Consider the following 111,249-nt stretch of genomic DNA (forward strand, 5'->3'; position numbering starts at 1 on the left):
AATCAAAGCCTCACATGCGAAAGCCTGTGGGGCATTTTCTTTGCGCGATCGGCTCGATGGTCGCTTGGCCGAACGTCGCCCAGGGGTCAGCAGAGACACAAAAGCCCGCGCGAGGCGGGCTTGGTGTACCGGCAGGGGGCGTGAATCAGCGCGAGGAAAGCCCTCTTCGGCGGCTCCAAACAATCAGGCCGGCCAAACCAAAGCCAAACAAGGCGTAGGTGGACGGCTCGGGGACCGCAGGAGCGAAAGTGGCGAAGCTCGCATAGCCGTTCACGTTGAACGCCGGAGATAGGTCCACAGTGGCAGTGCCGGTCATCGCATACGCCGTCGCGTTGGTGTCGATCAGCATGAAGTACGTCTCCGCACCCACTGGCACGCCAAAGCCGAAATTGAACTGTAAACGGTCGCCATCTGCCGTGCGACTGCCCGATTCAGGAGCGAGGCTGCCCGAGCCGTCAAGCCGCCAGCCTATGTCGGTCGACCATCCCACGAACCCGCCCCGACGAATGCTTAGCGGATAGCTCGGCGGCTTGTCCAGCACAGTGACCTGATAATAAAAATCGTAGGTGCCATCGACCGCCCGCACCACGCGGTCTTGGACTTGCAAACTGAACGTTTGACCGGTCTCTGTGAACGTTCCCGACACATTGCGGACTGTGTCTTCCACCACGGTTCCAGCCAATTCCGGCCGTGCCGCGACCGTTGTACCCGGTAACGGCGAGATGAATCCGCCCGCGGCAATTGGCACGGCGTGGGAAGCGCTTGCCGCCAGCAGCAGCCCGTGCAACAGAAGTGACGATTTCAAGATAGCCTCCTCAAGGGTTCAGGTGGGCGCATCTTCATGAGTTGGCCCGCAGACGCGCCATCCCTAGTGAAGGCCAATCGGACGCGCGCTGCTCGAAGCGTTGGAAGCGGAAGCGGGACGGGCTTGGAGTCGTCAGATTTCTAGGGGGGCAGAGGATGGTCCGCGTGACCAGAATGTGGAGCTTCTCAGCGGGAGAACTCCATGCGTACTCAGCGGATCAGCTCGTACCTCAGTGCGGCACTTCTGTTTTTGCTCATTGCTTTCGGCGCTCCGGGCGCTCAAGCGAAGCCTCTCATCTACACGGTCGATTTGAAGGCGACGGCAATTGGAGCGGGCGAGACTGTGTTTGGCTTCTCTTCGCCACCTGAAGACTCGTTCATTGGATCTCTCACCTTGATCGCTGACTTGATGCCCAATCAAGTGAGCGCCGAAGCAACTGTGTCGTTTGTTGACTTCAAGATTGGCACCGGCTCCTGGACGATGAGTGGCACACAGCTGGCGTTTCTCTGGACCGACTCTGCCGGGGAGATCACCTCTTACGACATCCGTCTTTGGTCTGAACCGGCTTACAACGGCTCGTCGCTCTCCATAGTCAAGGGTGGCGCCACCAACGTGGACTGGTATGCCAGTGATGCGACTGTCGATAAGGGTCAAGGCTGCAGCTTCGGCCCAACCGGTGTGCTGACCGGGCCGTGCATCAGCGGCAGCCCCGGCTCCGCCACGATCATCGCCACGCCAGTGCCAGAAGGGGCAAGCCTGCATCTTCTGGCTGGCGGATTGGCCCTGCTGATTCTGCGACACACGAATTTGCTCAGCCATCGGCGGAGGGGCTGTAGAAGGGGCTGATTTGCATTCCGGGACACCGGCAGGGGATGGGAGGCCTCAGCACTGGGCGATTGAATCGTCACCCGCGCTGACGTGGCGCAAAGAACGCGAGCACCGCCAAGCCAAGGATGAGCATTGCCATCGTCGCCGGCTCAGGAACTGGCGCAGCGACCTCGATCGTTAACGACAGTGGGTTGAACTGGCTTCCGGAGTCCCACGAATCGATGTTGTCGTAGTAGCTCCATTGCCAGGAGTCGCATTGAAGCGCGCCCCTCCTTCTGGATCCAAGTTGTAGCAGTTGCGCGATGCTGTTTCCGTGCTGATGTAGCGCTCGGTACGGGTGGTCCACCCGCCCGTCAACTGAACGACGTACGTCCCGGGGTCAGCGAAGGTAGACGAGAAACTCCAGCTGCCAGAGCTGGCTGCGATGCCACCGAACGAAGCTCCGGCAGCCTGCAACTGAACGTCAGAAACCGACTCCGACCATGTCTGATACCAGTTCACCTCCCAGACCTGGTAGCCCTCCGCTGGCGCCGGCTCAGTGGGGTTTGACCTGCAACCGGCCATCCGGACCAAGGCAATAGAGAAGAATCCGCTCAACCGAGCGAAAGCACGGTGCACAGAACGGGCACGAGAGCCCATTCAAGCCTCATTCGCGAAAGCGTATGGGGCTTTCCATTCCGTCACAGGACCCACGCTTGCACACCCTTGAACAACTTCGCTCCGGCGCCCTGCACGGCGCCCAGCGCCTGACCGTCCGCGCCGGCCTGCGCGAACTGCCCGAAGAGGTCTACACGCTCGCCGACACGCTGGAGGTGCTGGACCTGTCCGGCAACGAGCTGGACGACCTGCCCGCAGACCTGGCCCGGCTGCATCGGCTGCGGGTCATCTTCTGCGCCAACAACCGTTTCACGCGGCTGCCCGAGGTGCTGGGGCGGTGCGAAGCCTTGGAGATGGTGGGCTTCAAGGCCAACCAGATCGACACCGTGCCGGCCGCCGCGTTGCCGCCGCAGCTGCGCTGGTTGATATTGACCGACAACCGCATCGCCACGCTGCCGGACGAGCTGGGCCGCCGGCCGCGGCTGCAGAAAGTGGCGTTGGCCGGCAACCGGCTGACCGCCCTGCCCGCCACGCTGGCGGCCTGCGAGCGGCTGGAGCTGCTGCGCATCTCGGCCAACCAGCTCGATGGCTTGCCGGGCTGGCTGCTCACGCTGCCGCGGCTGACCTGGCTGGCGCACGGCGGCAACCCGTTCAGCATGGCGCTGGAGGCGGATGCGCTCGAACACGCGCCCATGCCCCGCGTGCGTTGGCAGGAGCTGGACGTGCAGGCGCAGCTGGGCGAAGGCGCTTCGGGCCACATCTACCGGGCGGCACGCACCGATGGCGAGGCGGTCGCGCTGAAGGTCTTCAAGGGTGAGGTCACCAGCGACGGCCTGCCGCTGACGGAGCTGGCGGCCTGCCTGCAGGCCGGTTCGCACCCACAGCTCATCCCCGCCATCGGCCGCCTCGGCGGCCACCCCGCCGGTGCGGACGGCCTGCTGATGCCGCTGGTGGGCGCCGAGTTCCGCACGCTGGCCGCGCCGCCGAGCCTGGCGTCCTGCACGCGCGATGTCTACGACCCGGACTTGCGCCTGCCGCCCGCGGCCGCGTTGTCGATTGCAGCCGGCATGGCCGACGCGCTGGCGCACCTGCACGCACGCGGCCTGACGCATGGCGACCTGTACGCGCACAACATCCTGCACGACGGTCGCGGACAGGCCCGGTTGGGCGACTTCGGCGCTGCCTCCTTCCTGGCCAGCGTGCCGCCGCATCAGGCCGCGCGGTTGCGGGCGATGGACGTGCGTGCCTTCGGCTGCCTCCTGGAAGAGCTGGCGGCCTGCTGCGATGACGCTGCGCCCACGCTGGCGCCCATGTCGACGCTCGCGCAGGCCTGCGTGGATACCGACGTGGACCGCCGGCCCAGTGCCGAAGACGTGGCGCGGGCCATGCGCCAGCTGGCGTCGCGCTGACGCGACCTGCCCTTCGGCCTCGCGGCCACCACGTTTGAACCCACCGCCGGCGCCCTTGATTCCCTAGAGTCCTCTGCCGGCCAGGGGGCCGGGCAAACCCAGGAGACGACCATGCATGGACTGCGAATTCCGTCCTCGACCGCGTTGCTGCTCTGCGGCGGCCTTCAATTCGCCGGCGCCGCGGCGATGGCGGCCGATTGCGATGGGTCGAGCGACCCGTGCAGCGTCGATCTCGGCCGCGTCACCGCCAGCTTCGCGGCAGGCGCGGCGTCCTATGGCGCCGAGGTGCTGCTGGTCAATGGCTCGGATGCCTCGTTCAGCCCGCCGCAGTCCCTGCCCGCCTTGCAGGTCATTCACACGGCCGCCAGCGACGGCTTTCGCATCCAGCCGCAGCTGTACGCCTATGTCGGGGGCAGCGGCGTCCAGGGCCTGCACGAGGTGGTCGCCACGCTGCAGTTCGCGGGGCTGTCCTTCACGGCAGACCCGGGCTACCAGCTCCATGGCGTGCAGGCCGTCATAACCGGCAGCTTCTCGCTGGTGGGCAATGGCTACGGCGGGCTGGGCATGCCGGGCGCCGTGCAATGGAACGACTCGAACTTCAGCACGACGGTGGCGCTGGATCCGGCCGCGTCGGACCTGTCGATCGGCTTCAGCCTGGCTGCCAGCTACGTCGAAGGCGACGATGGCACTGCGGCCAGCTACGGCGCGGGCAGCGCCAGCATCGACAGCCTGGAGTTCATCGTCAGCGTGTCGCCGGTGCCCGAGCCGGCACCGGCCGCGTTGCTGGCGGCCGGCGCCGTCGTGCTGCACTGGCTGGCGAGGCGCAGGCGCGCTCGGCGCTGAGCCTCGCCGCCGCCGCTAGAACAGCCCGTGCAGCTCGACGAAGGTCTGCCGCCGGTTGTCCACCGCGTTCTGCGGGATGCCGCCAAAGCGCCGGTAGCCCGCACGCAGTTGCACGAACGCGATCGGCGTGTACTCGTAGACCAGGCTGTGGCGCACCTTGTTGTCGTGGGCCACGCGGCGGTCGGGGTCGAGGTACTCGGCGGTCAGCTTGAGGTTGTGGCCCTGCCGCACCAGCCAGTTGGCCTCAAGCAGCGTCGCGAACTGGCGGCGGGTGCCCTCGGGGAAGCCGGCGTCGCTGACGACGTCGACCTCGCCCAGCCAGGTCACAGGCCCCGTCGTCGTGCCGGCGAACAGCCCGTAGGCCTGGCGGTCGCCGGCCGTCGACGTGACGCGCGCCATCGCCGCGCCCACGCGGCCCCAGGGCTGCAGCCAGGCGATCTGGCTGGTCAGCTGGTGGCCGGTGGTGCTGCCGCTGTTGCCGGGCCTGTTGGTGTAGGCCACCTGCGCGGAGAGCTGCTCGCTTTCATGGCCGAGTTCGAAGCCCTTGTCGGGCACGGTCATGCTGACGCCACTGAGCTGGCGCACGAAGGCGAGGCTGTCCTGCAGCCGCCAGCCGAAGGGCAGGTAGAACTGGCCCGCCTTGGCGTACCAGCCCATGCCCGGCGTCGACAGGCGCACATAGGCCTCCTGGCGCTCGGCCTTGCCCGGTGCGATCTGCTGGTCGAGGTGGACGCCCAGGTACTCCTTGATGATCTGCACGTCGGCGTACAGCCGTGCCTGCTCAGTGCCGCCGACGCTGGTCGTGGGCTGGCCCGACACCGAGGTGCGGGTCGTCGCGGTGCGGAAGTCGCCGCCCAGGCGCAGCCGGTCGTCCAGCAGCGCGCCGTTCCAGCCCTGCAGGGCGTTGGGCAGCGGGTTGGCCGCGATGGAGTTCTGCGCGAACGAGTTGCCGACCGCGTTGCGCAGGCCGCCGCCGGTCGGGTTCACGTGGCAGGCCACGCACTTGAGGCCGTAGCGGATGGCAAGGTAGGGCTCCGCCTGCGCGGCAGGCGACAACGCCAGCGCGAGGACGAAGCCGATGAGCAGCCGCAGCCCCTTCATTTCTGCGCTCCGTTGTTGATCCACAGGCGGATCAGCGTCATCGTGTTGGCGTCCAGGTAGGGCCCGCCCAGCGGCATGCGCGCGCCGACGGCGGCATGCCCTTCGAGCTTCTGCACGAGGTAGCTGTTGTCGGCATCGCCCGGCTTCACACGCATCAGCGACGGCACGCCCCCGCTGGGCGTATTGACCAACAGCGCGAAGCTGTTGGCCGCGTCCAGCCGCAGGCCGCGCGGCGCGGCGCTGCCCGAATGGCAGGCCGTGCAAACCGGCGTGAACACATGCGACTGGATGGAGTTGAAGCTGGCCGTCATCGGCCCGCTCGGGTCGTCGCCCTCACCGACCGGGCGGCCGTTGGCATCCAGTCCGTCGCCGCTGCCGCCGCCGCAGCCGGCGATCAACGCAACCGCTGCGCAGAGCGCACCCAAACCCATTCTGGAAACTTTCATCGCTCACCTTTCCTGGCTGTTACTGCGCGGTGAGTGCCAGCCCGCGGCCGGCGGGTTCAAGCGATGGAAGGAATCGACTCAAAAAGTTGCCGTGGCCCCCAGCAGCACGCTGCGGCGGCGCGCCGCATCGCTCCAGGTGTAGGGCCCGCCGCGGCTGGCGGAGACCCAGGCCAGTTGCAGCTCGCAGCTTTCGCCCAGCAGCCAGGACGCGCCCGCACGCAGGTCCACCCGCGTCGGGCCATGTGCTGCGGCATAGACGGCCGCCGCCGTCGCGCCATAGCCGCGCAGCACGCCGACATGGCCCATCAGGCCCACGCCCTTGGCGACAGGCCAGCGCAGGTTGAACTCGCCATAGACGCTGCGCTGGCCACTGCCGTAGTAATTGGGCGAGTGGTACAGGCGCAGGCTCCAGCGCTCGCCGAGCAGGCCCACGTAGACCTCCTGGAAGTCGTAGTGCGACACGTTCTCGAAGGCCTGCGCGATGACGCCGGCCTCGCCATCAAGACCTGGCACCAGCTCGACGACGCGGCCGCCGTAGGCCTGAAGGCGGGCGCCGTGCCGCTGCACGAAGCGGGCATGCGCCAGCTGGGCGCCGGCATACCAGCCACCATCGCCGTCCCAGGCCAGGCCCAGCTGCGCGCTGGGCTTCTCGGCGCTGTACGACATGCCGCGCTCGCGCGCATCCGTCTGCAGGGACACGCTGCCGCCGACATCCGCCCGTGCCAGCGCCGCAGCGCCGAGCAACGCGGCGATGAGGGTCACCAGTCGGGCCAGGCGCGCGCGGGGCATCAGAGGGCGAGCGTCTTTCGGCCGGGCCCGAAAGGCGCGTCGAAGCGCCCGCCATCCACGCGCAAAGCACAGCCATCGCTCGCGCCATGGCGAGCATCTGCAACGACGAGTGGGGGCGTTTTGGCGTGCAAGGCGGGCATGGGTGAAAGGCTCTGACCCTCTCAGTCGGGAGTTTGCCCCAGTGCCGCGCAGGCGGCGCCGCGCGCACCGGCATGGCGGGCCAGCGTCGCGCAGCCGTCGATGCGGCCTTGCGGGGCGGTGACGAAGGCCGTCTTCAGCACGCCCGGTTGCAGGCCTTTGGCGTCCAGCTCGCGCACCAGCGCGAGTAGGCCCGAGGCATGCGCGGCCGCGAAGGACGAGCCCGTGACAAGCGACCAGCCGCCGCCCGGCGCGGCGCTCGGCACGTCGCGGCCGGGCGCCAGCATCGCACCGGCCGGCAGCGGCAGCGCGCTGCCGACGACGACGACGCCGGGGTGGCTGGCCGGGAACGAGCCCGGCCCGCCCTGGCCCGGCAGCGCGGCGACCACCGCCACGCCGCGCGCCAGCGCCTGGTCCAGCAGCAGCGCCAGCAGCCGGTCGTCCGGCCCGCTCAGGCTCATGTTGACGATGTGGGCGTCCTGCTGGATGGCCGCGTACAGCGCCTTGGCCAGGCCCAGGCTGCTGCACAGCGTCTGCGCCGGCCCTGCCTGCCAGCAGGCACGCAGCGCCAGCAGGCGGGCCTGCGGCGCCACGCCCGCGATGCCGGCGCCGTTGTCGGCCCGCGCCGCGATGATGCTGGCCACCGCGGTGCCATGGCCCTCGGCCGGCGGCGGGCGGTCGTCGACGAAGTTCAGGTTCTGCACCACCTGCCCCGCCAGGTCGGGGTGGCCGGCCTCGACGCCGCTGTCGACGACGGCGATGCGCACGCCGCGGCCGGTGGCCAGCCGGTGCATGTCCGCCAGTCGCCATTGCTGCGCCGCCGGCTGGGCGGCGTAGAGCGGTTCCTGGTGGCTGGCGCGCTCGGCCTGATAGAGGCTGACCGGCTGGGCCCAGGCCACGCGCTTGTCCTCGGACACGGCCCGCGCAACCTGGACGGTGGTGCGCGCATCGCCCGCGGGCAGGTGCATGACGAAGCAGTCCACGCCGGCCATCGGCATCGGCCATTCGCTGCGGATCTCCAGCCGGTGGGCACGGGCCAGGTCTTGCGCCACCTGCTGGCGTGCCCGCCGGCCCACGCCCTCGCCATAGCTGCCGGCGTAGCTGCCGTCGGGCCGGAAGTGGGCCTTGGGCAGCTGCAGCATGACAAGCACCTGGCGCTGCGCCTCCTCCGCCTGGGCCCATGCAGGCCGGCCCAGGGCGCAGCCCAACAGCAGCATCAGCCCGAGCAGCCAATGCTTCATCGCGGCGACCCCGGCTGCAGCGGCTCGGCCAGCGCGACGAGGGGCGACGCGCGCAGCGCCGCCAGCCCTTGCGCTTGCACCCGCAGCAGCCACGCGCCCGTCTCGGTCGGCCCGGCGACGACGCTGGCGCCCTCGGCCTGCAGCAGCTCGCGCAGCGCCTGCTCGCTGGTGCCGGGCTTGAACATGACGAGGGCATCCGCCGCGACCGGCGCGCTGTCGACCGGGGCCGACAGGCCCTGGTAGGCCGGCGCATCGTCGCGCGCCTGCAGCCACAGGCCCAGCAGCATTGCCACCGCCGCCCCCTGCAGGCCCAGGGCCCAGGGCATCCAGCGCGGCGCGCGGGTCGCGGCGGCGGGCCGCGGCAGCTTGGCGCGCATCTTGGCGAGGCCCGCCTCGACGTCGCCGCCCTGGGGCAGCGCGTCGCCCATGGTCAGCAGCGTCTGCATCGGCAGCTCGGCGGCCAGTTCATTGCGGCAGGCCTGGCAGTGCAGCAGGTGCTGTTGCACCTCGCCCATCTCTTCAACGCCGAGCTGGCCGCGCGCATACCAGGGCAGCAAGGCCTGAATGGCCACGTGCTCATCATGTTTCATGGGGACGACGGTACTCATCACGGTTCTCCTTGGCCAGCGCCCGCCAGGTCATCCAGCAGCAGGCGCAGCCGGCGGCGCGCGTAGAACATGCGCGTCTTGACGGTCTCGGGCGGGCAGCCGACGACCTCGGCGATCTCGCCATAGGCCATGTCATGGAAATAGCACAGCTCGACGACGGCGCGGTGCTCGGGCGACAGCTCGGCCAGCGCCTCGGCCAGGCGCACGCGCAGCTGCGCCAGGCCCAGCTGCTGCTCTGGGCCGGGGCCGGGGTCGGCGGGCTCCTCGCAGTCGTCGGCATCCACCGGCAGGTCCTGCCGGCTCAGCGCCTTGAGCGCCTTGCGGTAGGCGATGCCGAAGATCCAGGTCGACAGCTTGCTACGGCCGTCGAAGCTGTCGGCGCGCTGCCAGACCACCATCAGCGTGTCGTTCAGCACCTCTTCGACCAGATCGCCATGGCGCAGCATGTGCACCAGAAAGCGCCACAGCCGCGGGTGGTAGAGGCGGTAGAGCGTCTCGAAATCGGCGCGCTGGCCCCGTTTGATGCTGGCCAGCAGCTCCAGCTCGAGCTGCTCGGACGCCGGCCCGCGGGCGGGCGCCGCGCCGTCGTCGCGCTTTTTCTTGAGGCTGGGCCACTTCAACATGCTTGCCAGACCAGGGTTTTTCAGGGTTCGATGGGGCTGAGTTCCGGCTCGGCAGCAAAAGGTTCAAAGCCATCGTATCGGGCGGCGCCGCCCAGGGGCGCTATCGTTGCGCCCATGAGCGATGCCGGCGCCCTGTCCCTGCCCCCCGAGCCCCAGGACTGGGCGGGTGGCTCGGCCGACGCCGAACCGCAACTGCTGGCCGCCGGCCCGCGGGAATGGCGGGTCAGCGGCGACTGGACGCTGCTGGGCCTGCGGGGGCGCTACGAGGAGTTCCGCGAGCGCGTCGCCAGCGCCGCCACGGCCGGCGACGACCCGCTGTGGGACCTGCGCAACCTGAGCCGGCTGGACACCGCCGGGGCGTTGACGCTGTGGCAGGGCTGGGGGCAGAAGCCGCCGTCGCGGCTGCTGTGGCTGCCCGAGCACGTCACGCTGTTCGCGCAGTTCATGCAGCCCGCTGCCCTGCCCCGGCGCCGGCCGGGCCTGGGCCCCGGGCTGGCATCGGCGGGCCTGAGCCTGCTGGCCTTCGCGCGCCACGGCGTCGACATCGTCGCCCTCACCGGCCGGCTGCTGCTCGACCTGCTGCGCGTGCTGCGCCACCCGTCGCTGATCGGCTGGCGCGAGATCTCGGCCAACGTCTACCGCACCGGCGCGCAGGCGCTGCCGATCACGGCGCTGGTGGGCTTCCTCGTCGGGCTGACGCTGTCCTACCTGATCTCCAAGCAGCTCAAGGCCTATGGTGCGGACATCTTCGTCATCAACATCCTGGGCCTGGCGGTGCTGCGCGAGCTGGGGCCGCTGCTGGCGGCCATCATCGTGGCGGGCCGCTCGGGCTCGGCGATGACGGCGCAGATCGGCGTCATGCGCGTCACGCAGGAGCTGGACGCGCTGTCCGTCATGGGCATCTCGCACACCGTGCGGCTGGTGCTGCCCAAGGTGGTGGCGCTGGCCATTTCGCTGCCGCTGGTGGCGCTGTGGACCAGCGGCCTGATGCTGCTGGGCGGCATGACGGCAGCCGGCGCCCAGCTGGGGCTGGACCCGGCCACTTTCCTGCGTGCACTGCCTGGCGTCGTCGAGCCGGCCAACCTGTGGCTGGGCTGGAGCAAGTCCGTCATCTTCGGCGCGCTGATCGCGCTGCTGGCCAGCCATTTCGGGCTGCGCGTGAAGCCCAACACCGAGAGCCTGGGCGGGGCGGTCACGCAATCGGTCGTCACCGCCATCACGCTGGTCATCGTCGTCGACGCGATCTTCGCGGTGCTGTTCTCCAACGTGGGCATTTGAAGCATGGACAGCAGCGAGCCCATCATCGAAGTCGACGGCGTGACCACCGCCCTGGGCGGCCACGTCATCCACCGCGACCTGCACCTGACCGTCTACCGCGGCGAGGTCATGGCGCTGATCGGCGGCTCGGGCTCGGGCAAGACGACGCTGCTGCGCCTGCTGCTGGGCCTGGAAGTGCCGCAGGCCGGCAGCGTGAAGATCTTCGGCCACCCGCTGGGCCGCTGCGCCGTGCGCGACCTGGAGTGCGTGCGCTACCGCTGGGGCGTGCTGTTCCAGGCCGGCGCGCTGTTCTCGGCGCTCAGCGTGTTCGACAACATCGCGCTGCCGCTGCGCGAGTTGAAGAGCGTGCCGCCCGACCTCGTCAAACCACTCGTCATGCTCAAGCTGGCGCAGGTCGGCCTCAAGCCCGAGGACGCGCTCAAGCGGCCGGCCGAACTGTCCGGCGGCATGGTCAAGCGCGTGTCGCTGGCGCGCGCGCTCATCCTCGACCCGCAGCTGCTGTTCCTGGACGAGCCCACCGCGGGGCTGGACCCCGACAGCGCCAAGCAGTTCGTCAAGCTGCTGCGCAAGCTGCGCCAGGAGCTGGGGCTGACCGTCGTCATGGTCACGCACGACGTCGACACGCTGTTCGCCGTCGTCGACCGCGTGGCCGTGCTGGCCGACCAGCACATCATCGCCTGCGGCCCGCTGGCCGAGGTCGCGCGCCTGCCCCACCACTTCGTGCGCAACTTCTTCCTCGGCCATGTCGAGCGCTGCGCCGAGGAAGACGTTCGCCGCTTCCGCCTCAGCCTGGACGACACCAGCGAGGAAGGCGGCGTGCCCGCCGTGCTTCGCGAAGAAGCTAACGTGTAGGCCTTATGGAAAACAAAGCCCACGCCATCGCCGCCGGCCTGTTCCTGTTGCTGCTGGGCCTGGCCCTGGCGGCCAGCGTCGCCTGGTTCCAGGGCGACCGCACGGAGCGGGTGCACTACACCGTCGTCGCGCGCAGCGGCGTGCCGGGCCTGAACCTGAAGGCGCCCGTCAAGCTGCGCGGCGTCGAGGTCGGCTACGTCGACAGCATCGGCTTCGACCCGGCCGACCCGCGCCAGATCCTGGTCGACATCGCCGTCGACGCCGCCGCACCGGTGTCCGCCAGCACTTTCGCCCAGCTGGGCCTGCAGGGCGTCACCGGCCTGTCCTTCATCGGCCTGGAGGAAGCCGATGCCAAGGCGCCGCTGACGCGTGCCGCGCCGGGTGCGCGCATCGCGCTCAAGCCCACGCTGCTGGACCGCCTGGCCGAGAGCGGCCCGCTGCTGCTGGCCGGCTTCGCCGAGACGGCCGACCGGCTCAATGCGCTGCTCAGCGAGGGCAACCGCGCGCAGCTGAACCGCAGCCTCGTGCAGCTGGAGCAGGCCGCCGGCGACACCAGCCGGCTGATGGCCGCGCTGCAGCCGGGCGCGCGCGAGCTGCCCGTCTTTTTGAAGGACGCCGACGCGACCGCGCAGCGCGCCAGCGCCGCGCTGCGCGAGATCGAGGCGCTGGCCGCCGACAGCCGCCAGCTGACGCAGGAACTCAAGACCCGCGTCGCGGTGCTCGACCGCCTCGATGGCGCTGCCGTTCAGCTGCAGACGACGACGCGCAACCTGGAACTGGCGCTGGTGGGCGACACGCCGCCGCGCACCCGCCCGCTGGTGGCCGACCTGTCCGCTGCCAGCCGCAGCATCGAGCGCGCCGCCCGCGACGTGGGCGAGCATCCGCAGAGCCTGCTGTTCGGCCGCAGCGGCCAGCCGCCCGGACCGGGCGAGGCAGGTTTTGATGCGCGGCTGAAGGCAGGTGGCAGCAAATGAGAGTCGCCCTGCCCCTGATCGCCGCCGCGCTGGCCCTGAGCGCCTGCTCCCTCGCCCCGACCGCGCCCGCGCGCGCCGTCTACGACCTCGGCCCAGCGGCTGCGGCACCGGCCAGCGGCGGCGCACTGGCCTGGCGCCTCACCGACGTGACCGCCCCGCCCTGGCTGGCCAGCGAAGGCATTGCCTACCGCCTGGCCTTCCAGCAGGCGCAGCGCCTGGAGCAGTACCGCGACAGCGCCTGGGCCGCGCCACCGGCTGCGCTGCTGACCCAGCGCCTGCGCCAGCAGCTGGCGGCCATGCCGGGCTGTGCCGGCCGGCCCGCCGCCCTGCTGGCCGTCAACCTGGACGCGTTCGAGCAGGTGTTCAGCAGCCCGACCGAAAGCCAGGCGGTGCTGCGCGTGCATGCCACGCTCTGGCCAGCCGGCAACGCCAGCCCCGCCCTGCAGCAGCACTGGCGCCTGGAGCGCCCTGCCGCCTCGCCCGACGCACCCGGCGCCGTGCGGGCGCTCGCCCAGGTGGTGGACGACTGGCTGCCGCAGCTTGCGGGCTGGCTCGCGGTCTCCTGCCGCTGAGCAGCCTGCCGTCGTGCCGCAGGCACGGCTGGTGCGCGTCCAAGGCGGCGGCCGCAACGACCTGCAGGACCTGCCCGCCTACCGGCAGGCGATGGCGGAGGCGCTCGCCGGGCTGCGCTGAATCACCGGCGCAGGCCACGGCGCCGCTGCAGCCAGCCCAGTGCCAGCAGGCCCGTGCCGGCCATCATCCAGCTCGACGGCTCGGGCACCGCCGCCGTCATGAACTGGCCCGAGGCGGAGCTGGTCGTCACGCCGTCGGGCAGCGTCCAGCGGAAGTGCAGCGTGTTGCCGAAATCGGCGCTGGCGTTCGGGCTGCCGGCATAGGGCAGCGCCACGGCCGAGGTGGTGAGCTCGGCGAAGACGAAGTACGTGGCATCACCCAGCGGCACGAACAGCTCGTCACCGAGCACGGTGGTGCCCGACGCCAGCGCGACGGCGGGCGCGTAGGCGTCCAGGTGGTCGAAGAAATCGGCATGCGCGTGACCGACATAGAAGCGCGCGGAAGCTTGTGAATTGCCGGGCGTCAGCGTGCCGTCGATGCTGACGCTGAGCTCGACGAGGCCGAGGTTCTTGCCGTTGTGGAAGGTGACGGTGTCCCAGTAGCGTGCGACCGAGTTGGTGCCCGTCTTGGCATGGCAGCTCGGGCACGGCGTGGCGCCGGACGCCGCGTGCAAGGTGCCGTCGCCGAGCAGCGCCTGGCCCCAGCCGTAGGAGTACTTGCCGTGGGTCGGCAAGGTATTGGCCATCGCGCTGAAGCTGCCTTCGCCGCCCATGCGGCTGCCGCCGTAGACGCCGGCATAGGCGCCGTAGTTGGGCGTGGCGGCTCGGGCCGGTGAGAGGGCGAGCCACGCCGAGGCGGCGACGGCGAGCAGCAGCGTGAAAGAGGTCTTGTGGTTCGTGGTCATGGTGGTTCCTCTGTTGAAAGAATGGGTTTCAGGGTTGGATGAGCAGCAGGCTGGGCCAAGGTTGGCCCAGCGCGCCGCGCAGCAGGTCGGCCGCTTCGGCGGGGGCCCCGGGCAGCAGCACCTGCAGCGCCGGGATGCAACGGAAGATGGCCGCGGCCAGGCCGTCGCCGGCGCCCGCCAGCAGCACGAGCGGGAACTCGAACTGGCCGCCGCTGAGCGGCCCGAGCGGGGGCACATGGGCGAGCAGGTCGAGCGCCCGCAGCGGCGACTGCAACTGCACGACGGGGCGCAGGCCCATGGCCGCGGCGCCGAGTGCGCAGCCCACGACACCGGCCTCGGCCAGCGGCGTGTTGCGCACCCGCTCAGCGCCGAAGGCCGCGAGCAGCGCCGTCTGGCGCGTGGCCACGCCGGCGCCGAGCAGCAGCACACGCTGGTCGGTCGCCATCGCGGCATGGAGGGCCGCCATCACGGCCTGTTCTGAAGTCATCGGAGTCATGGCGCGTCCTCAGGCGGCTTGCGCCGCGGCATAGGCACGCTCGACCCGCCCCTGCGCTTGGGCCATGCGGCCGGCCAGGTCGTCGCCGCCGAGCCGCCCCTGGGCGGCCAGTCGGCGGGCGTGGTGCTGGATGGGGTCGCGCCTGAGCCACTGCGCGTGCTCGCTGGCGCAGACGTACGCCTGCTCGGCGGGCTCGCAGTGGCCGCGCTGGCGGTAGGTCACCAGTTCCAGCAGGCGCGGCCGGCCGCCGTCGCGGATGGCGGCAACCGCCTGCTCGGCGGCGGCGTGCACCGCCTCGACGTCGTTGCCATCGACCACCGCCGCGGCAAGGCCGTGGCCTTGCACCCAGTCGGCCACATGCTCGCCAGCCATGGCTTCGCGGCGGTGCACGGCGCCCTGCCACTGGTTGTTCTCGCAGACGAACAGCAGCGGCAGGCGCCAGGTCACCGCCAGGTTCACGGCTTCATGGAAGCCGCCCTGGCAGGCCGCGCCGTCGCCGAAGAACACGACCGTGAGGCCGTCGGGCTGGGCGCCGAGCTTCTGCGCCAGCGCCACGCCCGGAGCCATCGCCAGGCCTGCGCCGGCGACGGGCGAGGTCAGCACGATGCCGAGCGAGCGGATCGAGACGTGCATGGCACCGCCCTGCCCGCCGCAGTAGCCGCTGGCGCGGCCCAGCACCTCGGCGAACAGGCGCTCGGGCGCGGCACCGCGCGCCAGCAGGTGGCCGGCATTGCGATGGTTGCTGACCAGCAGGTCACGCGGTCCCAGCGCCCCGACGACGCCGACGGCGCAGGCCTCCTGGCCGAGCGCACTGCAGACGCCAGGCTGGCGCGTGTCGATCAGCCGCTGTTCATAGGCACGGATCAACAGCATCGCGTCCAGGCGGGACAGCGCATCGGGCATGGCGTGCGTCATGGCGTGTGTTCAGTTCAACAGGGCGGCGAGGCGGCCGAGGTCCAGCGCAGCGACGGCGTCGCGCATCGGCCGGGCGTAGGCGGGGTTGTCGGGGTGGGCGCTGGCGCAGACGGTCAGCAGCTGGATGCGCGTGCGGTTGCGGCCATCCCACGGGAAGGACGGGTCCAGCTTCACCAGTCGCTTCAGCGGCCGGCCGGCTTCAGCCGGCGTCGGCAGGCGGTGGCGGCCGGTGCCCAGCCGGTAGGGCTCGGCCAGTTGCTCGGCGCTCATGGCGGCGCGGGTGCGGCGCAGGTCGTCCAGCTCGCCGACCAGCATCTGGCGGTTGCGCCCAAGCTGCTGGTGCAAGCTCACTTCGCCGGCCTTGCGCTGCCGGGCAGTCATCAGCAGCAGTTCGGCGGCCTGGGCGTTCTGCGCACGGATCTGCTCGGCCTTGCGCTCCGCCGCAGCCAGGTCGAAGGGCTGCAGCGCGGTCTTGTTGCTGCGGTCCCAGTCCTCGATCTTGCGTTGCTGCTCGCGCTCGAAGTAGGCCAGCATCTCGCCCACTGGCACGGGCACCCACGGGACGCGGCGCTCCGGGCCGATGACGGCGCAGCCGCGGTACACCGGCCAGCCCTGCATCGCCTCGCCGCGCTCGCCTTCGAGGTAGGCGCTGAGCTGCTCGTCGTGCGCCCAGCGGTTCATCGTCGCCAGCGGCGCGTTGATGAAGACGCTGAAGCCTGCACGCGGGCCGATGCGCTGGGCCGCCTCGGCATGGATGTCACAGCCCTTGCCCGTCCAGGTCTCGGGGCCGAAGCCCTGCGCATGGATGACCGCTTCGCGCGGGCGGCGGCTGGGTTCGTCCGAATCCAGCACCGCGCGGGTGATGCGCAGCCGCACGTCGGGCAGCGCCAGCAGGCCGGGGTTGGGCTTGGCCTGGGCTTCGAACTGGTCCATGGCGGCGTGCAGCGGCTTGAACGACGCATGCTTGACGGGCAGGCCGTCGTTGCTGATCGGCTCGGCGGCATCGGGGGCCCAGCAGTGCGCGTGGACGGCGCCGGCCGCGAGCAGCAGCGTGAAGCACGAGGCTTGCTTCATGGCGGCGCTCACTGCGGGACCAGCGACCAGCGCAGGCGCGAGCTGCCCGAGACGCCGTCGAACTCGCGGTGGCTGTCGGGGTCGACGAACTCGGTGTTCACGCGCCGGCCCAGCTCGACGGGCAGCAGGCGTTCCTCGCCGAACTGGCGTCGACCGGCCAGCGCATAGCCGGCCACGCGGAAGGACAGGCCACTGACCTTGGCCTCCATCTCGCTCGGCACGCCCTTGTACGTGCGCACATGGCGCGCTGGCACGGGCACATAGCCGGTGAAGTCCAGCTTGCAGGTCGCGAGATCGACGAAGGCGCGCAGCAGCGACACGTCGGCGTGGGTCAGCGGCGCGCCCTGGGCGGTGACCTGGATCGTGTCCGGCGCATGGGCGCTGCTGTAGAACTGGTCCACACCGATGCTGCCGGTCTCGGCGTTGCCGGCGAACCAGACCTGGCCGACGGGCGACATCGGGTCGCGCTGCAGCTTGCCCGCGACGCGGGCGCGGTGGGCGTAGCGGGCGCTGCCCTGCGCGTCGGCGCCGGCCCACTGGTAGTCCTGCTCCAGCGCGACGTTGAGCGTGTTGACGCGCTTGAGCCAGTCGCAGCCGGCCTGCGGGTCGATGACGGTCAGGTTCGCCACCAGTTGCACCGGGCCGTCGACGTCGTCGAAGGGGTCGCGATAGTGGACGGACACGGCCACCGGGTTCTGCGTCGGCAGCGCGGCGGGCGCGCGGTAGGTGCGCTTCAACGGGCCGATGGTGTCGACGCCGGTCAGCGTGCCGACGCTGGCGCTGCCGCCGGTCACGCCGTTGACCGCCCAGCCATCCGACGACAGCACCGCGCCGCCATCGGTCTCGCAGGTGAAGTGCCGGTCGTGCCCCGGCAGCGCGGTGTCGCTGCCGCGGCCGCAGACCATCACGGTCAGGTCCTGCGCCTGCTGCAGCCCGACATCGGCCGCGCCCGGGCGCAGCTGCACGCCGGCCACGAGGGACCAGTCGCTGAAATGCGTGGTGGTCGTGCGCACCACGCCATCGCTGTCGGTGCCCGAGGCGGCGCTGCGCCAGATGCCGTCGGCGCCTTGCGTCGCGATGCGCAGGTGCCGGGCGCCGTTGCGCTCGGCCGCGCTGGGCTGCCAGGCCAGCGTGACCGGCTGCTTGGCCTGCAGGCCCTCGGGCTGGATGCGCCAGGCGCCGCCGCGGGCACCGGGCGCGGTGTTCTCGATGGGCTGCAGCGTGACGAGCTGTTCGCTGTCGAAGGCGCCCGCCGGCACGATGACAGCCAGGCCGTAGTCGGGCGCATCGAGCCGGCCGCCGGCCGCACCGATGCGGGCGCTGGCAACGACCGGGCCCAGCGCCGCGCCCACGGCCGTGACGGCCGGCACTGGTGCGGGTGCGGGTGCGGGAGCCGGCGTCGGCGTCGGGGCAGGTGCGGGAGCGGGAACCGGTGCGGGCGAAGGGCTGGGTGTGGACGTCGGCGTGGACGTGGGGCCCGCGTCGCTGCCACCGCCGCCGCAGGCCTGCAGCAGGGCGGCGGCGAGCAAGGCGCTCAGCAAGGGGATGGGGCGTGCGTTCATGGCGTGCTTCTTGGTTCGCGTGTGTCGGGCAAGGCTCCGCCGCGCCGGTGCCATGCAGGGGCTCCGGCCGAACGGTGTCTTGGGCATTGAGGTGTTGCGCGGGTCTGCGTCCGGCGTGGGCTCTACTGTGTTCGGCCTGCGTTCAGCGCGCTGCTAGTTCTCGGCTAAGGGTTTGTTAAGTGTTTGCTAACCCGGTCGGCGCCGCCCGCCTGCCTATCATTCGGGCCTTTGCTGGAACCCGCCCGCCCCTTGCCGCAACTGCCACCCAATTGGGCCGCCCATCTCGAAAGCGGGGTCTCGCACCGCCTCGGCAGCAGCCATGCCGACGGCCAGCCCGAGATCTGCCGCGCACTGGCCGCGCAAGCCCTGGCCGACGGCCGCCTGGAGGTGCTGCTGGCGGTCGAGACCGGCGACCGCCTGCTCGCCGCAGTGCAGTCCAGCGGCCGCATCGCTTACGTGGCGGCGCAGCCGGGCAGCCATCTCACGCTGCACGTCAAGGGCGTCGACGCCGAGGTGTGCACCGCCACGCCGGGCCACGCCGCGCTGTTCGAGCGTTGCCGGGAACGCTTCATTGCCCAGGTCGAGCCCTATGGTTTCACCCGCGAGGCCATCATGGCGATCTGGTACGACCTGGATGTGCAGCGCCTGGCCGGCATCCGCTTCACGCCCATCGGCGCCTGGGACCAGACACCTGGCCCCGGCGCCGGCCAGCCTGTGGAGCTGCTGCGCTGATGGCCCGCCTGCCTGACGCCTGGATCGCCCACCTGCAGGAGGGCGTCACGTTGCGCGTGGGCTCATGCACGCCCGAGGGCCAGCCCGAGCTGCATTTCGCGCACGGTGCCTGGGCACTGCCCGACGGCCGCCTGGAAGTGCTGGTGCGCAGCCTGCAGGGCGCCGAGTTACTGGCCGCCATCCGCGCCACCGGCCGCGTCGCGGTCTGCGCCGGCCGGCCGAGCAACTATCACGTGCTGCATGTGAAGGGCATCGACGCCGAGGTGCTGCCCGCCAGCGCCGAGCAGGCGCCGAAGCTGGCGCATTGCTTCGAAGCCTGGCTGCGGCAGATCGAGATGTTCGGTGCCGACCGGCGCCAGGTCATGGCCGTGCTGGGCGAGCTGACACCGGCCCAGCTGAGCTGCGTGCGCTTCACGCCGCTGGCCGCGTGGGACCAGACCCCCGGCCCCGGCGCCGGCCAAGCCATAGATCTGATGCCATGACAGCCCACCCCCTACCGGCTTCGCCGGCCCCCTCAAGGGGGCGCCGTCAGTGGCCTGGCAAAGCCAGTTCCACGACGGCCGCTTGGACAAATCGACGGCCTGCACGACGGGACAAATTGGAACGCCTGATATGAACGCAGCCACCCAACCTGAGAGGCGTTCGCTGAAGCTGCGCGACGTGCGCCGCCTGCTCGAAGGCGTCATTCCGCCGGCCATGTGCTCGGTGGGCGCCGACGGCATGCCGCACGTCAACTACCTGTCGCACGCCGAGTACATCGACGACGAGCACGTCGCGCTGACCTACCAGTTCCTCAACCGCGCGCGCGCCAACATCCTGGCCACCGGCCGCGTCGCGCTCAGCGTGGAGGACCCGTTCACCGGTGTGTCCGTGCTGCTGCAGCTGCGCTACGAGCGCACCGACACCGAAGGGCCGGTGTTCGAGCGGCTGCGCGCCAAGCTCGCGGGCATTGCCGCGCAGACGGGCATGGAGAAGGTCTTCCACCTGCGCGGTGCCGACGTCTACCGCGTCGAGTCGCTGCGCAAGCTCGACCCGGTGCACCCGTTGCCTTCGATGGCGCCGCGCTGCGATCTCGCCACTGGCGTGCGCCGCCTGAGCGAGCAGCTCGCCGAGGCGGCCGACCTGCGCAGCCTGCTGACCGCCTTCATCGACGGCCTGCAGCGCGACCTGCGCATCACCCATGCCATCGTCTGGCTGCTCGACGAGCAGCGCCAGGGCCTCTACACGCTGGCGAGCATCGGCTACGAGCAGGCCGGCAGCGGTGCCGAGCTGCCGCTGGCCGAGGCGGGCCTGGCCGGCGTGGCGCTGCGCGAGAACGTGCCCATCCGCATCGGCCACATGAGCCAGATGTACAGCTACGGCATGTCGTGGCGGGCCAAGGCGGAGCAGCTCGGCCTGCAGGCCGCCATGGCCGACACCATCCCCCTGCCCGGCCTGGCCAACCCGCGCAGCCAGCTCGCGGTGCCGCTGCGTGCGCGCGGCCGCACGGTGGGCGCGCTGCTGGTGGAGAGCGAGAGCGACCAGTTCTTCAGCTACGACGACGAGGATGCGCTGACCGCGGTGGGCGCCCAGCTCGCGCAAGGCCTGGCGGCGCTGCGCACGGCCGAGCTGGTGGAGGAGCCGGTGACCGCGCCTGCGGCGGCCGACACGCAGGCCGGCGGCAGCGCGCCGCTGCGCGTGCGCCACTACCCGCGCGACCACAGCGTGTTCGTCAACGACCAGTACCTGATCAAGGGCGTGGCGGGCGCCATCATCGCCAAGCTCGTGCGCGACCAGATCGACAGCGGTCGCGAGGCCTTCAGCACGCGCGAGCTGCGGCTGGCCGGCGGCGACCTGCGCCTGCCCGAAGTGCAGGACAACCTCGGCGTGCGCCTGCTGTTGCTGGAGCGCCGCCTGGCCGAGCGCGACTTCGGCCTGCACATCGAACGCTGTGGCCGCGGCCAGTACCGGCTCATCGCCGACGGGCCGCTGAGCCTGGCGACCGAGGGTTGAGACCGCTGTTGCCGCAAGCGACGCGTCCGCATCCCGATGTCCGCCGGCGGCTGTTCGCGGCGGCCCTGCTCGGCCTGGCCGCACCGCGCCTCCAGGCCATGGACGCGCTGACCGTCACGGCCGTGAGCAAGACCGGCGGCAGCGGCGTGGCAGGCCGGCTGCTGGCCGAGATCTACCGGCGCGCCGGCACGGGCCTGAGCATCGAGGTCATGCCCGCCGCGCGTGCCAGCCTCGCATCCCAAGGCGACCAGGCCGATGGCGAGCTGATGCGCATCGCCAGCTACGGCCAGAGCCACCCGCTGCTCGTGCGCGTGGACCCGGCCTTCTACCGCATCGGCGTGCGCGCCTACTGGCTGCCGACGCGCGGCGCCAGCGTGCGGTCGCGCGACGACCTGCGGCACTACGCCGTCGGCGCGATCCGCGGCATGGCCTATGCGCAGGAGATGACCGAGAACCATCCGGCGCTGACGCTGACACCGAACGTCCTGCAGCTGTTTCGCATGCTGATGGCCGGCCGCATCGACGTGGCCGTGTGCTCGACGCTGGCGGCCCAGTCGGCACTGCACAGCCTGGGCGGCAAGGATGTCGACGTCTCACCGGAGCTGGCGCGCTTCGAGCTTCACCACCACCTGCACATCCGCCACCGCGAGCTGGCAGCGCGCCTGGGTGAGATCACGCGCCGCATGAAGGACAGCGGCGAGCTGGAGCAGCTGACGCTGAAGTACGAAGCGGCCGCGGCAGCGGCCGAGCCGCCTTAGCGGGGTGGGTGGATTACCGCGCTAGATGTCGAGCACGTAGACCGTCGCGCTGGCACGCTCGGCGGCGGTGTGGCCCGACAAGGCCTTGTCCCACTCGGCACCGCTGGCACCGGTGGTGGCGGGCACGCCCTTGGCCAGTTGCGAGACCTCCTCGGTGCCGGCATCGAACTCTGCCACCTGCGTGCGGTCCGGCAGGAACAGCCGGGCGAGCGTGCCGGAGCCGGAATCGATGACGACCAGGTAGCGCGTGACCGCGCGGTGGGTCTGCTGGGCGTGCCGGGGCGGCACCTCGTGGCCAAAGCCGTCGTTCATGGGACCTCCTCATTGCTTGCCCCCGCGCAGCGGCTCGTGTCGGCCAGGCGGGTCGGCGTCCATCATCGGCGTTCCGGCGCCGCCGGGTCGAGTAACCACAGGTTTCACCGACGCCCCGTTCGCGCATGCCCACCAGAGCGGGGTAAACCATGTGATGGGATTCCGGCCCCATCAGTTATCTTTATTGAACCGCCGTTTCATTTTTCAATCGTGAACCTTTCTCCCTCGGCCGCTCCCCGGCCGGTGTCGATCGCCGCCCTGGGCGAATGCATGCTCGAACTGCAGGGCCAGGCCTTCGGCAACCTGCGCCAGACCTTCGGCGGCGACACGCTGAACACCGCCGTCTATCTGGCCCGCTGTGGCGGTGCAGGCCTCAAGGTTCACTACGCGACCGCTCTGGGCGACGACTCCCTGAGTGCCGGCCTGCTGGAGCGCTGGGCCGCGGAAGGCGTGCAGACCGGCCTGGTGCAGCGCCTGCCCGGGCGGCTGCCGGGGCTGTACCTGATCGAGCTGGACGAAGGCGGCGAACGGCGCTTCCACTACTGGCGCGGCCAGGCGGCGGCGCGCGCCTATTTCGACACGGCGACCACGGCGCTGGAAGAACAGGCCGACGCGCTGGACGCCCTCTACCTGTCGGGCATCAGCCTGGCCATCCTGCCGCAGGCCGGCCGCGAGCGCACGCTGGCGCTGATGACGCGCATGCGCGCGGCCGGCAAGGTGGTCGCCTTCGACAACAACTACCGCCCCCGGCTGTGGGACTCCACCGCTGACGCGCGCTACTGGTACGGCCGCGCCTTCGCCGCGTCGACGGTGGCACTGATCACCGCCGACGACCACCAGGCCCTGCACGGGCTGGCCGACCTGGACGGCGCGGTGGCTGCGGCACAAGCGCTGCCCGTGGCCGAGATCGCGATCAAGCGCGGCGCGCTGCCCACGCGCGTCGGGCTGGACCATGTCTGGCAGGACGTGCCGACCGAGCCGGTGCCGCGCGTCGTGGACACCACGGCTGCGGGCGACTCCTTCGCCGCCGGCTACCTGAGCCAGCGCCTGCGCGGTGCGGCGCCCGCCGCCGCCGCTGCCTTCGGCAACCGGCTGGCAGCCCGCGTCATCCAGCATCCGGGCGCGCTGATCCCGCGCGAGGCCATGCAAGACCTGGTCGGCGCGTGATGCGCGCGCTCTGGATCCTCGCCCTCGCTGCGGGCCTGTGCCATGCCGCCGAGTCCACCGCACCGCTGCACCCGGCCACCTACGTCCACGCCGGCTGGGCACAGACGACCGGCGGCCAGGGCGGCAAGATCATCCGCGTGACGACGCTGGCGGCCGAGGGGCCGGGCAGCCTGAAGGCCGCGCTGGACACGCCGGGGCCGCGCATCGTCGTGTTCGAGGTCGGCGGCGTCATCGACATGGCCGGCAAGAGCTGGAAGCTGCGCGAAGGCAAGCTCACCCTCGCCGGCCAGACGGCACCCGACCCCGGCATCACGCTGGTGAAGGGTGAGCTGGAGGTGTTCGCCAAGGACGTCGTCATCCAGCACATCAGCATCCGCCCCGGCGCCTACGGGCGGCCCAAGCGCAGCGGCAACGACCACGACGGCCTGTCCACGTCCGACGGCGCGGCAAACGTCATCGTCGACCACTGCACCTTCTCCTGGGCCACCGACGAGAACCTGTCGGCCGGCGGCCACCGCTTCGAGGGCGCCACGCCCGACGACTGGCGCGCCCACACCTCCCACGCCCTCACCTTCAGCCACAACCTCATCTACGAAGGCCTGGGCGAGTCGGTACACGTCAAGGGGGAGCACAGCAAGGGCAGCCTCATCCACGACAACGCCACGCAGACCCTGTTGCTGGGCAATGTCTACGCGTCCAACCGCGAGCGCAATGCGCTGTTCAAGGGCGGCGTGTGGGCGGCGATGGTCAACAACCTGATCTACAACCCCGGCGCGCGGGCCGTGCACTACAACCTGATCGCGCACGAGTGGGTGGGCAAGCCCTACCAGACCGGCAAGATCACGCTGGCCGGCAACGTCTACCGCGCGGGGCCGGGCACGGTGCTGGGCCTGCCGCTGTTCACGCTGGGTGGCGTGGGCGATGTGCAGCTGTTCGAGCAGGACAACCTCGCGGTCGACCGCAACGGCCTGCCACTGCCCGTCACCGGCCGCTACACGACCGGCCCGGCGCAGATCGTGCCGGTGCGCGAGGCCTACCTGCCCCGCGGGCTGAGCTGGCTGCCGCCGCGCGAGCTGGAGCGCCTGCTGCCGCTGTACGTCGGCTCGCGGCCCTGGGCACGCGATCCGCTGGACTTCAAGCAGCTGTCGGACATCGCCGAGGACCGCGGCCAGCTGATCGACGACGAGACCCAGAACAACCCCGACGGCCTGCCCAGGCGCAAGCCCACGCAGCGCGCCTTTGTCGAGGCGGACTGGAACCTGGCCGACATGAGCCCGAAGGCGGGCTGGGCATCGCTGTTCACGCAGGTTGCCCGATGAGCGTGCTGCGCCGCGAGCTGCTGGCGCTGCTGGCGGCGTCTCCGACGGCGTGGGCGGCTGACTGTGCCGACGCGCCCGGCCAGCCCTACCTGCGGCCGTGCCAGCCGTGGCCCAAGGGCATCGAGGGACAGCGCAAGGCCGACATGGGCGATGGCCGCTATCTAAACCCCGTGCTGGCCGGCGACCGCCCGGACCCGTCGGTGCTGAAGGACGGCGACGACTACTACCTGACCCACTCCAGCTTCGAGGCCGTGCCAGGCCTGTTGATCTGGCATTCGCGCGACCTCGTCAACTGGCGGCCGGTGGCCAATGCGCTCCACGAGGCGGTGGGCAGCGTCTGGGCGCCGGACCTGTGCAAGCACGGTGGCCGCTATTACCTGTACCTGCCGGTCAAGGCCACGCCCAACGACATCCTCGTCATCTGGGCCGACCGCATCGAAGGCCCGTGGTCCAAGCCCGTGGCGCTGGGCCTGCCCAAGCACATCGACCCCACCCACGTCGCCGATGAAGACGGCCAGCGCTGGCTGTTCCTCAGCGGCGGCGACCGGGTGCGCCTCAGCGCCGACGGCCTGAAGCTCGCCGGCCCCATCGAACACATCTACGACCCCTGGCGCTACCCGGACGACTGGGACGTCGAGAGCTTCTCGCCCGAGGGCCCCAAGATGCTGCGCCACGGCGGCTGGTGGCACATGCTGCTGGCGGTGGGCGGCACCGCCGGGCCGCCCACCGGCCACATGGTCATCGCCGCGCGGAGCCGCACGCTGGACGGCCCCTGGGAGCAGGCGCCGCACAACCCGTTGATGCGCACGAAGTCGCCGCGCGAGCGCTGGTGGTCGCGTGGGCATGGCAGCCTGGCGCAGGGGCCGCGCGGCGACTGGTGGATGCTGTACCACGGCTACGAGAACAGCTTCCACACGCTGGGCCGGCAGATGCTGCTGGCGCCGGCGCGCTTCAGCGCCGACGGCTGGTTCCATGTCGACGCCGACGACGGCGCGCCGCTGCCCAAGCCCCAGGGTGGCGAGGCCGTGCCGCACGGCCTGGCGCTGTCGGACGACTTCGCGGGCGGCACGCTCAAGGCGCATTGGCAGTTCCTCAGCGGCAGTGGCCAGATGCGCCGCGTGCGCGTCGCCGGCGGCAAGCTGCACCTGGCCGCCACCGGCGCCAAGGGCCCGGGCGACAGCCCGCCACTGGGCTTCATCCAGGGCGACCCCGCCTTCGAACTGAGCTTCGACCTCGACTTCGACGAAGGCGTGCAGGCCGGCGTCGTCATGTTCTACAGCCCGCGCCTGTACGCCGGCATGGGCGCCAACGCCAAGAGCTTGCAGTTGCATCGCTACGGCCAGGACATCCGCGCCGTGCCCAAGCCCGACGGCATGGCGCGCAGCATGCAGCTGCGCCTCAGATGCGTGCGCCACGTGCTGACGCTCTACAGCCGCGCTGACGCCAGCCTACCGTGGAGCAAGTTCGCGGTGCAGATGGACGTGACCGGCTACCACCACAACACCGCAGGCGGCTTCGCCAGCCTGCGGCCCGCCGTCTACGCCGCAGGCCGCGGCGAGGCGCGCTTCTCGAACCTGCGCTATCGCGCTCTCGACTAGGAGACACGCATGAAGAAACGCCTGACCCTGCTGGCCGCCGCGCTGCTCAGCCCCAGCGTGTGGGCGCTGGAGCTGAAGTCCGCCGACGTGCACAACAGCGACGATTACCCCACCGTCGTCGCCGTCAAGCACCTGGGCCAGCTGCTCGCCAAGAGCAGCGGCGGCGCGCTGACGGTCAAGGTCTTCAACAAGGGCGCACTCGGCAGCGAGAAGGAGACCATCGACCAGGTCAAGCTCGGCGCGCTGGCGATGACGCGCGTCAACCTCGCGCCGCTGACGGCCATGTGCCCCAAGACGCTGGTACCGTCCCTGCCCTTCCTGTTCCGCGACACGGCCCACATGCGGCGCGCCTTCGACGGCCCGCCCGGCGAGGAGATCCTCAAGGCCTGCGAGCACCAGGGCATGGTCGGCCTGGCGCTGTACGACTCCGGCGCACGCTCGGTCTACGCGCGCAAGCCCATCAAGACGCTGGCCGACATGAAGGGCCTCAAGATCCGCGTGCAGCAGACCGACCTGTGGGTGTCGGCGATGACGGCGCTGGGCGCCAACCCCTCGCCCATGCCCATCGGCGAGGTCTACACGGGCCTGAAGACCAGCCTCATCGACGCCGCCGAGAACAACGTGCCGAGCTACGAGGGCTTCCGCCATTTCGAGGCCGCCAAGTTCTACAGCCGCACCGAGCACTCGATGACGCCCGAGGGGCTGTTCATCAGCAAGCGCATCTGGGACAAGCTGACGCCCGACCAGCAAAAGCAGCTGCGCGAGGCCGCCAAGGCCTCGGTCGCCGTCGAGCGCGAACGCTGGGACGCGCAGGAGGCCAAGGCCCTGGCCACCGTGAAGGCCGCCGGCGCCCAGATCGTCGAGCCCGACCGCGAGCCTTTCCGTCAGGCCGTGCAGCCGGTCATCGCCAAGTTCGTCAACACGCCGGAGCTGCAGGCGCTGCTGAAGTCCATCCAGAACGTCAAATGACGGCCTATACCAAGCTGTGCGCGGCGCTGTCGCGCTGGTCGCTGCGCGCGGCCGTGCTGGGGCTGGTCGTGCTGGTGGTCTGCGTGCAATGGCAGGTCATCGGCCGCTACCTGTTCAACGACTCGCCGACCTGGACCGAACCGGTCGCGCTGCTGCTGGTGCTCTACATCACGGCGCTGGCCGTGGCGGTGGGTGTGCGCGACGCCGGCCACCTGGGCATGGAGTCGCTGGTCGTGCTGCTGCCCCAGGCGGCGCAACGCGTGGCGGAGGCGCTGATCCACGCCTGCGTGCTCGCGTTCGCCGTGCTGATGGCCTATGCGGGCTGGGAGTGGCTGACGCTCAAGTGGGCCGAGCCCAAGCCCATGCTGGGCGTGCCCGAGGGGCTGGACTACCTGCCGCTGGTCATTTCCGGCGCCTTGATCGTGTTGTTCTGCATCGAGCACCTGATCGCGCTGTGGCGCGGTCAAACCGTAGAAGAAGCCGGGATCTGACATGGAGGGAATGGAACTCTGGATCATGTGCGGCAGCTTCGTGCTGCTGCTGCTTCTCGGCGTACCGGTCGCGTTCGCCATCGGCCTGTCATCCGTCGCCACGGTGCTGGCGGCCGACCTGCCGATGGCCATCGTCTTCCAGAAGATGGTGGGCGGCATGCAGGTGTTCAGCTTCCTCGCCATCCCGTTCTTCATCTTTGCCGGCGAGCTGATGCTGCACGGCGGCATCGCCGAGCGCATCGTCAACTTCGCCAACCGGCTGGTGGGCCATGTGCGCGGCGGGCTGGGCATGAGCAACGTGCTGGGCTGCACGCTGTTCGGCGGCGTGGCCGGCTCGCCGCTGGCCGACGTGTCGGCGATGGGCTCGGTGATGATCCCGCTGATGAAGCGCGAGGGCTACGACGCCGACTACGCGGTGAACGTGACGACGCACGCCGCGCTGGTCGGCGCGCTGATGCCCACCTCGCACAACCTCATCATCTACGTGCTGGCCACGGCCGGCATCGCGGCGGTGAGCGTGTTCAACCTCATCCTGGCGGCACTGATCCCGGCGCTGCTGCTGACGCTGGCCAACCTCGTCGCGGCCTACACGGTGGCCGTCAGGCGCGGCTACCCGACGCACGGCGCCTTCCCCGGCTGGGGCGCGGTGTTCTCGGCCTTCCTCGCGGCGCTGCCGGGCTTGCTGGTCATCGCCATCATCCTGGGCGGCATCCTGAGCGGCGTGTTCACGGCCACCGAGTCGGCCGCCACGGCCGTCTGCTGGGCGCTGCTGGTCACGGGCCTGGCCTACCGCAGCTTGAGCTGGAAGGGCTTCCTGGCCGCCTGCGCCAAGGCCTGCAAGACCACCGGCATCGTGCTGCTGCTGATCGGCATCTCGTCGGCCTTCGGCTACTTCCTGGCGCTGTACGAGGTGCCGCAGAAGACCGGCGAATGGCTGGAGCAGATGAGCGGCAACACGCCCTGGCTGATCTTCCTGTGGGTGAACGTGCTGCTGTTCCTGCTCGGCACCTTCCTCGACATGGCGGCCACCATCCTGATCTGCACGCCCATCTTCCTGCCCATCTGCATGAAGGCCGGCATGGACCCGACACAGTTCGGCATCGTCATGCTGCTGAACTGCGCGCTGGGCCTGAACACGCCGCCCGTGGGCAGCACGCAGTTCGTCGGCTGCGCGATCGGCGGCGTCAGCGTGGGCCAGGTCATGCGTTCGATCGCCCCGTTCTACGGCGCGCTGCTGGCCACGCTGCTGGCCGTGACCTACATCCCGGCGCTGTCGCTCGCGCTGCCGGCATGGGTTGCTCAGTAGCCGGGGTAGCGCGCCAGCACCTGGCCCCACTCGGCCAGCTGGCGCGCCCGCTGCAGCCCCTGGTTCAGGCGCTGCAGCAGGTCGGGCCGCTGCGCCAGCGTGGGCCGGCCGACGAAGACATGCACCGGGCTGACGGCCAGCTCCAGCACCATCTCCACCGCCTCGCCCGGCTCGCGCGCGGCGCGATACAGCAGCGTGGCCGGGTCGTCGATGACGTAGTCCACGCGCCGCCCGCGCAGGGCCGACAAGGTCACGTCGTTGGCGTGCAGCAGCACCAGCAGCCGCGCCAGCTCCGGGTCCTCCAGCTCGCGGCGCACGGTCGCCGGGAAGGCCACGCCGCGGATCATGCCGAGCTTGACCGCGCGGCCTTTCAAGTCCGCCAGGCGCCGCGGCGGCGACCTGCCGCCCGCCAGGCCCAGCAGGGCCACCCGTTCGTTGCGATAGGCGTGCGTGAACTCCCCGAAGGCCAGGCGCTCCGGCGTCGGCGTGGCCGACGGCACCAGGTCCAGCTGGCCCTGCGCAACGTCCGCCATCTGCCGCACCCAGGGCCGGCGCAGCCACTGCAGGCGCTCGCGGCTGGCGCGGGCCATCAGCTCCAGCAGCTCCACATCCAGGCCTTGCGGCGGCTCGGCCCCGCCGACGATCTGGAACGGCGGATAGTCGCTGCAGCCGATGCGCAGCGGTGCCCTCTCCTCGCTCCAGGCCCGGCCGGCCCCGGGCAGGGCCAGCGGCAGCAGGGCGGCATGGCGGCGGCGCAACGACATCGCCCGACTCTCTCACAGCGCGGGCGCCTTCGCAGCCCCCGACGACCATGACAGCGCGCCGCAGACAGCTGCTCGCCGCCCTGGCTGCCTGGCCCCTGCTGGCCCGCGCCGACGCGCTGGACGACGCGCTCGCCGCACTGCAGCGCCGCTGGCGCCCAAGCCTGGCCTGGCGGCCCGACCCGGCCTGGCGCACCGAGGCGCTGGCCACCGCGCGCCGCCTGGTGCTGCTGCCCGGCGACGACGGCAGCGCCTTCGCCACCGAGGTGCTGGGCGAGCAAGACCGCGGCGGCCACACCGCCCAGGCGCTGACGCTGCGCGGCGCGCTCGGCGACCGCGTGCCCGCTCTCTATCTGCGCCCCAAGGGCGACGGCCCGCACCCGGCCGTCGTCGTCATGCACGACCACGGCGCACGCTTCGACATCGGCAAGGAAAAGCTGGTCCGCCCACTGACCGCCAGCCCGTCCGCCGAGGCCTGGGTGCAGCGCTACTACGGCGGCACCTTCGTGGGCGACACGCTGGCGGACGCGGGCTTCGCCGTCCTTGCCATCGACGCCCTCGGCTGGGGCGAGCGCGGCCGCCCCGGCTTCGCGCGCGACGACCAGCAGGCGCTGGCCAACCACCTGATGCAGCTGGGCCACAGCTGGGCCGGCCTCATCGCCAGCGACGACTTGCGCAGCCACCGCTGGCTGCGCGAACGGCCCGAGGTGGATGCGAAGCGCGTGGCCGTGCTCGGCTTCTCGATGGGCGCCCTGCGCGCCTGGCAGCTTGCCGCCGTCTGCGAAGACGTGTCGGCCTGCGTGGCCGCGCACTGGATGTGCACGCGCGAAGGCCTGCTGCGCGCCGGCGAACACACGCTGCAGGGGCAGTCCGCCTTCAGCATGGCGCACCCCGGGCTGGCGGCGGTGCTGGACCACCCCGACGTGGCCGCACTGATCGCGCCGCGGCCGCTGCTGCTGTTCGGCTCGCCGGACGACAAGCTGTTCCCGTGGGATGCGGCGCAGGCGGCGTGGTCGCAGCTGGGTCGCGCCTGGCGGCAGCACGGCGCGGACAGCCGCCTCACGACGCAAGCAACGGCCGGTGGTCACCGCTTCGACGTGGAGCAACAGCAGGCCGCAACCCACTGGCTGCGCCGCGCCGCCTGAGCGGTGTTGCGAAGACCGCTCAGTATCATCGAACCACAGCAACTGCACCGAGGTTCCCGACATGCCTGGGCTCATCAAGACATGGGGCATCGCCCTGCCGCTGGCCCTGCTGTGCAGCCTGGCGGCCGCCGCACCAACCGAGCCCGCCGGCGCCGAGCCGACGGTCGTTGACCACGTCGGCAACTCCGTCAAGCATGGCGTCGAGCGCGCCGCCAGCGCCACCGAGCGCGGCGTGAAGAAGGCCGCCCATGCGGTGGGCCGCACGGCGTCGGCCACGGCCCATGGCGTGGGGCGCGCTGCCTCCGCGACCGGCAATGCTGTCGAGCGCACGGCACGCAAGATCGGCCTGCCGACGTCGTCGGCCTCGTCCGCTTCCGCGTCGCAATGACGGCCCGGCGACCGCACTGACCTCCGCATGCCCTTCATCGGCACGTTGCGCACCTGGCACGACGACCGCGGCTTCGGCTTCATCGCGCCGACGCATGGCGGCGCGGAGGTCTTCGTGCACATCAGCGCCTTCCCACGCGATGGCAGCCGGCCGACGCAGGGCGAACAACTCCGCTACGAACTCGGCCGCGGCAAGAACGGCGAGGTGCAGGCCGTCGGCGTGACACGGCTGGCCGTCGGCACGCCGCCCCCGCCCCGGCGCGACAGCCGCCCGGCGCCTCGCAGCCGCTGGCCGCTGCTGGTGGTCATCGTGGCACTCGGCTTCGCCGCGGTGTGGGGCTACGGCAAGCTGCGTCCACCCGCGACGACTCCGGCCGTCGCACCGCAGCCTCTGGCCGCGCCGGAAGTGGCCGCGCCCAGCGGCGGTTTCCGCTGTGACGGCCGCCAGCATTGCTCGCAGATGACCTCGTGCGCCGAGGCGACGTTCTTCCTGAAGCACTGTCCCGACGTCAAGATGGACGGCAACCACGACGGCGTGCCTTGCGAGCAGCAGTGGTGCGGCAGATGACCGCCTTGACAGCGCGCATGCGGGCGTTGCACCTGAACTTCATGAAGGACCAACCATGGGCGCCGCGAGTACTGCCACGTCGATTCGCTCGGCGCTAGCGGCCAAGGACCAGCCATGGACATGCTTGCCGTTTTCACCACCGTCTCCAGCAACGACGAGGCCGAGGTGCTGGCCCGCGCCGCCGTTGAACGGCGACTGGCGGCCTGCGTGCAGGTCGAGGCCATCCACAGCACCTATCGCTGGCAAGGCGCCATCGCCAGCGAACCGGAAGTGCGCCTGATGTTCAAGACCAGCCGGGCGCTATATCCCGCGCTGGAGGCGACGCTGAAGTCCCTGCACCCCTATGCGGTGCCCGCGATCTTTGCGCTGCCAGTGGTGGAGGCCTCGGCCGAGTACGAGGCCTGGATGGAAGACGCTATCGGCACGGGCCCGGCCGAGTGATGCCGCGCCTTGTCATCGTGATCGCGACGTCAACCGTCGTGGCCGTTGCCGGTCTGGGCGCGCTGATGGCCTCGCGTCGTCGTTGGCAGCTTGCTGGCGATGCCTCGCGCCAGCTGTGGCGTTGAGCCAGCGGCGCGGGCCGGCTGTTGAGCCGCCTCAGGGCGCCAGCGTCCTCGCGTTCGCAAGCTCCGGCTTGAGCTTCACCAGCCCTTCCATCACCTGCTCCGAGAAGAACGCCGCGCCCTTGGGCCCCAGGTGCGTGCGGTCGAAGCGCGGCGGTGCCTCGGCCAGTGTGTCGGCGCCGTCCTGGCCCATCGCCGCGACGGCGGCGTGGCTGATGGCGTTCAGGTCCAGCACCGGCACGCCTTGCTCGGCGCCGAGCTTGATGAGGCTTTCGGCCCACGGTCGCAGGTCGTTGCCCAGTTCGCCGTTCTTGAAAGTGCGACGGGTCAGCGGCGTGACCAGCACGACCTCGCCGCCGGCGGCCTTCACATCCTGCACATAGCCCGTCATGTTCGGGCCGAACTCGGTGGCGAGGTCGGTGGAGCGGCCGGGCTTGCCGGGTTGGTCGTTGTGGCCGAACTGGATCAGCACCAGGGTCTTCTGCCTGGCTGGCCCGCCCTCGTTGAGCAGCGCCAGCACCGTGGCCCACAGGCCTTCGGCGCGGAAGCTCTTGCTGGAGCGGCCACCGCGTGCGAGGTTGATGCAGGCGACCTGCTGGAAGCGCGCGCACAGCGCGTTGCCGTAGCCGCTGCGCGGCGCCATCGTGGAGTCGCCCACGAGGATGAGGCGCGGGCCGGTGGCGACGTTGGCGGTGGTTTCGCCGGTTCGCGTGGCGGAGGCCGCGGGCGCGGGTGATGTCTGGGCCGTGGCGGTGCCGAGCACCGAGCAGAGCAAGAGGGGCAGGAGTTGCTTCATGGCGTGATCAGGGCGAGGGTGCGAGCGTGGGCCAACCGGCCTTGGGGCTCATGTCGTCGAGGTTCCAGGCCTCGGGCTGGAAGGCCCGACGTGCCGATGCGTGGCGCGGGTAGCCCAGCGCGTTCTCCACCTCGGAGTGGATGAGCTGCCCTTTGCCTTGCGCTATGTCGGCCAGCAATCGGGCGTCCACCGGGTCGCGCGCCCAGGGCCGGGCGCCGACGATGGGCGGCAGGTCGCGCGCCAACGTGTCGGCGGTGCGCACCGCGAGGCCCGCGGGCAGATCGGCCTTCGGCGCAACGATGAGCTTGCCGGTCGTCGTCGGGCCGCTGCCCAGCAGCGGCACCGGCCGGCCCTGGTTGTCGTGCGCAAGGTTGTCGGTCATGTGCAGTTCCAGGTCGCCCTGGCCCAGCATCGTGAAGAAGGCGGTGCCCGGCGCGGTGCTGGGGCCGTGGCGCAGCGCGTTGCCGACGAGCGTCAGGCGGCCGTTCTGCCAGGGCTGGCCGGCCCACTCGTTGGCGAGCAGGTTGTAGTGCACGGCGCGGTCGCCGGGGTTGAAGATGTAGTTGTTGACCATCGCGCCCTGAGCGCCGCCCTTGAAGAGCGCGTTGCGCTGGCGGTTGGAGGCGTAGACGTTGCCGTAGAGCAGCACGCCGCTGGTGTTGTCGTGGATGAGGCTGCCCTTGCTGTGCTCGCCCTTCTCGTGCACCGAGTTGCCCAGACCTTCGTAGATGAGGTTGTGGCTGTAGGTGATGCGGTGGGACGTGGCCTTGCGCCAGTCCTCCGGCGTCTTGCCCTCGAAGCGCGGGCCCGACGCGGACAGGTTCTCGTCCGTGGCCCAGGAGAAGCTGCAGTGGTCGACGATGACGTCGTGGGCGCCGCCCAGTGTGGAGATGCCGTCCTGGTCGCCGCCGCCCTTCTTGGGCCGGCCGAACTCGCCGGGGCGGAACGTCAGGTGCTGGATGACGACGTCGTGCGTCGCAATGGTCGTCTCGGCCTTGATGATGTGGATGCCGGGGTCAGGCGCGGTCTGGCCGGCCAGCGTCAGGAAGGGTTGGGTGACCTTGAGCGGCTGGCCGCCCATGTCGATGACGCCGCCGACCTCGAAGACGACGATGCGCGGGCCTGCGGCCGCGATGGCCTCGGCGAGGCTGCCGGGACCTGACGCAGCCAGCGTCGTGACCTTGATGAGGCGGCCACCGCGACCGCCCTGGGTCTGGGTCCAGCCCTTGGTGACAATGGCCGCGTGGGGTGGCGCGCTGTTCTGCGCTGCGGCCGGCAGCGCGGCCGCAGCCAGCAAGGTGGCCGCGAGCAGGCGGAGAGGAAGATGGATCATGGCGTCCAACGAAAAAGCGGCCGGATGAACCGGCCGCTGGCGTGCTTCAGAAGCTGTAATCGGCCGTGACCTTGTAGGCGCGGCCCAGCACGTCGGCCATGCTGGTGATGTAGCCCACGTAGAGGTTGTTGGCCGTGATCGGCGGCGTCGCGTTGGTGAAGTTGTTGACCGCGAAGCCCAGCTTCAGGCCCCTGAAGGGGGTGTAGCTCATGCTCGCCGCGTACTGGCTGTACGGGCTGACACGGTTGACCGTGGAGCCGGGGCGCGGCGTGATGTCGGTGAGCGCAGTGTTGTACCGCACCGAGACCTGGGCCGACCACGCGCCGTCGCGCCAGCCGATGGAGGCGGTGTGCTTCCAGCGCGGGTTGATCTGCGGCATGCCGGCCAGGCCGGAGTTGACGCCGGCGCCACCGTAGCGGGCGTCGTTGGTGATGATGCCGACGTTGCTCAGCACCTCGCCGCCCTTCTCGGCGCTGAAGCGGTAGCTCTCGTAGTAGGTGCCGTCCAGCAGGAAGCTCAGCTCACCGATGGGCAGGCCGCGCAGGCGGTAGGCCACGGACAGGTCCAGGCCGCGGATGCTGGTGTCACCACGGTTGGCCTGGCTGGCGATGATGTAGTTGATGGTGCCGTCGGCGTTGCGGATGATGTTCTGCGCGTACTTGGCCGGCTGCTGCTGCACCTCGGCGATGGCGACGGCGCCCAGCATGTCACTGAGCTTGATGCCCCAGTAGTCGGCTGTCATCAACAGGCCCTTGGTGGGCTCCAGCGCCAGGCCCAGCGTCCAGCCGCGCGACTTCTCGGGCTTCAGGAAGCTGTTGTCGGGCGACTTGGTCCAGTAGTTGATGTTCTGGCCGCAGACCTGGTCCGCCGTTTTGCCGCTGACCGGCGTGCCGGTGTTGGGGATGGTCGGGGTGGGGCTGGGGCACAGCACCGGGTCGTCCATCAACTGCGTGCGGACCTCGGGCGTGGGGTTCTGGATGTCCATGATGGACGGTGCCCGGAAGCCCGTGTTGGCCGAGGCGCGCAGCACCAGCTGGTCCAGCGCCTGGTAGCGCAACGACAGCTTGGGGTTGACCGTCGTCGTGTCGAGGTCGCTGTAGGTGTCGGAGCGCACGGCCGCGTTCAGGCTCAGCCGCTTGGTGACGGGTGCGTCCACCTCGATGACGGCCGACTTGATGTCGCGGCTGAGCGTGCGGGCCACGCCGGTGGGCGTCTCGCCGACGAGGTCGTGCTTGGTCACGTTGCCGAAGGCGTCTATGGCATAGCTGCCGTTGGCGTTCTTGGCGACATAGTCCAGCGGCGCGGGGTCGACCTTGGCCGAGTCACGGCGCAGCTCCCCGCTCACGGCCAGCATCAGCGGGCCGCCGGGCAGTTCCATCAAAGAGCGCGTCAACGTCGCGTCCACGCTCTTGTTGAAGGCGCGGTTGACGCGGTAGCTGTAGTCGCGCGCCTCGATGCTGCGCAGGTACTCCAGGCCCGCGGCGTCCTGCAGGCCGAAGGGATTGAGGATGCCGTTGGTGAAGCCTTCCTGGGCCTTGGAGTACAGGATGTAGCCGCCGCCGGCGCGCGTGTCGCGGAGGGACCGGCCGTAGTTCAGGCCCACGCGGTAGTCGAAGCCGGCCACCGTACCTTCGGCGGTGAGCACCAGGCGGTCGTTGGTCTGCTCGTCGTTGCGGTAGGCCGAGCCGAGTTCGGCCGGGCCCCAGACGAAGTAGATCGTCCGGTTGTTCATCGCAAGCGGTACCGGCGTGCCGGGCGTCTTCACGGCGTCGATGTACATGCTGCCGCTGGCGGGATTGCCGATCACGTTGACCAGCGGCGTGATGCCCTTGCCGGGATAGAACTTGCTCGTCGACGGCATGCTGTACGTCGCCGCCGGCGCGGTGCCACCCGGCGTCTGCATGCCACGGTACTTCTGCACGTTGAACTGCGAGTGCAGGCCTTCCAGCGTCAGCGAGTGGTCGTTGTTGATCTTCCAGCTCAGCTTGCCGAAGACGTTGGTGATCTCGCTGCCGTCGGTGACGGCGTCGTAGTAGTTCGGGTTGCGGTAGCAGCCGGCGTTGGAGTAAGAGCGCGGCGTGGCCACGCTGCCCGCGCCCAACGTGGGCAGCGAATACGGCGGCGCGCAGCCGGTCGCGAAGGCCGGGTTGTAGTTGGAGTTGGCGCCGGTCGTGAAGCCGAAGTTGGCCGTCGGGCTGGGGTTCTTGTTGTCGGGCAGCAGGCCCAGGCCCATGCCCTGCAGCACCGAGTAGTCGTACAGCTCGGGCCGGTCGATCTTGAACAGCGCCGACTTGCGCTGGTGGTCCAGCGACACATAGGCGTTCCAGCCATCGGCACCCAGGTCGCCGAAGCCGACGATGGCGCCCAGCGCCTTGGTCTCGCCGCCGCCGGAATGCTCGGGCTGGTTCCACTCGGCCTTGACCCGCGCACCCTTGTAGGTGTTGTAGGTGTAGAAGTTCTGCACGCCGCCGATGGCGTCGGAGCCGTAGATGGACGAGGCGCCGTCGCGCAGCGTCTCGGCGCGGTCCAGCGCCATGCGCGGGATGACGTTGACGGACACGTACTGGTCCTGCAGCGGCTCGTTGGCCAGGCGGCGGCCGTTGAGCAGCGTCAACGTGCGCATCGCGCCCAGGCCGCGCAGGTTGAGCATCGGGCCGGCAGCGCCGCTGTTGGTGCCCAGGGACAGTGACTGGGGCATCTCCAGCACCAGGTCCTTCAGCTCGGTGTGGCCGCGGGCTTCCAGCTCCTCGGCCTTGATCGTCGACACCGGCAGCGCCGTCTCGCCGGCCAGGCGCTTGATGGACGAACCCGTGATCTGGATGCGCTCCATCGTCACCGGTGCGGCGGCGTCGTTGGTCTGGGCCTGTGCAACCGTCATCAGGCTCAGCACGGCCGTGGCGCACAGCGTGAGCCGGGTGCGCGGATGCAGGTGTTTGATGTTCATCATGTCTCCGAAAGTCCTTGGGTTCGAATGCTGGGCGTGCCGGCCGGCGCAGACACGCCCGCGGGATCAGGGGGCCGGCACCCAGCCGCCGGGTGCGCCGGTGGCGATGGTGGAGTTGTGAAAGATCTCGGCGCGTGTCGAAACGCCGGTGGCCGAGCCGAGCTGCTTGGCCAGCACGACGCTGGTCGGCACGCTGGCGACCTTGACCGAAGCCACGCCCAGGCGGGCGCTGACGTCCAGCGGCGAACCGTTCAGGTCCATGCTGCCGAACTCGCGCCAGCCGGCCGTGTCGGTCGTGGCGCCGTCGCTGGTGCCGGACCAGGGCGGCGGGTTGCTGCCGCAGGCGCCCGTGCCGGTGCCGGTCTTGCTCGTGCCGGTGCCGACGCACCAGCCCACGGGCAGGATGTGCGCACCCATCCTGGTGTTCACGAAGGCGATGTTGTCGGTGTAGGTCGTGGCCGTGGTGCCGCCGCTGCGGGCCAGGTAGGCCTGCGTCACCGTCGGATCGGCCGTCAGCCGGCTGTTCAGGAACACGAAACCCTTGTCGCCAGCGGTGGCGCGCGACTGCAGGATGTAGCCGGCCGAGCTGCTGCCGGTGTCGGCCACGGAGCGAATCTCGCAGTCCTCGAACAGGCTGGCCATCACGCTGCCCCAGATGAAGTCGACGTTGCCGGCGACGAGGGACTGGTAGAACCAGCTGTAGCCCTTGAGCTGCAACGTGTCCTGCTGGCTGAAGAAGCTCATCTGCTTGGCCACCAGGCGGGCGGCCGCGGCCGTGGTGCTGGTGTTGAAGTAGATCGTCTCGGCCTGGTTGTCCCACGCCGCGCTGCGCTCGTGCGGGTTCTTCAGCGTGAAGTTCTGCAGCGTCAGCAGGTCGGCGGTCTCGACGAGGAAGGCCGCGCGGCCGCCGCCGAGCACGCGGTGGCCCAGCGTCTTGCCCGAGGTGCTGAGCGCCGTGCCGGCCGCGGCGGTGCTGGCACCGCTGCCGGAGTTCAGCGATTCAAAGTTCACGTCGCCCACCACGACGCCGTCGCGGCTCTCGCCGACGATGGTCAGGTTGGAGACGCGGCGCAGGACGTTCAGCTCGGGGTAGCTGCCGTTGGCGAGGTGGATGGTCTTGGGCGTGGCGACCGTGTTGCAGCCGTAGGTGGCCGGGCTGTTGGTCGAGCAGTGCTTCATGACCCAGTTCAGCGCGCCCTGCAGCGTGCGGAAATCGGCCGCGGCGCCGGTGTCGTCGACGTTCAGGCTGGTGGTGCTAGCGGGTGCCGCACGGGTCGTGAACTTCCAGTTGTCGGCCTTGCTGATGCCGGCGAAGCTGGCGCCCTTGATGGTGCCGGACAGCACCGAGGCGTCCACGGTCACGTAGTAGGTGGTGCCGAAATCGAGCTTGTTGTTGTGCAGCTTGACCGAAGCCTTGCTGCCGCTGACGCTGACCGGCCGGTACCAGACGTAGCGCGCGAACGTGGCGTTCTCGGGCATGGCGCCCAGGCCCAGCGCGTCGATCTCGAGGTTGGTGCGGGCAAGCACGACCTGCGTGTCGCTGGCGGACGGCGCGTTGCTAACGTCGATGCTGTCGACGAGCACGTCGTCGCTGGCGCGATAGACGTTGACCTTCCCGGTCGTGCCGATGGCGGGCGGTGCGTCGAAGGACAACGACAGCCGCGTGTCGGTCTGCACGCCGGTCTCGTTGGCGGCGGGCGACCTGGTGCCGGCCACGTCGCTGACGTTGCCGCTGCCGCTGATCTGCGTCGTCAGCTTGCCGGCGCCGGCCTGCGCCAGCGCATTGGCCTTGACCAGCGATGCCGGCCGCGGCTTGAAGGCATAGCCCGGCGTGAAGGCGGTGCCCGGCAGCACGGTGCAGGCGCCGAGCGGCGCGCCATTGACCATGGAGCCGCTGTCCTGGAACACGCCGGTGTGGTCGGAGCTCGCGTAGACGACGACGCTGTTGCAGCCGGTCGCGCCGTCGACGGCGAAGACGTTGGCATGCGACAGCACGTTGCTCGCCTTGCCCACGCCGATGCTGTAGCTGTGCGGATAGGGGCTCGCGGTCTTGCTGCCGGCAAAGTAGTTGTTGAAGACGTGGACCTGGCCGAAGCGCACGCGCGGCACGCGCTGGGTCACGCCGTTGAAGACGTTGTTGGCGATGGTCACGCGCAGCTTGCCGGCATCGCTGGTCTGGCTGTCGGAGCCGCCGATCAGCATGGACTTGTCGTGCTGGGTCAGCACGTTGTAGGAGACCGTGATCAGGTCTGCGCCCTTGGTGATGTCGATGGCGCCGTCGTGGCACTGCTTGGTCTTGCCGTTCTCGACGGGCAGCGTGTCGTCGGTGACCGGTGCGTCGGTGATGGTGTTGCGGTCGATCCAGACCTGGGTGGCGGTGACGATGCCGATGGCGTCGAACGCCGAGTTCCAGTTGCCCAGGGCACCGTCGGTCGGGTCCCAGATGGGGCCGACGTCGCAGGGCGCGACGATGTGCAGGTTGCGCACGATGACCTGGCTGACGCTGGTGATGTCGATCCAGGCGTTGACGAAGCCCGCGCCGGGGCCTTCGCCGATCAGCGTGGTGTTGCTGGTCAGGCGCACGCGGGCGCGCACCTTCTGGTCGGCGGTGCTCGCGAAGGGCGTGCCTTCGGTCATGTCGATGGTGCCGGCCACCTTGATGATCTTGGGCAGGTTGCCGGCGTTGGTCAGCGCGTTCAGCAGCTCGGCGCGGTTGTGCACGGTATAGATGTGCTCGGGCGTGGCGGCACTGCCGCCCACGGTGCCGGCGCCCCAGCCGTCGGCGGGCGCCGTCTGCAGCGCGGCGTCGAGGGCGAAGGCCGGCAGGCTGCAGGCCAGCAGCGCGGCGATGCAAGCCAGTTGCTGGAGGGCTTTCATGCGGCCCTCCGCATGCGGCGCAGGGCGACGATGCCGAGGCCTGCGCCCAACAGGGCCAGGCTGCCCGGCTCGGGCACGGCGCTGACGGTGAGCTGCGTCGTGAAGCTGGGGTAATCGGCGTTCGTGAAGCTGACGTTGTTCAGCGTGAGGCTGACGCTGTGCGCGTCGAGCACCTGCAGGCTGACCGTGCCGCCGTTGACGCTGGCCAGGTCCAGCGGCATGAAGCCCGTGATGGGCTGGCTCAGGCCGGCGAAGCTGAAGTTGAAGGCGTAGGTGCCGGGCAGGCTGGATTCGCCGTCGCGGTTGTTCGTGACTTGCAGGCGGCCATCGCTCATGAAGTCGATGAAGACAGCGTAGTCGCCGGTGACGTATTCGATGTCGGCCGCGCTCAGCGCGGTGATATGGCTGCCGGCTTCCGCCGCGTAGCCATGGTCGGAGCCCAGCAGCGTCGTGCTGGCGTCGCTGACCTCGCCCGTGATGACGGTGCCCACGGGCAGGCCGCCAGCGCCGAAAGCAGCGGTGCAGCCCAGCCATGCGGCGGCGAGCACCGCGAGGGTCTTGCATGTCTTCATGTCTTGTCTCCGTTGTCCTGGCCTGGCGCTCGCCCGGTGGGCGGCGGCCGGCTCTTTTCTTCTGCGGCACCTGCAGGGCGCCGCATGTGGGAGGGTGCAGGACGGAGGCCTGCGCCCTTGGCTCAGCTCATGCCCGCCTCAGAACTTGTAGCGGCCGCCGACGATGAACTCGCGGCCGGTGTAGTTGTTCACCACCACGTTGTTCATCGCACGGGAGATGAACTGGTCGTTCGGCTGGTTGGTCAGGTTGGTGGCCTCGAAGGTCAGCTCCAGCTGCTTGCTGAGCTTGTAGCCCATCGACAGGTCGACGTTGAACGTCTTGTTCTTGCCCGCCACGTCCTGGTTGTTGCCGGCCGGGATGGTGGTCAGGAAGGCCGAGCGCGCCGACGTGGAGACGCGGCCGCTGAAGGTGCCGTCGTCGTAATAGACCGACACGTTCCAGGAACGCGGCGAGAGGTTGACGAGGTCTTCACGCACGGTCGGCGAGTTCAGTGCCGTCGACAGCACGTAGTCCATCTTGGACTTGACCTGCGTGTAGTTGGCCAGCAGGCCGAAGTTCTGGCCCCAGCTCGGCAGGAAGCTGAAGGGCTGCTGCACGTTGATCTCGAAACCGCTGAGCTTGCCGCCCTGGGTGTTGACCGGCGCGCTGACGCGGAACAGCTCCTCGCCCGTGAAGTTGGTCGGCAGCAGCGACATCGGCAGGCCGGTCTGGTTGTACGGAATGTCGCGGCCCTGCGTCAGCACGTAGCTCTTGATCTTCTTCTGGAACAGGCCCAGGCCGAGGAAGGCGTTCTTGGAGTGGTACCACTCCAGGCTCGCGTCCAGCGTCGTGGCGCGGAACGGGTCCAGCGCCGGGTTGCCGCCGGTGTAGCTCAGCGTGCCGGTGGTGCTCAGCGTGCCGCCGGGGTTCAGGTTCTGCAACGGCGGACGCGACATCACCTTGGCCGCCGCGGCGCGTGCGATCAGGTTCTTGGCGAGGTTGACCGCCACGTTGGCCGAGGGCAGCCAGTCCTTGTAGATGCGGTCGGCCGTCACCAGGCTGCCGCCGCCGGTGGCGAGGTAGCCGCTGGCCATGATGTCGGTCTTGACGTAGCGCGTGCCCACGTTGCCGCGCACCGGCAGGCCACCCAGGCGCGTTTCGAAGTCGGCCATCAGCCAGGTCCCGGTGTCGGTCTCGGTGATGGCACGGTTGCCGCCGCGGGCGCTGCCGTTGGTGATGGAGGTCAGGCGGTAGTCGCCGGGGCCGCCGGCCGGGCCGGTCTTCAGGCAGTTGCAGTAGATGTCGTAGGCCTGGGCGATGGCGTCCAGGTTGGGAATGACCCAGGACGTGACCGAGCCGTCCGGCAGGTTCTGCCCCTTGCCGAAGCCCGTCAGCGTCGTCACGAGGCCGTTGGGGATGACGTTGGCGGGCAGCGTGTTCATCGTCTCCACCGTGCGCCGCATGTCGTAGCTGGTGAAGCTGAACTTCTTGTAGCTGACGCCGGCCTTCAGCGTCAGCGCGTCGGGGATGATTTCCCAGGCCACGTCGGCGGTGGCGACGTCCTGCTTGTTGGTCACGCCGTTGGGGCGGAGGCGGATTTCGCTGGGCGTGAAGTTGGTGATGGCGGTCTGGCCGACCGGCACGCCCTGGATCCGCAGCGCGCCGCTGGGGTCAGCGGGGTTGAGGTTGCCGTAGCTGAGCAGCGGCGCGCGGTCATCGCGGCGGGCGTCGAAGACGTAGCCGTTGACGTTGGGCGCATCCAGCGTCGTGGTGGTCTGGATGGGGTTGTCGAACTTGGACGTGGCGCGGCCGCCGCGCACCGTCACCTTGACGTGATCGCCGATCTCCTGCTCCACGGTCAACGTGGGCTGGCTGAAGATGGTGGAGAGCTTGTCGAAGCGCGACTCGGAGCGCACGTCCACGCCGTTGAACTTGCCGTAGAGCATCTGGCCGCTGGGCGCGAACTCCGCCTCGACGACGCTGGTCTGCTGCTTGCCGCCCTGCGACAGGTTGCGGCTGAAGGAGATGGCTTCGAGGAAGTCTTCCTGCCGGGTCGCATCGAGCTTGCTGTACAGCATGTCGAAGGTCAGCAGCATGGTGTCGGCCGGGCGCACCTGGATGGAGCCGGTCAGGCCCAGGCGCTCCTGGTCATGCGTCAGGCGGCCGTAGCGCGGCAGGCGTGGATGGAAGTTGGTGGCCAGCGACGCCGTGTTGTAGGCGGTCACGTTTGCCGCCGTGTTGGGCAGGCGGGCTGCGTCGGTCGAGGCGCCACAGAAGGCGGCCGTCTGCGCCGTCGAGGCCGGGCTGGCCGGCGTGACGCCGACCGGGGAGCACCAGCCGCCGCTGGACGGGCCGTTGTCCCAACGCACGGTGCTGAAGCCTTCCTCATACACCTTGCGCTTGGAGTAGGCGCCCGACAGCAGCACACCGATGCGGTTGTCGGCAAAGGTGTTGGAGATCAGGAAGGAGGCCTTGGGCGTGGCCTTGCCCGAGAGGTCGTTGTAGGTGCCCTTGACGGACACGGCGGCCACGAACTTCTTCATGTCGAAGGGCCGCGCGGTCTGCAGGTCGATGGTGGCGCCGAGCGAGCCTTCGTCCACGTCGGCCGAGCTGCTCTTGCGCACCGTCAGCGAGTTGAAGAGGTCGGCCGCGAAGACGTTGAAGTCGAAGGCGCGGGTGCGGTTGGCGCCGCCGGAACTGTCGGTGCCGCCGGTGGTGGCCAGCGCCTCGATGCCGTTGATGCGGGTGCGGGCGAAGTCGCCGCCCAGGCCGCGCACGGTGATGTTGCGGCCTTCGCCGGCGTCGCGGTCGATCACCACGCCCGGGATGCGCTGCAGCGACTCGGCCAGGTTGGTGTCCGGGAACTTGCCCATGTCCTCGGCCTTGATGACATCGACGATGCCCTTGTCCTGGCGCTTGGCGTTCAGCGCACTTTCCAGCGAGGCGCGGATGCCGGTGACGGTGACGGTCTCCAGCTGCGCGGCAGCCGGTGCCGGCGCGGCGGTCTGCGCCCATGCGGGGGCGGCGATCAGGGCGGCGGCCAGCGCCACGGGGTGCAGGGCAAGGCGGCGGGACGGACGGAATGCGGGCATGAAGGGTCTCCTGGTGCAAGGCCGCCTGGGCGGGTTCGCGCTGGCAGCTCTCGGGTTTTGCGGGTCTGTTACCCGGGCGCACGCAGGGCACCCGTCAATACTGAAGACCGGCGCCGCTGCAGTGCGAAAGCCGGTGTGCGACGCCTGAAACAGCGGTCGCGGCGGATTGAGAACTGTTCGAACACGCTGCACATGCCCGTTACAGGATGTGTCGCAGAGCTCGGTTGTGGACGATGATAGGGTGAAGATGGCAAAATCGGAACAGTGGTTCACTAAATAGAAACCATGATTCCGCGACGATTCGCGCCCCTCTAAGCTTCGGTCACCCGAATTTTTTGGAACCGCGTTTCAACTTGAGCGGTCTACCCCGGCCCTGCATCTCCAGCATCCCGCCGGCCATTCGACGCAACCGGTGCGCCCGCGCACCTTGGACAAAAACATGGTTCTTCAGAACTTCAATCTGGCCGGCAAGACGGCCATCGTGACCGGCTGCAACACGGGCCTGGGCCAGGGCATGGCGCTGGCGCTGGCGCAGGCCGGCGCCGATGTCGTCGGCGTCAACGTCTCCGACCCGGACGACACCAAGGCCGGCGTCGAGAAGCTGGGCCGCCGCTTCCTGGACCTGCGCGCCAACCTGGCCGAGGTCAGCTGCATTCCCGATCTGGTCGCCCAGGCCAAGGCGCTGAACGGCGAGCTGCACATCCTCGTCAACAACGCCGGCATCATTCGCCGCGAGGACGCCATCAAGTTCTCCGAGGCCGATTGGGACGACGTCATCGACCTGAACCTGAAATCGGTGTTCTTCCTGTCGCAAGCCGTTGCCAAGGTCTTCATGGCCCAGGGCAAGGGCGGCAAGATCGTCAACATCGCGTCGATGCTGAGCTTCCAGGGCGGCGTGCGCGTGCCCTCCTACACCGCCAGCAAGAGCGGCGTCATGGGCATCACGCGGCTGATGGCCAACGAGTGGGCGAAAGACGGCATCAACGTCAATGCCATCGCCCCGGGCTACATGGCCACCAACAACACCGCCGCGCTGCGCGCCGACGAGCAGCGCAACAGCGCCATCCTCGAGCGCATCCCCGCCGGCCGCTGGGGCAAGCCGGAGGACCTGGCCGGCCCGGTCGTGTTCCTGGCGTCGCAGGCGTCGGACTACGTCAACGGCTACACCATCGCCGTCGACGGCGGCTGGCTGGCGAGGTGACTGTTTGCCCCTCGCCCAATCTCGCCAGCTGAACGCGGCGAGTCTGGTCGGTCCCCCGCGGGGACGGTGATGCACACGGCATCGAGCCGCGTGCACCGCGCCAGGCGGGCCGGCTTGGGACGGCCCGGCGCTCGGCCCGCAATGCTCAACGCACCCACGAAGATGCCGTCATGAAGTCCACCGAACGCAAGCTTGAATTCCTCACCCGCGAGGACCCCGACACCGGCGCGCGCGTCACGCGGCTGACGCCGCCCGATGTCACCTGCCATCGCAACTACTTCTATCAGAAGTGCTTCACGAACGATGGCCGCAAGCTGATCTTCGGCGGTGAGTTCGGCCCCCAGCCCAGCCCGAACTGGAACTACCACCTGCTGGACCTGGACACGCAGAAATGCATCCAGCTCACCGATGGCGCCGGCGAGAACACCTTCGGCGGTTTCCTGAGCCCCGATGACCGGCACCTCTACTTCGTGCGCGCCGACCGCAACCTCATCCGGCTGGATCTGGCCACGCTGAAGGAAGAAGTCGTCTACGTCGTGCCGGACGGCTGGGTGGGCTACGGCACCTGGGTGGCCAACAGCGCCTGCACGAAGATGGTCGGCATCGAGATCTCGGCCGCCGACTGGTTCCCGCTGAACACCTGGCAGAAGTTCAACGAGATGTTCCACAAGAAGCCGCTGTGCCGGCTCTTCAGCGTTGACCTGCTAACCGGCCAGCGCAGCGTCATCCTGGAGCAGCGCGGCTGGCTGGGCCATCCGCAGTACCGCCCCTTCGACGACAACACCGTCGCCTACTGCCACGAGGGCCCGCACGACCTCATCGACGCGCGCATGTGGTTCATCGACGAGGACGGCACGAACCGCCGCTGCGGCAAGGAGCACCAGGCCGGCGAAAGCTGCACGCACGAGTTCTGGGTGCCGGACGGCAGCGCCATGATCTACGTCAGCTACAACGAGAAGTCGCCCGAGCGCTGGATCTGCAGCCTGGACCCGGTCACGCTGGAGAACCAGGTGCTGACCACCATGCCGCAGTGCTCGCACCTGATGAGCAACCACGACGGCACGCTGATCGTCGGCGACGGCGTCGGCAAGGTCAGCCACGACCGCACGGCCAGCAACGAGATGCTGGTGGGCGACCCGTATCTGCACCTGTTCGACCTGAAGGCTGGCAAGACTCGCCCCATCGCGCGCCACGACAGCGGCTGGGACGTCTACAAGGACAACCGCCAGGTGACCCATCCGCACCCCAGCTTCACGCCCGACGAGAAGCAGGTGCTGTTCAGCTGCGACAAGGAGCGCGCGAACGGCGTGGAGCCAGCGCTCTATCTGGTCGACCTGTGAAGCTCGCCCTGGCCTTCGCGGGTTTGTTTGCCGTCACGGCAGTTCAGGGGCAAGCACGCCCTCAGCTGCCGGCCGAGCAGGCCGCCGCGCACACCGCGGCGGCCTACCTCGGCGACTGGAAGCCCGCGCCGCTGGCCGACCTCGCCGCTGCGGCGCCGGACTTCACCGTCAGGCCGGGTGAGTCGGTGCAGACCGCCATCGACAAGGTGCCTGCCGAAGGCAGCAAGCGCTGGGTCATCCACATCCAGCCCGGCATCTACCGCGGCCCGCTGTGCATCAAGGACAAGGCACCGCTGGCGCTGGTCGGCTCGGCGCTGGACGCCGCCGCCGTCGTGCTGGTGGACAACCGCTTCGCCGGCAAACCCAAGGGCGCCGATGAAGCCGCCCATCCTTGCTGGCCCGAGCCTGGCAAGACCACCATCGGCACCAGCGGCAGTACCAGCATGCTGGTGCACAGCAACGACGTGCAGCTGATCTCGCTGACCATCGCCAATGACGCGATGGATGGCGTGCGCCGCGGCGAGGCCTACCCGCCCGGCGTCGGTGAAAGCGGCGGCGCGCAGGCCGTGGCTCTGACGCTGATGGGCGACCGCATCCAGCTCGAAGGCGTGCGCCTGCTGGGCCATCAGGACACGCTGTACGCCAAGCGTCGCACGGCCGACGCGCCGGCGCGCCAGCTGATCCGCCACAGCCTCATTGCCGGCGATGTGGACTTCATCTTCGGCAACGCGGTGCTGGTCATCGAGCACTCCACCATCCTGACGCGCGCCAACCGCCGCACGCCCGGCCATGGCGGCATCATCCTGGCGCCCAGCACGGCGCCGGACGTGGCGCAGGGCTTCCTCGTCACGCACAGCCGCCTCGTCGGCGAGCCGGGCATCGCGCCCGGTGCCACCGCCATCGGCCGCGCCTGGGATGCCGGCGTCAAGGCCGGCACGTGGCAGGCCGGCACCAGCCCCAATGGCGTGGCCGTCGTGCGCGACAGCGAGATCGGCGCCCACATCGGCCCCTGGGCCGCCAGCACGTCGCGCCGCCCCTTCGACGCCGCCTCGAATCGCCTCAGCGAATTCAACAACCGTCCATGACCGTCACCCGCCGCCACCTCCTCGCGCTCACCGCCCTGTCGACCCTGGGCGGCTGCGCCAGCACGGCGCCGCCCTTCCCTGTCGACAACCCGCTCGGCTGGGCCGGCGTCGGCGCGACCACGGGCGGCGCCAAAGCCATTCCCGAGCATGTCTTCGACGTGCACGATCGCGCCGGCCTGGACGCCGCGCTGCGCCTGGGCGACAAGCCCAAGATCATCCGCCTCCACAGCTTCATCGACCTGTGCCCCGGCGGTGTCGAGGCCTTCCGCGACCCCGCGTTCAACTTCGACGCCTTCGACCGCGCGTTCGATCCCGCCACCTGGGGCCGCGACGATCCCAAGGGACCGCTGGAAGACGCCCGCAAGCGTTCCGAGAAGCGCCAGGCCGAGGTCTCCATCGTGCGTGTGCCGTCCAACACGACGCTGCTGGGCGCCGCGCCCGGCGCGGGCTTCCAGCACGGCATGGTGCTGCTGGACAAGGTCAGCAACATCGTCATCCGCGACCTGCGCTTCTCCGACGCCTACGACCATTTCCCCGCCTGGGAGCCGCGCGACAACGGGCACGGCGAATGGAACTCGGAGTACGACGCGCTGTCGCTGCGCGGCGCCGAGCGCGTCTGGGTGGACCACTGCCTGTTCGACGACGGCAACCATCCCGACAAGCTCGAACCCATCCGCCTGGGCCAGCGCGTGCAGCATCACGACGGCCTGCTGGACATCACCAACGGCAGCGATCTCGTCACCGTGTCCTGGTGCCGCTTCCAGGCCCACGACAAGACCATGCTGATCGGCAACAGCGACGGCCTCACCTCGGACACCGGCAAGCTGCGCGTGACGCTGCATCACAACCACTTCCACGCCTGCAAGGAACGCACGCCGCGCGTGCGCTTCGGCCGCGTGCACGTCATCGGCAACCTGTTCAGCGCCGATCAGGCCGAGGACTTCGGCTATTCGCTGGGCGTGGGCATCCAGTCGCGCATCGTCAGCGAGTCCAACGCCTGGGAATTGCCGCCCGGCATCGGCGCCGACAGGCTGATCCGCCGACTCAAGGGCACGGCCTTCCTGGATCGCGGCAACCGCCTGAACGGCCGCCCGGTCGACATCGGGGCTGCCTGGCGCGCCGCCCACCCCGGCGAGTCGCTGTCGCCCGACGTCGGTTGGCGCCCCGAGGACGTCTACGACACCGCAGCGCTGCACTCGCCCCCTGCCGATCGTCTTGTTGAGCAAATCCGCAGTGGCGCGGGGCCACGCCGGGCCTGAGTCAGAATCCGCACTCTGGAACAAGCGCTCGAAAGAATCGAAACGATGGACGACGACATTGGTGATTCAAAGCAACCGGAATCGGTTGCCGCGGTACTCAAGGTGTTCGCCATCCTGAACGCCTTGGGCGAACGCAGCGACATCGGCATCACCGACCTGTCGGTACGCCTGGCCATGCCCAAGGCCACCGTCTACCGCTTCCTGCAGACAATGAAGGGCCTGGGCTATGTGCGCCAGGAGGCCGACAGCGAGCGCTACGGCCTGGCCATGCGCATGTTCGAGATCGGCGCCAAGGCCCTGCCCTCCCCCGAACTCGTCGACCTGGCCAAGCACCACATGCAAATGCTGGCCGACGCGACCGGCGAGACCGTCCACCTGGGCAGCCTCATCGACAGCGAGATCATCTACATCCACAAGGTCGACTCGCGCCACATGCTGGGCATGTATTCGCGCATCGGCCGCCGCGCGCCGCTGCACTGCACGGCCATCGGCAAGGTGCTGATGGCCTGGGAGCACCCGGAGCGCCGCGACCGCATCCTCGACGGCGCCACCTTCACGCGCTTTCGCGACAAGACCATCACCGAGCGCCCCGCCTTCCTGGCGGAGCTGGAGACGGTCCGCGCCCAAGGCTTCGGCGAGGACCGCGAGGAGTTCGACGACCACATCCGCTGCCTCGGCGTACCCATCTTCGACCGCCTGGGCCAGCCCATCGCCGGCATGAGCGTGTCGTTCCCGACCTTCCGCTTCGACGTCGAGAAGGCCCCCGAGGTCGTTCGCATGTTGCAGACCGCCAGCAAGGACATCTCCGAGAAGCTGGGCTGCACCCGCTACCCGATCCAGATCGCAAGTTAGGGCCACGCCGCGTGACGCGGCGTTACGAGCTTTACGGTGGGGAGAGACTTTCGCTGCGGCGGACAGTGGGCGGCGGCGCTCGCTTCCGCGTTGAACAGGGCGACCGCGATGGTCATCCAACAACAAGGAGATTCGCCATGCAACGACGCCACTTCAACTTCGGCCTGGGCGCCGCCTTGGGGGCCAGCCTGCTGGCCGGCGTGCCGTTGTCGGCGCGCGCCGACGATGACGGGGAGTTCGTCATCCTGCATGCCCGCTACGGCACGGAGCACCGCCAGGTCGACGTGACCGACCGACTGCGCGAGCTGGCGCGCCAGGACCGGCGCTTCCGCCTGAGCAACGACCTCTTCGGTGTCGACCCCGCTCCAGGCCGCGATAAAACGCTGCAGATCTTCGTGCGCGACCGCCAGGGCCGCGAGCGCCAGGTCGACTACCGCGAACGCGACTGGATCGACGGCGGGCAGTTCATCGGCTGGAGCCGCGGCAACTGGGGCGAGTCCAACGAATCGCGCGGACGGCACGGCGGCGACCGCCGCGACGATGGCGAGTTCACCATCCTGTACGCCACCTACGGCACCGGCAGACGCGAAGTCGACGTGACCGACCGCCTGCGGGAACTGGCGCGGCGCGACGAGCGCTTCCGCCTGACCAACGACGTCTTCAGCGGCATCGACCCCGACCCGGGCCAAACCAAGGTGCTGCGCATCGTCGCCCGCGACCGCGCCGGCCAGCAGCGCAGCTTCGAGTACCGCGAGTACCAGACGGTGGACGGCAACCAGTTCATCGGCTGGGGCCGGGGCGACTGGGGCCGCCGCAGCGACCCGGGCGACTGGGGCCCGGCGCGGCCAGGCGGCGGCCGCCTCGTCATCGAGAGCGCCAGCTATGGCGCCGAAGACCGCTGGGTGGACGTGACCCAGGCGCTGCGCGCCCAGGTGCGCGGCGAACGTTTCGAGGCGGAGGTGCGCAACGAGCTGTTCGGCTTCGACCCATTGCCCGGGCGCCGCAAGCTGCTCACCGTCACCTACCGCCTGGGCAACGAGCCGGTCCGCACCGTGCGCGTGCGCGAAGAGGACGTCATTCGCCTGCCCTGACAGGGTTTGCGCGGGCCGGCCGCCCGGCCCGGCCGGCTCTGCGCGACACTTGCGGGCATACGGCCGTTTCCCGATCCTCGGGCCGAAACACCATGTCCCAAATCCTCTTCGACTACACCAAGCAGGACGCCGCCGGCGCCTGCTCCACCGCCCACGCCTGGGCCAAGACGCCCGCGCCGCTGGCCCCCGCCGAGCGCAATGCGATGGCCGAGCGCGCGGCGGCGCTGCTCAAGAAGCACAACGCCGTGCTCGTCGCCCACTACTACGTCGACGGCGCGCTGCAGGACCTGGCGCTGGCCACCGGCGGCATCGTCGCCGACTCGCTGGAGATGGCCCGCTTCGGCCGCGACCACGCGGCGCAGACGCTGGTCGTGGCCGGCGTGCGCTTCATGGGCGAGACGGCCAAGATCCTCAGCCCCGAGAAGCGCGTGCTGATGCCCGACCTCGACGCGACCTGCTCGTTGGACCTGGGCTGCCCCGCCGACGACTTCGCGGCCTTCTGCGACGCGCACCCGGACCGCAAGGTCGTCGTCTACGCCAACACCAGCGCCGCCGTGAAGGCGCGCGCCGACTGGATGGTGACCAGCTCCTGTGCGCTGGAGATCCTGTCGCACCTGCATGCGCAGGGCGAGAAGATCCTGTGGGCGCCCGACCGGCACCTGGGCCGCTACATCCAGGAGCAGACCGGCGCCGACATGCTGATGTGGAACGGCGCCTGCATCGTGCACGACGAGTTCAAGGGACTGGAGCTGGACCTGCTGCGCCAGGAGCACCCCGGCGCGCAGATCCTGGTCCACCCCGAGTCGCCCAAGAGCGTCGTCGAGCAGGCTGACGTCGTCGGCTCGACCTCGGCGTTGATCAAGGCCGTGGTCGAAGGCACGGCCCAGGAGTACATCGTCGCGACCGACAACGGCATCCTGCACCGCATGCGCCAGCTGGCGCCGGGCAAGACGCTGATCGAGGCGCCCACCGCCGGCAACAGCGCCACGTGCAAGAGCTGCGCGCATTGCCCATGGATGGCGATGAACGGGCTGGCCAACCTGGTGGACTGCCTTGAAAGCGGCCGGCCCGAGATCCATGTCGACGAGGCCATCCGTGTGAAGGCCCAGGGCTGCATCACGCGCATGCTGGATTTCGTCGCCGCGCGAAAGAAGGCCGCCGCGGGCATGACACCTGGCATCGGCGCGGCCTGATGGCGCTATAAACCGGCATTCCATCGCCCAACATCCTCGCGAGGACGCCTGCCATGAACGCCGACTTCAGCTCCCTGTACAACCACCACGAGCGCGAGGTCTTCGGCGCGGTGCTGGACGCGTCCAAGGACTTCCCCGAGATCGCCAGCAGCAAAGACCTGCTCTGCGACGTCGCCTGCGTGGCCCTGAACCGCCTGCCGCCGCGCTACATCCGCCACGAGGTGGACTTCAGCTTCTACCTGACCGAGCACGAGCGCCTGGAGATCGACAACGCCATCGTTGAGGCGGTGGCGTACGCGTTCAATTTCGTGCAGGCGCGGACGGCGCTGAGGGCGCGGAAGTAATCTCAGCCTCCATGAAGTTCGCCATGGTCAACCAGCCGCGTGGACTACGTCGAGCCGGCACCTTGAGCTTCAGCGGCGCCTGCCCTCACTGATCAACACCGTCGGGAAACTCACCGGCAGCGTCTGCGGGTAGTCGCGGCTGTAGTGCAGGCCGCGGCTCTCGTGCCGCATCAGGGCGGACCTGACGATCAGCTCCGCGCAGTCGACGAGGTTGCGCAGCTCCAGCAGGTCGCGGGTGACGCGGAAGTTGGCGTAGTAGTCGTCGATCTCGCTGCGCAGCAGCGCGATGCGGTGCAGCGCCCGCTCCAGGCGCTTGGTGGTGCGCACGATACCGACGTAGTTCCACATCAGCAGGCGCAGCTCGTCCCAGTTGTGGGCGATGACGACCTGCTCGTCGGCATTCTCGACCTGGCTCTCGTCCCACGCCGGCAGCGGGGCGGGCGCCTGCGGCGCGTGGCCCAGGATGTCGGCCGCGCACGTCTGACCCAGCACCACGCATTCAAGCAGCGAGTTGCTGGCCAGCCGGTTGGCGCCATGCAGGCCGGTGTAGCCGGTCTCGCCCACGGCGTAGAGGCCCGGCAGGTCGCAGCGGCCCGCGAGGTCGGTCACGGCGCCGCCGCAGGTGAAGTGCACGGCCGGCACGACCGGGATGGGCTGCCGGGCGATGTCGATGCCCAGCTTCAGGCAGCGTGCATGGATGGTCGGGAAATGCTCGATGAGGAAGGCCTCGCCGAGGTGTGTCGCGTCCAGCCACACATGGTCCAGGCCGTGCTTCTTCATCTCGAAGTCGATCGCGCGGGCAACGATGTCGCGCGGCGCCAGCTCCATGCGCTCGTCATGCGCGGCCATGAAACGCGTGCCGTCGGGCAACTTGAGGTGCCCGCCCTCGCCACGCAACGCCTCGGTGATGAGGAAGCTGCGGTCCTGCGGGTGGCCACTCGGAAAATAAAGGCAGGTCGGGTGGAACTGGATGAACTCCATGTTCGCCACGCGGCAGCCGGCGCGCCAGGCCATCGCGATGCCGTCGCCGGTGGACGTGTCCGGGTTGGTCGTGTAGCGGTAGACCTTGCCGGCGCCGCCCGTGGCCAGCACGACGGCGCGCGCCGCCAGCGTCTCGACGCGCTGCGTGTCGATGTCCAGCGCATAAGCGCCATAGACCCGCGTCGGCTCGTCGCGCTGGGCGTGGCGCGACGTGATCAGGTCCAGCGCCATCCAGCGCTCGCGCAGCGTGATGTTGGGGTGGCGTCGAGCGACGGCCAGCAGCTGGTCGTGGATGGCCTTGCCGGTGGCGTCGGCCGCATGGGCGATGCGGCGCACCGCATGGCCGCCCTCGCGCGTCAGGTGCAGGCCCATGGGGCCGGTGTCGTCGGCCGTGAAGGGCACCCCCTGGGCCACCAGCCAGCCCACCGCGGCGGCGCTGCGCTCGGCGATGAAGCGGGCGGCCTCTTCGTCGACGAGCCCGGCACCGGCGTCCTGCGTGTCGCGCACATGGCTGTCGATGGAGTCGTCGCTGCCCAGCACGCCGACGATGCCGCCCTGCGCCCACGCGGTGGCCGCTTCGGTCAGCTCACGCTTGGCGAGCACGACGACGGGCACGCTGTCGGCCAGGTGCAGGGCCACGGTCAAGCCGGCAAGGCCGGCGCCGATAATGACGACGGGCGCGTCGGGTTGGGCAGCAGTCATGGCGGGGCATTGTCCTGCAGTGCAGGCCGGCGCTCAGGTTGGTGAGGATTGCCGATTGGACGAGCCTGCCTCCATGCCATCTGCCCTATGCTCCGCGCCGCTGCCGAAGAAGCAGCGCAGGGAGCACCACGTGGAGACTTTGAGACGCTGGGTTGGCGGCATGGCCGTCTTCCTTCTCGCGGCGGTTGCTGCGCAGGCCGCGCCGCCGGCTGAAGTCTTCTTCAAGGCCCCGGACATCACCGAGGCCACGCTGTCACCCAATGGCCGCAAGCTGGCCATCACGACGGCGCGCGGCGCCAAGCGCACCGGCCTGGCTGTCTTCGACCTGGGCACCGGCAAGGCGCTGCGGACCGCCCAGTTCTCGGACGGCGACGTGTCGCAGGTCCACTGGGTCAACGACAACCGCCTGATCTTCGGCGTCGTCGACCTGTCCGACGGCAGCGGCCGGCCCAATGGCGCGCCGGGCCTGTATGCGGTCAACCCCGACGGCAGCGAGATGCGCCAACTCGTGCGGCGCATGAACCGGCCCGTCGTCAGCGACGGCAGCAACCGCCACGAGCGCCTGCTGGACTGGAACCACCGGCTGCTGCGCGTGCCATACCCGCGCGCCGGCGAGACCCACGAGGAGGTGCTGGTCGCCGAGGTCTCGCTGGACGAGCGCCATTTGGCCACGCCGCTGTGGCTCAACACGCGCACCGGCCGCACGCGCCCGCCCGGCGTCGACGCGCCGCCCGACACGGTGGACTGGATCACCGACGGCCAGGGCGAGCTGCGCGTGGCCCTCACGCGGCGCGGGGGGCGCCTCGCCGCGCTGTGGCGCGGGCCGGGCCGCGACGACTGGCAGCCGCTGTTCGAGAGCGGCCTGTTCGATGCACCCTTCGGCATCCACGCGGTCGACGGCGCCGGCCAGCTCTACGTGACGCAGGCCCGCGGCAAGGCCGGCGAGACGGTGCTCAGCCGCTACGACTTCGAGCGCCACGCACCTGAAGCCAAGCCGCTGGTCGTCACACCCGGCTTCAGCTACGCCGGCCAGGTGCTCGATGCCGGCAGCGGCGCGGCCCTGGGCGTGCGCGTGGTGACGGACGGCGAGACGACCGTCTGGTTTCACCCCGCCCTGAAGGCGCTTCAGGAGGAGGCCGATGCGCGCATGCCCGGCCGCGTCAACCACATCAGCTGCCGCCGCTGCGGCGAGCCCGACATGACGGCCCTGGTGCGCTCCTACAGCGACCGCGACCCCGGCCAGCTCTGGGTCTACCAGGCGCAACCGCCCGCAGGCGAGAAGAACTGGCGTGCCGTCGGCCGCGTCCGCGACGACATCAAGCCCTCCGAGATGGCGGTGATGGAGTTCCACCGCATCCAGGCCCGTGACGGCCGCGACCTGCCCGTCTGGGTTACGAAGGCCGCCGAGGCCAAGGGTGCGCTGCCGGCTGTCGTCCTCGTGCACGGTGGGCCCTGGGTGCGCGGCAACACCTGGGGCTGGCGGCCGTATGCCCAGTTCCTGGCCTCGCGCGGCTTCGCCGTCATCGAGCCCGAGTTCCGCGGCAGCACGGGCTATGGCCAGGCACATTTCCGCGCCGGCTTCAAGCAATGGGGCCAGGCCATGCAGCACGACGTGGCCGACGCGCTGAGATGGGCCCAGGCCGATGGCATCGCCAGCGACAAGGCCTGCATCGCTGGCGGCAGCTACGGTGGCTACAGCGCACTGATGGGCCTGGTCAATGACCCCGATCTCTACCGCTGCGGCGCCGCCTGGGTGGCCGTGACCGACCTGGAGCTGCTGCTCAAAGGGTCGTGGTGGGTCGACGACGACACCAGCGGCGAGACGCGCAGGCACCGCCTGCCCGAAATGGTCGGCGACCTGCAAAAGGACGCCGCCATGATCACCGCCAACTCGCCAGTCAGGCAGGCCACACGAATCAAGGCGCCAGTGCTGCTGGCCTTCGGAGAGGCGGACCGCCGCGTGCCGCTGGCCCATGGCAAGCGCATGCGCGACGCCCTGCGCGAGGCGGGCAATGAGCCGGTCTGGCTCACGTACGCGGACGAGGGCCACAGCTTCGGCATGGTCAAGAACCGCGTGGACCTGTTCGAGCGCATGGCGGCCTTCCTGGCCCAGCATCTGCAACCTTGACGAAACGATTCACCGACATGGCAAGACTCCTGCGCTGCGCCGCCCTGGCGCTGATGGGCCTCACCAGCGCCGCACTCGCCGCGCCGCCGCCGGCCGAGCTGTTCTACAAGGACGCCGAACTGGTCGACGTGGTGCTGTCGCCGTCTGGCCGCAAGCTGGCGCTGACGACATCCAAGGGTGTGGACCGCCTGGCCCTGGTGGTCATGGACCTGGACCAGGGCGGCAAGCCCAGCGTGGTGGCTCGCTTCAGGGACGGCGACGTGTACGACGCACGTTGGGTGGACGACGACCGGTTGATCTACGGCGTGGTGGACACCTTCGATGGCAGCGCGCGCTACAGCGGCGCACCGGGCCTGTTCGCCGTCAACGCCGATGGCAGCAAGTTCCGGCAGTTGGTGCGCCGCCAGTGGAAGCCCGTCATCACCGACGGCACCGTCGACGAGCGGCTGCTCGACTGGAACCACCGCGTGCTGGCCGTGCCGCGCCTGCCCACCGGCGGCAGGAACGACGAGGTCTTGATCGCCGAGTTCTCCACGGCCGAAGACGACACCGAGACGCCGAAGTGGCTCAACACCCGCACTGGGCTGATGCGCAATGTCGGCTTCGTCGAGCCCGCCGGCAGCGTCGGCTGGCTGCCCGACAGCCGCGGCGAACTGCGGGTCGCCTTCACCCGCCAGCAAGGCCGCCGCGCCGCGCTTTGGCGAGCACCCGGCAGCAAGACCTGGACGCCGCTGTTCGAGAGCGACCTGTTGTCCGCGCCGTTCAGCGTCGAGGCGGTCGACGACGCCGGCGGCCTGTATGTCAGCGAGGCGAGTGGCCCTGCCGGCCAGCGGGCATTGAAGCGCTACGACTTCGAGCGCCGCAAACCGCAGGACACGCCCCTGGTCTCGACGCCCGGCTTCGACTTCTCGGGCGACCTGGTCGTCGACGAGACCAACGGCCACGTGCTGGGCGTGCGCCTGCTGGTGGATGCCATGACCAACGCCTGGTTCGACCCGGCGATGAAGGAGTTCCAGGCCCGCGTGGACCGCCTGTTCCCCGGCCAGTCCAACCTCGTCAGCTGCCGCAGGTGCGGCACGCCCGACATGGTGGCGCTGGTGCGCAGCTTCAGCGATCGCGACCCCGGCCGCTTCTACCTGTACCAGGGCAAGCCGAAGGCGGGCGAGAAAGCCTGGATGAGCGTGGGCACGGTGCGCGAGAACCTGAAGCCGGACGACATGGCCATCGTCGAGCTGCAGCGCATTCCCGCACGCGACGGGCTGGAGCTGCCGGTCTGGGTGACGCGCTCGCCGGCAGCGGCGGGGCCGCTGCCGGCGGTCGTGCTGGTACACGGCGGCCCCTGGGCGCGCGGCAACACCTGGGGTTGGGATGCCGATGCGCAATTCCTCGCCTCGCGCGGCTACGTCGTCATCGAGCCGGAGTTTCGCGGCAGCACGGGGTACGGCGACACGCACTTCCGCGCCGGCTTCAAGCAGTGGGGCCAGGCCATGCAGGACGACGTGGCCGACGCGTTGCGCTGGGCACAGAAGCAAGGCATCGCCAGCGACAAGGCTTGCATCGCTGGCGCCAGCTATGGCGGCTACAGCACGCTGATGGGCCTGGCGAAGGATCCGGCGCTGTACCACTGCGGCGTGGCCTGGCTGGCCGTGACCGACCTGGACCTTTACGCCACCGGCTCGTGGTGGATTCAGGACGACATCAGCCGCACGGGCCGCCGCTACACCATCCCCGAAGCGGTGGGCGACGCCGTCAAGGACGCTGCCATGCTGGCCGCCAACTCGCCGGTCAAGCAGGCGGCCCGCATCAAGGCGCCAGTAATGCTGGCCTTTGCCGATGACGACCGCCGCGTGCCGCTGGCTCACGGCGAGCGCATGCGCAAGGCACTGCGCGATGCGGGCAACGAGCCCGTGTGGGTGACCTACGCCGGCGAAGGGCATGGCTTCGGCAACGTGAAGAACCGCATCGACTTCGCGCAGCGCATGGAAACCTTCCTGGCCCGGCACCTGAAGTAGCGATCTTCGGCCGGCTATCGGTCCTTGAAGCCGTTGCCGTGCCGCCGCCATTCCGGCGGCTTCCACAGGTGGGCCAGCCGCATGCCCCAGGTTTTCTCCTGGCGCATGTCGCGGAACATCGCACGCCACTCGTGCGCGTTCAGCCAGAACAGGTTGCGCGTCGGGAACGGGTGTTCCAGCCCGTAGTCCACCGGTTCCTGCTCGGGCACGAACGTGCCGAAGAGACGGTCGAAGACGATCAGCGTGCCGCCGAAGTTGCGGTCGATGTACTGCGGATTGCGGCCGTGGTGGGCGCGGTGGTGCGAGGGGGTGTTGAAGATGAACTCGAACCACGCCGGCATCTTCTTCACCCACGTGGTGTGCACGAAGAACTGGTAGCCGAGGTTGAGCGACAGCGCGAACAGCACCCAGCGCGGCTCGAAGCCGATCCACACCGCCGGCAGGTAGAACAGCCAGTTGCCGGCGACGGGGTAGAACCAGCTCTGCCGCAGCGCCGTGCCGAAGTTCATCTTCTCGGAGCCATGGTGAACGACGTGCGCGCACCAGAACCAGCGGATGCGGTGGCTGGCCCGGTGGAAGCCGTAGTACAGGAACTCGACGAACAGGAACAGCGCGACGAAGCGCAGCGGCGTGACCTCCAGCGTCCACAGGCGGTGGTCGTAGACCCAGCCCATGGCCGGCAACACGAGGACAACCAGCAGGATCAGGTCAGACACCAGATAGCTACCGCCGCTGTTCAGGCTGTCGAAGCTGTCGCGGAAGTCGAAGACGCCAGTCTTGCGAAAGCGCCAGGCCTCCATCGCGAGGAAGACGCCGAAGACGGGCGACAAAATCACCAGCGTCAGATCGCGCCAGTCGCCATGCTGGTGGTAGAGGTCGAGCAGCCAGTCCATGACCGCCATGTTGGCGCGAAACCGGCGCACCCTCTTCACGGTAAAACCCAGGTGGCAGACTGCGGCAAATTACCGCTCGCCATGCGGCGCGGCTCACGTGGGTGACAGCCGCCGGACATTTGCCACACGCCGTGCCGGACGGGGCAGACGGCGCTGTCGTCAGGCCCTAAAGTGCCCGCATCCCGACAGTGGAAACACCCACGAAGTGCGCCACGACCTGAGCAATACCCACCTCCTCATCGGAGGCATCGTGCTGACGCTGGCCGTCCTGGCCGGCCAGGAGTTGTTGCCGACACGCAAGCTGGAATTGACCGCGCCGGGCGCCGTCAGCAACCTGTTCCTGCAGACCTCGTCCGACAACCAGGCGGCCGTGCAATGGATCGATGCCGAGCATTTCCGCTGGAAGTGCCACTACACCGGCTTCGACAAGTACCAGCCCTGTAGCCTCACCTTCATCCTCAGCGGCGACGACCCCGCCCGCGGCCGGGACCTGGGCCGGTTCGACACGCTGGAGATGGACCTGCGCTACAAGGGCCCGTCGTCCTACATCCGCCTGTCCATCCGCAATTTCGACGCGCGGTTCTCGAAGCTGGAGGACGCCAACAGCGCGCGCATGCACTCGGTCAACCTGAGACCGCGCGACATCGAGAAGCCGGTGAGCATCGAGCTCAGCGAGCTGACGGTGCCGGAATGGTGGATCCAGCAGTTCAACCTGGCCCGCGAGTACAACCGCCCCGGCCTGCAGAACGCGACCGCGCTGACCATCGACCTGCCCAGCGACCTCACCGGGCAGGTGCATGAACTGGAGCTGCGCAGCCTGGTGCTGAACGGTGAGTGGATCAGCCGTGACCGGGTCTATCTCGCCATCCTGTGCGGCTGGTTGCTGGGCGCCACGCTGATGGTGACGCGCGGCTGGAGCCAGCTGCGCCAGAGCCACAACCGCCAGCAACGCGAGATCGATGCGTTGACCGTGCGCACGAGCCAGCTGCGCATCGAGCAGGAGAAGCTGCGCCGCCTGGCCACCATCGACGAGCTGACCGGCGTGTTGAACCGGCGCGGCCTGGAGCAGTCGCTGGAGGACTTCGAGGCCGCGGCTCAAGGCATGACGCTGGTGATCCTGGACATCGACCACTTCAAGCACGTCAACGACCGCCACGGCCACGACTGCGGCGACGAGGTGCTGCGGCGCATCGCCGCCGTCGTCGCGGGCAACCTGCGCGCCAGCGACGTCTTCGGCCGCTGGGGCGGCGAGGAGTTCCTGATCGCCTGTCAGGGCACGCGCATCCGTGACGCGGCCCGCCTGGCCGAGAAGCTGCGCGAGCGCGTGCAGCAGAGCAACATCGACAGCGCCGGTGGCCGGGTCGCCGTGACGGCCAGCTTCGGCGTGGCCCTGGCACCGCCCGGCGGCTCCACGGCCGACGCCCTCAAGCGCGCCGACGCGGCGCTCTACCGGGCCAAGGACGCAGGTCGCAACCGCGTCGAGATGGACCGCACGCTGCAAAGCGAGGCGCCGACGACGGTCTGAACCCCGGGCCCACCGCGTGCGATTCGACCTGAGCACCCCCAGGAGCCTGACGGCGGGCATCGCGCTGACGCTGGCGGTGCTGGCCGGTGTGGAGCTGCTGCCGGCGCGGACGCTGGACCTGAAGGGCCCGGGCATCGCCCGCGGGCCCTATCTGATGACGGTCGCCGACCCCGACAACCAAACCTCGTTGCGCTGGCTCGACGCCGCGAAGCAGCGGCGGTTGCGCTGCCATTACACCCGCCTCGAGACCTACATGGGTTGCGGCCTGACCTACGTGCTCAGCGGGAATGACCCCAGCCAAGGGCGCGACCTGAGCCACTTCGACAGCATCGAGGTCGACCTGTCGTACAAGGGCCCGTCGCCGTTCGTGCGCCTGGCCGTGCGCAATTTCGACCCACGCTTCTCCAAACCCGACGACATCAACAGCGCGCGCTTCCATTCGGTCAACCTGCGGCTGCGCGACATCGGCACGCCGGTGCGGGTGGACCTGAACGAGCTGACCGTGCCCGATTGGTGGATCCACCGGTTCGACCTGGCGCGCGAGTACAACCGGCCGGGGTTGCAGAACGCCGTCAGCGTGGCCATCGACGTGATCATGGTCCAGCCGGGCCAGGTGCACGAGCTGGAAGTGCGCCGCATGGTGCTCAAGGGCCAGTGGGTCAGCCGGGACCAGGTCTACCTGGGCATCGTGGTGGCCTGGCTGCTGGCCGCCAGTGTGATGGCCCTGCGCGGCTGGACGCGGCTGCGCCAGCGCTACAACCGCCAGGCTCGCGAGATCGACGCGCTGACGGCGCGCACCCGTCAGCTGCGCATCGAGCAGGAGAAGTTGCGCCGCCTGGCGACCATCGACGAGCTGACCGGCGTGTTGAACCGGCGCGGCCTGGAGCAGTCGCTGGACGACCTCGAGGCCGCGGCGCAGGGCATGACCCTGGTGCTGCTGGACATCGACCATTTCAAGCGCATCAACGACCGCCACGGCCATGACCGCGGCGACGAGGTGCTGCGGCGCATCGCTGCCGTCGTCGCCGCCAACCTGCGCGCCAGCGACGTCTTCGGTCGCTGGGGCGGCGAGGAGTTCCTGATCGCCTGCCAAGGCACGCGCATCCGTGACGCCGCCCGGGTGGCCGAGAAGCTGCGCGAGCGCGTGCAGCAGAGCAACATCGACGGGCCCGACGGCCGCATCGCCGTGACCGCCAGCTTCGGCGTGGCCCTGGCGCCGCCCGGCGGCTCCACGGCAGACGCCCTCAAGCGCGCCGATGCGGCGCTCTACCGGGCCAAGGAAGCCGGTCGCAACCGGGTCGAGACGGACAAGACGCAGCAGAGCGACTCGCCAACGACGGTTTGAGCGCTCGCTGTGGCTGCGGCCACCTCAGTGCACGACGCGGTCGAAGCTGAACTCGCCGCCGTCCACGTCGACCGGGATCAGGTCCTTGGGCCCGAACTTGCCCTCCAGGATGAGCTTGGACAGCGGGTTCTCGACGCGCTGCTGGATGGCCCGCTTCAGCGGCCGCGCACCGAACACCGGGTCGAAGCCGACCTTGGCCAGTTCATCCAGCGCGGCTTCGCTGACGTCCAGCTTCATCTCCAGCTTGTCCAGGCGCGCCTCGAGCTGGCGCAGCTGGATCCTGGCGATGGACTTGATGTGGTCGGCGCCCAGCGCGTGGAAGATCACCGTTTCATCGATGCGGTTCAGGAACTCGGGTCGGAAGTGGCTCTTGACCTCGCCCCACACCGCCTCGCGGATGACGTCGTCTCCCTGCCCCGACAGCGCCATGATGTGCTGCGAGCCGAGGTTGCTGGTCATCACGATGACGGTGTTCTTGAAGTCCACCGTGCGGCCCTGGCCGTCGGTCAGGCGGCCATCGTCCAGCACCTGCAGCAGCACGTTGAACACGTCCGGGTGCGCCTTCTCGACCTCGTCCAGCAGCAGCACCGAATAGGGCTTGCGGCGCACGGCCTCGGTCAGCGTGCCGCCTTCCTCGTAGCCCACGTAGCCGGGCGGCGCGCCGATCAGGCGCGACACCGAGTGTTTCTCCATGAACTCGCTCATGTCGATGCGCACCATGTGGTCTTCGCTGTCGAACAGGAACCCGGCCAGCGCCTTGCACAGCTCGGTCTTGCCGACGCCGGTGGGGCCGAGGAACAGGAAGGAGCCCAGCGGCCGGTTCGGGTCGGAGAGGCCCGCGCGCGAGCGGCGGATGGCGTCGGACACGGCCTGGATGGCCTCGTCCTGGCCGACCACGCGCTCGTGCAGCTTGCCTTCCATCTGCAGCAGCTTCTCGCGCTCGCCCTGCATCAGCTTGGACACCGGGATGCCGGTGGCGCGCGCCACCACCTCGGCGATCTCCTCGGCGCCGACCAGCGTGCGCAGCAGCTGCGGGCGGCTGGCATCGCCGGCCTTGCCGGCCTCCTTGGCCTGCGCGTCGTGCAGCTTCTTCTCCAGCTCGGGCAGCTTGCCGTACTGCAGCTCGGCCACCTTGTTGAAGTCGCCCTTGCGCTTGAGCTCCTCGATCTGCTGGCGAATGCGGTCGATCTCTTCCTTCACATGCGCCGAGCCCTGGGCCTGCGCCTTCTCGGCGGTCCAGATCTCCTCGAGGTCGTTGTACTCGCGCTGCAGCTTCAGCAGCTCTTCCTCGATCAGGCCGAAGCGCTTCACCGAGCCCTCGTCCTTCTCCTTGCGCACGGCCTCGCGCTCGATCTTCAGCTGGATCATGCGGCGGTCCAGCCGGTCCATGGCCTCGGGCTTGGAGTCGATCTCGATCTTGATCTTGGCCGCGGCCTCGTCGATGAGGTCGATGGCCTTGTCGGGCAGGAAGCGGTCGGTGATGTAGCGGTGGCTCAGCTCGGCCGCGGCAATGATGGCCGGGTCGGTGATCTCCACGCCATGGTGCACCTCGTACTTCTCCTGCAGGCCGCGCAGGATGGCGATGGTCGCCTCCACGCTGGGTTCGTCGACGAGCACCTTCTGGAAGCGCCGCTCCAGCGCCGCGTCCTTCTCGACGTACTTGCGGTATTCGTCCAGCGTCGTCGCGCCGATGCAGTGCAGCTCGCCGCGCGCCAGCGCGGGCTTCAACATGTTGCCCGCGTCGATGGCGCCCTCGGCCTTGCCGGCGCCCACCATCGTGTGGATCTCATCGATGAAGAGGATGGTCTGGCCTTCGTCCTGGGCCACCTCCTTGAGCACGCCCTTGAGGCGCTCCTCGAAGTCGCCGCGGTACTTGGCGCCGGCCAGCAGCAGCGCCATGTCCAGCACCAGCACACGCTTGTTCTTGAGGGAATCCGGCACCTCGCCATTGATGATGCGCTGCGCCAGTCCCTCGACGATGGCCGTCTTGCCGACGCCCGGCTCGCCGATCAGCACGGGGTTGTTCTTGCTGCGGCGCTGCAGCACCTGGATGGCGCGGCGGATCTCCTCGTCACGGCCGATGACCGGGTCCAGCTTGCCCTGGCGGGCGCGCTCGGTCAGGTCCAGCGTGTACTTCTTCAGCGCCTCGCGCTGGCCCTCGGCCTCGGCCGAATCGACCTTCTGGCCGCCGCGCACCGCCTCGATGGCGGCCTCCAGCGCCTTGCGCGTCAGGCCGTGCCCCCGCACCACGCCGGCCAGGTCCGTCTTGGCGTCGGCCAGCGCCAGCAGGAACATCTCGCTGGCGATGAACTGGTCGCCGCGCTTGGTGGCCTCCTTCTCGGCCGCCTGCAGCAGCGCCACCAGGTCGCGCCCGGCCTGCACCGTCTGGCCCGCGCCGCTGACCTGGGGCAGGCCGGCGATGAGGCCGTCCAGCGCCATCTTCAGCGCGGGCGCCCGGACGCCGGCGCGCTCCAGCAGCGCGCCGGGGCCGTCCTGCTGGGCCAGCATGGCCGACAGCACGTGGACGGGCTCGATATAGGGGTTGTCGCGGCTCAGGGCCAGGCTCTGGGCCTCGCCCAGGGCTTCCTGGAAACGGGTGGTCAGCTTGTCGGCACGCATGGTGTAGGGGTCTGTTAACGCTACGGGAGTAGGTCGCGAAGGCCATCTGCCAGGGGCCAATCAAGGCGCATCGCGCAGCCCGCATCGATATGCGGGCCAGCGGTGCAACGCCGAGTGGCCCCTGGCAGATGGCCTTCCCTTCGGGTTGTGACCAGAAAGCCCGCGCGCGGCGTTGCACATCCTCGCCGGGTAGCCAACCCGGCTCCGGTGTGCGCCTTGCTCGCCGGCCTTCTGGTCACAACGCGGCCTGCTCCCGTAGCGTTAACAGGCCCTTTTCCTCCGGTTGCGAAGCCAAGTGGGCGCCCGGACGCGCTTTTCAAGTTGCGCTAAATCAAGGACTGAACCACTTTCATCCCCAGCCAGGCGGCAAAAAGCGCTCCCAGCACATGGGCCAGCGTGTGCGCGGCCGCCATGCCGAAGTCGCCGTGGCGCAGCAGCGCCAAAGATTCGCCCGAGAAGGCCGAGAAGGTCGTCAACCCGCCCAGGAAGCCGGTCACCAGCAAGAGTTTCAGCAACTCGTTCGGCTGGCGGCCGAACCATTCCAGCGCCATGCCGATGAGCAGCCCGCCGACCAGGTTGACCAGCAGCGTGCCCAGCGGGAACCCGGCCCAGCGCGTGTTGAACATCACGCCGGCCTGCCAGCGCGTCAGCGCGCCCAGTGCCGCGCCAATGGAGACGGCCAGCGCGTTCATGCCGCGTTCCCGCCCGAAATGCCCCAGCGCGCCAGCGCCTCGTCGTCCGCCACGCGGGCGTCCACCCAGTGCGCGCCGTCGGGCGTGTGTTCCTTCTTCCAGAACGGCGCCTGGGTCTTGAGGTAGTCCATCAGGAACTCGCAGGCCTGGAACGCCTGGCCGCGGTGGGCGCTGGTGACCAGCACCAACACGATCTGGTCGCGCGCATCGAGCCGGCCCACGCGGTGGATGACCTTGGCGGCGCGGATGTCGAAGCGCGCCAGTGCCGCGTCCACCATCGCCTCGATGGCCGCCTCGGTCATGCCGGGGTAGTGCTCCAGCTCCATGGCCGACACGGCCGCGCCGCTGCTGTGCTCGCGCACGGTGCCCACAAAGGCGACGACGGCGCCGACGCCGCCATCATCAAGGCGCAGCGCGTCCGCTTCCTTGCTGAGATCAAAGTCCGTCGTCTGGATGCACACTCTGGCCATGGCACAGATTCTCGCCTCCACGCGCGGTGAGATTCACCAGTTTGGCGCGCGATGCGCCGCTGGCGCGCCGCATACTGCGCGTCGTTTTATTACCTAGACCGCTTGCGGGACCCATATGGCTCTGATGGATTTCATCAAGAAACAGTTCATAGACGTCATCCAGTGGACGGAAGACGGTGACGGCACGCTGTCGTACCGCTTCCCGATGTCCGGCATGGAAATCCAGAACGGCGGCCAGCTCGTCGTGCGCGAATCCCAGGTGGCCGTCTTCGTCAACGAAGGCCAGGTCGCCGACGTCTTCGGGCCCGGCACGCACAAGCTGACGACGCAGACCCTGCCGGTGCTGACGTACCTGAAGAACTGGGACAAGCTGTTTGAGTCGCCCTTCAAGAGCGACGTCTACTTCTTCAGCACGCGCCAGCAGATCGACCAGCGCTGGGGCACCAGCCAGCCGGTGTCCATCCGCGACAAGGATTTCGGTGCCGTGCGCATCCGCGCCTTCGGCAACTACGCCTACCGCATCCAGGACCCCAAGGCCTTCCACACGCAAATCTCCGGCACGCGCGAGCGCTACACGGTGCAAGAGCTGGAAGGCCAGTTGCGCGGCCTGATGCTGCAGCACATCAGCGACGCCGTCGCCGGCAGCGGTACGCCGTTCCTGGACCTGGCGGCCAACCAGGTCGAGTTCGCCGCGGCGCTCAAGGAAGCCACCGCGCCGGCCTTCGCGGCCCTGGGCCTGGAGCTGCTGTCCGTGACGATGCAGAACGTCTCGCTGCCCGAGGAACTGCAGAAGATCCTCGACCAGCGCATCGGCATGGGCATCATCGGCCAGAACATGGGCCAGTTCATGCAGTACCAGGCCGCGCAAGCCCTGCCCGAGATGGCCAAGGGCGCCGCAGGCGGCGGCAGTGGCATTGCCGGCGAGGCCATCGGCCTGGGTGCCGGCGTGGCGCTGGGCCAGACGCTGGCGCAGACGCTGGGCCAGGGCCTGGCCGGCGTCGGTGCCGCCGCGCCCGCGCCGGCGGCCAGCAAGCCTGAAGACATCGTCTCGCTGCTGGAGAAGCTCGGCGACCTCAAGGCCAAGGGCATCCTGACCGACGAGGAATTCGCCGCCAAAAAAGCGGACCTCCTGAAGAAACTTGGCTAGGGCCTGTGAACACTACGGCAGCAGGCCGCGTTGTGGCCAGTAAGCCCGCGAGCAAGGCGCGAAACGAAGCTTGGGTAGGCCCCAAGCGAGGCTTCGCAACGCCGCGCGCGGGCTTACTGGCCGCAACCCGCAGGGAAGGCCATCCGCCAGGGGCCACTCCGCGTTGCACCGCTTGCCCGCGTATCAATGCGGGCGGCGCGTTGCGCCTTGATTGGCCCCTGGCGGATGGCCTTCGCGGCCTACTGCCGTAGTGTCCACAGGCCCTCAGGCGCCAGCCGCCCAGCGCCGCTGGCGCGCCGCCTGCCCCAACTGCGGCGCGCCGGTCGAGTTCGCCAGTGCGGCGTCGCGCAGCGCCGTCTGCGGCTTCTGCCGCAGCACGCTGCTGCGTGACGGCGAGACGCTGAGCCAGATCGGCCAGAGCGCCGAGATCTTCGAAGACTATTCGCCGCTGCAGCTCGGCGCCACCGGGCGCTGGATGGGCAGCGGCTTCGCCGTCGTCGGCCGCGTGCAGCGCGGCTCCGAGCTGGGCAACTGGAACGAATGGCATCTGCTGTTCGACGCCAGTGGTGACACGCCGCGCGTGGCCTGGCTCAGCGAGGACAACGGCCAGTTCGTGCTCAGCCTGGAGGCGCCGCTCACCGAGGCGCCGCCGCCCGAACCCCAGGTCGGCGCTCCGCTGACGCTGGCGGGCCAGCGCTGGCAGGTGGCCGCCGTGGTGAACGCTGCCGTGCGCGCCGCGGAGGGCGAACTGCCGCGCCCGCCCAGGGCGGGCCGCGTCGTCGAGCTGCGCAACGCACAGGACGAGGTCGGCAGCCTGGAGTTGCGCGAGGACGGCACGCCGGTCTGGTCGGTCGGCCGCGCGGTGCAGTTGGCCGAGCTGGCCCTGCAAGGCCTGCGCACGACGGCCGAGGGCGAGTCCGTTGCTGAAGGCCGTTTCGCCGGCCGCAGCATCGCCTGCCCGAACTGCGGCTCGCCACTGGAACCCAAGCTGTCGCAGACCAAGAGCATGGTCTGCGCGCAGTGCCAGGCCGTCGTCGACCTGCCCGAGGGGGACGCCAAGGCGCTGGGTTTCACCGCCCAGAGCCCCGATACGGCGCCGCTGATCCCGCTGGGCCGCACCGGCACGTTGACGGTCGAGGGCGAGAAGGCGCAGGCCTGGCAGGTGGTCGGCTACCTGGGGCGCTGCGACATCCCGGATGACACCGAGGACGAGCAGAGCTTCTGGCGCGAGTACCTGCTCTTCAACCGCCTGGCCGGCTTTGCCTTCCTGGTCGACACCAACGAAGGCTGGAGCCTCGTGCGCACGCTGACCGGCGCGCCGACGCAGTCGCGTGCCGGCACCCAGTGGCAGGGCCGGGCCTACGAGAAGCGCTGGACCTACCAGGCCAAGACCACGCATGTGCTGGGCGAGTTCTACTGGCCCGTGCGGCTGGACGACCGCGTCGAGGTCACCGATTACGCCAGCGCCGACGGCCAGTACCTGCTGAGCCGCGAACAGCAGGGGCCGGAAGTCACCTGGAGCGTCGGCCGCACGCTGCCGGCGGAGGCGGTGCAGAAGGCCTTCGGCCTGACCGCGCCCGCGGCCCAGTTCGGCCGCGATGCCTCGGCCTTCAAGAACAGCGGTGCCAAGCTGCTGGTCTACATCGTCGTCGGCCTGTTCCTGATGGTGATCATCGGCACGCTGATCCGCGCCTGCTCCAGCGACGACTGCCAGCAGTACAAGAACAGCTTCGGCGAAAACAGCAACGAATACCGCCAGTGCCGCGCCAACACGCGCGGCAGCGGCGTCTACATCCCCAGTGGCGGCAGCTATGGCGGCTACAGCAGCGGTGGCGGCAGCCACAAATAGGAGAACCTCATGACCCTCGACTGGCTCAAGCCCGAAGTCATCCTCGGCACGACGATGTACGCCGTCATCGGCGTCTTCATCTTCTGGATCTCGTTCGTCATCGTCGACAAGATCACCCCCTACAAGCTGTGGGAGGAGCTCGTCGAGCACAAGAACGTGGCGCTGGCCATCGTGGTCGGGGCGATGTGCCTGTCCATCGGCAACATCGTCGCTGCGGCGATCCATGGCTGACCACGACCTCGCGGCGCTGACGACCAACGCGCACGAAGACTGGACGCTGTTCGCCGTGCGCCTGCACGACAAGCCGGGCAGTGCGGCGCTGCGTCGGCAGCTCCTGCAAGCTCATCTCGAATGGGTGGCTGCGCATGGAGACGCGCTGCGCGCCGCCGGCTCGCTGCGGGAGTCGCCCGAGGCGACGCCGGTGGGCGGCCTGTGGGTCGTCCGCGCTCCGGACCGGGCGGCCGTCGAGGCGCTGATCGCGACCGACCCCTTCACCACTGGCGGCCTGCGCGCCGGCTGGGACATCTTCTTCTGGAGCAAGGCGCTGCCCCAGCCGGTGTCGTTCTGACGTGAGCGCCGACACGCCCACGGCCAAGCACGGCCCCAGTCTGGCCGAGCTGCTGCTGCTGGCCAGCGTCTTCGTCATCGCCGCCTGCGGCCTGGTCTACGAGCTGGCCGCGGGCGCGCTCGCGAGCTACCTGCTCGGCGACTCGGTGCTGCAGTTCTCCACCGTCATCGGCGTCTACCTGTTCGCGATGGGGCTGGGCTCCTGGCTGTCGCGCTTCGTCGAACGCCAACTGGTCGGCGTGTTCCTGCAGGTGGAGCTGCTGGTCGGCGTCATCGGCGGGCTGATGCCGGCGGCGCTGTTCGTCGTGCACAGCCTGCTGCCGCCGGGCGAGGCCACCGTGTTCCGCGTGCTGCTGTATGCGCTGGTGCTGCTGGTCGGCACGCTGGTGGGGCTGGAGATCCCGCTGGTCATGCGCATCCTGAAGCGCCACTTCAGCGCGCGCTACGGCCTGAAGGACCTGGTCTCGCAGGTGCTGACCTTCGACTACCTCGGCGCCCTGCTCGTGGCCCTCGCCTTCCCGCTGGTGCTGGTGCCGCACCTGGGCCTGGTGCGCACCGGCGTGGCGTTCGGCCTGCTGAACGTCGTCGTCGCCGTCTGGGCGCTGTGGCTGTTCCGCGCGGAACTGCGCGCCCGGGCGTCGCTGACGGCGGCCTGCACCTTCTCGTTCGCGCTGCTGCTGGCCGCCCTGCTCGGCGCCGAGCGGCTGACGACCTGGGCCGAGGACCGTTTCTACGGCGAGGACATCGTCTTCAAGCAGAGCAGCGCCTACCAGCGCATCGTCGTCACCGAAGGCCGCGCCGGCACGCGGCTGTTCCTGAACGGCAACCTGCAGTTCCATTCCAAGGACGAGTACCGGTATCACGAGTCGCTGGTGCAGCCGGCAATGGCCGCCCACGGCGCGCCCAAGCGCGTGCTGGTGCTGGGCGGCGGCGACGGCATGGCCGTGCGCGAGGTGCTGCGCCATGCCAGCGTCGAGCAGGTCACGCTCGTCGAGCTGGACCCGCTGATGACCACGCTGTTCCGCGAGTCGCCCAAGCTCGCCGCGCTCAACGGCCATGCGTTGTCCAGCCCCAAGCTGCGCATCGTCAACGCCGACGCCTTCGGCTGGCTGGAGCAGCAGGCCGAGACCTTCGACGTCATCGTCATCGACTTCCCCGACCCGTCCAACTTCGCCCTCGGCAAGCTCTACACGGCCAGCTTCTACGAGCTGGTGGACCAGCACCTCAGCGCGGGCGGCTATGCCGTCGTGCAGACCACCTCGCCGCTGATCGCGCGGCGCAGTTTCTGGACCGTCGTCACCACCATCGAGTCCGTCGGCCTGACGGCGACGCCCTATCACGCGCACGTGCCCAGCTTCGGCGAATGGGGCTTCATCATCGCGTCGCGCCGGCCCTTCCGCCCGCCGACGCAGTTCCCGCCCGGCTTGCGCTTCATCACGCCCGCCAGCCTGCCGGCACTGCTGGACTTCCCGCCCGACATGGCGCGCGTGCCGACCGAGGTGAACCGGCTGTCCAACCAGGTGCTGGTGCAGGAATTCGAGGCCGAGTGGGGCAAGGTGCACTGACGCCCGGGAGCGCCGTTTGCCAGCGGAGCCGATCGTCGGCCTGTCGCGCCGATGCCCGGAGCTGCCCATGCCAACCACCTCCCAAGCCCTCGGTCCGACGGTCGTGCCCACGACGCCCCCCGACACCGATGGCAGCAACGTCGACAGCGTCTACCAGGCGCTACTGCAGGGCGTCGGTCACGAATTCGTCACGGAGGCCAATGTCCAGGCGCTGATTCAGCGTGCCGAGGCGGACCGGCATCCCGTGCTGGCAGCCGAGCTGCGCGAGTGGCAAGCCCCTTGCGGCTGATACCGCGCCGCGCAGGCGCGCCGCTTGCCGGCCGGTGAGCTTTACAGCAGCGAGAATCCGGCGCGCTTTCGCCGCTGCTGCCTTTGACCGTCCGCGCCACTCGTCATCTCCATCCTCCCGGCCTGCATCGCCGCGCGCTGCTGCTCGGCCTGCTGGCCGGCGGCTGCACACCCGACGCGCCGGCGCTGCAAGGCGGCTGGGTCGGCACCCATCCTGAGCGCGGCCACCGCCTGCGCAATGAGGTGCCCAAGGCCGAGGGGCCGCTGCGCAAGACCGGCGTGCTCATCGTCGGCGCCGGCATCGCCGGGCTGGCCTGCGCCCGCGCGCTGGCGCGGCAAGGGGTGGCCGACTTCGCGCTGCTGGACCTGGAAGACCAGGCCGGCGGCAACAGCCGCGCGCACCACCTGGGCGGCACGCCCTGCCCGCTCGGCGCGCACTATCTGCCGCTGCCCGGCCCGGATGCCCGCGAAGTGCAGCAGTTGCTGGCCGAGCTGGGCCTTTCGCGCCAGGTGCTGGGCCGCACCGAGTGGGACGAACGCCACCTGTGCCACAGCCCGCAGGAGCGCCTGTTCATCGACGGGGCCTGGCACGAAGGCCTGTTGCCGCCCGCCGAGGACGCGTCCACCCGCGAGCAGTACCGCCGCTTCGCCGCGGCCGTCTCCCAGGCCCAGCGCGACGCAGGCTTTGCGATGCCGACCCGCCGCGCGCGCTGGACCGCGGCGCACGCCGGGCTCGATGCCCAGACCTTCGCCACCTGGCTGGACCGCCAAGGCCTGACGGACGCAAGGCTGCGCTGGTACCTCGACTACTGCTGCCGCGACGATTTCGGCGCCAACGTGGCCGGCGTCTCGGCCTGGGCCGGCCTGCACTACTTCGCGAGCCGCCACGGCTTCCACGCACCGGGCGACGACACCGCCGAGCGCGAGCCCGTGCTGACCTGGCCGGAGGGCAACGGCTGGCTGTCCGCCCGGCTGGCCGAACCGCTGCGGGAGCGCCTGCACCTGGGCCGCAGCGTGCTGCGCGTGACCGAGCAGAAGCACGGCGTCGAGCTGCTGGCCTGGAACGAGGCGGCCGGCGCGCCCGAGCGCTGGCAGGCCCGCGCCGTCGTCATGGCCACGCCCCTCTTCATCGCGAATCGCCTGCTCGCTGCGCCGCCCGACGCGTTGCGCGACGCCGCCGGACAGTTGAGTTATTCCCCCTGGCTGACCGCCAACCTGCTGCTGCGCGAGCCCTTGTTGATCCGCCCCGGCGCGCCGCCGGCCTGGGACAACGTGCGCTACGGCACGGGCGCGCTGGGCTACGTGGACGCGCGCCACCAGTCGCTGGACCCGCTGCCCCGGCCGCCGCTGCTGACGGCCTACTTCGCGCTGCCGGCGACCCAGCGGGGCGAGCTGCTGCGCCAACCTTGGCAGCACTGGGCACGCTGGGTCACCGGCGAGATGGCCCAGACGCACCCGGACCTGCCGGGCAAGCTGGAACGCATCGACCTGTGCCGCTTCGGCCATGCGATGAGCATCCCGACGCCGGGCCTGCGCGGCTCGGCGGCGCTGGCCGCGCTGAACGAGGCGCGCGGCCGCGTCGTCTTCGCGCACGCGGACCTGGCGGGGTATTCGGTGTTCGAGGAGGCCTACACGGCCGGCGTGGAAGCCGCGGCGCGGATCAGGCTTTGACGGCTGACCGAGACCGGCGCGAAGGCGTCGATCAGCGCGCGCATCAGTGCCTCGGCCTTGGCGCTGTTGTCCGCGCCGTAGTTGCAGACATAGACATCCAGCGTCACGCCGCCCAGCTCGGGCCAGGTGTGGATGGCCAGGTGGGATTCGGCCAGCAGCACGACGCCGGTGATGCCGCTCTGCGCGTCGGCGGGCGCGAAGCGGTGGAAGAGTTCCGCGACGCCGGTGAGGCCCGCCTGCGCGACGGCCTCGCGGCACAGCACCGCCAGCGCCTCGCCGTCGCGCATCACGGCCAGCGCCGGGTCGACGCCGCGCAGGTCCGCCGTCAGGTGCAGGCCCTTCATGCGCCGCCGCGCCGCCCCAGCGCGGGTGAGCCACAGCGAGCGTGGGGGCCCGAGTTCATCCGCCGGTGACGGGAGGGAAGAAGGCGAGCTCGTCGCCGTCCGACAGCAGCGCGGATTCGGTGCACATCTTCTGGTTCAGCGCCGAACGCACCGCGCGGCCCGGTGCCAGCGCCTCGGCATGCACGCCACCGCGCGCCTGCAAGGCCATGCGTGCCGCGGCGACGGTGCTGCCTTGCGGCAGCTCGAGCGCCTCGCCCTCGCCCAGCTTTTCGCGCAGCGACGCGAAGAAGCGCAGCTTCACGGTGACCGTCATGCCAGCAACTCCGCGAATGGGATGAAGCGCACCGCATCGCCGATCTTGATCGCTTGGCCGGCCGGGTTGTCGAGCAGGCCGTCGGCCCAGAAGGCCGAGGTGAGCACGCCGCTGCTCTGGTTGGAGAACATCGCCAGGCCGCCGGCCTCGTCCAGCCGCACGCGCAGGAACTCGCGGCGCTTGTCGGGCTTGGGCCAGTCGAAGCCTGCCGCCAGCCGGTAGCCGCGCGGCGCCAGCCGCGTAGCACCCTGCAGCTTGAGCAGCGCCGGCCGCACGAGGACCAGGAAGGTCACGAGGCTGGACACCGGGTTGCCGGGCAGGCCGACGAAGTGCGCGTCCCGGACACGACCGTAGGCGAACGGCTTGCCCGGCTTGATCGCGATGGCCCACAGGTCCAGCCGGCCCTCGGCCTGCACGGCGGGGCGCAGGTGGTCCTCCTCGCCGACCGAGACGCCGCCCGAGGTCAGGATGACGTCGGCACGCGACGCGGCCTCGCGCAGCGCGGCTCGGGTCGCGTCGAGCTGGTCCGGCACGATGCCCAGGTCGACGACCTCGCAGCCCAGGCCCTCGACCAAGGCGCGCAGCGTGAAGCGGTTGGAGTTGTAGATGGCGCCGGGCGGCAGCGGCTCGCCGGGCATGACCAGCTCGTCGCCGGTCGAGAACAGCGCCACGCGCGGACGGCGCGTCACGGTCAACTGCGCGGCGCCGGCCGTGGCCGCTAGGCCCAGCGACACGGCGTCCAGCCGCGTGCCGGCTGGCAGCACGACCGAGCCGGTGCGCACGTCCTCGCCGCGGCGGCGCACATGCTGGCCGGGCTGGATGGGCTGAGTCACGCGCAACCGGCCGTCGACCAACTCGGTGATCTCCTGCATGACGACGGTGTCGGCGCCTTGCGGCACCTGCGCGCCGGTGAAGATGCGCGCCGCCTCGCCCGGCGGCAACGGCGCGGGCACGCTGCCGGCGGGGATGCGCTGCGTCACCGGCAGCAACGCACCGGCGTCCGCCGCACGCAGCGCGTAGCCGTCCATCGCCGAGTTGTCCTCGGGCGGCACATCCACCGGCGAGACCAGGTCCGCCGCCAGCACGCGGCCGCGCGCGTCGGCGGTGGCCAGCGTCTCGGTGCCAACCAGCGGTTCGATCTGCGCCAGCAGCGTGGCCAGCGCGTCGTCGAGGGGGATCAGCGGTTTTCTGGGTTCAGACATGGGCCGCAATGTAGGCCTTCACCTGGTCGACATCGACCGGCATGACCTTCACGCGCTTCGGTCTGTCCTCGATGCCTTCCAGCCCGGCCGGCCGCGGCGGCTCGATGCCCAGCGCCTCGTGGATGGTGGCCGCGAACTTGGCCGGCAGTGCCGTCTCCAGCACCAGCATGGTCACGGCGGGGTCGCGCTGCTCCAGCGCCACCTTCAGGCCGTCGGCGGTGTGCGGGTCGATGACGATGCCGTGCTCGGCATGGCAGCGGCGGATGGTGGCGATGCGGTCGGCATGCGTGCTGCGGCCGGAGCTGAAGCCGAAGCTGGCGATCTCGGCATGCTCGCCGGCCGTCAGCGCGAACTGGCTGCCGCTGAAGTGCTGCTTGACGCGAGCGCCGTCGCGGCCCAGCAGGTCGAACACGAAGCGCTCGAAGTTGCTGGCCTTGGAGATGTCCATGGACGGGCTGGACGTCTCGTGCGTGTCGGCGCTGCCGCGCACGCGGTAGGTGCCGGTGCGGAAGAACTCGTCGAGCACGTCGTTCTCGTTGGTCGCGACAACCAGCTTGGCGATCGGCAGGCCCATCTGGCGCGCGACATGGCCGGCGCAGACGTTGCCGAAGTTGCCTGACGGCACCGTGAAGCTGACCTTCTCGGCGTTGGTCTTGGTCGCCTGGAAGTAGCCGGCGAAGTAGTAGACAACCTGCGCCAGCAGCCGCGCCCAGTTGATGGAGTTGACCGTGCCGATGCGGTGCGCGCGCTTGAAAGCCAGGTCGTTGGACACGGCCTTGACGATGTCCTGCGCGTCGTCGAACACGCCTTCGATGGCGATGTTGTGGATGTTGGCGTCCTGCAGGCTGAACATCTGCGCCTGCTGGAAGGGGCTCATGCGGCCGGCGGGGCTGAGCATGAAGACGTTGACGCCCTTCTTGCCGCGCATCGCGTACTCGGCGGCGCTGCCGGTGTCGCCCGAGGTCGCGCCGAGGATGTTCAGCGTCTCGCCACGGCGGCCGAGTTCGTACTCGAACAGCGCGCCGAGCAGTTGCATGGCCATGTCCTTGAAGGCCAGCGTCGGGCCGTTGGACAGGCCTTGCAGGGCGATGTGGTCGCCCAGCCAGGTCAGCGGCGTGATCTGCTCGGTGCCGAAGACCTCGGCCGTGTAGACCTTGCGCGTGATGGCGTGCAAGTCGTCGGCCGGGATGTCGTCGATGTAGAGCGACAGGATCTCGAAAGCCAGGTCTGCATAGGCCAGGCCGCGCCAGCGCGTCAGCGTTGCCGCATCAACGCGCGGGTAGGTCTTGGGCAGGTAGAGGCCGCCGTCCGGCGCCAGGCCTTCAAGCAGGATGTCGGAGAAGCTGCGCTCGGTCTGGTCGCCACGGGTGCTGATGTACTTCATGTCAGGCTCCGGCTCAGGCCAGTTCTTCCTTGCGGATGCGCACGATGGGCGCGAGCACCGTCGGCAAGCCTTGCATCTTGGCCAGCGCCTCGTTCATGCGGCCTTCGGCGGTGTCGTGCGTCAGGATGATGAGGTCGGTCTGGCGCTCGCCCTCCGCGGACTCGCGCTGGAGCACGGCGTCGATGGAGATGTCGTGCTCGGCCAGGATGGTCGTGATGCGCGACAGCACACCGGCCTGGTCGGCCACGACGAGGCGCAGGTAGAAGGCAGTGTGCACGTCGGCCATCGGCAGCACCGGCGTGTCGCTCATCGCGTCGGGCTGGAAGGCCAGGTGCGGCACGCGGTGATCGGGGTCGGCGGTGGCCAGGCGAGTCACGTCCACCAGGTCGGCCACGACGGCCGACGCGGTCGGCTCGGCGCCGGCGCCCTTGCCGTAGTACAGCGTCGTGCCGACGGCATCGGCCTGCACGACGACGGCGTTCATCGCGCCTTCCACGTTGGCGATGAGGCGGCTCGACGGGATCAGCGTCGGGTGCACGCGCAGCTCGAAGCCGTTCTCACGGCGGCGCGTGATGCCCAGCAGCTTGATGCGGTAGCCGAGCTGCTCGGCATACTTGATGTCGGTGGCCTGCAGGCTGCTGATGCCCTCGACGTGGGCCTTGTCGAACTGCACCGGCACGCCGAAAGCGATGGCGCTCATCAGGGTCAGCTTGTGGGCCGCGTCCACGCCTTCGATGTCGAAGGTGGGGTCGCTCTCGGCATAGCCCAGGCGCTGGGCCTCCTTCAGCACGGTGACGAAGTCCAGCCCCTTGCCGCGCATCTCCGACAGGATGAAGTTGGTGGTGCCGTTGATGATGCCGGCGATCCACTCGATGCGATTGGCCGTCAGACCTTCGCGCAGCGCCTTGATGATGGGGATGCCCCCAGCCACGGCCGCTTCGAAGGCGACGACGACGCCCTTCTCGCGCGCGGCCTCGAAGATCTCCGTGCCGTGCAGCGCCAGCAGCGCCTTGTTGGCGGTGACGACATGCTTGCCGTTGGCGATGGCCCGCAGCACCAGCGTGCGCGCCGGCTCGATGCCGCCGATCAGCTCGACGACGATGTCGATGGCCGGGTCGTCGACCAGTTGCTGCGGGTCACCGACGCAGGGCACGGCGTCTCCGACCTGGGCCTGGTAGGCCTTGGCGCGTTCGGCATTGCGGGCCGCCACCATCGCGATCTCGATGCCCCGCCCGGCGCGGCCGCGAATCTCGGCCTGGTTGCGCTGCAAGACGTGGAAGGTGCCGGCACCGACGGTGCCGAGGCCGATGAGGCCGACTTGGATCGCTTTCATTGCAGGGCTCTCAGGACAACGGGAAATCAAGAGGAATGGCGACGGCGATAGCCGGCCAGGAAACGGTCGATGCGGCCGACAGCCTCGCGCAGGTCATCCACGTTCGGCAGGAAGACGAGGCGGAAGTGGTCGTGCGCGGGCCAGTTGAAACCGGTGCCCTGGACGATCAGCACCTTCTCCTCCGCCAGCAGCTCGTAGGCGAACTGCTGGTCGTCGGCGATCGGGTAGATCTTGGGGTCCAGGCGCGGGAACATGTATAGCGCGGCCTTGGGCTTGACCACGCTGACGCCGGGGATCTGCGTCAGCAGTTCGTACGCCAGGTCGCGCTGGTGGCACAGGCGCCCGGTCGGCGCGACGAGATCCTTGATGCTCTGGTACCCGCCCAGCGCCGTCTGTATCGCCAATTGACCCGGCGTGTTGGAGCACAGCCGCAGCGAGGCCAGCATGTTCAGGCCCTCGATGTAATCGCGGGCATGGCGCTTCTCGCCGCTGACCACCATCCAGCCCGCGCGGTAGCCACAGGCACGGTAGTTCTTGGACAGGCCGTTGAAGGTGATGAACAGCACGTCGTCGGCGAGCGACGCCATGCTGGTGTGCGTCACGCCGTCGTACAGCGTCTTGTCGTAGATCTCGTCGGCGAAGACGACCAGCTGGTGGCGGCGGGCCAGCTCGATGATGCCCAGCAGCAGGTCGGTCGGGTACAGCGCGCCGGTCGGGTTGTTGGGGTTGCAGACCATGATGCCGCGGGTGCGCGGGCTGATCTTGGCCTCGATGTCGGCCAGGTCGGGCAGCCAGCCGGCGCCTTCGTCGCACAGGTAATGCACCGGGCGGCCGCCGGACAGGCCGACGACGGCCGTGTAGAGCGGGAAGTCCGGTGCCGGGATCAGGATCTCGTCACCGTCGTTGACCAGCGCGTTGATCGCCATCTGGATCAGCTCGGACGCGCCGTTGCCGAGATAGACGTCGTCCACCGTCACGCCCTTGACGCCCTTCTCCTGCGTGTAGTGCACGACCGCCTTGCGCGGCGCGAACAGCCCCTTGCTGTCGGTGTAGCCGCCGGCATCGCCCAGGTTGCGGATCATGTCCTGCACGATCTCGTCCGGCGGTGTCAGGCCGAACACCGCCGTGTTGCCGATGTTCAGCTTGATGATCTTGTGGCCCTCTTCCTCCATCTGGCGCGCCTTGTCCAGCACGGGGCCGCGGATGTCATAGCTGACGCTGGCGAGCTTGCTGGACTTGGCGATGGGCTTCAAAAGGGGCTCCGGCGCAGCGCTGCTGCAGTGCAAAAAAGTCGGGCGAAAGGGGGACCTTGGAGTTTAAGCAAGGGGCGGGCACACGGCCTGCCGATCTGCGCGACACTCGCGGCCGCCTTTTGACTGAATCCCGATGAAGTTCCAGCTCGACGAGCCGCAAGGCGGCAACAGCATCTCCCGCCATGACGCCCGGGGCGTCTGGGTCAATGGCCAGCCGCACACGGCCAGCGTGCTCGTGCCGTGGAAGGGCGAGGTCGTCGCCTGGCCGCCTTCGCGCTTCGAGGAACTTCAACCCGCGCATTTCGAAGCAATCAAGGCCCTGAACCCCGAACTGGTCGTCTTCGGCAGCGGCGCGCGACTGCGTTTCCCGAGCCCGGCCTTGTGGCGCGGGCTGGTCGAGGCGCGCATCGGTTTCGAGGTGATGGACCTCGCCGCAGCCTGCCGCACCTACAACGTACTGGCCAGCGAAGGTCGAAATGTGCTCGCGGCACTGCTGATCGAGGGATGACCTTGCGGCCGGAAGGCCGGGGCGAGGCCTTATAATTGCGGGCTATTGCCTGCGGGCGCCCGCGTGAAATGCTGCACAGCGCTCACGAACCGGGGACCCCGTGAGCCCAACTTGCCGCACCCCCCAATGACGCCTGCGCTCAACAAACCCCTGCCGGAAATTGAGGCTCAAGCCACCGGCGGCGTGAAGTTCACCGGCAACGCCTTCCTGGGCAAGTCGGTCGTGCTGTATTTCTACCCGAAAGACAACACGCCCGGTTGTACCACCGAGGCAATGCAATTCCGCGATCGCCACAAGGACTTCGTGAAAGCCGGTGCCGTCGTGTTCGGCGTCTCGCGCGACAACATGGCTTCGCACGACAAGTTCAAGCAGGCGCTGGAACTGCCCTTCGAGCTGATCGCCGACACCGAAGAAAAGCTCTGCCACATGTTCGGCGTCGTCAAGAACAAGATCATGTACGGCAAGAAGGTCAAGGGCATCGAGCGCTCGACCTTCCTGATCGCCCCGAACGGCATCCTGGTCGGCGAGTGGCGCGGCATCAAGGTCGCCGGCCACGTCGACGAAGTGCTGAAGGCCGTCAAGGGCCTGAAGAAGGAAGCCGCCTGAGCTGCTGAACACGCGTTGTTCTCCGACATCGCGGGGCTCCGCGGCATGTGCATAATCAGCCCATGCCCCGGGTCGAAACCTTGTCTCAGACTTCAAAGCCGCACTCATCCTGTGCGGCTTTTTGCTTTCTGGAGCCTGGATCGCAGGGGGTTCACTTGCCGTCACTCCGCCGTACATGCCACTGCCTAAGCCTCCTGCGCAACGCGCCAGCCGCCTCGATGCCACTGCTTACTCGGCCAACCTGACCCCCAGCAAACCGCGCGCGACACCCCCTGTCGTCGCCCCCGTGACGGCACCGGCGACGCCGGCCCCGGCACCGACAGCCGAAGTGCTGCGCCTCCCGACCCCCGCTTCAAGCCCGGCCGCCGCCAAGCCCGGCACGCCCGCCAAGGCCGCGCCGAAAACGGCCGCCAAGTCGGCCCCGTCCAGGCGCACCCGCAAGGCGGCCGGCGCGGCCAAGCTCTTCGTGCTCGACACCAACGTGCTGATGCACGATCCGATGTCGCTGTTCCGCTTCGAAGAGCACGACATCTTCCTGCCCATGATCACGCTCGAGGAGCTGGACGGGCACAAGAAGGGCATGACCGAGGTCGCCCGCAACGTGCGCCAGGTCAGCCGCGAGCTGGACCAACTGGCCGCCAACCTCAAGAGCAGCAGCATCGAGGAGATGTCCAAGGGCCTGCCGCTGGCGGGCACCGGCCACCGCGAGGCCGAGGGCAACCTGTTCTTCCAGACCGAGCTGATCGACGCACCGCTGCCCCAGGGGCTGCCCCAGGGCAAGGCCGACAACCAGATCCTGGGCGTCGTGCAGGCGCTGCAGTCCCGCCACCCGGGCCGCGAGGTGGTGCTGGTGTCCAAGGACATCAACATGCGCATCAAGGCGCGTGCGCTGGGCCTGCCGGCGGAGGACTACCGCAACGACAAGACGCTGGAAGACTCCGACCTGCTCTACACCGGCGTGCAGGCGCTGCCGAGCGACTTCTGGGACCGCCATGGCAAGACCATGGAAAGCTGGCAACAGGGCAACACGACCTACTACCGCATCAGCGGGCCACTGGTGCCGACGCTGCTGATCAACGAGCTGGTCTACCTGGAGGCGCCCGGCGCGACGCCGCTGTACGCCAAGGTCACCGAGATCACCGGCAAGTCGGCCGTGCTGCGCACGCTGAAGGACTACGGCCACCAGAAGCACGCCGTCTGGGGCGTGACCGCCCGCAACCGCGAGCAGAACTTCGCGCTGAACCTGCTGATGGACCCGGAGTGCGACTTCATCACGCTGACCGGCACGGCCGGCACCGGCAAGACGCTGATGACGCTGGCCGCCGCGCTGGCGCAGGTGTTCGATGACCGCCGCTACAGCGAGATCATCGTGACCCGCGTGACCGTGCCCGTGGGTGAGGACATCGGCTTCCTGCCCGGCACCGAGGAGGAAAAGATGGGCCCCTGGATGGGCGCCCTCGACGACAACCTCGAGGTACTGGCCAAGGGCGGCTCGTCCGCCGGCGAATGGGGCCGCGCCGCGACGAACGACCTGGTGCGCAGCAAGATCAAGATCAAGAGCCTGAACTTCATGCGCGGGCGCACCTTCCTGAACAAGTTCGTCATCATCGACGAGGCCCAGAACCTGACGCCCAAGCAAATGAAGACGCTGATCACCCGCGCCGGCCCGGGCACCAAGATCGTCTGCCTGGGCAACCTCGCGCAGATCGACACGCCTTACCTGACCGAGGGCAGCTCGGGCCTGACCTTCGCCGTCGACCGCTTCAAGGGCTGGGCCCACAGCGGCCATGTGACGCTGGCGCGCGGCGAGCGCTCGCGGCTGGCCGACTTCGCATCCGAAGTGCTTTGATCCGAGGGCCTGCCAAGGCCCACTGATCACGCTACCATTTGCCACCGCGTGCCCTGCCGGCACGCGTTTTCTTTTGGGATTTCGCATGATCTACCGCCCCCTCGGCCGCACCGGCTGGAACATCTCTGCGATCGGCTTCGGCGCCTGGGCCATCGGCGGCACCTGGGGCCACACCGACGACACGGCCGCAATGGCCGCCCTGCACCGCGCCCTCGACCGCGGCGTGAACTTCTTCGACACGGCCGATGTCTACGGCGACGGCCACAGCGAGCGGCTGCTTGCCCGCCTGCGCAAGGAGCGCCCGAACGACGCCTTCCACGTCGCCACCAAGGCCGGCCGGCGGCTGGACCCGCACACCGCCGACGGCTACCGCGACCTGCGCCCCTTCATCGAGCGCAGCCTGCGCAACCTCGAGGTCGACGCCATCGAGCTGCTGCAGCTGCACTGCCCGCCCAGCGCCGTCTATGCCATGCCCGAGGTCTTCGGCGCGCTGGACGACCTGGTCCGCGCGGGCAAGCTGCGCCATTACGGCGTCAGCGTGGAGCGCATCGACGAAGCGATGGCCGCGCTGAAGTACCCCGGCGTGCAATCGGTGCAGATCATCTTCAACCTGTTCCGCCAGCGGCCGGCCGAGGTCTTCCTGCCCGCCGCCCAGGCCGCACAGGTGGGCGTGCTGGCACGGCTGCCGCTGTCCAGCGGCATGCTCAGCGGCAAGTTCACGCGCGACAGCCGGTTCAGCGCCGACGACCACCGCGCCTTCAACCGCCAGGGCGAGGCCTTCGACAAGGGCGAGACGTTCTCGGGCGTCGACTACGAAGAAGGCCTCGCCGCCGTCGAGGAGCTGCGCACGCTGCTGCCCGACGGCGTGAGCATGGCCCGCCTGGCGTTGCGCTGGATCCTCATGCACGAAGCGGTCACCACGGCCATCCCCGGCGGGCGCACGCCCGCGCAGGTGGACGAGAACGTCAGCGCCGCCGATCTCGCCGCGCTGCCCGCGCCGCTGATGCAGGCGCTGGCCGACCTGTACCGCCGCCGCATCGCGCCGCAGGTGCACGCACTCTGGTAACGCGCGCCGCTGCTGCCAGCCCCTGACCCGGGGCGCCGGACAATCGGGGCCATGCAGCAACCGGCCCGCTGGATCGCCCACCTCGACATGGACGCCTTCTACGCGTCCGTCGAGCTGCTGCGCTATCCGCAGCTCAGGGGCGAGGCCGTCGTCATCGGCGGCCGCCGGGCCGATGCGCCGCAGCAGCTGGCCGACGGCAGCTGGCGCTACGCCAGGCTGCGCGACTACACCGGCCGCGGCGTCGTCACGACCAGCACCTATGCCGCGCGCGACCTCGGCGTGTTCTCGGCCATGGGCCTGATGAAGGCCGCGCTGCGCGCGCCCGACGCCATCCTGCTGCCGGCCGATTTCGACAGCTACCGCAAGTACTCGCGCCTCTTCAAGGCCGCGGTCGCCGAGGTCGCACCGGTCATCGAGGACCGTGGCATCGACGAGATCTACATCGACCTGACCGACGTGCCCGGCGTGCGCGACGCCGTGGGCCACGATCCGCTCGGCGGCGTCAAGGCGGTGGCGCGCGAGATCAAGAACTCGGTGGGCCGCGCGACCGGGCTGACCTGCTCCATCGGCGTCACGCCCAACAAGCTGCTCTCAAAAATAGCCAGCGAGTTGGACAAGCCCGACGGCATCACGGTGCTGACGCTGGACGACATCCCCACGCGCATCTGGCCGCTGGGCGTGCGCAAGATCAACGGCATCGGCCCCAAGGCGGGCGACAGGCTCGTCAAGCTCGGCCTGGAGACGGTGGGTGACATCGCCGCGGCCGACCCGGCCTGGCTGGTCGAGCAGTTCGGCGAGAGCTACGGCCAGTGGCTGCACGCCGCCTCGCACGGCCGCGATTCGCGCCCCATCGTCACGCACAGCGAGCCGGTCTCCATCAGCCGCGAGACCACTTTCGAGCGCGACCTCCACGCGGTGCACGACAAGGCGCTGCTCGGCGGCATCCTCGACGAGCTGTGCGAAAGCCTGTCGCGCGACCTCGCCCGCAAGCGCTACGCGGGCAAGACGGTGGGCATCAAGCTGCGCTTCGAGGGCTTCGTCACCGTCACGCGCGACCAGACGCTGAAACTGCCCATCACCGGTGCCGCCGACATCCGCCACGCCGTGGGCCTGTGCCTCAAGCGCGTCAAGTTCGACAAGCGGCTGCGGCTGATGGGGGTTCGCATCGGCAACCTCGTGCACGCCAGCCAGGCGCTGGCGCCGCCACCCGAGCGCGCTGCCGAGCCGGCGCGGGAGAACCTGTCGCTGTTCTAGCTGGCGCGGCGGGACGGGGCGAAGGGCTACTTGTCGAGGCTCATGCTGCCGTTGCCCACGTAGACCGTCTTGTTGTCGTCGTGCACGGGGAAGCTGAGCAGGCGCTCCTGGTGGCCGTCGTCGTAGTCCAGCGTGAGGACGAAGCCGCTGAGCTGGTAGCGGCCACGGCGGCTGGCACCGTCGTCGTTGCTGCGCGAGCTGACGGCGCCCGCCGTGCCGAACGGCGTGCCCACCGTGCCCCCGCCGGTGCTGCTGCTGCCCTTGCCGTCACCGTGCGAGGAGCCGGAGACCACGGTGTTGTTCATGACGGCCGCCAGGCTGCCCGAGCTGGCCAGCGAGCTGTAGCTGCGCTCGAAGCGCCCGTCCCGCGTGAAGCGGATGCCGCGCGTGGACGAGATGCCGCCGGTGACCAGGCTGCCGCTGAACGTGCCACGGCTGTAGCTTCCCTCCAGCCGGGTGTCCTTGGGCCAGGGCCGCACGGCCCGGTGCTTCTCGGGCTGCCAGGCGCCCGGGCGGCCGTCGTCGTCCTGCGGCTGCATTTCGTAGCCCTTGCCGCCGGCACGCCAGCGGCCCCAGCGCTGCGGTTCGAGCTGGCGCGAAGCCGCCGCGTTGAGCTGGTCCGGCGGCATCTCGGTGCGGCGGTAGACGCTGCCGTCCCGCATCAGGAAGCGCACGTCCTCCTCCCAGCGCGTGCCCTGGTTGTAGTTGGCCTCGCCATGGATGACGACGGCGGCGAGGTCCTTCTCAGGCAGGCCCTTGCCCGGCGCACTCATGACCCGCTGCAGCAGCACCTCCTTGCGCGCCAACGGCTGCTGGGGCAGCGGCGAAGGCGTCAGGCCCGATGTGTCGCCGACGATGGCCGCGTCGGCCAGGTCCATCGCGTAGGCGCGCAGCGACGTGACCAGCCCCCGCACGACCACCTCGCGCCCGACCCAGGGCTCGGCATCGAACTTCAGGTAGACATGCGCCTGCGCCGCCCGGTCGGCGTGCTCCTGGATGAGGTGATAGCGGTCCGGGTCCTCCGACCAGCGCTCGACCCGCCCTTTGACATGGACCGGCCCCAGCTTGCGCTGCGCCTCGTCCTTGGAGATCGAACTCCAGCCGCCGCCCTGCTGGGCGCTCAACGCGTCGATCTGGCTGGGCAGCAAGACCTGGCCCCGCACGGGGCCGGGGGCAACGGCGGGCAGGTCCGGCGGTGACACCAGCTTGGCCTGCACCAGCGCCACGGCCACCGCACGCGCCTGGGGGTACTGCGCGCTCACGTCCATGCCGGCGGCCTGCCAGTCGCGCGCCAGGCCCGCGCAGGCCTGGTCGGGCGCGGGGTCGCTCAGCACCCGCTGGCGCAGCGGCTCGGTGAGCTTCTTCCACGACGGCGCACTGCTGCCTTGGCGCCGCCGCAGGTCGGCCACGACGAGACGCAGCGGCGCGATCTGGTGCCGCTCCCGCCACGCCACCCAGGCCGCGCGCATCTGCGGGGTGGACGGCGCGCCCACGTCCTCGCAGGCGCGCAGCGAGGCCTCGGACATCACGTCCAGGCTGACGGCCGCCACCAGCTGCTTCACGGCCGCCGGGTCCGCGGCGAGGTTCTGGGCCGGCGCGGCCGCAGCGGCGCCGCAGGCATGCACCGCCGCCAGCACGATGGCGCCCTGCCGCCGCGCCCTCAAGCAGGTCCGCGCTGAGGCAGCGCCGGTTGTTCACATTGCATGGAAACTGATCGTCCAAATGCCCCCATCGAGCGGGCGCGATGTTCGGGTGGCGGCCCGTGCACGGACAATCCCTTGATTGCAAGCACGCCCCAAGTCCGAAGTCCCGCCCACGGCTGCGCCGGTTGATGGCGTCCCATGACCGAAAACCCTTCCTGGACCTACACCGTCTCGGTCCGCAGCCTCTGCGAGTTCACCGCAAAGGGCGGCAGCCTGGACCGCCGCTTCACGCCCTCGGCCACGTCGCTGGAGGGCCAGGCCGGGCAGATGGCCGTGTATGCGCGCCGCTCGCCGGGTTACGAGACCGAGCTGCCGCTGGAGGGCCAGTACGGCCAGCTGCGCGTGCGCGGCCGCGCCGATGGCTACGAGGCGGACGTGAACCGGCTGGAAGAGATCAAGACCATCCGCGGCCCGGTCGAGCTGATTCCCGAGAACCGCCGGGTGCTGCACTGGGCCCAGCTCGAGACCTACGGCGCCCTCATCGCCGCCGACCGCGGCCTGGCCGAGCTCGAACTGGCCCTGGTCTACGTCGACGCCGACACGCAGCACGAGACCGTGCTGCGCCAGACACTGACGGCCGCCGCGCTGCAGGCCGGCTTCGAGGCGCGCTGCCGCGAGTTCGAGGCCTGGGCCGCGCAGGAGGCCGCGCACCGCGCCGCGCGCGACGCGGGGCTCGCCGCCCTGCCCTTCCCGCTCGGCGAGCTGCGCCCCGGACAGCGCCTGCTGGCCGAGGCCGTCTACCGCGTCGCCGCCAACGGCCGCTGCCTGCTGGCCCAGGCGCCCACCGGCATCGGCAAGACGCTGGGCACGCTGTACCCGCTGCTGCGCGCCATGCCGCTGCAGCGGCTCGACAAGATCGGCTACATGACCTGCAAGGGCACCGGCCGCATCACCGCGCTTGAAGCCTTGCACGCGCTGCGCGAGGCGGCGCCGGCCAAGGGAAAAGCCGAAGGCCCACCGCAAGGCGCCTTGCGCGTGCTGACGCTGGTGGCCAAGGAGCAGGCCTGCGAGCACCCCACCAAGGCCTGCCATGGCGACGCCTGCCCGCTGGCGCACGGCTTCTACGACAAGCTGCCCGCCGCCCGCGCCGAGGCCGTGCGGGCGGGCTGGCTGGACGCCGCCGCACAGCGCCGCATCGCGCTCCAACACGACGTCTGCCCCTACTACCTCGGCCAGGAGCTGCTGCGCTGGGCCGACGTCGTGGTCGGCGACGTGCACCATGCCTTCGACCCCTACGGCCAGCTCTACGGCCTGGCGCAGGCGCAGGGCTGGAAGCTGGCGCTGCTGGTGGACGAGGCGCACAACCTCATCGACCGCGCGCGCGACATGTACAGCACCAGCCTCAGCCTGGCGCGCGTGCGCGAGGCCGCGGCCAACGCGCCGGCCAGCCTGCGCGCGCCGCTGCGCGGGCTGGCCAAGGAACTGGCCACGCTGGGCCGCGCGCAGGCCGCGGACTACCAGCCGCTGCCCACCGTGCCCGACGCGCTGGGCGAAGCGCTGCAGCGCGTCAACGTCGCCCTGGGGGAGTACGTGCAGAACCATCCGCTCGAAGTCGGCCCTCTGCTGGAGTTCTATTTCGAGTGCCTGGGCCTGCAGCGCCTGCTGGACCGGCTGGACACCCACTCGCTGTGCGACCTGCAGCGCGCCAACGCCGCGCGCCCGCTTACGGAGGCGCCGGCCAACCTCTCGCTGCTGGACGACGGCCCCGAGGACGACGGCAGCATCGACGTGCTGCTCTCGGTGCGCAACATCGTGCCCGGCCACTTCCTGAAGGAACGCTTCGAGGGGCTCAGCAGCGTCACGCTGTTCTCGGCCACGCTCGGCCCGCCGGACTACCCGCGCCACCTGCTGGGCCTGCCCGACGACACCGCCTGGATCGACGTGCCCGCGCCCTTCCCGGCCGAGCACCTGACGGTGCAGGTGGCCAACCTGTCGACACGCTGGGAGCATCGCGACGCGTCACTCAACGCGCTGGTGGATGTGCTCGCCACGCAGTACGGGGAGCACCCCGGCAACTACCTCGCCTTCTTCAGCAGCTTCGACTACCTCGACAAGGCCGCTGCGCGGCTGGCGCTGCGCCATCCGCACGTGCCGCAGTGGCGCCAGTCGCGTGCGATGGGCGACGCGGCGCGGCGCGGCTTCCTGGACCGCTTCGTGGAGGATGGCCGCGGCGTCGGCTTCGCCGTGCTGGGCGGCGCCTTCGCCGAGGGCGTGGACCTGCCCGGCACCCGGCTCATCGGCGCCTTCATCGCCACGCTGGGCCTGCCGCCGGTATCGCCGCTGCAGGAGCAGGTGCGCGAGCGGCTGGACGCGATGTTCGGCGCCGACCACGGCTATGCCGACCTCGTGCCCGGGCTGCAGAAGGTCGTGCAGGCCGCCGGCCGCGTGCTGCGCTCGGTGGACGACCGCGGCTGGGTGTGGCTGATGGACCAGCGCTACCGGCGGCCCGAGGTGCGGGCGCTGCTGCCGGCGTGGTGGCGGGTGCAGTAAGCGTTGCCCGACGCGCCGGCACCGCAGGGAAGCGGATCAACGAAGGGCTCGCGCTGGCCGACATGCACAAGCCTGGCATGCCGGTTGGCGTGATGCCACGGCGTGCGGGCCGCGTCGGATTCCTCGCAGCCCAGCCAGCCCTGCGAGCCCCAGCAACCACAGCGCGGCAGTGGCAGGCTCCGGCACGGCCGCCGCCGACAGGTAGGCCGTGCCCGACGCCGCCGCGATCGATGCGCCGGCGGGCGCCATCAGGCCGAAGTGGGCCGAGCCGTAGAAATCAGCGACACCCACGTCGAAACTTTCCACGCCGAAATAGCTGGCGAGGTAGATCGGCTTGTCATAGGTGAACGAAATCTCGGCCTGCAGCACGGTGGCGCCAGCGGACGGGAACGCATCCTCCGTGATCGGAACGACGCCCGTGCTGCTCTGTGGGGCCTCGGGCATGCAACAGTCCAGCCAGCTGCGCAGAGCGCCCTGGTCGAAGGGCTGCAGGCTAGAGAACAGCCCGTAGTGGGCGACGCCCTTGCCTTCGCTGGTGCCGCTCACCCGGATGGCGAGATGCAGTTCGCCCTGGCCAACACCGCCGGTGATCGTGAATCCATCCGCCCACCAGGTCTCGGCGAAGGCTTCATAACCCGGTTGCGGCACGGCGGCGTAGGCGCCGCTGTTGCCGAAGCCCGCCCGCGCCTTGGCGTAGACGGTCTGCCATTGCGCTTCGGCCGAAAGGTCGCCGAACTCGGACTCGAGCACCTTGTCCGGCAACGACTGCTCGATTTGGGCACGCACGATGGTGAAAGAGCCGGTGCTGTCCCCCGTGCCGACGGCCAAGACTGGCAGGGAGAAGAAAAGGGCTGCGGCCACAGCCGGAACTTTCAATTGCGCTTGCATGGACGTGACCTCGGTGGCTGAAACGGTGAGGCGTTCTATCCGCGCTGCGGTTGCTCCACATCCTCCAAGTTGACGAGCAGGCTCCCGCGCCTTGCCTGCGGATCGCGGCGCCATGCCCGGCGGCCTGCTTTGTGTGGGGATGTTGCCGGCCCTCTCGCGCCGCTGCACCCGGTAACCGCCGCGTCGGTCAGGCGTGCCACCCTTGCGCAATGTTCGCCCTGCTCCGCTCCAGCCGCCCCAACTGCCCTCCCGCCCTGGCGCCCCGCTTCGCTTGTGCCGTCGCCATGGCCGGTCTGCTCGCGCTGGCCGGCTGCGGCGGCGGTGGCTCCGATGCCGCGGCGCCGGCGCCCGCGCCCGCGCCGCCACCCCCCGCGGCCCCCGCACCTGCACCGCCCACCGCCGGCACCCGCATCACCTGCAACCTGCCGAACTTCGAGGCCGAGATGCTGGCCGCGGTCAATGCGCACCGCCGCAGCGGCGCCACCTGCGGCGCGCGTGGCGCCTTCCCCGCCGCACCCGAACTGACGTGGAACGCGGCCCTCACACAGGCCGCGGTGGCGCACAGCGACGACATGGTGGCGAACAACTTCTTCAGCCACACCGGCAGCAACGGCAGCACGCTCGGCACCCGCGCGACGGCCGCCGGCTACGCCTGGAGCAGCCTGGGCGAGAACATCGCCGCCGGCCAGGCCAGCATCGCCGAGGTGGTGGACGGCTGGATGAAGAGCGACGGGCACTGCGCCAACCTGATGACCGCGACCTTCCGTGACATCGGCGTGGCCTGCGTGGCGGGCAACGCCAACACCACCTACCGCACGTACTGGACCCAGGACTTCGGGACTCCGCGCTGAGTCCTGCGCAGCCGCAGTTCGTTTCCACTGGCTGGCTGGCCTTCATTGGGGCCGTCACTATTGAGGATGAAAAGCCACCCCGAAGCGGTCGATGATGGACACGCCGAGTGGACAGTCGACTCCACGCCAGGGAGGAACGAGTCATGAAGCTGCATCATGCTTTTCTAGTCGCCACCATGAGCCTGTGCCTGGGTGGCTGCAATAAGGCGACGGCTGTCGCGGGAGCAAAGTTCGTCGGCGCGGCATTCGCGACGGCTGTCGCGGAGCAAGCCGCCACGAAGGTCGTCGAACAGGTCGACTTGTCGTTGCAGGCACCCCATCCGCCAGAAGCGGCCGAGCCGACCTGGAACCCCGGCTCGCCTCACCCTTCGGCAGCCCATGTCTTCGCGTCGCAAACGCCAGGCACATGGGTGACGAAAGCGGGCTATGCATGGAACAACCCGGCCAATGCCGCCGAAGGCGTTCAATGGCAACCCCGAGCGCGGCACCCTCAACACGCGGCCGTTCTCGCGTCGGCGCAGGAGGGCAACTTCGTGCCTGCCGCCGGCTACAACTGGGTCGACGCGGCCAACAGCGATCTGCGCGTCGTCTGGCAACCCGGCCAGAAGCATCCCAATTTCGAGCATGTCATCGCCGCCGATGGCGAGGGGCAATGGAGGGCCGAGGAAGGATTTCGCTGGGTCGCCCCTGACGACGCCACCAATTTTGCAGTGGTGGCGTTGTAGGAGCCGGCAAGAAGCCACTCGCCGCGCCTCAAGTCCCGTCGCCGGTGCCAGCGCGCCTTCTCCCGCAGCGCTGCCACGCCGGAGCCGACCTGGAAAGCTTTTTACCTCCGCTGAATCCAAACCGCCCCGCCGGGCGCTCCAAGGAAGCACCATCCCTTCCCGCCCTTGGAGCCGCCGATGTTCTTCGACCACTTCCACGCCTTCAGCCCGCTGATGATCCCCATCCTGGCGCTGCTGATCCCCATCGTCGCCATCGTGGCCCACTACCTGGGCCGGGCCAACAGCGAGCGCCAGCGCCACGAGACCATCCGCGAACTCGTCCGCGCCGGCCAGCCCATCCCGCCCGAGCTGCTGGGCGACGTCCAGGACAGCGACTGGCACTGCGCACGGCGCGAACGGGCCAACCCCAACCGCATCCTCGTGCCGGCCATCATCAACATCGCCGTCGGCCTGGGGCTGATGGGCATGTTCTCGATGATGATGCCGGGCGCCTGGCTCTGGAGCATCGGCCTGCTGCCGCTGTTCATCGGGCTGGGCCTGGCGCTGTACTGGACCGTCGAGCGCAAGCAGCAACCCAAGCCGTGACACCCGGCGCCCCCGCCGAACCGGCCCGGCAGGAGGCCGAGCTCGTGGCCCGCGCCGCCGCTGGCGACCGCACCGCCTTCGCTGCCCTCGTGCAGGCGCATCAAGGCTATCTGCGCAAGCTGCTCGGCCGCGTCTGCCGCGGCGACCAGGGCCGCGCCGACGACCTCGCCCAGGAAGCCTTCGTGCGCGCCTGGCGCGCCCTGCCCAAGTTTCGCGGCGAAGCGCGCTTTCGCACCTGGCTGACGCGGCTGGCCTACTCCGCGCTGGCGGCCGAACGCCCGGCGCTGCCGCGCGTGGATGAGCCGCCGCCCGACCTGGACGCCCACGGCGACTTCGCGCCCGCGGCCGACTGGCGCATCGACCTCGACCGTGCGATGACGGTCCTCAGCGAGCCCCAGCGCCACGCGCTGCTGCTCTGCTACGGCGCCGACCTCAGCCACGCCGAAGCTGCCATGGTGCTGGGCTGGCCGCTCGGCACGCTCAAGACCCAGGTGCTGCGCGCCAAGGCCCGGCTGCGCGTGCAACTGCAAGCATGGGAACCCACGCCATGACGGACCAAGACCCAGACGTTCCTCTTTTCGACGCCGAACTGCGCCAGCGGTTGGGCGCTGGTGGGGAGCCGGCCGACGACGGCTTCAGCCTGCGCGTGATGGCGGCGCTGCCGCCTCACGTGAGTCCCGCACAACGCCGCTGGGCCGGTCGGGTTCGGCGGGCACGCTGGACGGCGCTCAGCATCGCCGCCTGCGGCGTCGCCGCCCTGCTTTCCACCGGCCCCGTCGACGTCCCTCATGCGATGGCGGCGATGGCATGGATGGGGCTGCTGATCTTCTGGTCGATTCCACGTTGGTGGCGACCAGGCTGAACGACCCGGCGCCTTCGGCACGTCCGGGAACATCCCCGCCCCGGCGTTCGCCCAGCCCGACAGAATCGCGACCACCAACCTGCAGGATCTCTATGAAACGAGTCACCGGCCTCGGCGGCATCTTCTTCAAAGCCAGGAACCCCAAGGCGCTGGGCGAGTGGTACCGCCAGCACCTGGGCATGGACGTCAGCGAATGGGGCGGCGCCGTGTTCCGCTGGGCCGACGACAGCCCCAGCGGCACGACGATCTGGAGCCCGTTCAAGGAGGACACCGACTACATGGCGCCGAGCAGCGCGCCGTTCATGGTCAATTTCCGCGTCGCGGACCTGCACGCACTGCTGGCAGCGTTGCGGGCCGAGGGCTGCGACGTGCAGGACAAGGTGGACGAATCGGAGTACGGCAAGTTCGGCTGGGTCATGGACCCGGAGGGCAACAAAGTCGAGCTGTGGGAGCCGCCCGCGGATCGTTGAAGCTGCTGAGCGGGCCTGCCGTGCGAATGTGCGGCGCAAAGCCGTTCATGAAACGGCCGGTCGGCATCCCGCCGCGTTCTGCACACGCCAGCTGACTGACAATCTAGGGGTAGGTCCTGCGCCGGCCGCTCGGCAGGCGCGGGTCATTTCACGGGACTTCGTCCCCCGTCAGCTACGCCCCTCTCGGATGACCGCCCAAGCCAAGGCTCCCAGCCCCACCCGCAGCCCCGCCGCCCTCACCACGCCGGCCATCGACCCTCTGCAGCAGGGGCTGGCGCTGTTCCATGCCGCAACGCCCGACTACCGGCGCGCGGCAGGCTGGTTCAAGGCCTCCGCGCAGGCGGGCAACCGCGACGGCATGGCGATGTTCGGGCTGTGCCAGCTGGAAGGCCTGGGCCTGAGGGCTGAGCCGGTGGAAGCACGGGCGCTGCTGGAACGCGCCGCGGCGGCCGGCAGCACCATCGGCCGCTTTCAGCTCGGCCGCGTGCTGTTGACGGGTCGGGGCGGACCGGCCGACGAGGCGCGGGGCGTGTCGGCCTATCTCGCGGCGGCGGCCATGGGCCATGCCGAGGCCACGCTGAACCTTGCCAACTGCCTGTACGCGGGCGTCGGCTGCCTGCCCGACCGGCTCGCAGCCAAGGCGCTGTACCTGCGCAGCCGCACGCTGGGTTGCCAGTTGCGGGTGCAAGGCGTGCGCCTACGCCGCCGCGAGCTCAAGGCGGTGCGCACGCTGGCGCAGCGCTTCGCCGACCCGAACCGACTGATCTTCCTGTTCGGTGAGCGCCAGCGCCAACTGTCCCTGCTGCAGGCCCCCACGCAGCCTGCGCCCTTGCCCCGTTCTCGCGCCGCGCAGGCGGCGGCCACACGCCGTTGGCGCCAGGCCGGCCGGCTGGCCGCGGGCGTGCTGGCCGCGATGGCCGGCACGTTGAAGCAGTACCTGCGCCCGGCATCGCGCGACGCCGGGCCGACGACGCTCAGTTTCTGACCGGCAGCGCTGAGCTGGCCCTGTCCTGGCCCTGCGCTGGTGGCGCCGCGCTCGCTGGGCACCCTCCGCTTCGGGGGGCCCACCTCGGGGCTGCGCTCACGCATCGATGCTCAGGCCTGCCCGCGCCTTCTTGGTCAGCTTGGCCGCCACCAGCGCATGGGAGCGCTTCACCAGCGCCTTGAGTTCCGCCAGCGGCAGCGCCTTGGGATCGGACACCGCGACCCAGTGGTACCGCGCCGCATAAGGCGCCGGCGCGAAGCCGGGCAGGCCGGTCAGCTCCAGGAAGCGATGCTGCTCGACCTTGAAGCTGCAATGCGTCCACGCCCCGGGGTGCGGCCCGCCGACGAAGAACATCTTGCCGCCGACGCTGGCGACCCAGTCGGCGCCCCACTTGACGTCCTGCGTGGCGCCGGGCAGTTGCATGGCGTAGTCGGCGAGTGCTTTGAAGCTCATGTCCGTTCTCCTGTCCTCGGGCCGAGCGCGGGGCCGCCCCGCGAGGCCGGCCCGGCAGGCCGAGGCCAGCAGGCGTGACCCGACGGGGGCCTCAACACTTACATTCTGGCCTGCCATGGCCCGTACCCGCCTGCCCTCCCTTGACGCCCTGCTTGCTTTCGAAGCCTGCGCCCGCCTGGGCAGCTTCGAGGCCGCCGCGCAGGAGCTCGCGCTGACGGCCAGCGCCATCGCCAAGCGGCTGGCCGGCTTGGAAGAAAGACTGGCGCAGGAGTTGCTGACGCGCGGCGCCAAGGGCCTGGCCCTGACGCCGGCCGGCCACGAATACCTGCCTCAGGTTCGCCAGGCGCTGGCGCTGCTACAGGCCATGCCCCTGCACCGGCGTGCCAGCCAGCAGCGCGAACGGCTGCGCGTGACCTCCACGCCCACGTTCGCGCGCCAGCTGCTGGTGCCCGCGCTGCCCGGCTTCACCGCGGCCCACCCGCACGTCGAACTGGAGCTGACTCTGTCCGTGCCGCTGCTGGCCGAGGGCGACGCGGGTGCCGACGTGGAAGTTCGCCACGGCGCCGTGCCGGATGACATCGCGCCCGCGCAGGTGCTGCTGCGCGACCGCCTCACGCCGCTGGCCTCGCCCGCGCTGCTCGCCCGCTTCGCGCCGCTGCACACGCCGTCCGACCTGCTGGCCCTGCCACTGCTGCGCACGCCGCTGCAACCCTGGGCAACCTGGCTGCGCGCCGCCGGCCTGACCGACACCCCCGAGCCGGACGATGGCCCCCGACTCGTCGACCTGGGCCTCACGCTGGCCGCGGCGCTGGTCGGCCAGGGCGTGGCGCTGGCGCGGCTGAGCCTGGCCCGGCATGAGCTGGCCGAGGGCCGGTTGGTGCAGCCGTTCGCGCTGACCGTGCCGGCCGAGCGGCACTACGGGCTGGTGATGCACCGGCCCAGCCCCGCGGCGGCAGCCTTCGCGGCCTGGCTGCATGGCCATTGCAGGGCGCTGCAGGAAAACTCTTCCGCCGTGGCTTGAGGTTTTTTCCGGGGCGCCGCAAGCGCAGCGGGCCTAGCATCGCGGCCTTCCCCAGTTGCGCCCGCCGCCGCCATGCCCGTCATCACCTGCATCGAAGACCTGCGCCAGCTCGCCGAGAAGCGCGTGCCGCGCATGTTCTACGACTACGCCGACTCCGGCTCCTGGACCGAGACCACCTACCGCGCCAATGAGAGCGACTTCCGCGCCATCAAGCTGCGCCAGCGCGTGGCCGTCAACATGGAAGGCCGCAGCACCGCCGTGAAGATGGTGGGCCAGGACGCCAAGATGCCCGTGGCCATCGCGCCCGTGGGCCTGACGGGCATGCAGCACGCCGACGGCGAGATCCACGCAGCGCGCGCGGCCGAGAAGTTCGGCATCCCGTTCACGCTCAGCACGATGAGCATCTGCTCCATCGAGGACATCGCCGAGAACACCTCCGCGCCGTTCTGGTTCCAGCTCTACATGATGCGCGACCGCGAGGCGATGGCGCGCATGATCGAGCGCTGCAAGGCTGCCAAATGCTCGGCGCTGGTGCTGACGCTGGACCTGCAAGTCATCGGCCAGCGCCACAAGGACCTGAAGAACGGCCTCACCGCGCCGCCGCGGCCCACGCTGGGCAACATCCTCAACCTGATGACCAAGCCGCGCTGGTGCCTGGGCATGGCCGGCACCCGGCGCCACACCTTCCGCAACCTGGTGGGTCATGTGAAGGGCGTCAGCGACATGCGCTCGCTGTCGGCCTGGACGAACGAGCAGTTCGACCCGCGCCTGTCCTGGGCCGACGTCGCCTGGGTCAAGGCGCAGTGGGGCGGCAAGCTCATCCTCAAGGGCATCATGGACGTGGAAGACGCCAAGCTGGCCGTGCAGGCGGGCGCGGACGCCATCGTCGTCAGCAACCACGGCGGGCGGCAGCTGGACGGCGCTCCCAGCAGCATCCACGCGCTGCCGGCCATCGTGGCCGAGGTGGGCTCGCAGACCGAGGTGTGGATGGACGGCGGCATCCGCTCCGGCCAGGACGTGCTCAAGGCCTGGGCGCTGGGCGCGCGCGGCACGATGATCGGCCGCGCGATGGCCTACGGCCTGGGCGCGATGGGCGAGGAAGGCGTGGCCAAGGCGCTGGCCATCCTGCACAAGGAGCTGGACGTGACGATGGCCTTCTGCGGCCACACGCGGCTGACGAACGTGACGCGCGACATCCTCGTGCCGGGCACCTACCCGACCGCCTGAGGCCTGCTGTGGTCGCGCGCTGAAGCGCTGCGAGCTTGCCGCGGCCACCACGGCACCGTTAGGCTGGCGCATGCGCCGACCACTGCTCGCCTGCCTGCTCGCCTGCCTGACCGCCACCCTGCCACTGCAGGCTGAGGCGGCCCCGCCCCCGCTGCCCGACCGTGTGGTCATCGACGCCGAGGTCGCGCGGCTCATGGGCGCGACGCAGGCACAAGGCCTGGCGCTGGCCATCGTCGACGCCGGTCGCGTGGTCCATGTCGGCGCCTACGGCAAGCGCAATGCGGCGGGTGACCCGCTGCTGCCCGACACCGTCATGTACGGCGCGTCGCTGACCAAGGCGGTGTTCGCCTATTGGGTCATGCAGTTGGTCGAGGAGGGCAAACTCGATCTGGATCGGCCGCTGGCGGCCTACCTGGACCGGCCGCTGCCGGAGTACACCAACTTTCTGACGTCCTACCCGTGGCGGCACCTGGCCGGCGACAACCGCTGGCGCCAGCTCACGGCGCGCATGCTGCTGACGCACAGCAGCGGCTTCGCCAACTTCGCCTTCCTGGAACCCGACCGCCGGCTGCGCATGCACTTCGACCCCGGCACGCGCTATGCCTACTCGGGCGAAGGCCTGCTCCTGCTGCAGTTCGTGCTGGAACGCGGCCTGGGGCTGGACGTGGGCGCCGAGGTGCAACGCCGCGTGTTCACGCCGTTAGCCATGGCGCGCACCAGCCTGATGTGGCGCGCCGACTTCCGCCCCAACCTGGCCGATGGCTGGAAGGAAGACGGCAGCGTGGAGCCGCACGACGAGCGCAGCAAGGTGCGCGTGGCGGGTTCCATGGACACGACCATCGCCGACATGGCGCGCTTCGCGGCCGGCTACATCAACGGCGAGGGCCTGTCGCCCGCTGGCGCGGCGGCGTTGACGCAGCCGCACCTGCCGATCACGACCGCCACGCAGTTCCCGACACTTCAGCCCGAGCTGCCACCGGCCCGACGCCGCCCCGACCTCGCCGCGGGTCTCGGCGTCGTCGTCTTCGACGGGCCGCAGGGCGCCGGCTTCTACAAGGGCGGGCACAACGACAGCACCGGCAACACGTGGGTCTGCGTGAAGGCAAGCAAGCGCTGCGTCGTCATCCTGGCCAACGACGTGCGCGCCGAGCGCGCCTTCCCGCGCCTGGTCGAGTTCATCCTCGGCGAGACCGGCGCGCCGTGGCGCTGGGAGTACGGCGAGATGGCGTTCGTGCGCTGACCGGCCTGTCAAGGCGCCAGCGGGCGCACCAGCCGCACCGCCAGCTTCTCGCGCTTGCGCATCTCCCGCACCGCGCCGCCGGGCTGGTCCACCGCCCAGCCGGCCTGCGGGGCGAGCCGGTCGACGTGGCGCTCGGTGGTGCCGCGCTGCACGTTGCCGTAGCTGTAGGCGTTCACGCTTTCGGATTCGATGCGGGCCGTGCTGCTCCAGTACCAGCCTTGCGGCGCATCCGGCATCAGCGCGGCGGCGCTCTTCGCAGGGCCCAGCCGTTCGGGCAAGCGCTTGAGCTCCTGCGCGCGCGGCACGCGCCAGGGCCGCCCCTCGGCCTCGCTGCGGGTGCGAGCCAGCGCGAGTGCCTCCGCGTGCGTGGCCAGCGCGGGCTCACCGGTGCAGTGCCGGCCGTCCCAGTGCATCCCTGCCACGCAGCGCGACCAGGCCAGCCCGGCGCCCGCATCGACCAGCTCGCGGCCGTCGGCGCTGGGGACGAGCCTTGCGGCGTCCTCGCCCAGCGCCAGCGGGGCGGCGAAGGCCAAGGTCAGGGCGGCGAGCAGGCGGCGTTGCAGCATGCTCAGCGCCCCGCCGCGTCGACCAGCATCTGCGCCTCGGCCGGCTGGACGGGGCCTTCGCCCGGCAGCTCGACGACGATCAGATAGCCCGCCAGGTCCGGCCGCGCGGCCGCTGCCGCATACGTCTGCGCCAGCATCAGATGCCGGCTGGCGCGCAGGCGGCCGGTGGCGGGCTCCCAGTCCTCGTTGGAGATCAGGCAGCCCTGCTGCGGCGTGCCGGGGAAGTAGCTGCTGCCGGCGTAGTAGGCCGGGTTGATCGTCGTGCCGTGCACCAGCAGCTCGTCGCGGCCGGCGCGGCCGGCCAGCCAGGCTTCCTTGATGGGCGCCCAGGCGCGCCAGCTCTCGGGCAGGAAGCTGTCGTAGACGGCCTCGCTCCATTCAGCCGCGGGCGCCGCCTCGGCGTGCTCGAATTCGGCCGGCGTCGCCTCGATGGGCAGCTTGCTGTGCAGGTAGGGCGTGGGGCCGATGTTGGGGTTGGTGGCCGTGCCGGCGCCGACGAGGGTGAAGACGCCTTGCGGCGTGTTGCCGTTGGTGATCGTGCCCGGCAGGCCGGTGCGCGCCAGCGCGAGCTGCGGCGACGTGAACAGCTGGCCCGCCGCATCGCGCACGAATCGGCCGTCGGCGGCCCGCACCAGCGCCAGGCCCATCTGCTGGCGGCCGGGGCGCTGCAGGCTGACGATGGCCGCAAAGCCAGGCCGCAGCGGCGCGGCCAGCAGTTCTGGCAACGGCGGCTGCGCCGCGGCCGAGGGGCGCAGCCGCAGCACCAGCGCGGTCAGGCGGGCGTCGTCGGCCCAGTTGGGGAACTGCTGCGGCACGATCGCGCGCAGGCGCTCGGCGGCGCCGGGGTCGGCCTGCAGCAGCGTGTAGGCGGCGATGGCGAAGGGCTTGCTGGCCGTCAGCTGGGGCAGCAGCGGCCAGATCAGCGGCGCCGCCTCGGCCGGGTACAGCGTGTGGGCGGCGGTGAGCAGCGCGCGCTGGGTCTCGGCATCGCGCTGGCCCAGCGTGGGCAGGGCCTCCAGCAGCAGCGGCCGGGCGGCGTCGAGCTCGGCGTTGTACTGGGCGACGAGGTCGAAGAGCCGGGGCAGCGCCGCGTCGCGCTCGGGGCCGGGCGGCAGTGCGATGCGGGCGCGGATGTCGGCAAGGGCCGCCTCGCGCAGCGCGCGCTCGCCGTCGGTCGACGTGGCCGGCCATGTGAACTGGGCGGGCTGCAGCGCGAGCAGCTCGGCCGCGCTGTAGCGCTTCTCAGCGGGCGTCTCTTGCGGCTTCAGCGGCGCGCAGGCGGCCAGCAGCAGCGCGCTGCCGAGGACAAGCAGTTGGCGGAGGCTCATGGGTTCAACAGGTGCAAGGCATTGGCCACGCGGCGCAGCGCGGGCTCGTTGAGGGGGCGCGGCAGGCGCGATTCGCCGCCGATCAGCAAGGTGGACGAGCCGCCGCCGTCAAGGTTGAAGGCCTGCACGGCGCCGAGATCGCGCATCAGCTCGGCCGTCTGCGTGAGCGTCAGGCCCTTGACCGCGCCGCGCCGCCCGGCCGCCAGCAGCACGATCAGATGCCGGCCGGTGGCGTCCAGGCCGACAGCCGTGCGCGGGTGGGTGTGGGCGCAGAGGTTGGCGCAGGTCGCGTCGTCCTCGGCCGTCCGCGCGTGGCCGTCTCGAACCAGCCAGGGCGTGCCGCTCACCCCCAGCTGCCAGCCCGGCTCGGGCCTGGCGGGGGCGTCGAAGCGGATCACGCAGCGGGTGTCGCAGGCCAGCACCGGGTCGTTGGTCGGTCGGGCCAGCTTGAGCAGCTCAGGCCAGGGGTGGCCGCCGGAAACGGTCAGCCCGCGCGGGCGGAACTCGCGGTCGAAGAAGGAGGCGTTGATGCTGGCCAGGGCGCTGCGGCCGCTGGGCATCTGATCCAGCGGCAGGCCGGCGTCCGCCGGCGGCGACAACGCCACGCGCACGGTCGCGAGGTCCGCGCGCAGGGCCTGCACGTCGCTGTCGGGCCAGGGTGCCCATGCGCGATGGGCCAGCCCCGGCGCCAGCGGTTGCCAGCCATCGGCTGGCGGCGCCACCGTCGCGCAGCCGGCCAGGGCCAGCAGCACGAGGCCGAGCAGACGACGGTGGAGGACGGGCATGCTGAAGATACTAACGGCCGCCAACGGCACCATCGTGTCGCGCCTTGTCGAAAAGCGCCGCGGCCGTTCGTCGTTGGATTGACGCTCCCGTCACCACCCAACCCAACGAGGACTTCCATGAAAGCCTTGAGCCTGCTGGCCTCCGCCCTGTTCGCCACTGCCACGTTCGCCGCGCCGGTGACCTACGAGATCGACCCCGCCCACACCTACCCGAGCTTCGAGGCCGACCACATGGGCCTGTCCGTCTGGCGCGGCAAGCTCAACAAGAGCAGCGGCACGGTGGTCTACGACAAGGCCAACGGCAGCGGCAGCGTGGACGTGCAGATGGACCTGGCGAGCATCGACTTCGGCCTGGACGCGATGAACGCCTGGGCGCGCGGCAAGGACTTCTTCGATGTGGAGAAGAACCCGACGGCCAGCTACAAGGGCCGCTTTGATGGCGCTATCGGCGGCGTGCCGGGCAAGCTGGTGGGCGAGCTGACACTGAACGGCAAGACGCGCCCGGTGACGCTGGCCGTGCACCAGCTCAAGTGCATCCCGCACCCGCTGCACAAGCGCGAGCTGTGCGGCGCGGACGCATCGGGCAGCTTCAACCGCGAGGACTTCGGGCTGGCGGCCGGCAAGGACTACGGCTTCAAGATGGATGTGCAGCTGCGCATCCAGGTCGAAGCCATCGCGAAAGAGTAGCCCTCGTCCGGCATCGGCCCGCGCCGCGCGTTACTTGACGCCCATCTCCTGCAGCAGGCGCGTGGTCTTGTCCACCGTGCTCATCTGCCACAGCATGTAGCGCGAGTCGACGCAGATGCTGCGGACCATTTTGGGGTTGAAGTCCCAGTCCGAGATGACGGCGTCCAGCGTGCCGTCGAACAGCAGGCCCACCAGTTCGGCCTTCTTGTTCAGCACCGGGCTGCCGGAGTTGCCACCGGTCGTGTCCAACGTGGAGAGGAAGTTCACCGGCACCGAGTTCAGCGACTTCACGCCATAGTCACCGAAGTTGCGCGCCTTGATGGCAGCCAGTTGCTCGGCCGGCGCGTTGAACTCGCCGCCGGCTTCGTCCGGGCCCTTGTGCTTCGCGACGATGCCGTTCAAGGTCGTGAACGCCGTCCAGTTGCTGCCGTCCGCGCCGGGCGTACGGCCCTGCACCTTGCCGAAGCTGATGCGCAGCGTGCCGTTGGCGTCGGGGTAGACGGCTTCGCCGCGGCTGGCGTGGTAGTCGATCAGCGCCTGCTGCACGCCCGCATACGCCTTCTGCAGCTTGCCGGCCAGTTCCTTGTCGCGGTTCTCGCGGCGCTCGTCGTCGGCGTACAGCGCCACGGCGGCCTTGATGAAGGCGTCGTCGCTGGCCTTGAAGGCGGCGACGTCCTTGTCCAGCCAGGCCATCCGGGCGGCGGTGTCGGACAGCTTGCTGCCGGCGTAGAGCTTGTCGATCTGCGTGCGGATGCTGGCTTCGTCCTGGCCGGCCTTCAGGCCCAGCGTGTTCAGCCAGGCGGCGTTCAGCGTGTCGGCCGGCTGGGCGAGGTATTGCGCCAGGAAGTGGGCGACCAGGCGCTTGTCCGTGGGCTCGTCGTAGCGGCGGTCCAGCGACTGCTGGGCGGCCTTCAGCCGCGGCAGGTCGCGATCCTGGTAGCCGCTCTTGCGCTCGGCGTCGGGCTTGGCGCGCTGCTCGGCGATCTCGTAGAGCTGGCGTGCCGAGTTCAGCAAGGCCGGCGACATGAAGTTCATCAGCAGCTCAGCGCGCGTGATGCGCTCGCGCTCGGCGATCAGGCTCTCGGTGGCCGCCAGGTCTGCGCCGTAGCGCGCCTGGCGTTTGGCGTCGGCGCCGACCCAGGCCTTGAGCTTGGCGAACTGGGCCTGCTTGCGGGCGAGGATGTCGCTGCCGTCGTAGCTCTGCTGCTGGCCTTCGAGGTTCTTGTAGTAGTTCTGCAGGCCCTGCATGCGCGCGGCCATCTTGATCTCGCCGTCACGGCGACCGGCCGTCTCGGCCTTGATGATGGCGATGGACTCGCCCATGGCCTTGGTCTGCGCCGGCTGCTGCCAGCCGAACGCGAAATCGACTTCGGTGGGCAGGCGGTGGCGGTTGGTGCGGCCCGGGTAGCCGGCCACCATGACGAAATCGCCGTCGTTCAGCGGGCTGGTCTTGGGCGACGCCACCTTCAGGTGGTGCTTGGGCGCGTAGGGCTTGTTGTCCTTGCTGAAATCGGCGGGCTTGCCGTCCGGGCCGACGTAGGCACGGTAGAAGCTGTAGTCGCCGGTGTGGCGCGGCCAGATCCAGTTGTCGGCATCGCCGCCGAACAGGCCCACGCCGGTGGCCGGCGCGTGCACCAGGCGCACGTCGCGGATCTCGAGCTGCTTGATGAGCTGGTATTGCAGCCCGCCGAAGAAGGGGTAGACGTTGCAGCGGTGGCCGGCGTCGGCCTCGCAGGCGGCGACGAGTTGCTTCTCGGTCGCCTCGATGGCGTCGGTGCGGGCCTTGCCGGTCAGGGCCAGCGTCTTGGCGTTGAGGATGTCGGTCGACACGTCCTTCATGTCGACGGTGACGAGGATGCGGCTGCCGGGCGCGGCGGGCAGCTCGTCGGCCAGCGTCGTCGCGTAGAAGCCGTTCTTCAGCAGGTCGCGGTCGGGCTTGGAGTTGTACTGGATGCTGCCGTAGGCGCAGTGGTGGTTGGTGACCACCAGGCCCTGCGGCGACACGAAGCTGGCCGTGCAGCCGCCGAGCGACACGACGGCACCCATCGGGAAGGCGGTCAGGTCGTTGAGCTTGGCGGGGTCGAGTGCCAGGCCGCCGGCCTTGAGCGGCTTGGCGATCTGCGGCAGCTGCTTGGGCATCCACATGCCTTCGTCGGCATGGGCGGTGGCGACGGCCAGCGCAGCGGCGGCCAGCAACGTGAGGGAGTGACGGTTCATGGAGCGGTTCGGCAAAAAGGCGAAACCGCGAGCGTAACCGTGTGAGGCCAGCGCCCCCGAGTGAGGAAAGACAGGCTTCGGGCTGGGGAAAGCCCGCTGTCAGCTGGGCATCAATGCGCCAGGCCTATCCACTCGCCGGCAGCCTGGTAGGCGTCGAAAAGATCCACTGCCAGATCGCGCAGGCCGGGGTGCCCGCTGCCCAACGCCTCGGCCAGGCATTCATGAGCGTATTGGCGGTCGTAGAGCATGCGCGTCGGGTTGATGGGCAGGTGGGCGTCGCTCATCAGCTGGCCGAAGCGCAGCAGGTCGGCGGTGGCGACCGGGCCGTTCGTGGCACCCGCCACCGTCAAGCCCAGCGCGCGGATGTCGCCCAGGTGCACGCCCTGCGCGATCTTGAGGCCGCTGTCACCATGCCATGGATGGCCCGGGTCGCCCAGGCCGCGGGGTTCGTCGGCGGGGACGGGGATCAGGTGCAGGGGGATGAGCATGGCGGACCTCGGCTGTTGTCGCCATGGTGCCGAGGCCTCGGCAAATCGAAAGGCGGATAAAGGGCGAAAAGGCCGCGCTATCCACCGCTGATGCGGCTCAAGTGAACTGCAGGTCCAGGTCGCCGTGCGCGTAGATGATGACCCCGGTGTCCGTCTCGGTGATGCGGTGGCCGGTGCCGGCCGGGGCGAGCTGATAGTCGCCCTGCTGCAGCAGCACGTCGTCTAGGAACAGCTCGCCCTGCACCATCAGGCATTCCTCGTCATGGCCGTGGCTGTGCACCGGCACGCTGGCACCGGGGTCGGTCCGGTACAGCAGTGCCGCCTCGCCGCCGGCCGTCCACAGCACGCGGCGGCGGATGCCCGGCGCGAACTCGGGCCAGCCGGCCTCGCGGTCGCGCACCAGCGTGCGCTCGGCGCCGGCGCCGTCGGCCTCGCGCACGAACACATGGGCGCCGTCCGCGCTGGCCAGCTCGGGCGCGCTGCCGGCGGGCAGCAGCAGGAAGTCGCGCAGGCCCAGGCTTTCGCCGTCGACCTCGGCGCTGCCGCGCACGACGAGGAATTCGCGCACGCCGCCGGCCGGCAGCGCCAGGCGTGCGCCGGCCTGCAGCTCGATGACGCTGGCCGCACGCGGCTCGCCGGGGCGGGCCGTGCGGTCGGCCGGTGCGCGATACAGCCAGCGCTGCTGGGCGCCTACCGCCAGCGCGTCGGCCGGAGAGCTGCGACGCCGCACGGTGACCATGCCCTGCTCGGCCTTCAGTGACTGAGCCAGGCGCTGCCCCAGGCGCTCGCCGAGGCGGGCCGGCAGCCCGGGTGCGGGCGCCGCCCAGGCGCGGGCAAAGGGTTCGCTGAGCAGGGGGCTCAAATCGTCGTCATCCGGTTCGGGGGTGTCAGGCATCGTCGTCATGGCAGGGCCCTCAAGCCGGCAGCGCATGCGCGCCCGCATCGCCCAGGGTGTCGCGCAGCGTGATCAGCGCACGGCGGATCTGCGATTTGACCGTGCCCAGCGGCAGGCAGGTCTGGCTCGCGATCTCCTCGTGCGACAAACCGCTGAAGAAGGCCAGCGCCACCAACTGGCGCGGCTGGGGCTTGAGCAGCAGCAGCGCACGGTGCAGCTCGGCATGGCCCTGGGCGACGGCCAGCAGCTCGTCACCCGATTCGGCGGCCGGTGCGGACAGCGGCGCGGCCTCCTCGTCCAGCGCCTCGTGCTGGAAGCGCGCTTCCCGACGGATGGCGTCGATGGCGCGCGAGCGGGCCATGCCCAGCAGCCACGTCAGCGGCCGGCCACGCTGGGGGTCGAAGCGCGGCGCCTGGCGCCAGACCTGGTAGTACACCTCCTCGGCCACCTCCTCGGCGAGCTGGCTGCGCCGCACCAGGCGCAGCACCAGGCCGTAGACGCGAGACAGCGTCGCCTCGTACAGCGCCAGCAGCGCGCGCTCGTCGTGCTCGACGATGCCGGCGATCCAGGCCTGCACCTGGGCGTCGTCCAGCGACACGCAGCCGCTCCGGGCGGCCGGTTCGGCAGTGGCGTCCGCAGGCTCAGCGTCGGCCGCCTGCAGCTCGACGTCGTCGAACAACGGGGCATGCGCGGGCAACGCGTCGTCGTCGGGCGCGGGCGGGAGGCGCCGGGTCACGTCGGTCCTCGGCGCGGGGCGGCAATGACGGAAGGAGGCATCATGGTTGGGCGTACGCGGCATCTTCCCGCCTGGATGCAGTCCAAACCCTAGCATCTACCCTGGCCCCAGCGTCCGTATCCCAGTTGCATGCCCCAGATCGCCCATTTCGACCTCGTCAGCCATTGGCGCCTGGACGCGCCGGTCGCGCGCGTCTGGCGGGCCATCACCGAAACCGAACACTGGCCGCGCTGGTGGCCCGGCGTGGTGGGCGTGACGCGGCTGAACCACGGCGATGAGTCCGGCGTCGGCCGGGTGCAGCAGATCACCTTCCGCACCGGGCTGGGCTACCGGCTGCACCTGGTGCTCGAAGTGACCGAGGTGCGGCGGGAGGAACGCCTGCGCGCCAAGGCCGCCGGCACGTTGGCCGGCGAAGGCATCTGGCTGATGAAGCAGGCCGCACCCGACGCGGGCGGGCATACCGACGTGACGTTCGTGTGGCGCGTGACGCTGCCACCCGGTGTGCTGCGCTGGCTGGCGCCCGTGCTGGGGCCGGTGTTCCGGTGGAACCACAGGCGGGTGATGCGGGCGGGGCGGATGGGGTTGATTCAGTACCTGGCGCTGATGGGAGGCTGACCAACGCCGGGCTCAAGCCTTCGGCAACGTCACCCCGACCTGCCCTTGGTACTTTCCACCGCGGTCCTTGTAGCTGACCTCGCAGACCTCGTCGCTCTCGAAGAACAGCACCTGCGCACAGCCCTCGCCCGCGTAGATCTTGGCCGGCAGCGGCGTGGTGTTGCTGAACTCCAGCGTCACATAGCCTTCCCATTCGGGCTCGAACGGCGTCACGTTGACGATGATGCCGCAGCGGGCATAGGTGCTCTTGCCCAGGCACACCGTCAGCACGTTGCGCGGGATGCGGAAGTACTCCACCGTGCGCGCCAGCGCGAAGCTGTTGGGCGGGATGATGCAGACGTCCTTGTTGACGTCGACGAAGCTGTTCTCGTCGAAGTTCTTCGGGTCCACCACCGTGCTGTGGATGTTGGTGAAGACCTTGAACTCGGGCGCGCAGCGGATGTCGTAGCCGTAGCTGCTGGTGCCGTAGCTGACGATCTTGCGGCCATCCTGCTCGCGCACCTGGCCGGGCTCGAAGGGCTCGATCATGCCGTGCTGCTCGCACATGCGGCGGATCCACTTGTCGCTCTTGATGCTCATCTTGTTGTCCTCTTCTTGCGGGGTCTAACGGGGCAAAGCCCCATCGAAATATCGGCTGCCGTCCAGTTCCAGCACGAAGCCCTTGACCGTCGCGCGCATCGGCACGGCGATGCGGCCATAGGCAATCGGCGTCCACGGCAATTGCTCCATCGCCAGGCGCTGGGCCTTCGCGTAGAGGGGCTTGCGCTCGGCCGGGTCCAGCGCCTGGCGCGCCTCGGCCAGCAGCTTGTCGTAGGCCGGGTTGCACCAGAAGGTGCCGCTGGCGGCGCCGCAGGCGAGCTGGCCCGCGGTGCCGGCGGGCTCGGGGTCGCCGTTCCAGCCGGACAGCGCCGCGTCATGGTCGCCCGCATCGATGCGGCGCAGGTACTCGCCCCACTCGTAGGTGACGATGCGCGCCGTCACGCCGACCTTGGCCCAGTCGGCCTGGATCATCTGCGCCATGCGCTGGCCGTTGGGGTTGTAGTTGCGCACGACGGGCATGGCCCACAGCGTGAGGTTCAGCGGCAGCACGCGGGCCTTCTGCAGCAGCGCGCGCGCCTTGGCCGGGTCGTGGGGCGCGGGCTTGAGCGTCGCGTCATGCGCCCAATTGGCGGCCGGGATGGGGCTGGTGGCCAGCGTGCCGGCATCGCCGTAGATGGTGCGCACCAGGGCCGCCTTGTCGATGGCCATGTCCAGCGCCTGGCGCACCTCCAGCTTGGCGAGCGCGGGGCGCCGGGTGTTGTAGGCCAGGATGCCCACGTTCATGCCCGGCGCGGTGGCGAGCTTGATCGCGGGGTCCTTGGCCAGGTCGGCCAGCTCGGCCGGGCCGACGGGGTCGGCGATGTCGCACTCGTTGCGCTTCAGGCGCTGGGCACGCACGGTCGCGTCGGGCGTGATCGCGTAGACGAGCTGGTCGACGCGCGGCGTCTCGTCCTTGCGCCACCAGCCCGGGTGCTTCACGTAGCGGATCACGCTGTCGGCGCGGAAGCTCTTGAACTGGAAGGGCCCGGTGCCGACGGGCATCTGCGCGATGCGCTGCGGCGTGCCGGCCTTCAGCAGCTGCGCTCCCAGCTCGGCCGACTGCATGAGGACGAAGGCCTGCGTCAGCGCATGCAGGAAGGACGCATCGCGCTCGGCCAGCGTGATGCGCACCTGGTGCTCGCCCAGCTTCTCGACCCGGCGGATCAGCTTCTCCCAGCCGAACGACACGACGTACGGCGACACGCCGGGCAGCGCCTTGGCGAAGGCGCTGTCGCGGTTGAGCAGGCGGCCGAAGGTGAAGAGCACGTCGTCGGCGTTGAACGGGCGCGTCGGCTTGAAGTCCGCGCTGGCATGCCAGCTCACGCCGCGGCGCAGCTCGAAGGTGTAGGCCAGGCCGTCGGGGCTGAGGCTCCAGCTCGTGGCCAGGCCCGGGATGAACTCATCCGTGCCGCGCCGGAGCTCGACGAGCGTGCCGAAGATGGGCAGGTGCGCGATGTGGTCGATGCCGCTGTCGGTCGCCGTCGGGTCGAAGGTCTTGGGGCTGCCGGCGGAACAAAAGCGCAGCGTCGTGTCGGCGCCTGCCAGCAGCGGCAGGGTCAGCAGCAGGGCGGGCAGACACCTCATCTTGCGATCTCCGCAGCCGGCACGAAGGGCAGGATGCCCATGGCCTGGTACAGCGCCGCGGGCGACAGCGCCCGCGTCTCGTTGTTCTGGCCCTGGATGACCAGTGCCACGCGCCGGATGGCGCGGATGTCGGCCACCGGGTCGCCATCCACCAGCAGGAGGTCGGCGCGCTTGGCCACCGCGATGCTGCCGATCTCGGCCAGCCGGTCGCTGTACTTCGCGCCGTTCCACGTCGCGATCTTCAGCGCCTGAGCGGCCGGGATGCCGGCTTGTACATACAACTCCAGCTCGCGCTGCAGCGCGAAGCCGGCGGTCGCGTCGGTGCCCGCCACCAGCGGGATGCCGGCCGCGTTCATGCGGCGCAGCAGGTCCACCATGACCTTCCAGCTCGCGCTCCAGCGCTTCGCCTTCACGTCGTCCATGTCCACCTCGGCGGACAGGAGGCCGCGCTGCATGACGGCGGGCAGGTTGGCGGCCACCATGGCATAGCTTGGGTTGGGCTGGCCCTGGCGCTGCGTGTACTGGGCCTCGAACGCGGTCATCGTCGGGTCGACGACGGTGCCCTTCTTCTTCAGCAGCGCGATGAAGTCCTGCGTGCGGCGGTCGTTGAGCTTGAGGTCGGCCGCCTTGTCGCCGACGAGGTTGAAGCGCAGCAGCGTGCGCGTGTCGTCGGTCTTGCTGACGAGGAAGTTCAGCGTGACCTGATTGATGTGGTGCAGCTCGTCGAACCCCGCCTCCACCGCCTGCCGCGCCGTCATGAAGGCCGGCACATGGCCGCCGGTGCGCAGGCCCAGCGACCGAGCATGCGCCACCATGGGCTTGACCCAGTCCGGGCGGATGGAGTTGTAGAGCTTGAGCTGGCGGTAGCCGTGGGCGGCGTACCAGTCGATGGCGGCCAGCGCATCGGGCAGGTTGTCGGGCACGAAGTCCGACTGCGACGAGAACGGGCTCTTGCCCTCGATGAAGCCATTGGCCGAGATGCGCGGGCCCAGCAGCTCGCCACGCTCGATGCGGCCGCGCAGCTCGGTCAGGTCGGCATTGTTGTTGCCGACGTCGCGCACGGCCGTCACGCCGGCCGCCAGGTTGAGCAGCAGGTCGCCGGGCACGACGTGGGCATGCATGTCGACTAAGCCGGGCAGCAGCGTGCGGCCCTTGCCGCTGATGCGCTGCGCCGGGGCGGCGTTCTTCAAGCTGCCGGGCTTGGCGACGGCCGCGATGCGGCCCTCGAGCAGATAGACGTCCGACGGGCCGCGCAGCTGGGCGGCCTGGGCATCGAACCAGCGCACGCCCTCGATGACCGTCAGGCCGGGCAGCGGCTGGGGCAGCGTCTTGGCCAGGCGTTGCAAGTGGGCGAGCTGAGCGGCCTTCTGCGCGTCGCTGAGGCGGTCGAGCTCACCCTCGAAGCCTTGCGGCAGCGTGCCGCCCCAGCCGGGGTCGACCTGCGCGAACAGCGCGCGGTTGTCCTCGCGCAGCCACAGGTAGCTGGGCCCCAGGTCCAGGCCGGTGATGGCGTACAGGCCGATCTCGTACGGCTGCCCAGGCAGCGGCAGGCGTTGCACCCTTTCGATGGAAACCTGCCCGATCGGCAGCGCCGTGGTGCGGGGCGCCGGGTTGGCCAGCAGGCTTTGCGCCAGCCGCGCGGCCCAGGCCGGGCTGGCCTGCACGGGCAGGTAGACGGCCTCGCGGGCGACGCCGGCCTTCTCGCCGCGGTCCACCGGCGAGCGCCAGACCGCACGGCCGTCGGCCTGGCGCTCGAAGCTCTCGTCGATGCGCGCGCCATAGGTGGACACGCCCTCCGTCCGGTAGCGCAGCCAGGTGCCGTCGGGCGCGAACTCCAGCGTCTCCTTCTGGTCGGGACCGCGGCCGTTGTTGCGGTAGCTGTAATCCACCTCCAGCTTGCCGGGCGACTCGGTGAGCACCAGGCGCCCGCAGGCCGTCTTCATGCACAGCACCGTGTAGGTCTGGGCCTGGGCCGCGCCGGCGGCGACCAGCATGGCAGCGAACAGGGAGTGCAGGAGCGTCATCAGCAGGGCCTCGGAGTCGTCAGCGTGGCGCGGACTTTACTGACGCGCCTTGCCGAGGGACGCGACACCCTTGTTCGCCAGCATGTCGGCGCGTTCATTGCCGGGGTCGCCGGCGTGGCCCTTGACCCAGCGCCATTCCACCGTGTGCAGCTTGCGCAGGGCGTCCAGCCGCTGCCACAGGTCGGCGTTCTTCACCGGCTTGCCGTCGGCCGTCTTCCAGCCGCGGCGGTGCCAGTTGATGATCCATTCGGTGATGCCCTTGCGGACGTACTCGCTGTCCAGGTAGACGACGACATCGCAGCTGCGCTTGAGCGAGGCCAGCGCCTCGATGGGCGCCATCAGCTCCATGCGGTTGTTGGTCGTCTCGCGCTCGCCGCCGAAGAGTTCCTTGTCGTGGCCGCCGCTGGACAGCCAGGCGCCCCAGCCGCCGGGGCCGGGGTTGCCCTTGCAGGCGCCGTCGGTGTAGATCGTGACCTGCGGGCGCTTGATGGCCAGTGCAGGCTTGGTAGGTTCGGTCATCGCTTGTTCTGATGGTTGTTCAACGCGACCGCAGGCGCCGTCTTGGCTGCGGCGCGCGCGTTCTTGGCCAGGCCGATCAACCGCATGCCGTGCACACGCTTGACCGCCTGGATGAAATAAGCCGCCCCGAGCACCGGCCACCAGCGCGAGCCCACGCCGTCGACCCACTGCCAGCGCTGCATCCAGGCATCGCTGCGCAGCGGCGGGCGGTAGACGCCGAAGCGCGCCGCCTCGACGTCGAAGCTCAGCAGCTTGAGCCAGTCGCGCAGCCGCCAGTAGCCGATGAAGTCGCCCTCGCTCGGCAGGTAGGGCTCGCCACGGCGCCTGAGCCGGCCGAGGTTCTGGCGCAAGCCCCACAGGCTCGCCGGGTTCAGCCCGAAGACGATCAGCCGGCCCTCCGGCCGCAGCACGCGCTCGACCTCGCGCAGCAGCACATGGGCGTCGTCGGCCAGCTCCAGCGCGTGAGGCAGCAGCACGAGGTCCAGGCTGGCGCTCTCGAAGGGCAGCGCGTCGAAGTCGCAGCACAGGTCGCGGCCAGCCAGCCAGCGGTGCGGCATGCGGTTGGTTCGCAGCCCGTCGAGCTCGGGCATGCCGAGCTGCAGCGCGTGGAAACCGAACAGGTCGGCCACGGCCGCGTCGACCTGCGCCTGCTCCCACTCCAGCAGGAAGCGGCCGGGCGGCGTCTGCAACCAGGCTGCCAAATCTATAATCGGCGCTTTATCTGTCATGGGTTGGCGCCACATTGACGCTCGGTTTGACGCTCACGCCGCTTCCCGCTTTCGACGACAACTATCTCTGGCTGTTGGACAACGGCCGTGAGGCCCTGGTCGTCGATCCCGGCGACGCCGCACCGGTGGCCGCGGCCCTTGATGCCCGAGGCCTGACGCTCGCGGGCATTCTATTGACCCACCACCACAGCGATCACGTCGGCGGCGTCGACGCCTTGCGGTCGCGCCTGCAAGGCCCCATCTACGCACCCGCCCACGAGAAGATGCCCGAGCCGGTGACGCGCGTCCAGGGTGGGCAAAGCGTCGATCTGCTCGGGTTGCGCTTCGCCGTCATGGATGTGCCCGGCCA

General features: G+C 69.9%; 106 protein-coding genes (1 of these 106 only partly in view). 59 read left to right on the forward strand and 47 right to left on the reverse strand.

Going from position 1 to position 111,249, the window contains the following annotated elements:
• Positions 1–145 precede the first annotated feature (145 nt).
• Complete coding sequence (locus ASD35_RS04560) at positions 146–805, reverse strand: PEP-CTERM sorting domain-containing protein (RefSeq protein WP_157275375.1); 660 nt, start codon at positions 803–805, stop codon at positions 146–148.
• A gap of 201 nt (positions 806–1,006) precedes the next feature.
• Between ASD35_RS04560 and ASD35_RS04565 the strand changes: the two genes are divergently transcribed.
• Positions 1,007–1,651 carry a hypothetical protein gene (locus ASD35_RS04565; RefSeq protein WP_056873711.1) on the forward strand — a complete coding sequence of 215 codons (645 nt, stop codon included), beginning with the start codon at positions 1,007–1,009 and terminating at the stop codon, positions 1,649–1,651.
• 58 nt (positions 1,652–1,709) lie between these two features.
• Here ASD35_RS04565 and ASD35_RS28495 read toward each other — a convergent pair whose 3' ends face one another.
• Positions 1,710–1,979 carry a PEP-CTERM sorting domain-containing protein gene (locus ASD35_RS28495; protein WP_082579915.1) on the reverse strand — a complete coding sequence of 90 codons (270 nt, stop codon included), beginning with the start codon at positions 1,977–1,979 and terminating at the stop codon, positions 1,710–1,712.
• 316 nt (positions 1,980–2,295) lie between these two features.
• Here ASD35_RS28495 and ASD35_RS04570 point away from each other — a divergent pair, with 316 nt between their 5' ends.
• Complete coding sequence (locus ASD35_RS04570; RefSeq protein ID WP_056873712.1) at positions 2,296–3,639, forward strand: leucine-rich repeat-containing protein kinase family protein; 1,344 nt, start codon at positions 2,296–2,298, stop codon at positions 3,637–3,639.
• A gap of 111 nt (positions 3,640–3,750) precedes the next feature.
• Positions 3,751–4,482: a hypothetical protein gene (locus ASD35_RS04575; RefSeq protein WP_157275376.1), complete on the forward strand. Its 732-nt coding sequence runs from the start codon at positions 3,751–3,753 to the stop codon at positions 4,480–4,482.
• Between the two features lie 15 nt (positions 4,483–4,497).
• Here the strand turns inward: ASD35_RS04575 and ASD35_RS04580 are convergent, their stop codons facing one another.
• From ASD35_RS04580 to ASD35_RS04605, 6 genes are all read right to left on the reverse strand, one after another.
• Positions 4,498–5,583 carry a hypothetical protein gene (locus ASD35_RS04580; RefSeq protein ID WP_056873714.1) on the reverse strand — a complete coding sequence of 362 codons (1,086 nt, stop codon included), beginning with the start codon at positions 5,581–5,583 and terminating at the stop codon, positions 4,498–4,500.
• A complete protein-coding gene (locus ASD35_RS04585; protein ID WP_157275377.1) occupies positions 5,580–6,029 on the reverse strand; it encodes a hypothetical protein in 450 nt (149 codons plus the stop codon). The genes ASD35_RS04580 and ASD35_RS04585 overlap by 4 nt, the downstream gene beginning before the upstream one ends.
• Positions 6,030–6,107: 78 nt before the next feature.
• Entirely contained in the window at positions 6,108–6,818 is a 711-nt protein-coding gene (locus ASD35_RS04590; protein ID WP_056873716.1) for a TorF family putative porin, read from the reverse strand.
• 161 nt (positions 6,819–6,979) lie between these two features.
• Positions 6,980–8,197 carry a S8 family serine peptidase gene (locus tag ASD35_RS04595; RefSeq protein WP_056873717.1) on the reverse strand — a complete coding sequence of 406 codons (1,218 nt, stop codon included), beginning with the start codon at positions 8,195–8,197 and terminating at the stop codon, positions 6,980–6,982.
• The gene (locus ASD35_RS04600) at positions 8,194–8,805 is read right to left on the reverse strand and encodes a zf-HC2 domain-containing protein (protein WP_082579916.1); all 612 of its coding nucleotides are present in this window, start codon (positions 8,803–8,805) and stop codon (positions 8,194–8,196) included. The genes ASD35_RS04595 and ASD35_RS04600 overlap by 4 nt, the downstream gene beginning before the upstream one ends.
• Complete coding sequence (locus ASD35_RS04605) at positions 8,805–9,428, reverse strand: RNA polymerase sigma factor (protein WP_056873719.1); 624 nt, start codon at positions 9,426–9,428, stop codon at positions 8,805–8,807. Before ASD35_RS04605 ends, ASD35_RS04600 begins: the two co-directional genes overlap by 1 nt.
• Before the next feature lie 114 nt (positions 9,429–9,542).
• Here ASD35_RS04605 and ASD35_RS04610 point away from each other — a divergent pair, with 114 nt between their 5' ends.
• Genes ASD35_RS04610 through ASD35_RS04625 form a run of 4 tightly spaced genes read left to right on the forward strand, consistent with a single transcriptional unit; the run spans position 9,543 to position 13,104 of the window.
• Positions 9,543–10,706, forward strand: coding sequence for an ABC transporter permease (locus ASD35_RS04610; RefSeq protein ID WP_157275378.1), 1,164 nt, complete (start codon positions 9,543–9,545; stop codon positions 10,704–10,706).
• Positions 10,707–10,709: 3 nt separating this feature from the next.
• Positions 10,710–11,558, forward strand: a complete 849-nt coding sequence (locus ASD35_RS04615) for an ABC transporter ATP-binding protein (RefSeq protein ID WP_056873720.1) — start codon at positions 10,710–10,712, stop codon at positions 11,556–11,558.
• 5 nt (positions 11,559–11,563) lie between these two features.
• Positions 11,564–12,532 (forward strand): MlaD family protein, encoded by a 969-nt coding sequence (locus ASD35_RS04620; protein WP_056873721.1) that lies wholly within the window; start codon positions 11,564–11,566, stop codon positions 12,530–12,532.
• Positions 12,529–13,104 (forward strand): ABC-type transport auxiliary lipoprotein family protein, encoded by a 576-nt coding sequence (locus ASD35_RS04625; RefSeq protein ID WP_056873722.1) that lies wholly within the window; start codon positions 12,529–12,531, stop codon positions 13,102–13,104. The genes ASD35_RS04620 and ASD35_RS04625 overlap by 4 nt, the downstream gene beginning before the upstream one ends.
• Before the next feature lie 122 nt (positions 13,105–13,226).
• On the opposite strand, the gene ASD35_RS04630 is transcribed toward ASD35_RS04625, so the two are convergent.
• From ASD35_RS04630 to ASD35_RS04650, 5 genes are read right to left on the reverse strand one after another with little or no spacing between them, the layout of a single operon-like run.
• Positions 13,227–14,009 (reverse strand): PEP-CTERM sorting domain-containing protein, encoded by a 783-nt coding sequence (locus ASD35_RS04630; RefSeq protein WP_056873723.1) that lies wholly within the window; start codon positions 14,007–14,009, stop codon positions 13,227–13,229.
• Between the two features lie 28 nt (positions 14,010–14,037).
• Positions 14,038–14,505 carry a hypothetical protein gene (locus tag ASD35_RS04635; protein WP_082579918.1) on the reverse strand — a complete coding sequence of 156 codons (468 nt, stop codon included), beginning with the start codon at positions 14,503–14,505 and terminating at the stop codon, positions 14,038–14,040.
• Positions 14,506–14,514: 9 nt separating this feature from the next.
• Entirely contained in the window at positions 14,515–15,420 is a 906-nt protein-coding gene (locus tag ASD35_RS04640) for a thiamine pyrophosphate-dependent dehydrogenase E1 component subunit alpha (RefSeq protein WP_056873725.1), read from the reverse strand.
• Positions 15,421–15,429: 9 nt separating this feature from the next.
• Positions 15,430–16,494 (reverse strand): hypothetical protein, encoded by a 1,065-nt coding sequence (locus tag ASD35_RS04645; protein WP_056873726.1) that lies wholly within the window; start codon positions 16,492–16,494, stop codon positions 15,430–15,432.
• Between the two features lie 8 nt (positions 16,495–16,502).
• Positions 16,503–18,056 (reverse strand): hypothetical protein, encoded by a 1,554-nt coding sequence (locus ASD35_RS04650; protein WP_157275379.1) that lies wholly within the window; start codon positions 18,054–18,056, stop codon positions 16,503–16,505.
• A 249-nt stretch (positions 18,057–18,305) separates the two neighbouring features.
• Here ASD35_RS04650 and ASD35_RS04655 point away from each other — a divergent pair, with 249 nt between their 5' ends.
• The 4 genes from ASD35_RS04655 to ASD35_RS04670 all read left to right on the forward strand — a co-directional run bounded on the left by ASD35_RS04655 (position 18,306) and on the right by ASD35_RS04670 (position 21,538).
• Positions 18,306–18,788: a hypothetical protein gene (locus tag ASD35_RS04655; protein WP_157275380.1), complete on the forward strand. Its 483-nt coding sequence runs from the start codon at positions 18,306–18,308 to the stop codon at positions 18,786–18,788.
• Positions 18,788–19,270 (forward strand): hypothetical protein, encoded by a 483-nt coding sequence (locus ASD35_RS04660; protein WP_056873729.1) that lies wholly within the window; start codon positions 18,788–18,790, stop codon positions 19,268–19,270. The genes ASD35_RS04655 and ASD35_RS04660 overlap by 1 nt, the downstream gene beginning before the upstream one ends.
• A gap of 130 nt (positions 19,271–19,400) precedes the next feature.
• Positions 19,401–20,780, forward strand: coding sequence for a GAF domain-containing protein (locus tag ASD35_RS04665; RefSeq protein ID WP_056873730.1), 1,380 nt, complete (start codon positions 19,401–19,403; stop codon positions 20,778–20,780).
• Positions 20,781–20,788: 8 nt separating this feature from the next.
• Positions 20,789–21,538 carry an ABC transporter substrate-binding protein gene (locus ASD35_RS04670; RefSeq protein ID WP_056873731.1) on the forward strand — a complete coding sequence of 250 codons (750 nt, stop codon included), beginning with the start codon at positions 20,789–20,791 and terminating at the stop codon, positions 21,536–21,538.
• A 21-nt stretch (positions 21,539–21,559) separates the two neighbouring features.
• Here ASD35_RS04670 and ASD35_RS04675 read toward each other — a convergent pair whose 3' ends face one another.
• Positions 21,560–21,850 carry a hypothetical protein gene (locus ASD35_RS04675; RefSeq protein ID WP_056873732.1) on the reverse strand — a complete coding sequence of 97 codons (291 nt, stop codon included), beginning with the start codon at positions 21,848–21,850 and terminating at the stop codon, positions 21,560–21,562.
• Between the two features lie 243 nt (positions 21,851–22,093).
• On the opposite strand from ASD35_RS04675, the gene ASD35_RS04680 reads away from it, so the two are divergent.
• The 6 genes from ASD35_RS04680 to ASD35_RS04705 are packed head-to-tail and all read left to right on the forward strand — an operon-like array spanning position 22,094 to position 28,700.
• Positions 22,094–23,017 (forward strand): sugar kinase, encoded by a 924-nt coding sequence (locus ASD35_RS04680; RefSeq protein ID WP_200956006.1) that lies wholly within the window; start codon positions 22,094–22,096, stop codon positions 23,015–23,017.
• Positions 23,017–24,336, forward strand: coding sequence for a polysaccharide lyase family 1 protein (locus ASD35_RS04685; protein ID WP_056873733.1), 1,320 nt, complete (start codon positions 23,017–23,019; stop codon positions 24,334–24,336). The genes ASD35_RS04680 and ASD35_RS04685 overlap by 1 nt, the downstream gene beginning before the upstream one ends.
• On the forward strand, positions 24,333–25,934 hold the full coding sequence (locus ASD35_RS04690; protein ID WP_056873734.1) for a family 43 glycosylhydrolase: 1,602 nt from the start codon (positions 24,333–24,335) through the stop codon (positions 25,932–25,934). Before ASD35_RS04685 ends, ASD35_RS04690 begins: the two co-directional genes overlap by 4 nt.
• A 9-nt stretch (positions 25,935–25,943) precedes the next feature.
• Positions 25,944–26,903, forward strand: coding sequence for a TRAP transporter substrate-binding protein (locus ASD35_RS04695; protein WP_056873735.1), 960 nt, complete (start codon positions 25,944–25,946; stop codon positions 26,901–26,903).
• A complete protein-coding gene (locus ASD35_RS04700; protein WP_056873736.1) occupies positions 26,900–27,394 on the forward strand; it encodes a TRAP transporter small permease in 495 nt (164 codons plus the stop codon). The genes ASD35_RS04695 and ASD35_RS04700 overlap by 4 nt, the downstream gene beginning before the upstream one ends.
• 10 nt (positions 27,395–27,404) lie before the next feature.
• Positions 27,405–28,700 carry a TRAP transporter large permease gene (locus ASD35_RS04705; RefSeq protein WP_056873737.1) on the forward strand — a complete coding sequence of 432 codons (1,296 nt, stop codon included), beginning with the start codon at positions 27,405–27,407 and terminating at the stop codon, positions 28,698–28,700.
• Here the strand turns inward: ASD35_RS04705 and ASD35_RS04710 are convergent.
• Complete coding sequence (locus tag ASD35_RS04710; protein WP_056873738.1) at positions 28,694–29,464, reverse strand: ABC transporter substrate-binding protein; 771 nt, start codon at positions 29,462–29,464, stop codon at positions 28,694–28,696. The two genes, ASD35_RS04705 and ASD35_RS04710, sit on opposite strands and share 7 nt — an antisense overlap.
• A 47-nt stretch (positions 29,465–29,511) precedes the next feature.
• Between ASD35_RS04710 and ASD35_RS04715 the strand changes: the two genes are divergently transcribed.
• The 4 genes from ASD35_RS04715 (at position 29,512) to cutA (ending at position 32,002) form a co-directional block, all read left to right on the forward strand.
• Positions 29,512–30,606: a dienelactone hydrolase family protein gene (locus ASD35_RS04715; protein WP_056873739.1), complete on the forward strand. Its 1,095-nt coding sequence runs from the start codon at positions 29,512–29,514 to the stop codon at positions 30,604–30,606.
• 61 nt (positions 30,607–30,667) lie between these two features.
• A complete protein-coding gene (locus ASD35_RS04720) occupies positions 30,668–30,994 on the forward strand; it encodes a hypothetical protein (protein ID WP_056873740.1) in 327 nt (108 codons plus the stop codon).
• Between the two features lie 27 nt (positions 30,995–31,021).
• Complete coding sequence (locus ASD35_RS04725) at positions 31,022–31,561, forward strand: cold shock domain-containing protein (RefSeq protein WP_056873741.1); 540 nt, start codon at positions 31,022–31,024, stop codon at positions 31,559–31,561.
• Positions 31,562–31,675: 114 nt separating this feature from the next.
• Positions 31,676–32,002 (forward strand): divalent-cation tolerance protein CutA, encoded by a 327-nt coding sequence (gene cutA, locus ASD35_RS04730; protein ID WP_056873742.1) that lies wholly within the window; start codon positions 31,676–31,678, stop codon positions 32,000–32,002.
• Between the two features lie 156 nt (positions 32,003–32,158).
• Here the strand turns inward: cutA and ASD35_RS04735 are convergent, their stop codons facing one another.
• The 6 genes from ASD35_RS04735 to ASD35_RS04760 form a co-directional block, all read right to left on the reverse strand.
• On the reverse strand, positions 32,159–32,920 hold the full coding sequence (locus ASD35_RS04735; RefSeq protein ID WP_082579920.1) for a rhamnogalacturonan acetylesterase: 762 nt from the start codon (positions 32,918–32,920) through the stop codon (positions 32,159–32,161).
• A 7-nt stretch (positions 32,921–32,927) separates the two neighbouring features.
• On the reverse strand, positions 32,928–34,253 hold the full coding sequence (locus ASD35_RS04740) for a polysaccharide lyase family 1 protein (RefSeq protein WP_056874595.1): 1,326 nt from the start codon (positions 34,251–34,253) through the stop codon (positions 32,928–32,930).
• A gap of 46 nt (positions 34,254–34,299) precedes the next feature.
• Positions 34,300–37,197 (reverse strand): TonB-dependent receptor domain-containing protein, encoded by a 2,898-nt coding sequence (locus ASD35_RS04745; RefSeq protein WP_162254424.1) that lies wholly within the window; start codon positions 37,195–37,197, stop codon positions 34,300–34,302.
• A gap of 66 nt (positions 37,198–37,263) precedes the next feature.
• On the reverse strand, positions 37,264–40,074 hold the full coding sequence (locus tag ASD35_RS04750) for a pectinesterase family protein (protein WP_056873744.1): 2,811 nt from the start codon (positions 40,072–40,074) through the stop codon (positions 37,264–37,266).
• Positions 40,071–40,646: a PEP-CTERM sorting domain-containing protein gene (locus ASD35_RS04755; RefSeq protein ID WP_082579921.1), complete on the reverse strand. Its 576-nt coding sequence runs from the start codon at positions 40,644–40,646 to the stop codon at positions 40,071–40,073. Before ASD35_RS04755 ends, ASD35_RS04750 begins: the two co-directional genes overlap by 4 nt.
• Before the next feature lie 138 nt (positions 40,647–40,784).
• Positions 40,785–43,718 carry a TonB-dependent receptor gene (locus ASD35_RS04760; protein ID WP_082579922.1) on the reverse strand — a complete coding sequence of 978 codons (2,934 nt, stop codon included), beginning with the start codon at positions 43,716–43,718 and terminating at the stop codon, positions 40,785–40,787.
• Between the two features lie 439 nt (positions 43,719–44,157).
• Between ASD35_RS04760 and kduD the strand changes: the two genes are divergently transcribed.
• The 8 genes from kduD (at position 44,158) to ASD35_RS04800 (ending at position 52,083) form a co-directional block, all read left to right on the forward strand.
• Entirely contained in the window at positions 44,158–44,919 is a 762-nt protein-coding gene (kduD, locus tag ASD35_RS04765) for a 2-dehydro-3-deoxy-D-gluconate 5-dehydrogenase KduD (protein ID WP_056874596.1), read from the forward strand.
• A gap of 170 nt (positions 44,920–45,089) precedes the next feature.
• Complete coding sequence (locus ASD35_RS04770; protein WP_056873747.1) at positions 45,090–46,259, forward strand: oligogalacturonate lyase family protein; 1,170 nt, start codon at positions 45,090–45,092, stop codon at positions 46,257–46,259.
• Positions 46,256–47,344, forward strand: coding sequence for a pectinesterase family protein (locus ASD35_RS04775; protein WP_056873748.1), 1,089 nt, complete (start codon positions 46,256–46,258; stop codon positions 47,342–47,344). Before ASD35_RS04770 ends, ASD35_RS04775 begins: the two co-directional genes overlap by 4 nt.
• Positions 47,341–48,603 carry a polysaccharide lyase family 1 protein gene (locus tag ASD35_RS04780; protein WP_056873749.1) on the forward strand — a complete coding sequence of 421 codons (1,263 nt, stop codon included), beginning with the start codon at positions 47,341–47,343 and terminating at the stop codon, positions 48,601–48,603. The genes ASD35_RS04775 and ASD35_RS04780 overlap by 4 nt, the downstream gene beginning before the upstream one ends.
• A 45-nt stretch (positions 48,604–48,648) precedes the next feature.
• Positions 48,649–49,455 carry a DNA-binding transcriptional regulator KdgR gene (gene kdgR, locus ASD35_RS04785; protein WP_056873750.1) on the forward strand — a complete coding sequence of 269 codons (807 nt, stop codon included), beginning with the start codon at positions 48,649–48,651 and terminating at the stop codon, positions 49,453–49,455.
• Between the two features lie 137 nt (positions 49,456–49,592).
• Complete coding sequence (locus tag ASD35_RS04790) at positions 49,593–50,546, forward strand: hypothetical protein (RefSeq protein WP_056873751.1); 954 nt, start codon at positions 49,593–49,595, stop codon at positions 50,544–50,546.
• Positions 50,547–50,638: 92 nt separating this feature from the next.
• Positions 50,639–51,739: a quinolinate synthase NadA gene (gene nadA, locus ASD35_RS04795; protein WP_056873752.1), complete on the forward strand. Its 1,101-nt coding sequence runs from the start codon at positions 50,639–50,641 to the stop codon at positions 51,737–51,739.
• A 53-nt stretch (positions 51,740–51,792) separates the two neighbouring features.
• Positions 51,793–52,083 (forward strand): late competence development ComFB family protein, encoded by a 291-nt coding sequence (locus ASD35_RS04800; protein ID WP_056873753.1) that lies wholly within the window; start codon positions 51,793–51,795, stop codon positions 52,081–52,083.
• 69 nt (positions 52,084–52,152) lie between these two features.
• Here ASD35_RS04800 and nadB read toward each other — a convergent pair whose 3' ends face one another.
• Positions 52,153–53,766: an L-aspartate oxidase gene (gene nadB / locus ASD35_RS04805; RefSeq protein ID WP_056873754.1), complete on the reverse strand. Its 1,614-nt coding sequence runs from the start codon at positions 53,764–53,766 to the stop codon at positions 52,153–52,155.
• A gap of 160 nt (positions 53,767–53,926) precedes the next feature.
• Between nadB and ASD35_RS04810 the strand changes: the two genes are divergently transcribed.
• Positions 53,927–55,894 carry a prolyl oligopeptidase family serine peptidase gene (locus ASD35_RS04810; RefSeq protein WP_056873755.1) on the forward strand — a complete coding sequence of 656 codons (1,968 nt, stop codon included), beginning with the start codon at positions 53,927–53,929 and terminating at the stop codon, positions 55,892–55,894.
• A 17-nt stretch (positions 55,895–55,911) separates the two neighbouring features.
• On the forward strand, positions 55,912–57,906 hold the full coding sequence (locus ASD35_RS04815; RefSeq protein WP_056873756.1) for a prolyl oligopeptidase family serine peptidase: 1,995 nt from the start codon (positions 55,912–55,914) through the stop codon (positions 57,904–57,906).
• A gap of 14 nt (positions 57,907–57,920) precedes the next feature.
• Here the strand turns inward: ASD35_RS04815 and ASD35_RS04820 are convergent, their stop codons facing one another.
• Entirely contained in the window at positions 57,921–58,799 is an 879-nt protein-coding gene (locus ASD35_RS04820; RefSeq protein ID WP_235538242.1) for a sterol desaturase family protein, read from the reverse strand.
• 205 nt (positions 58,800–59,004) lie between these two features.
• Here ASD35_RS04820 and ASD35_RS04825 point away from each other — a divergent pair, with 205 nt between their 5' ends.
• Positions 59,005–60,324: a GGDEF domain-containing protein gene (locus ASD35_RS04825; RefSeq protein WP_056873757.1), complete on the forward strand. Its 1,320-nt coding sequence runs from the start codon at positions 59,005–59,007 to the stop codon at positions 60,322–60,324.
• A 16-nt stretch (positions 60,325–60,340) separates the two neighbouring features.
• Complete coding sequence (locus tag ASD35_RS04830) at positions 60,341–61,669, forward strand: GGDEF domain-containing protein (protein WP_056873758.1); 1,329 nt, start codon at positions 60,341–60,343, stop codon at positions 61,667–61,669.
• A gap of 24 nt (positions 61,670–61,693) precedes the next feature.
• Here ASD35_RS04830 and clpB read toward each other — a convergent pair whose 3' ends face one another.
• The 3 genes from clpB to ASD35_RS04845 all read right to left on the reverse strand — a co-directional run bounded on the left by clpB (position 61,694) and on the right by ASD35_RS04845 (position 65,450).
• Positions 61,694–64,288, reverse strand: a complete 2,595-nt coding sequence (clpB, locus tag ASD35_RS04835; RefSeq protein ID WP_056873759.1) for an ATP-dependent chaperone ClpB — start codon at positions 64,286–64,288, stop codon at positions 61,694–61,696.
• 326 nt (positions 64,289–64,614) lie between these two features.
• Complete coding sequence (gene crcB, locus ASD35_RS04840) at positions 64,615–64,980, reverse strand: fluoride efflux transporter CrcB (protein WP_056873760.1); 366 nt, start codon at positions 64,978–64,980, stop codon at positions 64,615–64,617.
• On the reverse strand, positions 64,977–65,450 hold the full coding sequence (locus ASD35_RS04845; RefSeq protein ID WP_056873761.1) for a molybdenum cofactor biosynthesis protein MoaE: 474 nt from the start codon (positions 65,448–65,450) through the stop codon (positions 64,977–64,979). Before ASD35_RS04845 ends, crcB begins: the two co-directional genes overlap by 4 nt.
• A gap of 115 nt (positions 65,451–65,565) precedes the next feature.
• Here ASD35_RS04845 and ASD35_RS04850 point away from each other — a divergent pair, with 115 nt between their 5' ends.
• From ASD35_RS04850 to ASD35_RS04880, 7 genes are all read left to right on the forward strand, one after another.
• Positions 65,566–66,597 (forward strand): SPFH domain-containing protein, encoded by a 1,032-nt coding sequence (locus ASD35_RS04850; protein ID WP_056873762.1) that lies wholly within the window; start codon positions 65,566–65,568, stop codon positions 66,595–66,597.
• A gap of 250 nt (positions 66,598–66,847) precedes the next feature.
• Positions 66,848–68,446, forward strand: coding sequence for a DUF4178 domain-containing protein (locus ASD35_RS04855; RefSeq protein WP_056873763.1), 1,599 nt, complete (start codon positions 66,848–66,850; stop codon positions 68,444–68,446).
• Between the two features lie 9 nt (positions 68,447–68,455).
• Positions 68,456–68,677: a DUF350 domain-containing protein gene (locus tag ASD35_RS04860; protein WP_056873764.1), complete on the forward strand. Its 222-nt coding sequence runs from the start codon at positions 68,456–68,458 to the stop codon at positions 68,675–68,677.
• The gene (locus tag ASD35_RS04865) at positions 68,670–69,014 is read left to right on the forward strand and encodes a YciI family protein (RefSeq protein WP_056873765.1); all 345 of its coding nucleotides are present in this window, start codon (positions 68,670–68,672) and stop codon (positions 69,012–69,014) included. Before ASD35_RS04860 ends, ASD35_RS04865 begins: the two co-directional genes overlap by 8 nt.
• 1 nt (position 69,015) lies before the next feature.
• The gene (locus tag ASD35_RS04870) at positions 69,016–70,578 is read left to right on the forward strand and encodes a polyamine aminopropyltransferase (RefSeq protein ID WP_056873766.1); all 1,563 of its coding nucleotides are present in this window, start codon (positions 69,016–69,018) and stop codon (positions 70,576–70,578) included.
• A 67-nt stretch (positions 70,579–70,645) separates the two neighbouring features.
• Entirely contained in the window at positions 70,646–70,867 is a 222-nt protein-coding gene (locus tag ASD35_RS04875) for a hypothetical protein (protein WP_157275383.1), read from the forward strand.
• Between the two features lie 83 nt (positions 70,868–70,950).
• Entirely contained in the window at positions 70,951–72,537 is a 1,587-nt protein-coding gene (locus ASD35_RS04880; protein WP_157275384.1) for an FAD-dependent oxidoreductase, read from the forward strand.
• Here the strand turns inward: ASD35_RS04880 and speD are convergent.
• The 6 genes from speD to ASD35_RS04910 are packed head-to-tail and all read right to left on the reverse strand — an operon-like array spanning position 72,495 to position 78,366.
• Positions 72,495–72,881: an adenosylmethionine decarboxylase gene (gene speD, locus ASD35_RS04885; RefSeq protein WP_056873768.1), complete on the reverse strand. Its 387-nt coding sequence runs from the start codon at positions 72,879–72,881 to the stop codon at positions 72,495–72,497. The two genes, ASD35_RS04880 and speD, sit on opposite strands and share 43 nt — an antisense overlap.
• Positions 72,882–72,936: 55 nt before the next feature.
• On the reverse strand, positions 72,937–73,194 hold the full coding sequence (gene moaD, locus ASD35_RS04890; RefSeq protein WP_056873769.1) for a molybdopterin converting factor subunit 1: 258 nt from the start codon (positions 73,192–73,194) through the stop codon (positions 72,937–72,939).
• Positions 73,191–74,396: a gephyrin-like molybdotransferase Glp gene (gene glp / locus ASD35_RS04895; protein ID WP_056873770.1), complete on the reverse strand. Its 1,206-nt coding sequence runs from the start codon at positions 74,394–74,396 to the stop codon at positions 73,191–73,193. The genes moaD and glp overlap by 4 nt, the downstream gene beginning before the upstream one ends.
• Complete coding sequence (gene thrC, locus ASD35_RS04900) at positions 74,389–75,780, reverse strand: threonine synthase (protein WP_056873771.1); 1,392 nt, start codon at positions 75,778–75,780, stop codon at positions 74,389–74,391. Before thrC ends, glp begins: the two co-directional genes overlap by 8 nt.
• Positions 75,781–75,793: 13 nt before the next feature.
• The gene (locus tag ASD35_RS04905) at positions 75,794–77,113 is read right to left on the reverse strand and encodes a homoserine dehydrogenase (protein ID WP_056873772.1); all 1,320 of its coding nucleotides are present in this window, start codon (positions 77,111–77,113) and stop codon (positions 75,794–75,796) included.
• Between the two features lie 26 nt (positions 77,114–77,139).
• Positions 77,140–78,366, reverse strand: a complete 1,227-nt coding sequence (locus ASD35_RS04910; RefSeq protein ID WP_056873773.1) for a pyridoxal phosphate-dependent aminotransferase — start codon at positions 78,364–78,366, stop codon at positions 77,140–77,142.
• 133 nt (positions 78,367–78,499) lie between these two features.
• Between ASD35_RS04910 and ASD35_RS04915 the strand changes: the two genes are divergently transcribed.
• The 5 genes from ASD35_RS04915 to ASD35_RS04935 all read left to right on the forward strand — a co-directional run bounded on the left by ASD35_RS04915 (position 78,500) and on the right by ASD35_RS04935 (position 83,649).
• Positions 78,500–78,874 (forward strand): Mth938-like domain-containing protein, encoded by a 375-nt coding sequence (locus ASD35_RS04915; RefSeq protein ID WP_056873774.1) that lies wholly within the window; start codon positions 78,500–78,502, stop codon positions 78,872–78,874.
• Between the two features lie 126 nt (positions 78,875–79,000).
• On the forward strand, positions 79,001–79,480 hold the full coding sequence (locus tag ASD35_RS04920) for a peroxiredoxin (protein ID WP_056873775.1): 480 nt from the start codon (positions 79,001–79,003) through the stop codon (positions 79,478–79,480).
• A 175-nt stretch (positions 79,481–79,655) separates the two neighbouring features.
• Positions 79,656–81,329, forward strand: a complete 1,674-nt coding sequence (locus ASD35_RS04925) for a PhoH family protein (protein ID WP_056873776.1) — start codon at positions 79,656–79,658, stop codon at positions 81,327–81,329.
• Between the two features lie 85 nt (positions 81,330–81,414).
• Positions 81,415–82,395, forward strand: a complete 981-nt coding sequence (locus ASD35_RS04930; RefSeq protein ID WP_056873777.1) for an aldo/keto reductase — start codon at positions 81,415–81,417, stop codon at positions 82,393–82,395.
• A 51-nt stretch (positions 82,396–82,446) separates the two neighbouring features.
• Positions 82,447–83,649 (forward strand): DNA polymerase IV, encoded by a 1,203-nt coding sequence (locus ASD35_RS04935; RefSeq protein ID WP_056873778.1) that lies wholly within the window; start codon positions 82,447–82,449, stop codon positions 83,647–83,649.
• Positions 83,650–83,675: 26 nt separating this feature from the next.
• Here the strand turns inward: ASD35_RS04935 and ASD35_RS04940 are convergent, their stop codons facing one another.
• Positions 83,676–85,313 carry a hypothetical protein gene (locus ASD35_RS04940; protein WP_056873779.1) on the reverse strand — a complete coding sequence of 546 codons (1,638 nt, stop codon included), beginning with the start codon at positions 85,311–85,313 and terminating at the stop codon, positions 83,676–83,678.
• 177 nt (positions 85,314–85,490) lie between these two features.
• Here ASD35_RS04940 and ASD35_RS04945 point away from each other — a divergent pair, with 177 nt between their 5' ends.
• Positions 85,491–87,842 carry an ATP-dependent DNA helicase gene (locus ASD35_RS04945; RefSeq protein WP_056873780.1) on the forward strand — a complete coding sequence of 784 codons (2,352 nt, stop codon included), beginning with the start codon at positions 85,491–85,493 and terminating at the stop codon, positions 87,840–87,842.
• Positions 87,843–87,878: 36 nt separating this feature from the next.
• On the opposite strand, the gene ASD35_RS04950 is transcribed toward ASD35_RS04945, so the two are convergent.
• Complete coding sequence (locus ASD35_RS04950; RefSeq protein WP_162254425.1) at positions 87,879–88,730, reverse strand: PEP-CTERM sorting domain-containing protein; 852 nt, start codon at positions 88,728–88,730, stop codon at positions 87,879–87,881.
• A 284-nt stretch (positions 88,731–89,014) separates the two neighbouring features.
• Between ASD35_RS04950 and ASD35_RS04955 the strand changes: the two genes are divergently transcribed.
• The 7 genes from ASD35_RS04955 (at position 89,015) to ASD35_RS04985 (ending at position 93,208) form a co-directional block, all read left to right on the forward strand.
• Entirely contained in the window at positions 89,015–89,581 is a 567-nt protein-coding gene (locus tag ASD35_RS04955; protein ID WP_200956007.1) for a CAP domain-containing protein, read from the forward strand.
• Positions 89,582–89,724: 143 nt separating this feature from the next.
• The gene (locus tag ASD35_RS04960) at positions 89,725–90,306 is read left to right on the forward strand and encodes a hypothetical protein (protein ID WP_157275385.1); all 582 of its coding nucleotides are present in this window, start codon (positions 89,725–89,727) and stop codon (positions 90,304–90,306) included.
• 177 nt (positions 90,307–90,483) lie between these two features.
• The gene (locus tag ASD35_RS04965; protein ID WP_056873783.1) at positions 90,484–90,891 is read left to right on the forward strand and encodes a DUF6249 domain-containing protein; all 408 of its coding nucleotides are present in this window, start codon (positions 90,484–90,486) and stop codon (positions 90,889–90,891) included.
• A complete protein-coding gene (locus ASD35_RS04970) occupies positions 90,888–91,442 on the forward strand; it encodes an RNA polymerase sigma factor (protein ID WP_056873784.1) in 555 nt (184 codons plus the stop codon). The genes ASD35_RS04965 and ASD35_RS04970 overlap by 4 nt, the downstream gene beginning before the upstream one ends.
• Complete coding sequence (locus ASD35_RS04975; RefSeq protein ID WP_056873785.1) at positions 91,439–91,753, forward strand: hypothetical protein; 315 nt, start codon at positions 91,439–91,441, stop codon at positions 91,751–91,753. The genes ASD35_RS04970 and ASD35_RS04975 overlap by 4 nt, the downstream gene beginning before the upstream one ends.
• A 92-nt stretch (positions 91,754–91,845) precedes the next feature.
• Positions 91,846–92,223, forward strand: coding sequence for a VOC family protein (locus ASD35_RS04980; protein WP_056873786.1), 378 nt, complete (start codon positions 91,846–91,848; stop codon positions 92,221–92,223).
• A 187-nt stretch (positions 92,224–92,410) separates the two neighbouring features.
• Positions 92,411–93,208 (forward strand): SEL1-like repeat protein, encoded by a 798-nt coding sequence (locus tag ASD35_RS04985; RefSeq protein ID WP_056873787.1) that lies wholly within the window; start codon positions 92,411–92,413, stop codon positions 93,206–93,208.
• A gap of 96 nt (positions 93,209–93,304) precedes the next feature.
• Here the strand turns inward: ASD35_RS04985 and ASD35_RS04990 are convergent, their stop codons facing one another.
• Positions 93,305–93,661, reverse strand: coding sequence for an MmcQ/YjbR family DNA-binding protein (locus tag ASD35_RS04990; RefSeq protein ID WP_056873788.1), 357 nt, complete (start codon positions 93,659–93,661; stop codon positions 93,305–93,307).
• 115 nt (positions 93,662–93,776) lie between these two features.
• Between ASD35_RS04990 and ASD35_RS04995 the strand changes: the two genes are divergently transcribed.
• The 3 genes from ASD35_RS04995 to ASD35_RS05005 all read left to right on the forward strand — a co-directional run bounded on the left by ASD35_RS04995 (position 93,777) and on the right by ASD35_RS05005 (position 97,149).
• A complete protein-coding gene (locus ASD35_RS04995; protein ID WP_056873789.1) occupies positions 93,777–94,682 on the forward strand; it encodes a LysR substrate-binding domain-containing protein in 906 nt (301 codons plus the stop codon).
• 72 nt (positions 94,683–94,754) lie between these two features.
• Positions 94,755–95,909 (forward strand): alpha-hydroxy acid oxidase, encoded by a 1,155-nt coding sequence (locus tag ASD35_RS05000; RefSeq protein WP_056873790.1) that lies wholly within the window; start codon positions 94,755–94,757, stop codon positions 95,907–95,909.
• Between the two features lie 70 nt (positions 95,910–95,979).
• Positions 95,980–97,149, forward strand: a complete 1,170-nt coding sequence (locus tag ASD35_RS05005) for a serine hydrolase (RefSeq protein WP_056873791.1) — start codon at positions 95,980–95,982, stop codon at positions 97,147–97,149.
• A gap of 8 nt (positions 97,150–97,157) precedes the next feature.
• Here ASD35_RS05005 and ASD35_RS27525 read toward each other — a convergent pair whose 3' ends face one another.
• The 3 genes from ASD35_RS27525 to ASD35_RS05020 are packed head-to-tail and all read right to left on the reverse strand — an operon-like array spanning position 97,158 to position 99,828.
• Positions 97,158–97,715, reverse strand: coding sequence for a DUF1566 domain-containing protein (locus tag ASD35_RS27525; protein ID WP_056873792.1), 558 nt, complete (start codon positions 97,713–97,715; stop codon positions 97,158–97,160).
• A gap of 2 nt (positions 97,716–97,717) precedes the next feature.
• Positions 97,718–99,043 carry a hypothetical protein gene (locus ASD35_RS27530; RefSeq protein WP_056873793.1) on the reverse strand — a complete coding sequence of 442 codons (1,326 nt, stop codon included), beginning with the start codon at positions 99,041–99,043 and terminating at the stop codon, positions 97,718–97,720.
• The gene (locus tag ASD35_RS05020; protein ID WP_056873794.1) at positions 99,040–99,828 is read right to left on the reverse strand and encodes a phosphodiester glycosidase family protein; all 789 of its coding nucleotides are present in this window, start codon (positions 99,826–99,828) and stop codon (positions 99,040–99,042) included. Before ASD35_RS05020 ends, ASD35_RS27530 begins: the two co-directional genes overlap by 4 nt.
• A 117-nt stretch (positions 99,829–99,945) precedes the next feature.
• Here ASD35_RS05020 and ASD35_RS05025 point away from each other — a divergent pair, with 117 nt between their 5' ends.
• Positions 99,946–100,515 (forward strand): YceI family protein, encoded by a 570-nt coding sequence (locus ASD35_RS05025; protein WP_056873795.1) that lies wholly within the window; start codon positions 99,946–99,948, stop codon positions 100,513–100,515.
• Between the two features lie 30 nt (positions 100,516–100,545).
• Here ASD35_RS05025 and ASD35_RS05030 read toward each other — a convergent pair whose 3' ends face one another.
• The 4 genes from ASD35_RS05030 to ASD35_RS05045 form a co-directional block, all read right to left on the reverse strand.
• The gene (locus ASD35_RS05030; RefSeq protein WP_056873796.1) at positions 100,546–102,732 is read right to left on the reverse strand and encodes a S46 family peptidase; all 2,187 of its coding nucleotides are present in this window, start codon (positions 102,730–102,732) and stop codon (positions 100,546–100,548) included.
• Between the two features lie 110 nt (positions 102,733–102,842).
• A complete protein-coding gene (locus ASD35_RS05035) occupies positions 102,843–103,220 on the reverse strand; it encodes a hypothetical protein (protein ID WP_056873797.1) in 378 nt (125 codons plus the stop codon).
• A 97-nt stretch (positions 103,221–103,317) separates the two neighbouring features.
• Positions 103,318–104,124, reverse strand: a complete 807-nt coding sequence (locus ASD35_RS05040; RefSeq protein ID WP_162254426.1) for a cupin domain-containing protein — start codon at positions 104,122–104,124, stop codon at positions 103,318–103,320.
• A gap of 10 nt (positions 104,125–104,134) precedes the next feature.
• Positions 104,135–104,851 carry a sigma-70 family RNA polymerase sigma factor gene (locus ASD35_RS05045; RefSeq protein WP_235538243.1) on the reverse strand — a complete coding sequence of 239 codons (717 nt, stop codon included), beginning with the start codon at positions 104,849–104,851 and terminating at the stop codon, positions 104,135–104,137.
• A gap of 129 nt (positions 104,852–104,980) precedes the next feature.
• On the opposite strand from ASD35_RS05045, the gene ASD35_RS05050 reads away from it, so the two are divergent.
• Positions 104,981–105,466 carry an SRPBCC family protein gene (locus ASD35_RS05050; protein ID WP_056873799.1) on the forward strand — a complete coding sequence of 162 codons (486 nt, stop codon included), beginning with the start codon at positions 104,981–104,983 and terminating at the stop codon, positions 105,464–105,466.
• A gap of 12 nt (positions 105,467–105,478) precedes the next feature.
• Here the strand turns inward: ASD35_RS05050 and dcd are convergent, their stop codons facing one another.
• From dcd to ASD35_RS05075, 5 genes are read right to left on the reverse strand one after another with little or no spacing between them, the layout of a single operon-like run.
• Positions 105,479–106,045 carry a dCTP deaminase gene (dcd, locus tag ASD35_RS05055; protein ID WP_056873800.1) on the reverse strand — a complete coding sequence of 189 codons (567 nt, stop codon included), beginning with the start codon at positions 106,043–106,045 and terminating at the stop codon, positions 105,479–105,481.
• A gap of 24 nt (positions 106,046–106,069) precedes the next feature.
• Positions 106,070–107,629, reverse strand: a complete 1,560-nt coding sequence (locus ASD35_RS05060) for an ABC transporter substrate-binding protein (protein WP_056873801.1) — start codon at positions 107,627–107,629, stop codon at positions 106,070–106,072.
• The gene (locus ASD35_RS05065; RefSeq protein WP_056873802.1) at positions 107,626–109,653 is read right to left on the reverse strand and encodes an amidohydrolase family protein; all 2,028 of its coding nucleotides are present in this window, start codon (positions 109,651–109,653) and stop codon (positions 107,626–107,628) included. Before ASD35_RS05065 ends, ASD35_RS05060 begins: the two co-directional genes overlap by 4 nt.
• Positions 109,654–109,689: 36 nt before the next feature.
• Positions 109,690–110,172, reverse strand: coding sequence for a ribonuclease HI (rnhA, locus tag ASD35_RS05070; RefSeq protein ID WP_056873803.1), 483 nt, complete (start codon positions 110,170–110,172; stop codon positions 109,690–109,692).
• Positions 110,169–110,900 carry a class I SAM-dependent methyltransferase gene (locus ASD35_RS05075; RefSeq protein ID WP_056873804.1) on the reverse strand — a complete coding sequence of 244 codons (732 nt, stop codon included), beginning with the start codon at positions 110,898–110,900 and terminating at the stop codon, positions 110,169–110,171. Before ASD35_RS05075 ends, rnhA begins: the two co-directional genes overlap by 4 nt.
• A gap of 26 nt (positions 110,901–110,926) precedes the next feature.
• Here ASD35_RS05075 and gloB point away from each other — a divergent pair, with 26 nt between their 5' ends.
• Positions 110,927–111,249, forward strand: partial view of a hydroxyacylglutathione hydrolase gene (gene gloB, locus ASD35_RS05080; protein WP_056873805.1) — the 5' portion only. It continues 463 nt past the right edge of the window; the window shows 323 of its 786 coding nt (coding positions 1–323); it begins with the start codon at positions 110,927–110,929; the stop codon falls past the right edge of the window.

It is taken from the genome of Pelomonas sp. Root1444, from assembly GCF_001426885.1.
Lineage (GTDB): Bacteria > Pseudomonadota > Gammaproteobacteria > Burkholderiales > Burkholderiaceae_C > Pelomonas.

Bases quoted from the DNA above. Each gene is read 5' to 3' on its own strand.
- ASD35_RS04915 (WP_056873774.1), top strand. From the start codon at position 78,500: ATGAAGTTCCAGCTCGACGAGCCGCAAGGCGGCAACAGCATCTCCCGC.
- ASD35_RS05020 (WP_056873794.1), bottom strand. From the start codon at position 99,828: ATGCCCGTCCTCCACCGTCGTCTGCTCGGCCTCGTGCTGCTGGCCCTG.
- ASD35_RS04745 (WP_162254424.1), bottom strand. From the start codon at position 37,197: ATGAACATCAAACACCTGCATCCGCGCACCCGGCTCACGCTGTGCGCC.
- ASD35_RS05000 (WP_056873790.1), top strand. From the start codon at position 94,755: ATGCCCGTCATCACCTGCATCGAAGACCTGCGCCAGCTCGCCGAGAAG.
- kdgR (WP_056873750.1), top strand. From the start codon at position 48,649: ATGGACGACGACATTGGTGATTCAAAGCAACCGGAATCGGTTGCCGCG.
- ASD35_RS04740 (WP_056874595.1), bottom strand. From the start codon at position 34,253: ATGATCCATCTTCCTCTCCGCCTGCTCGCGGCCACCTTGCTGGCTGCG.
- ASD35_RS04845 (WP_056873761.1), bottom strand. From the start codon at position 65,450: ATGGCCAGAGTGTGCATCCAGACGACGGACTTTGATCTCAGCAAGGAA.
- clpB (WP_056873759.1), bottom strand. From the start codon at position 64,288: ATGCGTGCCGACAAGCTGACCACCCGTTTCCAGGAAGCCCTGGGCGAG.
- ASD35_RS04705 (WP_056873737.1), top strand. From the start codon at position 27,405: ATGGAACTCTGGATCATGTGCGGCAGCTTCGTGCTGCTGCTGCTTCTC.
- ASD35_RS04600 (WP_082579916.1), bottom strand. From the start codon at position 8,805: ATGAGTACCGTCGTCCCCATGAAACATGATGAGCACGTGGCCATTCAG.
- ASD35_RS04715 (WP_056873739.1), top strand. From the start codon at position 29,512: ATGACAGCGCGCCGCAGACAGCTGCTCGCCGCCCTGGCTGCCTGGCCC.
- speD (WP_056873768.1), bottom strand. From the start codon at position 72,881: ATGAAGGGCCTGCACCTGACGGCGGACCTGCGCGGCGTCGACCCGGCG.
- ASD35_RS04820 (WP_235538242.1), bottom strand. From the start codon at position 58,799: ATGGACTGGCTGCTCGACCTCTACCACCAGCATGGCGACTGGCGCGAT.
- ASD35_RS04760 (WP_082579922.1), bottom strand. From the start codon at position 43,718: ATGCCCGCATTCCGTCCGTCCCGCCGCCTTGCCCTGCACCCCGTGGCG.
- ASD35_RS04685 (WP_056873733.1), top strand. From the start codon at position 23,017: ATGCGCGCGCTCTGGATCCTCGCCCTCGCTGCGGGCCTGTGCCATGCC.
- moaD (WP_056873769.1), bottom strand. From the start codon at position 73,194: ATGACGGTCACCGTGAAGCTGCGCTTCTTCGCGTCGCTGCGCGAAAAG.
- ASD35_RS04780 (WP_056873749.1), top strand. From the start codon at position 47,341: ATGACCGTCACCCGCCGCCACCTCCTCGCGCTCACCGCCCTGTCGACC.
- ASD35_RS04800 (WP_056873753.1), top strand. From the start codon at position 51,793: ATGAACGCCGACTTCAGCTCCCTGTACAACCACCACGAGCGCGAGGTC.
- ASD35_RS05005 (WP_056873791.1), top strand. From the start codon at position 95,980: ATGCGCCGACCACTGCTCGCCTGCCTGCTCGCCTGCCTGACCGCCACC.
- ASD35_RS04875 (WP_157275383.1), top strand. From the start codon at position 70,646: ATGCCAACCACCTCCCAAGCCCTCGGTCCGACGGTCGTGCCCACGACG.
- ASD35_RS05060 (WP_056873801.1), bottom strand. From the start codon at position 107,629: ATGAGGTGTCTGCCCGCCCTGCTGCTGACCCTGCCGCTGCTGGCAGGC.
- ASD35_RS04750 (WP_056873744.1), bottom strand. From the start codon at position 40,074: ATGAAAGCCCTCCAGCAACTGGCTTGCATCGCCGCGCTGCTGGCCTGC.
- kduD (WP_056874596.1), top strand. From the start codon at position 44,158: ATGGTTCTTCAGAACTTCAATCTGGCCGGCAAGACGGCCATCGTGACC.
- ASD35_RS27530 (WP_056873793.1), bottom strand. From the start codon at position 99,043: ATGAGCCTCCGCCAACTGCTTGTCCTCGGCAGCGCGCTGCTGCTGGCC.
- glp (WP_056873770.1), bottom strand. From the start codon at position 74,396: ATGTCTGAACCCAGAAAACCGCTGATCCCCCTCGACGACGCGCTGGCC.
- ASD35_RS04995 (WP_056873789.1), top strand. From the start codon at position 93,777: ATGGCCCGTACCCGCCTGCCCTCCCTTGACGCCCTGCTTGCTTTCGAA.
- ASD35_RS04950 (WP_162254425.1), bottom strand. From the start codon at position 88,730: ATGCAAGCGCAATTGAAAGTTCCGGCTGTGGCCGCAGCCCTTTTCTTC.
- ASD35_RS04570 (WP_056873712.1), top strand. From the start codon at position 2,296: ATGGGGCTTTCCATTCCGTCACAGGACCCACGCTTGCACACCCTTGAA.
- ASD35_RS04660 (WP_056873729.1), top strand. From the start codon at position 18,788: ATGGCCCGCCTGCCTGACGCCTGGATCGCCCACCTGCAGGAGGGCGTC.
- ASD35_RS04615 (WP_056873720.1), top strand. From the start codon at position 10,710: ATGGACAGCAGCGAGCCCATCATCGAAGTCGACGGCGTGACCACCGCC.
- ASD35_RS05035 (WP_056873797.1), bottom strand. From the start codon at position 103,220: ATGCTCATCCCCCTGCACCTGATCCCCGTCCCCGCCGACGAACCCCGC.
- ASD35_RS04650 (WP_157275379.1), bottom strand. From the start codon at position 18,056: ATGAACGCACGCCCCATCCCCTTGCTGAGCGCCTTGCTCGCCGCCGCC.
- ASD35_RS04810 (WP_056873755.1), top strand. From the start codon at position 53,927: ATGGCCGTCTTCCTTCTCGCGGCGGTTGCTGCGCAGGCCGCGCCGCCG.
- ASD35_RS04755 (WP_082579921.1), bottom strand. From the start codon at position 40,646: ATGAAGACATGCAAGACCCTCGCGGTGCTCGCCGCCGCATGGCTGGGC.
- ASD35_RS04975 (WP_056873785.1), top strand. From the start codon at position 91,439: ATGACGGACCAAGACCCAGACGTTCCTCTTTTCGACGCCGAACTGCGC.
- ASD35_RS04920 (WP_056873775.1), top strand. From the start codon at position 79,001: ATGACGCCTGCGCTCAACAAACCCCTGCCGGAAATTGAGGCTCAAGCC.
- ASD35_RS04640 (WP_056873725.1), bottom strand. From the start codon at position 15,420: ATGACGCACGCCATGCCCGATGCGCTGTCCCGCCTGGACGCGATGCTG.
- ASD35_RS04690 (WP_056873734.1), top strand. From the start codon at position 24,333: ATGAGCGTGCTGCGCCGCGAGCTGCTGGCGCTGCTGGCGGCGTCTCCG.
- nadB (WP_056873754.1), bottom strand. From the start codon at position 53,766: ATGACTGCTGCCCAACCCGACGCGCCCGTCGTCATTATCGGCGCCGGC.
- ASD35_RS04635 (WP_082579918.1), bottom strand. From the start codon at position 14,505: ATGACTCCGATGACTTCAGAACAGGCCGTGATGGCGGCCCTCCATGCC.
- ASD35_RS04770 (WP_056873747.1), top strand. From the start codon at position 45,090: ATGAAGTCCACCGAACGCAAGCTTGAATTCCTCACCCGCGAGGACCCC.
- ASD35_RS04925 (WP_056873776.1), top strand. From the start codon at position 79,656: ATGCCACTGCCTAAGCCTCCTGCGCAACGCGCCAGCCGCCTCGATGCC.
- ASD35_RS04595 (WP_056873717.1), bottom strand. From the start codon at position 8,197: ATGAAGCATTGGCTGCTCGGGCTGATGCTGCTGTTGGGCTGCGCCCTG.
- ASD35_RS04965 (WP_056873783.1), top strand. From the start codon at position 90,484: ATGTTCTTCGACCACTTCCACGCCTTCAGCCCGCTGATGATCCCCATC.
- ASD35_RS04580 (WP_056873714.1), bottom strand. From the start codon at position 5,583: ATGAAGGGGCTGCGGCTGCTCATCGGCTTCGTCCTCGCGCTGGCGTTG.
- ASD35_RS05025 (WP_056873795.1), top strand. From the start codon at position 99,946: ATGAAAGCCTTGAGCCTGCTGGCCTCCGCCCTGTTCGCCACTGCCACG.
- ASD35_RS04585 (WP_157275377.1), bottom strand. From the start codon at position 6,029: ATGAAAGTTTCCAGAATGGGTTTGGGTGCGCTCTGCGCAGCGGTTGCG.
- cutA (WP_056873742.1), top strand. From the start codon at position 31,676: ATGGACATGCTTGCCGTTTTCACCACCGTCTCCAGCAACGACGAGGCC.
- ASD35_RS04700 (WP_056873736.1), top strand. From the start codon at position 26,900: ATGACGGCCTATACCAAGCTGTGCGCGGCGCTGTCGCGCTGGTCGCTG.
- ASD35_RS05075 (WP_056873804.1), bottom strand. From the start codon at position 110,900: ATGACAGATAAAGCGCCGATTATAGATTTGGCAGCCTGGTTGCAGACG.
- ASD35_RS05065 (WP_056873802.1), bottom strand. From the start codon at position 109,653: ATGACGCTCCTGCACTCCCTGTTCGCTGCCATGCTGGTCGCCGCCGGC.
- ASD35_RS04790 (WP_056873751.1), top strand. From the start codon at position 49,593: ATGCAACGACGCCACTTCAACTTCGGCCTGGGCGCCGCCTTGGGGGCC.
- ASD35_RS04610 (WP_157275378.1), top strand. From the start codon at position 9,543: ATGAGCGATGCCGGCGCCCTGTCCCTGCCCCCCGAGCCCCAGGACTGG.
- ASD35_RS04665 (WP_056873730.1), top strand. From the start codon at position 19,401: ATGAACGCAGCCACCCAACCTGAGAGGCGTTCGCTGAAGCTGCGCGAC.
- ASD35_RS04645 (WP_056873726.1), bottom strand. From the start codon at position 16,494: ATGAAGCAAGCCTCGTGCTTCACGCTGCTGCTCGCGGCCGGCGCCGTC.
- ASD35_RS04625 (WP_056873722.1), top strand. From the start codon at position 12,529: ATGAGAGTCGCCCTGCCCCTGATCGCCGCCGCGCTGGCCCTGAGCGCC.
- ASD35_RS04860 (WP_056873764.1), top strand. From the start codon at position 68,456: ATGACCCTCGACTGGCTCAAGCCCGAAGTCATCCTCGGCACGACGATG.
- ASD35_RS04735 (WP_082579920.1), bottom strand. From the start codon at position 32,920: ATGAAGCAACTCCTGCCCCTCTTGCTCTGCTCGGTGCTCGGCACCGCC.
- ASD35_RS05050 (WP_056873799.1), top strand. From the start codon at position 104,981: ATGCCCCAGATCGCCCATTTCGACCTCGTCAGCCATTGGCGCCTGGAC.
- ASD35_RS04720 (WP_056873740.1), top strand. From the start codon at position 30,668: ATGCCTGGGCTCATCAAGACATGGGGCATCGCCCTGCCGCTGGCCCTG.
- ASD35_RS04955 (WP_200956007.1), top strand. From the start codon at position 89,015: ATGGCCGGTCTGCTCGCGCTGGCCGGCTGCGGCGGCGGTGGCTCCGAT.
- ASD35_RS04985 (WP_056873787.1), top strand. From the start codon at position 92,411: ATGACCGCCCAAGCCAAGGCTCCCAGCCCCACCCGCAGCCCCGCCGCC.
- ASD35_RS05030 (WP_056873796.1), bottom strand. From the start codon at position 102,732: ATGAACCGTCACTCCCTCACGTTGCTGGCCGCCGCTGCGCTGGCCGTC.
- ASD35_RS04710 (WP_056873738.1), bottom strand. From the start codon at position 29,464: ATGTCGTTGCGCCGCCGCCATGCCGCCCTGCTGCCGCTGGCCCTGCCC.
- ASD35_RS04695 (WP_056873735.1), top strand. From the start codon at position 25,944: ATGAAGAAACGCCTGACCCTGCTGGCCGCCGCGCTGCTCAGCCCCAGC.
- rnhA (WP_056873803.1), bottom strand. From the start codon at position 110,172: ATGACCGAACCTACCAAGCCTGCACTGGCCATCAAGCGCCCGCAGGTC.
- ASD35_RS04630 (WP_056873723.1), bottom strand. From the start codon at position 14,009: ATGACCACGAACCACAAGACCTCTTTCACGCTGCTGCTCGCCGTCGCC.
- ASD35_RS04905 (WP_056873772.1), bottom strand. From the start codon at position 77,113: ATGAAAGCGATCCAAGTCGGCCTCATCGGCCTCGGCACCGTCGGTGCC.
- ASD35_RS04620 (WP_056873721.1), top strand. From the start codon at position 11,564: ATGGAAAACAAAGCCCACGCCATCGCCGCCGGCCTGTTCCTGTTGCTG.
- ASD35_RS04605 (WP_056873719.1), bottom strand. From the start codon at position 9,428: ATGTTGAAGTGGCCCAGCCTCAAGAAAAAGCGCGACGACGGCGCGGCG.
- ASD35_RS04960 (WP_157275385.1), top strand. From the start codon at position 89,725: ATGAAGCTGCATCATGCTTTTCTAGTCGCCACCATGAGCCTGTGCCTG.
- ASD35_RS04850 (WP_056873762.1), top strand. From the start codon at position 65,566: ATGGCTCTGATGGATTTCATCAAGAAACAGTTCATAGACGTCATCCAG.
- dcd (WP_056873800.1), bottom strand. From the start codon at position 106,045: ATGAGCATCAAGAGCGACAAGTGGATCCGCCGCATGTGCGAGCAGCAC.
- ASD35_RS04930 (WP_056873777.1), top strand. From the start codon at position 81,415: ATGATCTACCGCCCCCTCGGCCGCACCGGCTGGAACATCTCTGCGATC.
- ASD35_RS04725 (WP_056873741.1), top strand. From the start codon at position 31,022: ATGCCCTTCATCGGCACGTTGCGCACCTGGCACGACGACCGCGGCTTC.
- ASD35_RS04815 (WP_056873756.1), top strand. From the start codon at position 55,912: ATGGCAAGACTCCTGCGCTGCGCCGCCCTGGCGCTGATGGGCCTCACC.
- thrC (WP_056873771.1), bottom strand. From the start codon at position 75,780: ATGAAGTACATCAGCACCCGTGGCGACCAGACCGAGCGCAGCTTCTCC.
- ASD35_RS04865 (WP_056873765.1), top strand. From the start codon at position 68,670: ATGGCTGACCACGACCTCGCGGCGCTGACGACCAACGCGCACGAAGAC.
- ASD35_RS04590 (WP_056873716.1), bottom strand. From the start codon at position 6,818: ATGCCCCGCGCGCGCCTGGCCCGACTGGTGACCCTCATCGCCGCGTTG.
- ASD35_RS04575 (WP_157275376.1), top strand. From the start codon at position 3,751: ATGCATGGACTGCGAATTCCGTCCTCGACCGCGTTGCTGCTCTGCGGC.
- crcB (WP_056873760.1), bottom strand. From the start codon at position 64,980: ATGAACGCGCTGGCCGTCTCCATTGGCGCGGCACTGGGCGCGCTGACG.
- nadA (WP_056873752.1), top strand. From the start codon at position 50,639: ATGTCCCAAATCCTCTTCGACTACACCAAGCAGGACGCCGCCGGCGCC.
- ASD35_RS27525 (WP_056873792.1), bottom strand. From the start codon at position 97,715: ATGCTGCAACGCCGCCTGCTCGCCGCCCTGACCTTGGCCTTCGCCGCC.
- ASD35_RS04565 (WP_056873711.1), top strand. From the start codon at position 1,007: ATGCGTACTCAGCGGATCAGCTCGTACCTCAGTGCGGCACTTCTGTTT.
- ASD35_RS05040 (WP_162254426.1), bottom strand. From the start codon at position 104,124: ATGACGACGATGCCTGACACCCCCGAACCGGATGACGACGATTTGAGC.
- ASD35_RS04980 (WP_056873786.1), top strand. From the start codon at position 91,846: ATGAAACGAGTCACCGGCCTCGGCGGCATCTTCTTCAAAGCCAGGAAC.
- ASD35_RS04935 (WP_056873778.1), top strand. From the start codon at position 82,447: ATGCAGCAACCGGCCCGCTGGATCGCCCACCTCGACATGGACGCCTTC.
- ASD35_RS04675 (WP_056873732.1), bottom strand. From the start codon at position 21,850: ATGAACGACGGCTTTGGCCACGAGGTGCCGCCCCGGCACGCCCAGCAG.
- ASD35_RS04945 (WP_056873780.1), top strand. From the start codon at position 85,491: ATGACCGAAAACCCTTCCTGGACCTACACCGTCTCGGTCCGCAGCCTC.
- ASD35_RS04990 (WP_056873788.1), bottom strand. From the start codon at position 93,661: ATGAGCTTCAAAGCACTCGCCGACTACGCCATGCAACTGCCCGGCGCC.